A 115,343-nucleotide genomic window follows, 5' to 3' on the forward strand; every position below is an offset into this window, starting at 1 on the left:
TGAAACTATAACACGCCGATGATAGTCTAGCATTCGCTAGGTGAAAGTAGGTAGTCGCCATCTTTTTCCATTTAAAGCCCCTCTAAGTAATTCTTAGCGGGGCTTTCTTCGTTTTTAAGACTCTTAAACTATTGTTTGTGTTTGCTTTTTAACTTTTTCTATAAATAAATTTGTTTCTTATCATATAAGCGTATAATTTAAATATGTGATAATTAATTAAAATTATATTTCATTCCACTATCTAAGATCATTATAAGAATATTATATGATTTATCTTGAGGTAAATTATTTAACAATTTTTTTGCTATAAAGTAGTTAGCACCGCTACTATGACCAGCATAAATACTTTGTTCTTTAGCTAATTCAAGGCAAGAGTTTATAGCATTAGTATCATCAAATTGTATAATTTCATCTATATATGATAAATCCATGGACTTGCAAAATACAGGGTTGCCAGGACCTTCTACCTTATAACCATAGATATTATCATTATTAGGCTTTCCATTATAAAAAATATCGTAATATACGGAACCTTTTGGATCTGGCATAATTATTTTTGTATTAGGAAAGTATTCTTTAATTTTTTTTGCACAACCTGTGATAGTTCCTCCAGAACCACCAACAGTAATAAAATAATCTAAATATATATTATTTTTTATGAAATATTCTATAATTTCATTACCTGTCTTATTATAGTGACATAGGGTATTTAAAGGATTGTCGTACTGATTTATAAGATATCCATTAATTGATTTAGCAATTTCTCTTGCTTTATTTACATAATAAGCAGGATCTTTAGAATCTGTAATGTTTTTGCATATAGTTAAATTACCGCCTAATTGTTTGATCATGCTTCTTTTCATGGAACCTGTTTTTTCAGGACAGGTTATATAAACGGGGTGATTATAGTATTTAGCTATAGCTGCTAAAGATGTTCCCATATTTCCTGAACTTGCTTCGACAATAGGTTGCTGAGACTTTAATATATTTCCATTCTTTAAATGTTCAATAATATATTTTGCAACTCTATCTTTTATGCTTCCTGTAGGATTTAGCCATTCACATTTTGCAAAAAGATTATGTTTAGAAGAGTTTCTCAGTTTTATTATAGGAGTGTTACCAATTAGAGATAGCATTTTTATAGATATGTTTATATTTAAATTGCTTCGATTCTAACAAAAAAGAATGCTAAAAACCTTTAAATCGATTAATTATTTTCCAATACAAAAGCTACTAAAAATTTTTCCTAATAAATCATCAGAACTAAATTCACCTGTTATACTATTTAAATATTCTTGAACAATTAAAAGCTCTTCCGCTAGAAGTTCTCCATTACCGATATTTAATTGTTCTTTAGCAAGTGCAATATGTTCAAAAGCTCGATTAATAGCATCTATATGCCTTTCCCTAGCAGTATATATACTTTCATTTTGTGCAGTATAACCAACTTTAGCTAAAATATGATTTTTAAGTTTATCTATACCAATATTTTTCTCAGCAGAAATATAAACATGATTGTTAGTATTTTCTGGAATAGTATTTAGTAAATCTATTTTATTATGGACAAATGTAATATCTATATTTTTAGGAATTTGTTCATAAAATTCAGGTATAACCTCTTTGATTTCATTAAATGTAACTTTTGATGGATCGTCATTTATAAATAAAATCTGATCAGCTTCTTGAATTTTCTTTATTGCTCTCTTAATACCTTCATTTTCTATTATATCATTGCTAAATCTAAGACCAGCGGTATCAATAATATGAACAGGAACTCCATTTATTTGGATATGTTCTTTTACAATATCTCTAGTTGTTCCAGCAATAGGAGTTACAATAGCAGTTTCTTTACCTGATAGAGCATTTAATAGACTAGATTTCCCAACATTAGGTTTTCCTATGAGTATTAAAGTTATTCCTTCAGAAAGAATAATTCCTTGTTTACAATTATCTTTTATTTTTTCTATAGATGTGTAGATATCTTTAAGACTATTGTGTATTTTCTGATCTTCCATGAAATTTATTTCTTCTTCAGGAAAATCAATAGAGGCTTCGACGTACATTCTAAGATAAATAAGTTTTTCTAGAAGGCTATGGATTTCTTTTGAAAAGTCACCTTGTAAAGATCTAGCAGCTGATTTGGCTGCTAATTCTGATGAAGCATTTATTAGGTCAGCAACAGCTTCTGCTTGAGCTAAATCTATTTTATTATTTAAATATGCTTTTTCTGTAAATTCACCAGCTTTAGCCATTCTAGCACCTAGTTTTATAGCTAGTTTGATAATCATATTTAATATTATAGGGTTGCCATGTGCTTGGATTTCGACTGTATCTTCACCTGTGTATGAGTAAGGGTTTTTAAAAAATATAGCTATACCATTATCTATTATTTGATTATCTTCATAAATATGACAAAAAGTAGCATATCTCGGTTTTAAACTTTTTTTTATTATCTTGTTAGCGATAGGTAAAGCATTTGAGCCAGATATTCTAACTATTCCTATTCCACCATTCCCTTGTGGAGTTGCTATTGCAACAATAGTTTCATTATTAGTCATTTTTATTTAAGTTTTTATTGCTAGTTTGTTGACTATTTAGATCCTCTTCTTGATCTATTACTCTACCTTTTTTATTAAAACGATAATTTTTAAAAAAATCAGGATTAGTTCTCATTATTTTTATTCTAATCACTAAAGAAAGTATTAAAATAAAGGCAAAGAAAAATAATAAGAAAGGAGCTAATAAAATTGTAGAGATAATAACAAAAGCACCCAGAATAATAGAGGCTAATATTTGTCTTAGTCTTACGTTCATTTCTTTTATTTACCTTATTAAATTAGTATAATATGCGTACAAGTATAACATTTAGACTATTATTAAAATAGGGTAGTAATGAACACAAATATTTCTATCCTTTAAATTATTTTCACGGAGGCATTTAATGAACATTCAAATTACAGGTAGACATGTTGAAATTACAGAAGCAATAAAATTATATGTTGAAGAAAAAGTTGGTAAGGTTGAACATTATTTTGATCATATTGTGTCTGCTAAAGTAATTTTATCTGTAGAAAAAGAAGTCCAAGTTGCTGAAGCTATAGTAGGTGTCCCAGGAGTTGAAATAGTTGCAAAAGCCGAGGATAGAGATCTTTATGCTGCTATAGATATGATGGAAGACAAATTAGCGCGTCAGCTAAGAAAACATAAAAATAAATTAAAAGGACATCATGGCGAATAATATTAAATATTCGACTTCTAAATTATCTTATTTATGAATCTTAAAGCCTTATTAGACAAAAAGAATATAATCCTTAATCTTAATATTGAATCTAAAAAGAGATTAATAGAGTTTTTAGCTAGTAGGTTAGCAGATACATCTAATAATGTTTTAGAAGATGATGTTATAAAAAGTATTTATGATAGAGAAAGACTAGGTAACACATATATTGGTAAAAAAATATATATGCCTCATTGTCGAGTAGAAGGACTTATTTCTACAAAAATAATTATTACTACTCTAAAAAATCAATATTATGATTATCAAGCAAAAGAAAATATTGAAATGATAGTCGCAGTCTTTTTTCCAAAAAAAATAACAAATGTGCATATTGAACTACTAAAGGAGTTGGCATCTTTTTTAAAGAAGGAAAAAACACAGATTAAATTAAAAGAAATATCTACCGCTGAAGAGTTCTATGACTTAATGATGAATAAAGAATCTGAGTTATGATTGATAATAAACTATCTTCTTTAAACAATATAAAAATAATATTGGTTGAGCCATCCCATAATGGTAATGTAGGTTCTACAGCAAGAGCAATGTTAAATATGGGATTAACTAGGCTTTGTCTAGTTAATCCTAAAAATGAAGTAAATGATGAAGCTTTAGCTTTAGCTAGTCATGCGACAGATATTATAAAAAATATAGAAATAGCTTCTACCTTAAAAGATGCGCTAGAGGATATAGATTACGTTATAGGTACTAGTGCTAGAGTTCGAAGAGTATCTTTGCCTATAGAGCCTATAGAGGTCGCAGCAAAAGAGTGTGTTAAAAGAATATACTCAAAACAGAAGGTCGCTATACTTTTTGGTAGAGAAAGAACGGGCTTATTTAATGAAGAGCTTTTAATGAGTAATATTCATGCTTATATTCCAACAAATGAAGGCTATACTTCTCTAAACTTAGCTCAGGCTGTTCAACTAGTTTCTTATGAAATATATAAGAGCTATTTAAGCGATATGCAACAAAATTGTGTTCCAGAATATAATTATTTACACAAGAAAGCTACTATAAATGAAAATCAGAAGTTTTATGATTTCTTAGAAGAATCTATGATAAGCTCAGGATTTTTAGATTCAGATAATCCTGGTTACGTTATGGATAAAATAAAAAGATTATTTCAGAGAAGTGAATTAGAAAGTCAAGAAATTAATATACTTAGAGGTTTTTTAAATTCAATGAGAGATAAAAAATAATATATGCTTATTTTAGGAATTGATGAAGCAGGACGAGGACCATTAGTTGGACCAGTAGTTGTAGCTGGTGTTATACTCGATGTAAAAAATAAAATTAAAGGATTAGCTGACTCAAAAAAGCTTTCATCAAAGAGAAGGGAAGCTTTATGTGTTGAAATAATAGAGAAGGCGAAAGCATATAGTATTATAGAAGTTTCAGCTGAAGAAATTGATAAAATGAATATATTACAAGCGACTATGTATGGCATGAAAAAGGTTGCAGATAGTTTATTAGGTCAATTTGATAAGGTATTAGTTGATGGTAATAGATTGCCTTTATGGAGCTATAATTCAGAAGCTATAATTAAAGGAGATACTAAAATTGCAGAAATTTCAGCAGCCTCTATTTTAGCTAAAGTACATAGGGACAATATATGTTTAGAATATGCAAAGCAGTTTCCAGAATATGGTTTTGATAAACATAAAGGTTATCCAACTAAAGAACATATAGAAAAAATAAGTGAATTTGGGGTTTTAGAAATATATAGAAAGACTTATAAGCCTATTGCAGAGCTATTAAAAAGAAAAATTTAGTCAAGAGTTAAAATATTGCCCTCTGATTTTTCGCCTATTTTTTTAGGATTAGTAGATTCTTCATCTTCTCCCTCATTAACATTTATTCCATAACCAAACTCACGAGCATAGATACCTTGTTCAGTTTCTTTTGAAAATAACTCTAGTATAGCTTCAGTAGGAATAATAATAGACATAAATTCCCCATCAAAAGTAGCATCAAAAGTGACTTGATTATCAGATATATGCAAATTTTGTATTGCTTGAGGAGATAGGTCTAATAAGATTTTGCCATCTTCATCAATATAGTTCTCTGGAACAGTTACATTTTCATACTCTGTATCAACTAACATATATGGAGTAAATCCATGATCTGTTAACCAACTATAAGTAGCTTTTACAATATAAGATCTAAGCATAGCCATATCTATACTCCTTCTTTAATAGTTTTTACAAAGTTAGGATTATTAAATAATTCTTTAATTTCTTTTATAAGATTCTTATCTTTAGTAGGTATTGAAATTTTAAGTTTAATGAAATAATAAAAAACAAAAGTCATTATTAATGTTAAAACATTAACATTTTGAGCATCTGGATTGCTTTCAAAATTTATTTTTCTTTCATTAACTACAGTTTTATATGTTTCCATAATATTTTTCTGTAAATCTTGCTTAATTTCAGTTATTTCTTCTTCAGATAAAGCGTCATTATTATATAAAGAATTTATTTTTTGTAAGAAATTCTTATTAACATATTCCAAAAGAATTCTAGCATTAGCTCGTTGTTTAGGAAAAACAGGAAATAATGGAGGAAAAGGATATAGATCTTCTATGGCTTCTACAATCACATTCAGCCTGTATACTACAAAGTCATCTGTTGCAACACTAGGAACATTACAGTTAGGAGTAATAATATTTAGCTCCTCTAAATGCTTGGCATTTTCATCTTTAGAAATATCTATAACTTTTAAGTTAGCTCCTTTAATTAAAAGAATCATGCGAACTATATCACTATAGATGTCATCTTTTTTTGTATATAAGACCAAGGTTTTTCCTCCTAGTGTAAAACAAAATAAAAAGAATAGATAATAAAAAGATGATAGTATTAACGCTTAGAGAATTGTCTTTTTCTACGAGCTTTTCTAAGACCAAATTTTTTACGTTCAACTTTACGAGGATCACGAGTTACAAAACCTGCTTCACGAAGAGCTGGTTTTAAATCTTCACTATACTCAATAAGAGCTCTTGTAACACCTAGCCTAATAGCACCAGCTTGACCAGTAGTACCACCACCTTTAACAGTTACTTTAAAATCAAAACTATCAGTATTTCCTGTTAATTCTAGGGGTTGTTTTACTACCATGCAGTCTGTTTCGCGACATAAATATTGCTCTAATGGAAGACCATTAACAATAAATTGACCAGTACCTTTTTTCATAAAGACACGAGCTACAGAACTTTTACGACGACCTGTACCATAATTATATTCTGACATTATTCTACTATCCTTCTAAGTTATATGTTTAAAGCTTTTGGTTGTTGAGCTGTATGAGGATGTTCATTTCCTGCATAAACTTTTAGTTTTTTGAACATCGCACGACCTAAAGGGTTTCTAGGCAGCATACCTTTTACAGCAGTTTCTATAGCTCTTTCAGGATTTGTAGCAATTAGTTTTTCAAAAGAAATTGATTTAAGTCCACCTATGTAGCCTGTATGGCGATTGTACATTTTATCTTTTCTTTTGTTACCAGTTACAGCTACTTTTTCAGCATTAACTACTATAACATAGTCGCCAGTATCCATATGAGGAGTATATTCTGGCTTATTTTTACCTTTTAGTATCATAGCTATTTCAGTAGCTAGACGACCTAATGTTTTATCTGAAGCATCAATCAAAAGCCATTCTCTTTTGATATCTGATGGTTTTGCAGTAAACGTTTTCATCTTTGTTTTCCTTTATAGTTATCAATTACTCAGTTTTTACAAAAAATTCCAGTTTATATAACAAGTAAGTTTTAATTTCTTGTTGCACTTTAAAATTTTAAGCAGTCGTAATTATACACTTTTTGTAATGATTTTCAAAGAGGGAAGGTAAAAGCTTAATCATATTATTTACTTTCTTCCATTTTACTTATTGTGTTGTGACTAATATCATTAATTTTTCCATCTTTATACTCTTTTGTATTTGGTAACATGATTGTGAAATCATTTATCTTTTCTACTTCTAGGTTTACTTTTTTAGTATCAAAGCTATAAACATGGTAGACCTCTGACTTATTTTTATTTATGAAATGTAAATGAAAACCAGGTACAGTGATTGTAGAAAGATATTTTGGACTATAGATTCCAATAAGAGTACCTTCAACATTTTTTAAATCATGAAATTTCTGATTATCTTTTATCCAATCGCTTAGAAGTATCCCTTTTTTTGCAGGAGGAATAGTTCTTGCATGGATATTTGAAAATTTTCCAGTTATTTTAAATATGTAAAAGTAATTTGGGCCAGATAATTTTTTATTAATTATATCATCTAAGATTTTTTCACTACTTAGGTTTTCGTAATCAGTGTTTATATTTGGCTTTTTAAAACTAAAAACATCAGCAAAAGGAACAGTTATATTATCTTTTAATGGAACAGCTTGTCCTGTGATGTCACTTAAGTAAGCTTTCCCATCAAATATAATCATTTCTCCTTTGGCTCCATCAATAGTACCTAGTCCAAATTTCCCTTTTTTTTCTAGTTCTTTTAAAGTTATGGATGCATCATATTGGCCATTAGTTAGAGCAGTTATAGTTCCAGCTTGATAAACTTGATTATTATGTGCAAGAATCACTAATGGAAAGATAAGAATAAAAGTTAATAAAACTCTTTTTAACATTTCTATACCTTAGGTATTATTTTTAGTGTATCTAATAACTTCATTATATGAACGTTTGATACAATTCTCTATGGCAAGTCTGTCAAAGAAATTCCCTGTGATATAGATACTATTATTTTTAAGTAAAAAGCTGTCTAAATCGTTTAAAAATAAGGAATGGTTTTTATTATAACAAGGAAGAGTGTTTTGTTTTGTTTCTATGTATAATACTTTTTCTATATCAATTTTAAGTAGTCCACAAATATTTAATAAATTTTGTGATTTGTTATCATTTTTACAGTGAAAAGTAAGAGCTCTTAAATTAGGATGATTAATTATATCTCGTGAAACAGCAGAGTAGAAAAATTGCTCTTTACCTATTAAACCTGCTATTTTCTTTATTTCTATATCTTTAGAGTTAATAATAATAGATGTGCTATATATCTCTGATATTGTTGGCTGATAATGGTGTTTAGCTATCTTTGGGGCAATATTTCCCAGCAGTTTTTTTGTATTATTCCACTCTGTAGCTAGGCAGATATTTTTAGCAGTATATATATAGTTTTTAGTAGTTAATTCCCAATAATCATCTAATTTGCTTATATTTAGTATTTCTTCACTATTAATGTTTAATTTATCACATCCATCAAATAAAGAGCCTATGCCATTTTCTAAAGTAAAGCTTCTTGGTAAATTTTTGTTTCTAGGATATTTCTTAAATAAATATTCCATTGGAAAAGATTCACTATTTTGGGATAAAACCGCATCAAAACAGTATTTTAGAGTGTTATCATAATTTTTCTTTCCAAAAGCTTTTGTGGCATATTCAGAAATACTTTTATCTGTTTTTGGCATGTTTTTATTTTTTATAAAATTAAAAACAAAAGAAAAAATATTTAAGTTTTTGATTAAGCTTTGAATCTTATTATTGGGGGTGACAAATAAGAAAGGTAGCTTAGTCCGGCTAATGATTTTATTTATAAGATTGTTTTTTTCTATATAAGATATTGTATTGCCATAAGAGTTATAAAGTGTATGAGCTCCTTGCTCAAACCAAAAATCTTTATAATGTTTTGTTTTTATACAACCGCCGATTTCATTTTTTTCAAATAGACAGTAGTTTATATTTTGTTTGGCCATTTCTTGAGCAAAACTTACTCCAGAAATACCTCCACCAACTATTATAATATCAAAGTGTTTTATCATGAGTAATTAGGTAATAATATCCAGATATTTCCATAATTTTTCATATGGCCAGCATTAAATTCAGCTTCGGGACCATGTCCCCAGAAAACATCGCCTCGAATAGGTCCTCTAATAGCACCACCAGTATCTTGAGCAATCATTAGTCTATTGATATTTTCTTTATTCTGTTGCTCATCTTTATAGTAGTCGGTCTCTAACCATACAGGCACCCCATATAAGTAATATTTGCTGTCGACTGCTAATGAATAGCCAGGTGTGAGCTCGACGCCTTGTGCACCAACGGCATTTTTTGCATTTAAATACTTAAAAAATACAAAAGATGGATCATAGTTTAGAACATCATCCATTTTACTAGGGTTTTGATTTAACCATTCTTTTATAGATTGCATAGAGATTTTTTTGGCATCCATATATCCTTTTTCTAAGATATATCTACCTATTGGTCTATAAGGGTGGCCATTTTGGCTATCATAGCCTAATAATACATCATTTCCATTTTCTATAACAATTCTTCCTGATCCTTGAATCTGTAAGAATGATCTATCAACTTTAGAACTAACCCAAGCAAGAACATCGTCTTTAGGGAAAAGATTATTTTTTGAAATCTCTTCTCTTGAATAATATGGGACAAGTGAGCCATTATTATACTTTCCATATGAGAAAGTATCATTTTTATTTGTAATTTTTATAAGATCCTCTGGTGTTTTATAAATAGGAACATTATATACATCTGTTTTAGTTAAGTTTCCTTTAATTATCGGCTCATAATATCCAGTAAATAAACCTTGAGCAGAATTGTTATAAAGAATCTCATATGGTGTAAAGTTAATTTCAAAAAATACTCTAGCTTCACTATCTGTTTTTGGAGTCAATGAAATAGCTTTTTTACACACTGCAACCCAATTTTTATACTCAGGATTAGAATCATCTAAAATTTTATAACAAGAAGATTTGAAAGCATTGAAAGAATTTAATTGATTGCTATTATCCCAATTGCCAAGGTATTTAAAGTCTGACTCAGTGTAAGTAACATTTTCAGAGTATTTGTTTCCTAGAAATTTTTCTACGGTTTCGTTATTTTTAGGTTCAAATAGGTCAAGTGCTACGGCATCTAGGCTTAATAGTAATAATATCGATAGTGCAGATGCTTTTTTAAGCGTTAAACTTCTTTTTACAAATCTCATTTAAAAAAATACTTGAAAAATATTATAAACAGTCACATATACAGGATTGTAGTATTAATAGTTCAAAAATAAAAGGTTGTTAAATGAGTGAAATGAAAAAAGATCAAATAGATGAGCTAAATGAATCAAATTCTGAGGATTTAGAGAAGGTAGAGCTTGATCAAGAGCATCATAAAACATCAGCGGAAGAACAACTTGAAAAAGCCAAAGAAGTTATAGAAGAGTTGGAAAATAAAAACAAAGAGATGTTTGATGAAGTTTTAAGAACTAAGGCTGAGATGGAGAATATTCGTAAGCGCTCAGAAAAAGAAGTTGTAAATGCTCGTAAATTTGGAATAGAAAAGTTTGCTAAAGAGCTTATGCCAATAATGGATAGTTTAGAGCAGGCTCTTAAGCATGAGGTTAAGCTTGAAGAAGCTATAGCAATGAAAGAAGGGATTGAACTCACTTCAAAAATGTTTTTAGATGCCTTAAAGAAAAATGGATTAGAAGAGCAAGATCCAAAAGGTGAGAAGTTTGATCCAAATTTACATGAAGCTATAGCTATGATTCCTAATCCAGAGTTTGAAAATGATACTATTTTTGATGTATTTCAAAAAGGCTATCTATTAAATGGAAGAGTCGTTAGAGCAGCTAAGGTTGTAGTTGTAAAAAATTAAAATTAATACTTGAAAAAAAGATTTATAACATCATATTCAAAATTAATGTAGCTGAAAATAGCTATAAAAAGTTTAAATAAAAAGGAGATAAAATAATGGGAAAAATTATAGGGATAGATTTAGGTACAACTAACTCATGTGTAGCTATAATGGATGGTAAAAAAGCTAAAGTTATAGAAAACGCAGAAGGACATAGAACTACTCCTTCAGTTGTGGCTTATACAGATGGTGGAGAAATTTTAGTTGGTCAAGCAGCAAAAAGACAAGCTGTCACAAACCCAGATAATACATTTTTTGCTATAAAAAGATTAATTGGTCGTAAGTATGATGACAAAGCTGTACAGGAAGATATTAAAAAGAAAGTTCCTTATAGTGTTGTGAAAGCTGATAACGGCGATGCTTGGGTAGCAACAAAAGATGGTAAAAAAATGGCTCCGCCTCAAGTTTCAGCTGAAGTTTTAAGAAAAATGAAAAAAACTGCTGAAGACTTTTTAGGTGAGCCAGTTACTGAAGCTGTAATTACAGTTCCAGCGTATTTTAATGATAGCCAAAGACAAGCAACAAAAGATGCTGGTAAGATAGCAGGTCTTGATGTTAAAAGAATCATCAATGAACCAACAGCTGCAGCTTTAGCTTATGGTGTTGATTCTAAAAAAGGTGAGCAAACAATAGCTGTATACGATTTAGGTGGTGGTACATTCGATATTTCAATTATTGAAATTGCAGATGTTGATGGAGATAACCAAATTGAAGTATTATCAACTAATGGTGATACATTCTTGGGTGGTGAAGACTTTGACGTTGCATTAATGAACTACTTAATTGATGAGTTTAAAAAAGAGCAAGGTATAGATTTACATAATGATAAATTAGCTCTTCAAAGAGTTCGTGAAGCAGCTGAAAAGGCTAAAGTAGAATTATCATCAGCACAACAAACTGATGTTAACCTACCATATATTACAGCTGACGCTACAGGACCAAAACACTTAAATATAAAAATTACTAGGGCTAAATTTGAGTCTTTAGTTGGTGATTTAGTAATGAGATCTTTAGAGCCTTGTAGAAAAGCTTTAGAAGATGCTGGCCTAAGTAAGTCTGATATTACTGATGTTTTACTAGTAGGTGGACAAACACGTATGCCATTAGTACAACAAAAAGTAAAAGAGTTTTTTGGTAAAGAACCTCGTAAAGATGTAAATCCAGATGAAGCAGTAGCAATAGGTGCTGCTATTCAAGGTGGTGTTTTAGCGGGTGATGTTAAAGATGTACTTTTACTAGATGTAACTCCACTTTCTCTAGGTATTGAGACTATGGGTGGCGTTATGACTAAGTTGATTGAGAGAAATACGACGATTCCTACTAAGAAGTCGCAAGTATTCTCAACAGCAGAAGATAACCAGCCAGCTGTAACAATCCATGTGTTACAAGGTGAAAGAGAAATGGCTTCAGCAAACAAATCTCTAGGTAGATTTGATTTGGCTGATATTCCACCTTCACCTCGTGGAATGCCACAAATTGAAGTAACTTTTGATATTGATGCTAATGGTATCTTGAATGTATCAGCTAAAGATAAAGCTACTGGAAAAGAACAAAATATTGTGATTAAGTCTTCAAGTGGTTTATCTGAAGATGATATCGAAAAAATGGTACAAGATGCAGAAGCTAATGCCGAGTCAGATAAAAAGTTCCATGAATTGGTTGCTGCAAGAAATACTGCAGATAATCTGGTTCATAGTGCTAGAAAAGCAGTATCTGAGTTAGGAGACAAAGTATCTGCTGATGAAAAAGAAAAAATAGAATCAGCATGTAAAGATTTAGAATCAGTTATTAAAACTGATAATAAAGAAGATATTGAAGCTAAAACTAAAGCTTTAGAAGAAGTATTTACACCAGTGGCTCAAAAAGCTTATGCTGAACAAGCACAAGCGGCAGGTGGAGCAGAAGCTCAGCCAGAAGCTGAATCTAAAAAAGATGATGATGTTGTAGATGCTGATTTTGAAGATGTAGATGATAGTAAAAAATAGTATCAAAGTTTAATTTCTTAAATCAAACAAATGCGGTTTATCCGCATTTTCTTATTTGGTATAATGTCCTAGTTTAATTTTTATGGATTTATTTTATTATGCAACAAAGATGTTATTACGAAGTTTTAAGTGTATCTAAAACAGCTACAGGCGTAGAAATAAAAAAAGCTTATCGTAAGCTTGCAATGAAATATCACCCTGATAGAAATCCAGACAATAAAGAAGCTGAAATAAAGTTCAAAGAAGTTTCTGAAGCTTATGAAATTTTGAGTGATGATCAAAAGCGAGCTGCTTATGATCAATTTGGCCATGCAGGAGTGAATCAGCAAGGTGGTCATGGAGGTGGCTTTGGTGGAGGAGCTGCTTTTGAAGATATTTTTGATACATTCTTTGGGGGGAATGCTAGAGGAAGGTCACGTCAGCAATCTAGAGGTAGTGATTTAGAATATTCTATAGAAATTACACTTGAAGAGGCATTTTATGGTGTAGAGAAAGAAATAACTATTCCTAAAATATCTAGCTGTGAAACTTGTGACGGTACTGGTTCAAAATCTAAAACTAAAGCCACATGTCATGCTTGCGGTGGTCAAGGCTCAATAAGAAGACAGCAAGGTTTTTTTGCATTTGAACAAACTTGTCCAGTATGTAATGGCACAGGGTCTAATGTTGCTGACCCATGTGAAGACTGTTATGGTAAAGGAAATGTTAGAAAACAAAAATCACTAAAAGTTAAAATACCAGAGGGTGTTGATAGTGGTGATAGAGTTAGGCTACATGGTGAGGGTGATGCTGGTTTAAATGGAGCACCTAATGGAGATTTATATGTTCAAATAATTATAAAAGAACATAGTATTTTTGAAAGAAGAGAGTCTAATTTATACTGTGAAATGCCAATTAGTTTCATAACAGCTTGTCTTGGAGGAGAAATAAAAGTTCCTACACTTGATGGAGAGGTGAAACTTAAAGTTGTCCCAGAAACTCAAACAGGAAAAGTATTTAGACTTAGAGATAAAGGAATGAAATCACTAAGAGGTCATAGAAGAGGAGATCTTTTATGTAAAGTGGTTGTTGAAACACCTGTAAATTTAAATGCTGATCAGAAAGAGCTTCTTAAAAAGTTTGCAGATAGCTTAGGTGAAGAGTATGAAAATAAACATTCACCAAAAAGTAAAACTTGGTTTGATAATGTAAAAGACTATGCTAAGAAATTTTTTGAATAAATTAGAAATTAGGGGTCAAAGGCATTCTTCTTTTGTGATGGCTACGATTGTGCCAAAAGTTTATTCTATCTAAAGCACCATCAGAGACTAATTTACCATCTAAAAAATCATCTATTTCGCTATATGTGACGCCCATTTCGTCTTCATCTGTTTGGCCTTGCCATAGGCCAGCTGATGGAGCTTTATTGAGTATATTTTTAGGTACATTTAAATATCTACCCATTTCAAAAACTTGTGACTTCTTTAGATTAATAATAGGAACAATATCTGCAGCGCCATCACCGAATTTAGTAAAATAACCCATGTGCCATTCACAAGCATTATCTGTTCCAACAACCATTCTATTATTTTGTTGAGCATAAGCATATAGATACATCATACGGAATCTAGCTTGAGCGTTGCCTTTTATAACCTGCTGTCTATTATTTTCTTTATTTTCAAATAACTGAGTAGTTTCTAAAAATTTTTCATAAGAATCCTGGATTGGAATAATGAAGTAGGGTATTTTAAGCTGTTTTATTAGTTCTAATGCATCAGATTTGTCATTATCTGAATTATTTTCTGAAGGCATAATAAGAGCAGTTACTGGAAGATTTGTTTTGACTAGAAGTGATGCACAAACTGCAGAGTCTATGCCGCCACTAATTCCAATGACAAACCCATCAGCAGGGTAGTTTTTACAACTTTCCTTAAGCCAATTAACAAGTTTTTCGGTGTATTCTTTTATATTTAAATTTTTTATGACTTTCATATATAAGACTTAATTATTTATTCCAAGCAGGATTGCTTTCAATAACATTCATATGATTATCTACATCATAACCACTTCCAAGAGATTGATATAAGTTAACTATACTAATTAATTCTTTTAATTTGGTTTGATTAACTTGCATTTGAGCATTTGTGTTATTTATAGATGCACCAGTAAACTCCATTTTGCTAATAGCACCTTTTTCATATTTTTTGTTGAAAATAATAGTTTGCTCATTAGTTGCTTCTAAGGCCAGCATATCTCTTTTCATGGTCTCTTTTGCAGAAGAATGTTCAGATAAGCTATCATTTACATCTTGCAGAGCCTTATGAATAGTGTTTATGTATTCATAATAACCTTGATAGAATTGAGCTTTTGCTTTATCACTATCTGCTAAAATAGCCATATTAAATACTGGAACTGCCGCGACAGCTTCAGCAGCCCAAACACCGGCATTCATTGTTGCTAATTGAGCAAGAGCTAATGTAGCGTTACCAAATGCACCTGTTAAGTCGATACTTGGGAAGAATTGAGATCGTGCAAGACCTATGTTGGCATTAGCTGTTTGTAATCTATATTCTGCTATGGCTACGTCTGGTCTATTCTCTAGTACTTTTGCTGGTAAGTTTACAGGAACTTCATGAGATGTGTTTATTTCATTCAAAGTTTTACCAGATATAACTTTACTAGGATTTTGACCCATTAATACACTTAAAGAGTTTTCAAAGTGAACAATATCATTTTTTATACTAGCTATTTTTCCTCTTTCAGATTCTAATTGTTGATTAATCATTTTGATAGAGAGAGAAGAGGCTGCACCAGCATCATATTGTTTTTGAGCAAAGTATTGTAATAGTTCATATTCTTCAACCTTTCTTATTTGAAGATCTAACTGAGCTTTAGCTGTAACTAAAGAAAAATATGAAGCTGCAACTTGGGTTATTATTGATAAGCGAGTAGTATTTTTCAACTCTGTTTGCATTTTTTTACTATATCTTGCTACTTCTCCAATTTTTATTTCTCTAACAAGGTTTATAGTGTAGCTTGGCACAACACCAACTAAAGATCCGCCAAAAGTTTCAGTACCTTGTGACAAGAATTGTTTAGCTTGAGGGATGCTTGAGTTAATATTTGTTCCAAAAGCTTGACCAATAAAGCCACCACCTCCAACAGATGCTGTTGGTAACCAAGCATAGTTAGCTTTTTCTATTTCTGCTTCAGATTGTTTTATATTACCAATGGCAACTTGTAATTGTTGGTTATCTTTTAGAGCTATAGTAATAAAACTATTTAATTGAGGGTCATTAAATAACCTCCACCAAGCTAACTTTGGTAAATCCCATTTTTGTTTGTCAGTTGTTGTAGTGTCACCTTCATGTAGCCAAACATTAGGAGTATCAGTTTTTGGTCTTTCATATTCTGGACTAAAGAAACTGCATGCTGTTAAGAAAGTGACAGATAATATTACAGATCCTTTATATATTATTTTTCTTATTTTCATTTAATACCTTTAAATTGTATCAACTTTAACTGTAGCACTAGCACCAACTCTTAGAGGATATTTTTGACTATCTTCTAATACTATTTTTATAGGGAATCGCTGTGTTACTTTAACCCAGTTGCCTGTTGCATTCTCTGCTGGTAATAAAGAGAAAACAGAGCCAGTAGCATAACTTAAGCTATCGACCGTACCTGTATAAGTATGACTGTACATATCTAATTTAACAGATACTTTTTGACCAGGTTTTATTCTTGCTATGTCTGTTTCTTTAAAGTTAGCATTTACCCACCATTTTTTATCATCAATAAAGCCAAATAATGGTTGACCAGGAGCAATTAATTGTCCAGAGTAAATTTTTAAGTTTGAAATAAATCCATCAGCTGGAGCTGTTAAGCTAGTATAACTTAAGTTTAGTTTTGCATTGCTTAAACCAACACTAGCAGCATCAACTTGAGCTTTTGCTATGGTGGCTTGAATACCTGCTTGCTTTAATGAAGATTTAGCTTGTTCTACTGCTTTTAACGCCTGAGTTTTTTGATCAGTATATTTTTGGGCATCTTGTTGTGAGCCAGCGCCTTCATTAAATAATTCATTATAGCGAGTAGCCATATGAGATGCCATTTCTAAACCAGACTCAGATTTAGCAAGGTTATAACTAGCTATAGATATTTGCTCTTTTGCAGCTTCTAATTGCCCACTAGCTTCCTCTAAAGCTGCTGTTGCTTGAGCAACTTGAAGCTCATAATTAGATCGATCGATTTGTAAGAGCTTATCTCCTTTATGAACATAAGAGTTATTCTTAACATATACTGTTTCTATATAGCCACCAACTTTTGCAGAAATATTTATTATATCTGCATCAACGTAAGCATTATCAGTACTTGGATATATTTTGTTATATATATAATATCCATATATTCCTAAAAAAGTTACCGCTATTATACCAAGACCAATAGCTATTTTTTTGGGTGAAAACTTATTTTGCTTCAGTTCTTTATTTTCTTCTTCAGACATTTCAAAACCTTTTTAAATAAAAACTAACACAATTTTAATGTCCCATCACAGCGGGAGCATCTTTAGGAGGCTCTTTTAAAAAAAATGGGAAAACTGCTAATCCTAGACTAGCTAAACCTACAATATAAAAGGAGTCTAAATAACTCATTAAGCTACTTTGGAATAAAACTTGTTGTTGTGCCATAGCAACTTGAGTTGTTAAATCGTTGAATGGAGAGCTTTGTGACCAAGCTTGGAAGTTTGGACTTAAGGCAGAGATGCTATTTCCTACTTCTTGAAAATTTACTTGTTGAGCTCTAGAAATTATTGTTGCTACAAAAGCTGTTCCTACCGAACCACCAAAGTTTCTAAAGAAGTTAAAAGCTCCAGACATGTCTCCCATATCTTCCTCTTTAATGCCAACAGTTACCATTTGCATTAATGGTATAAAAAATAACATCATCCCAACACCTTGAAGCATTGTTGTGGTAAGAATATGGAGTTCACTTGGAACATTAGAGAAGTGAGCTTGCATAAATGATGAAATAGCAAAAATCACCATTCCAGAACTCATTGTAGTACGACAGCCAATCCTTTTAATTAAAAATCCTTGAGCTACTATGGCTGTAGCTGCAGCAGCAACACCTCGTGGAGCAGTAATATAACCTGCTAAATCAACTGGGTAGTTATATATTTGTTGCAACATTGTTGGTAAATATGCCATCGCAGCAGAAAAAAGTAATACAAAGGTGAAACATAAAAATGAAGCTATAACAAAGTTTAGATTTTTAAATATACTTAGTTTGATAACTGATGAATATGTAATTCCGCGCCATAAGAAAAAACCTATTCCGATGATAGCTATTGCTAGAAGAATGATTATTTCAATAGAGTCAAACCAACCATTTGTGTTGCCATTATCAACAAAAAGCTCTAGACAGCCAATCCCAATAGCCATGAATCCAAAGCTAATATAATCAATTTTTATATTTTTGATTTTTGTATTGTCCATCATAATAAAAATCATGATTCCAGCTACTAAACAAATAGGGACATTTACATAAAATATCCAACGCCAAGACATATTTTCAGTTATAGCTCCACCAAGTACTGGTCCTAATATGGGACCCATTACTATAACCATGCTATATACAGCCATCATTTTATTAAATTCATCTTTTTTAAAATTTGTGGATATGTATGCTTGGGCTAGAGATGGAAGGAAAGCTCCTCCTATACCTTGTAATCCTCTGAAGATAATCATCTCAGTTAAAGATGTTGATATGCCACAAAGAGCAGAAGAAACTCCAAAAATCATGGCAGAAACAAGAGCGACACGCTTCATCCCATATTTTTCAATTACAAGACCTGAGAGTAAAATACAAATAGCAGCAGCTACGATATATATAGTTGTAACATCGGCAATGGTTTCGATATTAGCACCAACAGCGCCCATTATTTGAGGTATTGCAACAGCAACAATAGTTAAATCCACAATTTCAGCAAGAGCCAACAAACTAATAGCAAGAGCAATAATAGTTTTCTTTTGAGTCCAAAAATTACTTTCGCTTTTTATTTCTGTTTCTTGCATTTGTCAAAAGAGATGAAGGATAGAAAATTAGTTAGAATTATAGCATGTTTTAAATTATTTATAACCTCGGGATTTATTTGCTTAAGAACTCAGTTTTTAGTTTTTTAATATCAATCTTACCAGTATTATTTTTGGGTAATGTTTCAATTAAGATACAAGTTTTAGGAACTTTATAGCTTGCAAGTCTTTCTTTACAATGATTAAGTATATCTTGCTCTGATAGTTTAGATCCTGGAGTTAAGGAAATAAAAGCAATAGCTCTTTCACCAGATGTTTTGGAAGGAATTCCTGTAACAGCAACTTCTCGTATATCTTTAAGTTTAGAAATACAAAGCTCAACTTCTCTGGGATAGACGTTAAAGCCAGAGACTATAATCATATTCTTTAATCTATCTGTAATTGTAAGACGGCCTTTTTTATCTATATATCCAATATCTCCAGTTTTTAACCAGCCATCATCTGTGAAGTAAAGCTTATTGTTTTCATCATCATTCCAGAAACCTTGACATTGTTGTGGACCCTTTAACCATATCTCACCTTCATCATAACAGTTATTTATTTCTTCAAAAGTTTTTATATCTCTTATACTTAGTTCAGTGTTTGGAATTGGATAACCGCATGTTCCGAAGTAGTCAAATTCTGACTCATTAAATTTATTTAATGAAATAGCGGGAGACATTTCTGTCATTCCATATCCTTCTTTGAGTTCAACACCGGTTCTATCTAACCATTTTAAGTATATCTTCCTAGATATTGGCATTCCGCCACTTAAGGAATATTTATATTTTGATTTGTTTATTTTGTCAAAATTAGGATGGTCTAATAAGGCCATATATAAAGTATTAAGGCCATTAAAAATAGTAAACTCATTTTTAGACATCGTTTTTATTAGATCTTTTATATCTCTAGCATTAGGGATAAGGATATTCTTTGCACCAGCAAAGAAGAAACATAGTAGGTTAGCACTTAGTGAAAATATGTGATACAAAGGTAGTGCAGTTATAACAACTTGTGAATAAAGGTCTAAATCGCCATTAACCCATGCCCAAACTTGTTTAATATTGGATACTAAATTATCATGAGTTAATATAGCTCCTTTAGGAGTTCCTGTTGTGCCACTAGAGTATTGTAAGCATAAAATATCTTCTTTAGATATATTGGGTTTTTGATACCTATTTTCTTTACCAGAAAGAGCTTTTGAAAAAGCTATAAATTTATTTTTATCATAGTTGGGTTTATTTTTAATTAGATATTTTGATACAAGACCAATAATTTGTTTTTTAGGAAATGAATATAAGTCTGCAATATTTGTTACAATAGAATGTTCTAAAGAAGGAATATCATCTTTAGCATTTTGTATATGATTAGCAAACATATCCATAACGATAGCGCATTTAACATTACAATTATTAAATATAGCTTTAAGCTCTTCAGCAGTATAGAGAGGATTTGTATTTACAAAAACAGCTCCAATTTTAACGCATGCAAAAAGACTAACTGTAAACTGTATACAGTTAGGTAAGACTATAGCTACTCTATCACCTTTTTGGATATTTAATTCATTTTGTAAATAGCTAGCTAATTTTGATGACAGTTTATTAATCTCTTTAAAAGAAAATTCTTCAGAATGACATGTGACAGCTATTCTATTAGAGTATTGAGAAATTGCTTCATCATATAAGTCTAATAAAGTCTGATAGTTTTTCTCTATTTTATGAGGAGTATATTCAGGGTAGTTATTTAGCCATGTTTCTCTTGAGAACGTTGTCATAAAAATAATATCAAATATATATGTGGTTATATTTTAACAAAAAAAGAAAAATTTTTTATAACTTTGATTAAACATTATCCATTTTATGATCTTCAATCGTATGTAGACCTTTAATATATTTATTTAATGTTGGTATTAGAATAACCATTATTATAGTTGTTATTATTAGAGCAAACGATATTGTTCCAAATACATGAGTATAGGTATCTAAACTCTGTTGCGCTGTTAATGTGTCACCTTCAGGAACTGCAATAAAAGATCCTATGTAAGAAGCAAGATATGATGCAATCATGCTAGAAATAAACCAGAACCCCATAACAAAACCAGAAAAAGCAGCAGGGCAGAGCTCAGCTACCATTGCTAATCCAAGCCCTGAAATTAGAAGTTCTCCTAGTGATGATGTCGCATATGAAGCGACTAGCCACCAGCCAGATACCATTCCATTTACTGCGAAATATTTTGTTATATAAAGAGTAGTATATGAAACTAACATCATAGCCATTCCAAAACAGAATTTACTAGCATGGCTGGAATCAATTTTTCTATATATTATAGTTAGTAAAGGCGATAGTAGCACAATCCAGAAAGGATTTAGCATTTGATATTGTGCTGCAGGAACATCCCATCCAAAAATAGTCATTTCTACATTATGTACAGCAAAAAAAGTAAGTGTAGTAGGCATCTGAAAATATAAAGCAAAGAATATTATAGCTTGGATTATAAGAACTAGAGCCACAAGCATTCTATTTCTCTCATAACTGTTTGAAGAAAATGCTATATATAAGAAGTAGGTAGTAGCAATAATTACTACAATAGCTGTTAAGCTTATACATAATTTAGTGTTCGGCAATATATTGGCAATTATTAGAAGAGCAACTAAAGCGCCAGCTAAAGTATAAACAAGTTTTGTCTTATTTAGAGGTTTGCTTCCAGCATCAGTATATAGAGTTTTCATTTTTCCATAAAAAAGAAAAAATGCAACAAGTCCTGTAATAAGACCTATTCCGCAAACAGTAAAGGCATATTTATATCCCCAAACTTCGGAAATTATTGGTGTTATACTCATTGAAAATAGAGACCCTATATTTATAGCCATATAGTAGAGAGTCATAGCTCCATCTAAGCGAGAATCGCCTTTTTCAAACATTTTTGATATTAATGAAGAAGGGTTAGCTTTAAATATAGCATTACCAATAATTATCCCTGCTAATGTGTAATAAATAGTGCTGTGACTTGCAAAACTAAAAGAACAATAAGAAATGGCAAGTATAGCAGACCCAAGCACAACACTTCTTTTGGCACCAAGTACTTTGTCACCTAAATAACCACCAACCCAAACAAAGCCATATGTAAAAGCAAACATTGATCCCATTAAAAAGATAGTTTCTTTTTCACTAATTCCAAGTTTACGGGTAAAGTATAGTGAAATAATAGCTTGGAAGCCGTAGAATCCAAATCTTTCCCAAAATTCTATTGTCCAAACAATCCAAAAGGGAGCCGATAAAGTTTTTCTTTGTTGCATGAGATTGTCTCATAAAAAATATCAGTAACTATAAATTAAAGCACTTAAAAAAGCTGTATGCAATTTTATTGATAAATAATAGCCTATTTTTGTTTTAGAAAGTTTATTATAGAAATTAGACTTATGTGGGCTGTTTCTGATTTTAAAATTCTATCACCTAGATTCATAGTTAGACTATTGTTTTGATTGTTTATGAACTTAACTTCTTCATCAGTAAAACCGCCTTCAGGACCTATGAAAATGTTAAAGCTATTGTTGGATATGATATTTAATTCTATGTTGTTTTCTTTATTTTTAGTGTAGGGACATAAGACTATATTTAAAGCATTTGCAAGATTTATTTCAAATAAGTTTATAATATTATGTATTTTGGGTATAAATACTCGCCCACATTGTTCAGAAGCATTAATAGCAATTTTCTGCCATCTATCAATTTTTTTATCAAAATGTTTATGGTCAAACTTATGATTGGTTCGATCAGTTACTATAGGAATTATATTATTAACTCCTAATTCTGTAGCTTTTTGAACAACTAAATCAAAGTTCTCGTTTTTAATAATTGATTGATATAGATTTATATTGTAATTATTTTCTTTCTCAATCTTTATAGAGTCAATGATGTTGATTGTTAAGTGTTTATTTGAAATGTTATTTATTTTAGTAATATATTCTAAGCTATCTTTGTTGTTGAAAAGGTTTATTAAATCGCCTTTTTTTAACCTTAGGACATTTTTAAAATAATTATAATATTCTCCTGATATCTCAGTTTCTATAAGAGATTTGTTAATTTCAGGAAAAAAACCACGAATTGTTCTCATTAGATATTTTTAATTAATCTAAATATTTTACTATTATATAATATATAAAAATTTAATAGAGTAGAGAAGAAGGTCGGAGATGTTTTCTATAAATAAAAGTTTTTTAACTAATTTAATTGCACTACTTTTAGTAGTGATTGGTGTATATATGGCTAATCAACAAATAAAATCTGTAGGTTTTTACGCATTGTCTGGAGCTATCACAAATTGGATAGCAATATATATGTTATTCGAAAAAATTCCATTTGTTTATGGTTCTGGAATAATTCCTAACAAATTTGAAAACTTTAAAAGAGCTATAAAAAATATGATAATGCATCAGTTTTTTTCTGAAAAAAATATAGAAAAATTTCTAAGCACTTCAGATATGGAGCCTATACTAAAAGAGGCTTTAGTTAAAAAGTTAGATTATAATAAAATTTTTGATAGCTTTATTGATGCAATAATGTCTAGTAGTTATGGCTCAATGATAGATATGTTTTTAGGTGGGAGAACAGGACTGGAGAGTTTAAGAGAAAAGTTTATAGAGAAAATAGATAAAATGATTAGTGATCTTTTGAAAAATTCACATTTTGATAATTTAAGTATTTCTAGTATGGCTAAGGAGAAAATAGAAAGTATTATAAATTCTAGATTAGATGAGTTAACTCCTAAAATGGTAAAAGATATTATTCAACAAATAATTAGAGAGCATTTAGCTTGGTTAGTTGTTTGGGGCGGTGTTTTTGGAGGAGTCATCGGATTTATTGCTAGTTATTTTTAAAGCGGACAATAAAGATGGCGGCGCTTTTTTATCTTTTTCAATTTTTAGATGTTCAATTAACCATGGTCTTAACTGAGTAAATATGTCATTAATAGCGAGGTTAGTAAGATCAACATATTGATCAGCAGTTATATTATCGCCAATATCACCTTTCTCAAACTTTATTGTTTTAATTAAAGTTTTTTTAGTTTTTTCATTAGTTAGATAAAAAGTTATATAGAAATAAAATTTATGTGTATCTAAGTTTAGAATAGGTCCGTATGGAGTTGTTCCAGATATAGTAAAGTCTTGGCGTATATTTATATCTTGAAATGCGAGTCGAGTAACTGCATTTGTATTTAATATATATTCAAATAAGGCTACTGTGAGCATTTTACTTATTGGAACAGCCCATGCACTATTTTCAAATTGATGTACTTGGTTGTCTTTTATGTAAAACATGTCAGTAGACTTTATAGCTTGAGCTTGAATGCTGTAAACTAACAAGGTTGTATTAATATCAGCCTCTCCTACGTTTGGAAGCCCACTATCTCCTCTATGTTGATGTAACACATAAGCTTTCTCTACAGGTACGTCAATTGGCCCATCAAATATTGAAAAAGCAAAAGTTTTAAAAGGAATTGTTAATATAGCTATACTTAATAATATGTATTTTTTCATAATAATGTTCTCTTATTTAATGTTTAACGCCTCTAACAATTATTGATGGATCATATTCTAGTAGTTGAAGAACACCATTTAATCTAACGATTGTTTCTTGCATATCTACCATAGTCTCATTCATGTCCATAAGTGTTTTATTAAAGTAAATGGATGAGTTACTTAGGTTATAAAGAAGAATGTTAGTACTATCTATTAAGTTGTTAAATGCTCCCATGTTTTCTTCAGACATCATGCCATTAAACTTTGAAGCCATTTCATTTAAAGACTTAGATATTCCATTAACGTTTTGCATAATACTATCAAATTGAGAAGGCATAGTCGCTATTTCTGGTACGCTATTTGATATTACTTTAATAGGTTCTAAGGCTTTATCGTTTTTATCTATTTTTAAAGATAGTTCCACTTGAGATTGACCAGTTATTCCAACAGCTTGTAGTGTTGCAACAGTTTGCTGATAAATTGTAATGTCATTATTTATTTGCATAAAAACGCTTACAAGTTTTGGATTCTTCGGGTTAATTTCAATCTTGCTAACTTTACCAACTTTAAAGCCTTTATAAGATACTACTGATCCATCATTTAAGCCAGATATTGATTTAAAGTTTGCTACATAGGTTGTCGTCGGTTGCTGCTTAAAGCCACCAGATAAAGAAAATCCTATAAATATCATTACAAAAAGCATGAATAGTACAAAAAAACCAGCAAAGAGATTTTTAAAGCTATTTTCATTCATTAGTATTTATCTCCTTTATTGATGTTGCTCATGAGAGTGAAAGAATTTTTGAATACTTTCATACTGAGTTTGTTTAGCAACATATTCAACTGTATCATGAATCATAATTTTTTTCTCATCCATATATATAATATCGTCAACAATGTTCCATATAGTATTTAGATCATGAGTAATCATTACTACTGACATTCCCAATTCCTCTTTTAAATAGAGTATTAAGCTATCCATTGATTTTGCAGAGTAGGGGTCTAAGCCTGCATTAGGCTCATCTAAAAAAATAATTTTAGGATCTAGAGCTATTGTTCTAGCTAAAGCAACTCTTTTAAGCATGCCTCCACTAACTTCTGATGGGTACTTATTAAAAGCACTCTCATGTAAACCGACCATTTTTAATTTTACTCTAGAAATTTCTTCTAAAATTTCTGTAGGAAGTTTTGTATGCTGCCTCAATGGAAACATAACATTTTGCAAGTTTGTTATCGAACTAAATAGAGCGCAATGCTGGAACATCATTCCCATAGAACCAGATATTGCACGTCTTTTTATAGGATTATCAGCAAGTTGTGATATTTCTTGACCTTGTAGATATATTTTACCTTCCTGTATTGGTTGAAGCATTAATATTTCTCTCATAAGAGTGGTTTTACCACATCCACTAGCACCAATGATACAGCTTATTCTTTTTTCAGGAATATTTAGGTCAAGGTCTTTATGTATCCATTGTCTACCAAATTTTGTTCCTAATCCACGGACTTCAATAATATTGTTATTTGCCATTCTTAAAGATCCTTATGCTATACCATTTAGTGCTACAGCAAAGATAGCATCAACTACAATTATTAGAAAAATTGAATAGACTACACTAGCTGTTGTTGCTGCTCCGACGCTTTGAGAATCGCGCTTAACGGTAATTCCTCTTAAGCATCCTATCCCAGCGATAACTAAAGCAAAGAAAGGAGTTTTTACTAAGCCAATCCAAAAATTTCCAGCGCTTACATTTGAAAAAAGTCTTTCTATAAACTCTAAAGGAGTTATTCCTGCGCATGCATATGTGATTGCTATTCCACCAATAATATTTGCAATCATTGCTATTACTGTAAGTACGGGCAAGCTTATCATCAAAGCAGTAATCCTTGGTAAAATTAGCCTTTGCATAGGATCTTCACCGATTGTTTGAAGGGCATCAATCTCTTCATTTACTTTCATAATCCCTATTTCTGATGTAAAAGCTGAGCCGCTTCTACCAGCAACTATTATGGCTGTAAAAAGTGGAGCAAACTCTCTAAAAGAAGAAATTCCTAACATATCAACAACGAATATTTGAGTCCCGTATTGCATCATTAAGTTCATGGGTAAATATGTTAAAACTAAACCAATTATCAATGACAATAATACAATAATGCTAAGAGCTTTAATTGTAGCATCGTAGGTGACATCAAGAACAATGGAAAAAAAGGCCTTTTGAGGGCGTTTAAGAAAATTTATGTATCCTATGAAAATCGCACCAAGGAAAGATACAATTTTTTTAAATTCTGAGAAGAAGTTGTTTGTATTTTTTCCAAGCATATATATTTGGTTAAATATAGGTGCTACATTATTTTTTTCATTGTCAGTAAGTTCTGAAGTAGGTATATAATATTTAGAAGTTAAAGAAATAACATTATTTATTTTTTCATCTCCGTTAACAATGTTTTTTATATTTAGAGAAAAAGAGTTTAATGCTTTTAATATTAAACATGCTCCAGTAGTGTCAACTCTAGATACATCTTTAATATCTATATATTTTATTTTTTTCTTGAGAGAGTTTTTTAGTTTAGAGTAATCAGATGATTCTACCGTCCATTCCCCACTAAAATAAGCAGTACTTTCTTTTATAACTATGTCCATGCTTGTTTAAGAATGAGTAACCTTTAGTCAGTATACAGAAAAAAAAAGCTTAATTCTACTGAATGAGCAGTGTGTGAAGGTTAGTGAGTGTTTCCACACGTAGGAGTGTCATATTGGCGTAAGTTATTATGATCAATAACGCTTAAAAGCCTTTGTTTATATTCATCACCACTTAATTCAGAATAATTGCTTAAGGTATTAAGTAAATCATCAACCTGATTAGATTTTCCATTTGTCTTTGCTCTAACTTGTCTAAAGTCTTCAAATGCGCCGCCAGTATTTAATCTATAATAGTAACCCAATATACTATCACCAGGTGTTCTAAAGATTTCCATATATACATCAGCTTTTTCTGCTTTAGCTCCACAACCATCTTCAAAGCAATGAAGACCAAAGTAATTATTATATTCTGTTGCAAATCTAGATGTTCCCCAGCCACTTTCTAATATTGCTTGAGCTAGGACAAAGCTTTGTGGAGCTGTATCTATCTTGATAAGTAGTTTTTGTATTACTCGCTCGGATGATAGGTTTTGGTAATCAACTTTATAATACTTAGCAAAAGTATTTAATCTTTCTTCCTGTTTACTACTTAGTTTTTTATTTTTTTCTAAGGTTTTTTGTATTTCTTTAACTTCTTTTCTTTCTGCACATATTTCATTATTTGCACTATTTATGCCAATTAATGCAAGTTTTATGAAAGTTTCCTTTTTCTCTTTAACTGGCATGGCTGCAAAGTCCGGTTTTTCATTAGTATATTCAGGGGCTTGAGTTGATAAATGATAAATATTGGAGTCACCATAGGTGTTAAAAGATATTAATAAAGCTCCGGCTATTAAAGTAAAAGGTATTAAAAGGTTTTTTATATTTTTCATTATTTAATTAATTTTGTCTTAAAATATTTAATAATTCTAACATATCTGTAGGAAGTTGTTGTGTGAAATTCATTATTTCTTTTGATTTTGGATGGATAAATGAGAGTTTAAAAGCATGAAGAGCCTGTCTATTTAAGCTAGATAAAGCGTTGTTGGTATGATTATCAAGCTTCGGATATCGTTTAGATTTATTATTGTAAGTTTGGTCCCCAACTAGCGGATATCCAATATTTTTCATGTGGACTCTTATTTGATGTGTTCGTCCAGTTTCAAGTTTACACTCAACTAATGTATGGTGGGTAAATAACTCTATTGGTGCATAGTTCGTGATAGCTTCTTTACCGTTATCAGTAACTGCCATTTTTGTGCGATTAGAAGAGCTTCTTCCTATTGGTTTATCAATGGTTCCAGATGAGTCTAATAATCCTTCAACTATAGCTAAGTACCTTCTATTTACAGTTCTATTTGATAATTGTTCAATAAGTGAGTTGTAAGAAAGAGTGCTTTTAGCAGCAACCATTAATCCTGTAGTGTCTTTATCCAATCGATGTACGATTCCTGCTCTTGGGATATTTTCAAATTCTTTATTATGATGTAATAAAGCGTTTGAGATAGTGCCGGTTGTATTGCCTGCACCAGGATGAACAACAATGCCCGCATGTTTATTTATAACTATGATATCTTCATCTTCATAAATAATATTAAGTTTAATATTTTCAGCTATCCATTCGTTTTGGGGAATTAATTCAATATTTATTTCTAGAGTTTCAAAACCTAAAGCTATATATTTATTTTTTTGGATAGTACCATTTATTTTGATATTCCCATCTTTAATCCATTTTTGTATTTGAGAGCGAGAAAAATCTGGTAAAAGGTCAGTCACCACGCTATCTATTCTTTTTCCAGTGTGTGCGCTATTAAGTATAATATTTTGATGAATTTTTTTTAATGGTGTATTATCTGTCATTGTTAAGTTGTAGATTTTGCTTTCTTAAACTGATAAAAAGAAATTATAGTATAAAGCTTATGATAAAGGGTAATGCTACTGTGAAAAAGAGTTTTTTTTATATTTTATGTGTTCTTTTGTTGATATCTTGTGGAGCTAAAAAAGATCAAGAATTACCTCAGGTATATACTGGGTATACTGCTGATTTCATTTATGCCAAAGCGCATGAGCAGATGCAAAATGAAGAATATTTTGATGCTATTAGATCTTATAAATCTTTAGCTGCACAGTATCCATTTACAAAACAAGCTGAGCAAGGAATGGTTGATTTGGTTTATGTTTACTATCAAAATGATGAGGCAACGATGTCACTAGCCTTGGCTGAGCAATTTATCAAGATGTATCCATATAGTAAAAATAAAGGTTACATTTACTATATGATTGGTGTCGTTGGATTTGAAAACGGTAGAGGACTGCTTCAAACATATGCTCCTTATGATATGACCTATCATGATGTTTCAGGCTATGCGGATGCGTATAATAATTTTGAAAAGGCTTTAGCTTTAGATCCTAATGGAAGTTTTGTTCCAGATGCAAAAAGAAGAATGATATATATTAATGATGCTATGGCTAAATATTACATGAATATAGCTCATTTTTATTATAAAAGAGGAGCATTTAATGCAGCTATAAATAGATCATCTGAAGTGATTCAAAAATATCCTCAGAGCTCTTCAATAGAAGATGCTTTAATACTTACTATTAAATCATATAAGAAATTGGGTCTACAAAAACAAGTAGATATGAATATGGAAGTGCTTAAAGCAAACTATCCTAATAGTAAATATCTTCAAGATATTGCGGAAGGTGGTGATGGAGAAGATTTCTGGGAAAAATGGTTTGGTTGGATTTAGTTATTATCAATCTTGTTAAATATTTCTTTACTTACTTCTTTAACTTCTTGATTGCCATTAATTTTTAAATATTTTGGAGTCTTTATTTCAGAATGGTTAAAGTTTCTATAAAAATCTATTAATTTAGATGTTTGTTTATGATATATCTCAAGCCTTTCTTTAACGGTTTCTTCATTATCATCTGAGCGTATAATTAGATCTTCGCCAGTTAAATCATCTTTTCCTTCAACTTTGGGAGGACTAAATTTTATGTGGTATGCTCTTCCTGAGTTTGGGTGTATCCTTCTTCCAGTTATCCTTTCAATAAGTAATTTATCTGGAACAGCAATCTCTATTATAAAGTCAATTGAAACTCGTAGGTTGTTTAACTCTTCTGCTTGTCTAATAGTTCTTGGAACTCCATCAAGTAAGAAACCATTTTTACAGTCAGACTTTTCTATTCTCTCTTTAACTATTTTTATAATAAATTCATCAGAGACTAGTTGTCCCTTCTCAAGTATTTCTTTTAGCTCACTACCTAATTTTGATCCTGATTTTATTGTCTCTCTAATCATATCTCCTGTGGATATGTGAGGGATATTATATTTCTCCTCTATTATTTTTGCTTGAGTTCCTTTTCCAGCTCCGGGAGCGCCTAATAATATTATTCTCATCTTAAATCCTTTTTTGGTAATTATGGTTTACTTAATTTTTATTTAATTATAGAATAAACAGACTTGTATATCTATTAACTTTAAGTATTCTATATAGCTTTGCTGAAGTTTTTGTGCAAACTTATTTAATTGTTTGGGAGTGATTAAAACAATGATATCTTTGTGGCTTGAGAGATTGAGAAAAAAAGCAAAAAAAACTGTGCTTGGCGTCGAATATGATATGGCTACTGTATCTTCAGTTAAGTTGAAGAAGAATGAAAATAATGAATATGAGTTAATAGCATACGAAACCAATGATTTTCCAGGAGAAGCGTATGTTGATGGAAATGTATCGTCAGTATATATAGCTACTCATATAACTGATCTTATTAAATTTAATAAGCTTAAGAACACAAAGCTAGGTTTTTTAGTTTATAAAGATAATATGGTTAATTGTGAGGATATATTCTGTGATAAAAAAGCCTTGGAAATTATTTCAGAAACTAGTGTGTCAGATTATATACAGGACTACTTTCTTAAAAAGAAATATCCAGAGACATGTAGCAAGATATATTTTACCTATTTTGATCATGTTATTTCTGAAAGTAAGATTGAAGTATATTATATCCCTGAAATATCATATATGGAGAAAGTTAATGCTATATCTAAAGCTGCTAAAAAAACTTTAGCAGTATGTGACATCGATACATTTGCAATTTCTCGTTTTGTTCAAGAACTTTATTTTGAGGAAATTTCTAAAAATAAAAAAGAGAGTATATTCCTTGATTTGTATAGCGATAAAATATGTTTATATTGTTTCTCTTCTAAAGGAGAGCTTATAGATTATCAATTAGTACAAATTTTTGATTTAAAAATAAATGATACTAATTATGTAGATGAGGTTGTTCAATTATTGCTTAGATTCATAGATTTCTTGGCTCTAGATGTTCAAGGTGAATCTTTTGAAAGTACATTTAACAATCAAGATAAAAAAGTTTATATTTTTGGCTTAAAAAAAGGGCTTAATTCTATCTTTGAGTCTATAAAATCCTTGGTTGAGCTGGATTGTGAACTTCTTGACCCCTTTCTTTTCGTTAAGAAGAATTCTCAAAATGAAATTAAAGATTCATACAAATATGTTATGGCGACAGCTATTGCCATGAGGGAAGAGTTGTAATTATGATATCTATTAACTTTATTAGAGGAAGATGGCAAAAGCAATTGGTTCTATATTGGATTATAGATGTTGCCTTTATAGCTTTAATATCATTTGTCATAATGTATGTTGTTTCTATTATTGCATATTGGCCAACTAGCTTAAAACTTGAGACTAAAGATTATGCTCAATCAAAAGTAATGCAGTTATCTAAAGAAATAGCTGGATACACTGAAATGAAAAAACGTAGAGATTTGCTTCTAGATACCGCAGATGATTTTGCACGTATACAGAAAAGTCAGTATTACGTGCTTCTAGGTATTGAGAATATATCACAAGCAATTCCGGATGGGATATACCTTGAAAATCTTAAATATATTGAGAAAACAAAATCAGTTGTTTTGACGGGTCAAGTTTTAAATCTGAAATTATTGTCAGACTTTATTAAAAGCTTAGAAACAAAATTTGGTCTTAAAAAAGCGGAATTAACAAATTTAGGACCAGAAAAACAAGGTCAAAGAAGTTTTATTATATCTCTCAATTTTGATAAAGATAATATGGTAGGAAGCTAACATTATGATAGAAAAATTAAACTCTTTACTATCACACAAATATGTTAAGAAAGTTCTTTATATGAGATTAAGAATTAGGTTGCTAGTTACTTTAATCTTGTTTGTGATGTTTTTGTTTATTTTTTATATGATGTTTGTTTCGCCTGTTATTATTGAAGGTGAAAAAGCAGATTTAGAGACAGGTGCTTTAAAGGCTAGAATTGTTTCTTTGATAAGAAAGGAGAAAGATCTTAAAGAGCTAGAAATAGAAGTCAAAACTTTAGAAGAGCATAATGAGAAAGAAAGGATAACTATTCCAGAGAAACTTTCTGTTCCAGAGTTTCTTTCAATCCTTAGTGATAATATAAAAAAGTCAGGTGTTAATGTTACGGAGTTATCTCCAATAGGTGTAGAAAAAGATAAAGAGCTAGATTTATATGCACTTAATTTTAGAGCTACTGTTACTGCGACTTTTGATAATATGATAAAGCTCTTTGTTGCATTGCTAGATATGCAACAAATTACGATTATTACTAATATGACTATAGCTAAAGGAAACGGTAATGTTTTAACGATGAATTTTGATTTGAGAACTTATAGTAGGACGGGAGTATGATTTTTGCTGTAATTTCTAGTATCAAATTAAAAAATATATTAAGATTTTCTTTATTTATTTTTTTAATGAGTGTTTATGTATCAACATATGCTAGCACAAATAGTCAATTCGTAGATATAGACAATATGATAATAAATAATAAAAAAACTTTAAAAAGTACAGAAAAGTTAATTATGCCTGATTATGGTGTGGATATTGTGACTTTCGAAAGGCTATCTAAAATAAGAAATATTTTTAATTTAAGTCATGAGCTTCCTTTCCAAAAGAAAGAAACTAGTGCTGGACAAATGAGAGAGAAGAAAGAAGCAGATATTCCAGAAGAATTGCAACAATTAATGACAAAGAAAAAGACCTTTTTAGAAAATTTCCCAATTAATTCATTTCGATTTAAGGGTAGTGTTTATCAAGGAGATAAAGATTGGGGGGTTATAGAGTCAAGTAAAGACACGAAGCTTTATTATCTAAAGGAAAATGACCCAATTGGTGAAAGTTATGGGATAGTTAAATCTATTGGAAATGATGGTATTGTTATCCAAGAATGGAAGAAAGATACTTTAAACAATACGTGGAAGAAAACTGATTTTGTTTTACATTAAAGGAAAAAAATGTTTTTTAAGAAAAAATTTTTTATTATAAGTATTTTATCTATATTTATTTTTAATTTGGAGCTTAATGCTTTTGCTGCTGATACAACTTCTTCCAATATGGATAGTAGTCAAGATATGGGTGTTGGTCAACAAAACGCCGAAAAAAGTGGAATAGTCGGAAGAGAAGCAAATGTAAGCGATACTAGTAAAAAAAATACAAAATATCACATTAAAAATATTGAATTCCATCGTAGCCTAAATGGTGGTGCAGTATTGGGATTAGTATTTGATACTGAAGTAGGTAGCTATTCAAACTTTAAAACTGAGCTATCAAAAGATGGCTATACTATGAAAATAACCTTAAAAGATACTAGTATTTCAGATAGTTGGATTAGTGATATGAATACTACAGTCTTTAATACAATAGTAGATTCGATAAAAATATCTCATCCTAACAATAAGAGTGAAACAGTATTTGAAATACATTCTTTAGATAGAATAGCATTTTCAGATAATAGAAAAGCAAATGTATTAGAATTTAAATTTGATAGGCAAAAGAGTAGGGTTGAAGGCTTTAACATTTATGAACCAATAACGGTTTCATTTAAAGATACTCCTATAGAGACAGTATTGCAGGTTTTGGCTGAGTTTGCGGGTTTAAATTTGGTTGTTAGTAGTAGTGTTAGAGGAAACATATCTATAGATCTTAAAAATGTTCCTTGGAATGAAGTTATGAACATTATTCTTGTAAGTAAAGGTTTGGCTACAAAAAAAATGAATAGTATCCTATATGTGGCACCAGCACCGGAAATAGCTGCCCAGGAACAGTTGGAGGTTCAAACTAAGAGATCTTTAGAAAATAATGCTGTATTGATAACAGAGTTTATCCCTTTGAATTATACGACAGCAACATCTGCACAGACTGTTATTACCTCTATGGCTAATCAAAATGGAGGAATAATGTCTTCTAGAGGAAGTATAACTTCTGATGTTAGAACTAATACTTTAATTGTTACAGATACCGAAGCAAATATTCCCAAAATAAAAGAAGTAATTAAAGAAATAGATGTTCCGAATGATCAAGTGCTTGTTGAGGCTAGAATAGTTGAGGTTAGTAGAACTGCAACATTAGACTTAGCTTTTAACTATACTATAAAAGGACCTGCAGGCACTTTTGATTTTGCGATAAATACCTTTGATTCGACAGCAATTACAGCTGATATGGTCTATGGTAAATTTGGGGGTACAGTTGGAAATGGTGTTTATATTGGTATGGAAATAAAGGCTCAAGAAACAGAAGGAAATGCTAATCTTGTTTCGTCTCCACACCTAATTGTTTCAAATAATGAGACAGCTTTTATTAAACAAGGTACAGATGTTCCATATAATCAAAGTACTGCTTCAGGGGCCGCATCAGTTGCCTTTCAAGAAGCTGTTTTAGAGTTGCAGGTGACTCCACAAATAGCTCCTGATGGGTATATGATAATGGAGCTTTTAGTTACTAAGAACTCGGTGTTACCAGGAAAAGAGGGTCAGCCACCTCCAATTGAAAAAAGAGAAATCACTACAAAAATTATGGCTAGAGATGGTCAAACAATAGTTATAGGTGGTATATATGATAAAGAGGAAAGAGAGACTCAATTAAAGGTGCCTTTATTAGGAGATATCCCATATATAGGATATTTGTTTAGTAATACTCATATTGAAAATACAGATAAAGAGCTATTAATATTTATAACTCCTAAAATAATAGAAAGAGAAGTTGTTTAAATAAATTCTTATTGAAAAAATAGAGAGTTTTAGGTATTTTATATAGTCTACGATTTTAAGATATAAAAGGTGTGATTAGTAACTACTATCACTGTGTATAATCAAGTAAGCTTTAAGAAAAATAATGATTAGAACAAAAAATATCTTTTTAATAGGACCTGTTGGTGCAGGTAAATCTACTATAGGTAAGCAATTAGCTAAAGAATTAAAACGTGAATTTATAGATTCTGATAGCGTGATAGAAGAAAAGTGTGGGGTTGATATAAACTGGATATTTGATATTGAAGGTGAAGAAGGCTTCAGACAAAGAGAAAAAAGTGTTATAGCTGATATTCTAACTGAAAAGCAAAATATCGTTTTAGCAACAGGTGGTGGAGCTATTTTAGATGCTGATACTAGATCGTTACTTTCTTCAAGAGGTAAGGTTGTATATTTACAGGCAACGATAGAGCAACAGCTTGAGAGAACGTCAAAAGACACTAAAAGACCCTTGTTAAGAGTTGATGATAGAGAAGGTGTGCTAAAACAACTTATGGAAGAAAGAGAACCTCTTTATAGAAGTATAGCCGATGTTGTTGTAGAGACTAATGGAGCAACAGTAAAAAACATAGTTAGTAAAATTTCAAACTTCTTAGTCGAAGAGTCTCCTCTGTGATAACAAAACTTAATGTTCAGCCAACATCTAGTAAAAATTATGAAATTATTTTAGATAGTGAGCTAGATTTTTCTTATATCTCAAATTTTATAAATCAAAAGCAAGTTCTTATAGTTAGTAATACAACAGTAGAGAAGATTTATCTTGATAAACTTCTAGATTCTATAAAAGCAGAAGTGAAAGAAGTCAGTATTTGTATTTTAGATGATGGTGAAGAGTTTAAGTCTCAACATAGCTTAGATAAAATAATAAATTCTTTACTTGAGAATAACTATACAAGAAGTTCTACTATGCTTATTGCATTAGGTGGAGGAGTTATCGGGGATATAACTGGTTTTGCAGCATCTATATATCAAAGAGGAGTAGATTTTATTCAAATACCGACTACTCTTTTATCACAAGTAGATTCCTCAGTTGGGGGTAAAACTGCAATAAATCATCGATTAGGCAAAAATATGATAGGTACATTTTATCAGCCTGAATTAGTTTATACATCTCCACAATTTTATAAAACTTTGCCTGAAAGAGAATATATCTCAGGAATGGCAGAAGTAGTTAAATACGGCTGTATATCAGAAAGTTTTTTTAACTTCTTGTGTGAAAATATTGAGTTGATCAATAAAAAAGATTCAAAAACTCTAATAGAGATGGTTAAAAAAAGTTGTGAGATAAAAGCGCAAATAGTGGCAGTAGATGAGCATGACCTTACTGGCACAAGAGCTCTTCTAAATTTTGGACATACATTTGGGCATGCTATTGAAAAATGCCAAAAGTATAAAGGCTTAAAGCATGGAGAGGCTGTCGGTGTTGGTATGTACATGGCTATGGATTTTTCTAGCTTCCTAGGTTTAATTAATAAAGACATTATAGAGAAAGTTTCTAAACTATTACGAGTATTCAACATTCCTTCTGAGCTTCCAAAAGAAATAAGGCAAGAAGAATTTTATAATGCCATGTTATTAGATAAGAAAAATGATAAGGGTGAAATCAAATTTATACTTATGAGTAGTATAGGCAGCTTAGAAGTTATAAAAGTTGAGGAAACTCAAGTGAAAAAGTTTCTAAGCAAATACTTCTAAATATTATTATTGTTTATTTTCAACTAATCTTTTAGTTGCTTTTTGAAGTTGCTCCCTATAATAATCAAGATTTTTAGCGGACTCTTCTTTTAATGATTTAATTTGCTGTCTTAAAAAAGTTATTTGATTTTCTAAATTTTCTTTCAAGTCAGACAATCTCTGTTTACTTTGTTCTTGAATTAAATCTGAGTAAGATCTTGCATCTTTAGCAAGTCTTTCAGCAGTCTCTCTTCTGATGCTTTCTTTTATTAAAGCTGAGTATAGTTTTTTTACTTTCATTTCTTCATTATGTTCATTAAGAATAGTTGACCATTCTTCAGATACATTTTTAAACAATTCTAACTCATCAATACTATTTAAAATACTTATTAAACTTTGATTATCATTTGCCATTATTAGTCCTTATTTAAATGTAATATTTAGGCGAAAAATATGAATTTTAGTAACTTTTTTGAAAATAAAAAGTCTTATTCCAGAAATAATACATAAATGATTAAATAATTAAAAGAATAAATCCTAAATAAAATTAAATTTACCCTCTTGGATATAGCCTGTAATAGGTATAGACTTTATACGAACACATGTAAATATAGTAAATTTAATGTTAATAAAAAGTGATAATCCAATATTTTATTCTTTAGATAAAATAAAATATTCAGCAAGAAGAGGTATGCTTGAGTTAGATATAATGCTTAAGCCTTATTTAGAAGAAAAATATATAAAAGAATCTATTCAGGATAAAAAGTTATTTATTGAGTTTTTAACTTCTGAAGATAATGATATGTTTGATTGGCTTTTTAGAGGTGTTAAATCTCCAGCTAAATTTGAATCTTTAGTGAAAAAAATAATAAAAACAAAAAAAGAATATAACGAAGTTAATTTAAGTAAATAAGAGGTGTTATGAACAAATTATTAAATCATAGTGGGAAATATGAAATTTCTTCTGGAATTATGAATATCTCAAATTTTTGGCTTATTAATGAAAAAGAAGCTGTTTCAAAACTTGTTGAAAAGGCTGAAATGGATAGTATTCAAAAAGCAAAAGTAAGACAAAGGGCTTATGATTTAGTTGCAGCAGTTAGGAAGAATAGGCTTAAAAAATCTGCGATAGATGCTTTTATGATTGAGTATGATTTATCTTCAGAGGAAGGTATTGTGCTTATGTGTTTAGCAGAAGCCTTATTAAGAATTCCTGATACATACACTGTAGATTTACTTATTAAAGATAAACTAACTAGTGCAGCATGGAAAGAGCATGTTGGAATGGAAAAGCATTTGTTCGTAAATGCAGCTACTTGGAGCTTGATGCTAACAGGTAAGATACTTAGAGATAATAAAAAAAGAAGCTTTAGGAAAGTTTTCCAATCTTTTGTTAAAAAGACTAGTGAGCCTGTAATTCGTAAAGCGATGAAACAAGCAATGAAAATAGTTGGTAAGCAATATGTGCTTGGCGAAACAATTGAAGAAGCATTAGATGTATCTCAAAAGAAGGTTGAGAGAGGCTATACATATTCTTATGATATGCTTGGCGAAGCAGCGATGACTATGGAAGACGCTGATTATTACTATAGCCAATATGTGTATGCTGTAGAGAAGCTTGCAAAGTATGCAAATAATCCATTAATTAAAGATAATCCGGGAATATCTGTTAAGTTATCTGCTTTACATCCAAGATATGAAGTGGCTAAGCATGAAAGAGTTCATGAGGAGCTATATCTTAAACTATTAAATTTAACTCAATTAGCTAAAGAATATAATGTTGGCATGAATATTGATGCTGAAGAAACTGAAAGATTACAAATTTCTTTAGAATTAGTCGAGAGATTAGCTCATGAACCATCTTTAGAAGGTTTTGATGGAATTGGTATAGTTGTCCAAGCATATCAAAAAAGAGCTCCATATGTTTTAGATTATTTAGCTAATCTTGCTAAAAAAACTAATCGTAGATTTATGATTAGATTAGTTAAAGGGGCTTATTGGGATGCTGAAATAAAACATGCTCAAGAACAGGGGCTTGAAGGTTATCCGGTATTTACTCGTAAATATCACACAGATGTTTCATACCAGGCTTGTGTAAAACAGTTATTCGAAAATTCAAAATATATTTATCCACAATTTGCTACTCATAATGCTCAAACAGTAGCTGTAGTATTAGAACTAGCTGAAGGTAGTACTGATTTTGAATTTCAATGTCTACATGGTATGGGCGATGCTCTATATGATAATGTTGTTGGTAAAGAAGAATATAATGGAATTCCATGTAGAATTTATGCTCCTGTTGGTGGACATAAACATTTATTAGCATATTTAGTTAGAAGACTTTTAGAAAATGGAGCAAATAGTTCGTTTGTAAATAGAATAGTTGACGAAGGTTTACCAATAGAAGAGCTAATAGAAGACCCTGTTAAAAAAGCTATAGATCATGGTTGTGGTCAACACCCAAGTATTCCTTATCCAAAAGATATACTTGCACCTAGATTAAACTCAAAAGGGCACAATATAGAAGATTTTGCACAATTAGATAAGATGTATGCAACTATAGCTAAATATACAGATAAGAAGAATTATAAAGCTAAGTGTATTATTGAAGGTTTAAAGGTCGGTAAGGATAATATAGAAGATGTAATAAATCCTAATACTAATGAAGTAATAGGATGTGTATTAAATGCTGATTCAGAAGCTGCAATCAAAGCTTTAAAAGAAGCAAGAAGAGCATTCCCTGAATGGAATGAAACTCCTGCTGAAACAAGGGCACAAATTTTAGAGAAGTTTGCTGATTTATTAGAAAAAGAAACTGAACAGCTTATAGCAATTGCTATGATAGAAGCTGGGAAGACTTTAGCAAATGGAATTGATGAAGTTAGGGAAGCTGTTGATTTTTGCCGTTACTATGCGGCACAAGCTCGTAGAGAGTTTGGAGCACCAATAGAAATTCCAGCTTTAGCAGAACATCTAAAACAGCTTGAGCTTAGTGGAAGAGGGCCAATGGTTTGTATAAGTCCTTGGAACTTCCCATTAGCTATATTCTTAGGACAGATTACAGCTGCTTTAGCTGCTGGTAACACAGTGGTTGCAAAACCAGCAGAACAGACACCTATTATTGCTTATAAAGCTATAAAGCTTTTATATAAAGCTGGGCTTCCTAAGGGAGTTGTTCAATTTGTGCCTGGAGCTGGTGAAACTGTAGGAGATGCTCTAGTAAAAAGTCCATTTACAAAAGGGGTTATTTTTACAGGGTCTACAGAAGTGGCTAATATTATTCATCAAGCACTTGCTAATAAAGATGGTGAAATAGTTCCATTTATAGCAGAGACTGGTGGGCAAAATGCTATGATAGTTGATTCTTCAGCATTACCTGAGCAAGTAACAGGAGATGTTATTAGGTCAGCCTTTGATAGTGCTGGTCAAAGATGCTCGGCATTAAGGGTATTATGTTTACAAGAAGAGATAGCAGATTCGTATATTAAAATGATAGTTGGAGCTATGAAAGAGCTAAATGTCGGTGATTCTAAATATTTAGAGACTGATGTGGGACCAGTTATTGATAAAGAAGCTGCAGATAACTTAAATGCTTATATAGAAGAGAAAAAAAATAAGTTCAAATTATTATATCAAGTTCCAGAAACTGAGCAGTCTAAAAATGGTACTTATGTATTACCAGTAATGTTTGAAATTAGTAAATTATCTGATCTTGGAAGAGAACAGTTTGGACCAGTTTTACACGTATTAAGATTTAAAGGTAATAGGCTTAAACAACTTGTTAAAGATATTAACGCTACAGGATATGGCTTAACTTGTGGAGTTCACAGTAGAATAAATGAAGTTATGAACTATGTTAAAAATCATATCAAAGCAGGTAATACGTATGTAAATAGAAATATCGTTGGAGCTGTAGTTGGTGTACAACCTTTTGGCGGTCAAGGTAAATCTGGTACTGGTCCAAAAGCTGGTGGACCTTACTATATGCATAGGCTTGCTAATGAGAAACTTTCAGATGTTGGTGCTATTGAACAAGTTTATAATCCTGAGAAACTAGCTGAAGATCAAAGAAATACACACAGATTTATTAAGTCTAGCTATAAGGTGACGAATATCATTGAAGATATAAGAGCTCGTCAAGGTATATCTACAGAACTATTAAATAAAAACAATGATGTGATTGGAAGAATGTATATAGCTACTCCAGGTATGGCAGATAAAGCGATAGCAATATCTAGCTCTGCAGCTGATATTTGGAATTCAACTAATGCAGAAAAGAGAGCAGAGCTTGTTGAAAAGTTTGTTAAACTACTTGAAGAGAATAGAAATAGCATAGCTGCATGTATAGTATCTGAATCTAACTTAGATGTTGAAGATGCTCAAATACAGATTGATAAAACTTTACAGTTAGTAACTTACTATTGTTTACAAGCTAGAAATGAATTTGCTCATCCAACACGTTTGCCTGGACCTACTGGTGAAATAGATGAAATTAGTTTACAAGGTAGAGGTGTTGCTGTAAGTATTTGTTCTAGTGATGATTCATTAATTAGATTTGCTGGACAGGCTGTAGCTGCTTTACTAGCTGGTAATACAGTTGTTGCTAAACCAGCATATACTGGAAATTTAACTGCTTATAATATCGTGAAACTAATGTTAAAAGCCGGTATTGATAAGAAAGTTATACAACTAGTTATGGGTGATTCTGAAGAGTTGACATCAGCTTTACTATTTAATAGTAAAGTTGCTTTAGTTGCTTTTTCTGGAAATATTAGAGCTGTTAAACAAGTTCAGCAAGCAATAGCTCTTAGAAGGGGGGCTATTATTCCATTTATCGCTGAAAGTGTAGCTAAAGATGGTAAGTGTACTAAGTTAGCAATAGAAACAGCTTCGCCACTTTATATGAGAAGATTTGTTGTTGAGAAAACAGTAAGTGTTGATACAACAGCATCTGGTGGTAATGCATCTTTAATGAGTTTGGAGGAGTAAAAAATATTGTAAACTCATATTCTTAGTGATAGTTTAAACTCATATTCTTAATTTTCTTGTCAAAAAAATGTTAAAAGTTATCAATCAATCACAACTAGAAATAAATATTTTCTTGTCTGATTTTTTAATTTAATTATAAGGAAAAGATATGAGTGATAGTAATATGTCCGTAAAAAAGATGTCGCTTTTTAGTGCAGTACTAATTGGTGCGACTTGTATGGTTGGTTCAGGTTGGCTATTTAGTGCACAATTAACAGCTAAAAATGCAGGCAACTGGGCCTTTTTGGCATGGATACTGGCTGCATTGTTAGTATTAATGATAGCTTTATGTCTAGGTAAAGTCGTTTCTATATATCCTGTGAGAGGTGCTATTACAAGATCTAGTGCCTTATCACATAACAGTATATTCGCTATGCCATTTGCTTTTGCAAACTGGTTTGGTATTGTTGTAGTGATTTCATCTGAAGCATTAGCTACTACACAATATTTGGCAGGTGTTAAAAATATGGATTGGCTAATGCAGAATAATGTATTAACAACTGCAGGAACAGTTTTTGCATTGTTAGTATTAGTTGTCTATTTTTTTATTAACTTTTATGGTGTAAAAGTTTTAGCAAAAGTAAATAATGCCATTACAGTATTTAAAATGGCAGTTCCAGCAATTATTGTAATAATATTTATAGTATATGCTTTTACTCATAGTAATGAGCATGCTAGTTTATTTGCAACTGATATTCCTAATAATGATCAATTTGGGATTTCATCAGCTTTTACAGCTATTGTTGCTGGTGGTTTAATTTATACGTTTAATGGTTTCCAAACAGTGGTTGCTTATGCTAGTGAGGTCAAAAATCCAGGAAGAAATATTCCATTAGCAATTATATTAGCTTTAGTGTTAGTTCTATTTTTATATATGGGACTACAATATGCATTTATGCAAGCAGTTCCTCATGAATATTTACTTAGTAAAGGTGGATGGCAAGGTTTAGATTTTGAATCACCTTTATTACAATTAGCTACATTATTAGGCCTTGGTTATATATCAATATTATTAATAATTGATAGTGTTATTAGCCCATCGGCAACAGGATATAGTTACTTAGGAGCATCTTCTAGAATGCTATATGCAATGTCTTCTGAAGGACAAATGCCAAGATACTTTGCAAAGCTTACTCCAGTTGTTAATATTTCACGTAGATCACTTTTAGCTAACTTTATCTTAGCTGTTATTTTCTTGTTTTTCTCAGATAACTGGGCAGGACTAATGCTGGTTGTGACAGGTTTTCATATTATTGGTTATATGGCAGCTCCTGTCAGTATGGGTGCCTTAGCTCCTCGTACAAGACTTTTTGGTTTGGTTGTATTTGTGGTATTAACATTACTATTAAATACTGTTGAGATTCAAACAAATATTAATATGAGTGTTATACTTATAGTATTAATGACTATATATGGAAGTATAGAGTTTAGAAGAATTGGTTTTAAAAAGCTTATACCATTAGTTTTACCATTTATTATCTTTATTTGTATCTGTTCACCAATGAATAATTATCTTGTGGAAGGTATTGTTGGTGCTATATTCTATTGGTTTGTTACTGATAAGCGTTATATAGCGTTCTGTAAAGAAACAGCAAATGAGAAAAATATTATCGTTGATTAATCTTTATTATCTATAGTTATTAAGAGTTTATCTAATTATAATAATTCCTAATATTATCAATTTGTTTTAGCAATGAAAAATGCAAAATGGATTCTAGTAATTCTCTGCTTAGGCTACTTTATAGACTTTTATGACTTAACTGTATTTAGTGTTTCTTATGTTGATTTATTGAAGCAGCAGTTTGGAATATTTGATTCTATTAAAATTCAACAAACATATTATTTGATAAACAATATTCAGATGGTAGGTATATTAATTGGTGCAATATTGTTTGGTATTTTGGCAGATAAATTTGGACGTATTACAGTAATCAAATATAGTATATTACTTTACTCGATAACTACTTTATTATGTATATTTGTAAATAATATATATATATTCATGCTACTAAGGTTTTTAGCATACCTAGCTTTAGCAAGTGAGTTTGCAGTTTCTAGTGTTTTAATAATTGAATTTTTTCCACCCAAGTTAGCTGCATGGGGAATGAGTTTCTTATATATTTTAGGAGTTTTAGGTGGTATTGTTGCAACTCTTTTTGGAGTTTTTTCATATAAGACTATGTTCATCTTTGGTGGATTTGCTGGTTTAGGTATATATGCATTTAGAAGAGTTTTAGAAGAGTCTCCATATTTTATTGAACTATATAAATCTGATAAGTTTAAAAATGCTGGTAGTATTACTTTTCTTATAAAAAATTATAGTAAACCATTAATATTAAATTTCTTAATTACGCTGCCATATTTCTTTGTTATTACAGTGATGTTTGCATTAGTGAAATTTATTGCAACAGATGTTGATTTTGCTAGTTTAGTGAAGTTATTTTTATTTGGTTTTTTTGCTGGGAATATTATTAGTAGTATTCTTAGTGGAATCTATAATCAATATTTCAAATCACCAAGTTTATTTTTTGTTATAAATATCATTATATTTTTGATTAGTATTTTTGTTTATAAATACGTATCTAGTAGCTTTATATTCTTTTATGGAATGCTTATAGGCTTGATTGGTGGCGGTTATAATATTATGTGGGCACAGTATGCGGCTACTGAATTTCCAACTGAAGTACGTTCGTTAGCTTGTAATATGATCTTTGCTTTAGGTCGAACAAGTAGTATTTTCTTTGGGATTATTTTTGCTTATTGGATTACAAATGAAAGTACATTTGGAAGTAAAGTTAATATTTTAGCTGTATTAGTAGCAGTTATGGTTTTATTGATAATTTTATTTTATAAGAGAGAAAAAATACTAAATAAGTAGAGAGTAATTATTTATGGCAAATAAAGTTTTATTTGGAATTACAGGTAGCGTTTCAGCATTTAAAGCTATTACATTAATTAGACTTTTTATTAAGTCAAACTATCAATGTAAAGCGATAGTGACTAAAGGTGGTTTAGACTTTATAAAGCCAGAACTGCTAGTAGCATTAGGATGTGAGACATATACTGATGAGGCTCTTAATATGTCTAATTATGATGAGGCTATGAGTCATATTAATCTCTCAAGATGGGCAGATAAAATAATTATAGTTCCAGCTTCTGCAAATGTAATTGCAAGAGTAGCTAATGGAATAGCTGATGATTTACTTTCACAAATGCTTCTAGCTTGTAAAGATTTTTCAAAAGTTTATATAGCTCCTGCTATGAATGTGAATATGTGGAATAATCCTTTTACAAAAGAGAACATGGAGAAACTAAAATCTGTGGGATATAACATTATTGAGCCAGATAGTGGGCTACAAGCATGTGGTGATATTGGTGGTGGTAGATTGTCTGAAGCTGAAGATCTTTTCCAAATGTTAGCTACAAAGCAAGATCTTACAGATAAAAAAGTTTTAATTACAGTAGGAGCGACAGTTGAGAATATTGATGGAGTTAGATACTTATCAAACTATAGCTCTGGAAAGATGGGATTAGCTTTAGTTAACGAACTACTATTAAGAGGAGCTAAAGTCACAGTTTTAAAAGCTAAGACAGAGATTTCTTTTGATATTGATAATAAAAATTTAAAAATAATAGATACTAAAAGTGCAGAAGAAATGAATAAGGCTATGCTTTCTGAGACACCTTTAAATAATATATTTATAGCTTGTGCAGCTGTAGCGGATTATAAGATAAAAAATAAGTTTGAGCATAAAATAAAAAAAACAGATGATTCACTTACATTAGAGTTTATAAAAAATCCTGATGTATTGCTAAATTGTAAAAAAATTTTCCCAGAGGTTTTTGCAGTTGGATTTGCTGCAGAATCACAGAACTTAGAAGAATATGCTTTAGCTAAGTTACAAAAGAAAAATTTAGATATGATAGTAGCTAATGATATATCTGTATTAGGAAAAGATGATAGTAGTGTAATTATTATTCCTAAAAGTGGCAAGAATATAAAACTTGAGAATATATCAAAGAAAGAGATTGCTAGAAATATTATAGATGCTGTAAAAGAAAATCATATTTAGAGGTTGCTATGAATATAAAGAAAGTTGTAACTAAGGATAATAGAGAGATCGAAGTAATAGCATTAAAAAACAATAATGTGGAATTAATTTTACTAGATGTTGGTGCGACTATTTATTCACTAAAGACAAAAGATAAAGAGGGTAAATTAGAGAATATAGTTCTTAATTATCAAGATTTAGATAGATATTTTGGTAATGAGTCATACTTTGGTACCACTGTAGGAAGGATTGCTGGACGTATTCCAAATGGAGTGGTTAAGCTAAATGGTAAGTCTTATAACATTAAGAAAAAAAGAGAATCTGATATCAATTTACTACATAGTGGGAAAGGTGGTATTAGCTTTAAAAAATTTGATATTGAAGTTTTAAGTGATACGAAGGTTAAATTCTCTCTATTACAAAAAAGTGAAGATGATGGTTTTCCTGCTGATGTGAATATAGATGTAATTTATGAGTTAAAAGATAATGAGGTTGTTATTGAGTATCATGCTATAGCAAATGAAGATAGTATATTAAACTTAACGAACCATAGCTATTTTAACCTCTCAGGAAATATTAAAAGAACAATCATAGATAACTATTTGAAGATGCCTATAAAGAAATATTTCAGGACCGATGAACAACAATTAGCTGTTGCCTTAGATGATGTTTCCTCAGATATGGATTTTACAAAGCTTACTAAGATATCAGATAAAATAGAGAATGATTTCTATCAAAAGAATGTAGAGAAAGGCATAGATCATATTCTGCTTGTAGATGTTAATGACAAAACAGTTCTAGAAGATGAAATTAGTGGACGAAAGTTAGTGGTGACTAGCTCTTATCCTGTAATGGTTGTTTATACTACTAATTATCCTGATGGTTCAATATTAGAAAATGGTCGGCAGGTGAAGAAGTATGATGGTATATGTTTTGAGTCTCAATATGCACCATTGTTAGATACTGATAACTATGACAATAGTTTATCTAAACTTAAAAAAGGTGATAAGTTTAATAATTTTATTAAGTTATCGTTCTAATATTTAAGAATAATAGTTAATAGTAGCTCTCTTAAATCTTCTTTCTAAGCTTTCAATGTCCATTTTAACAGCTCTACAATAGTTGTATGTAGAATCTAATTTTTGCTTACTTGAATATGTTAGGCCAATACTACTTATATTTGCGGCTTTTGAAATTTCTAAAGCTCTTAATATAGATGTATTTTTTAAGCTTAAAGGTTTAGATAGTAAACTTACTATCTGTGAGGCATAAGCTTTCACTTTATCTTCTTTTGAGTTTAGTAAATAACTAAGCTCTAGATATTTTGATAATTCATGAGCAATTCTATTTTTTTCAATAGGTTCTAAACTAATACTAGCTACTTTAAAGCTAATTTTTTCAGAGAAGTCTTCTTTAACTTGTATTTCATCCCAACGTTTTAGTAAATATTTTAATCTTTTATTTAGTAGCTTTATTATTAGAGTATTTTGTTTGATTTTATTTTTTAGACCTAAAAGTTCTGACTTTATAGCCTCATCAAAGTTTTTTAAATTTATACATTTAGTGTTTTGTTGGATTAAACTTAGATTATAGCTAATATCATCACTTTCTTTTATTTGTGGCATATCAGTTTCTATTAGATCGTAATGTTGCTGATAGAGACTATATGTAAAATCATATTTGTTAGTTAGTTTTACTCTTAGATTTTCTATAGATTGAAATAAATCATTCTGTTTAGCACTTTCAAACTTAGGAATAGCTTTAAAATAAAAAAATTCTCTACCTGCTAATAGCTCAATAAAAAGCTGTATGGCATCTGAGGCATCTATTAGATCAAATAAATTATTATCTCCAGAACTTTTATATATCTTATTAAGAAAACCAATTTTTCTTTCAACACCGTTTGCTAGAGTAATTTGTTTCCCTTGAATGTATTTTAAAAAAAGGATTTTCAAGTCTTCAGAAAAGTCATTACTATTGTTAATAAGCTTAAAAGAGGATATAAATCGAGATCTATAGTATGCCGTATCTATAGGAAAACTATTATCTCTATATAGTTGTAATGTTTTTGCAAATTCAGCTATATCCTTATTAAAGTAGAGATTAAAGGCATAAAATATTTCATTATCTGTCGGATGTGATTTTGAAAGTAAATGAGTTGCTATCTTTTCATTTCGATAAATACCTTCAGAAGCTTCTAAATTTAGTTTTTTAGCCATAAAAAGTTTTTCATAACTTTCTTCAATAAGATAAAGTAGATTTTCTTCTGATTGCTTATCTTTCCTATATTTTGATGCATCTAATAAAATCTTTGTCAGAAAACCTACCATACCAACAAGGAAAACGTAGACTGAAAAATAAATAATTGTAGTATATGGAACTAAATTCCCATAACCAATATAGTATCCCACTATAATAGCAATTACAGTTACAGGCCCAGCAGTCCAAAGTATAGATAATATGGCACCTTTAATATTTGTTCTATGAATGGATAGAAGTAAGTCATTAGAATATTCAGGAGTTATATATTGTTTTGAGTTTTTCTTTTGTTCATTTTCTTTAAGCATTAGCTCTTAGAATGTGTTTTTATATATGTTAGTTATAAAGGCTAACATATATTTCTAAAGATATCTAAAAGGGGATTTAGTAAGATAATGCTTTTATAACTTTTTATATTGCTCTAAAGCTTTTTCTCTACTAGTTTTTAAATCAACTATTGGATAAGGGTATGTTTTACCCAATTGAATATTTGCTTTTTCTAGTATTTCTGGCTTGGTAGTCCATGGCTCAGCTAAGTATTTATTTGGAAGTTTAGAAATTTCAGGGACATATTTTCGAATATAGTCTCCTTTTGAATCAAACTTTTGTGCCTGAAGCGCTGGGTTAAATATTCTAAAATACGGTGCTGCATCCATCCCACAGCCAGCAACCCATTGCCAGCTAGCACAGTTGTTAGCAATATCAGCATCAAAAAGGCAATCAAAAAACCATTCTTCACCATACTTCCAATGAATTAAGCAGTTTTTAACTAAGAATGAAGCAACTATCATACGTACACGATTATGCATATATCCTGTTTGCCAAAGCTCTCGCATACCGGCATCAACTATGGGGATACCAGTTTGTCCTTCTTGCCATCTCTTTAAAAGCTTCAGATTATTATCCCATTCAAAGTTATCAAACTTCTCATTAATGTTTTTAGTGTCAAAATCTGGGTAGTAGTACATCAGATAATATGAAAAATCACGCCAAGTTAATTCACGGATGAAGTGTTCATGATTTGATGAAACATTATTTTGATATATGGCATTAAAAATTTGACTAGGGGAAATTTCACCAAAGTGTAGATGAGGTGATAATTTAGATGTGCTATCCATGCTTGGATAATCACGAGCTTCTTTATAATTGTTTATTTTATCTTCAATAAATTCTTCTAGTTTTAATTGAGCAGCTTTTTCACCAACTTCCCAAAAGTTTATAATTCTTTGCCAAGAATGCTTAGGTTTTGTAAGTTCTAAATTCTCTAATGATATAGAGTTTTCTAATTTTATAAGATTAATTACATTAGCTTTAGATAAATTTGGTACATAAGGTTTTATTTGAATTAGTTTCTTGTAAAAAGCAGTAAAAACTTTATAGTGAGTATTGTCATCTTTTAGGCATTGCCATGGCTCAAGGAGTAAGCTTCCATTAAATGTTTTCACATCGATATCATTATTCTGTAAAAGCTTTTTAATCTCACTATCTCTTTTGATACTGTACTTATCATAGCAGCGGTTCCAGTATACATTTGTAATATTATTTTCTTTGGTTAGCTTTTCTATAATATCTTTAGGAGAACCTTTATAGATATTTAGTTTATTGTTTAAAGATTCATCAAGTTTTTTTAAAGATTTTGAAAGCCAAAGTTTACTAGCAGAGCCAATAGGGTATTTTTCATCATGTATATAGATAGCTATAGTTTTGTCTGATTTTACAGCTTCATGTAATGCTGGATTGTCAGTGAGCCTTAAGTCTTGTCTAAACCAATATAATGATATTTCAGACATTTAATCCTCTAGTATAATATTTTTTAGCATTTCTACATGAGTTTCAGAATCATTTAGGCAAGGCACAAGGCTAAAGTTTTTACCACCATGAGCTATGAAAACTTCTCTTTCACGAATTGCTAATTCCTCTAATGTTTCTAAACAATCTGTTGCAAAACCTGGGGCTACTATGACAATATTTTTTCCAGATTTTGCATATTCAATAAGTTTATCTGTAGTATATGGTTCTAACCACTTTTTAGGTCCAAATCTTGATTGAAATGAAAGTTCAAATTCGGTGCCGGTAAGTTTATCTTGTAAGCTTTCTTTAACTAAACGATATGTCTTATGACAATGGCAATAATATGGATCTCCAGCATCAAAGTATTCTTTAGGGATACCATGAAAAGAAAAGAGTATTACATCTGCTTTAAAATCAATTTGCTGTAAATGTTGAACTATCTGTGACTTAACAGCCTCTATATGGTGCTTATTATCATAATATGGTTTTATTCCTTTAATATTTGGTTGCCATCTCAGGTTAGATAAACATTTGTATACCTCATCATAAACGCTAGCTGTTGTAGAGCCTGAATATTGAGGGTATAGAGGCAAAATAGTTATATCTGTCATACCTTGCGACTGTAGATGTTTAATCTTGCTATCTATAGAAGGATTTCCATATCTCATGGCAAAATCTACAATATAGTTATCTAAGCTGTCATTTAATTGATTTGCTAAGTTTTCTGTATATACAAGTAGAGGAGATTTGTTGAGATCATTATTCCAAACTTTCTTATAAAGCTTGGCTGTATTTTTAGATCTTATGGGAAGTATTATTAGATTTAAAATTAACCACCATAATATAGGATTTGCCTCAACAACTCGCTTATCACTTAGAAACTGCTTTAAATATTTTCTAATAGCTTTAATATCAAAAGAATCTGGAGTTCCTAAGTTTACTAATAGAATAGCTTTTTTATTATATTTCGAATTATATTCTTTCATTTTTAATAGAGTTAATTCTTATCAAAACTATTTTAGCAAATATTAACTGAGCTTCTAAGCTGAAAAGTGTTTTTTAGCTTTAAAACAATATATAATTTTTTTGAAGGGATATCCCAGAATTAAATTTTAACGAGGTATATATGAAAAAAGTAATTCTTTTAACATTTGGATTGTTGTCATTTGCAACAACTTCATTTGGATATATGAATATGGCACAACAAAATCCATATGCAATGTACTATGGTCCTGAAGTAGAACAGGAAAGAGCACAAGGGGCTGCATATGTTCCACCAGATAGAGAGTTCATTAACTCTAGATATGGTGAGTATATTGATAATAAGCAAGTAGAGTTCCAACCAGGAGATGATGCTAATAGACTATTTTGGTCTTATAGTCAGCCATAATATTTTTAATGAAAGGGGTTTGAAATGTTAAGAAAAAGTATAGCTTTTACAGTTTTAAGTTTACTATTTGGATTTGCAATAGCTTGTTCAAATGAAAGTGGCAAACGTTTAAATTTTAACTTAGATATAAAAGTTAATGGCGATAAAAAAGAGCTTTATCTTCAAAAATATAAAGAAATAGAAAATTATGTTAAAGAGTTTAATGATAAGAATGGTACTCACTATCAAATTAATAGCGTAGATTTTTCTAAATCTTATCAATATGAGAATGTTGAGACTGCTATGGTATCTTTAATAGAGCCATCACCAAATGATGGTAGTAAAGATAAGTGTAAATGTCATCATAATAATAAAGATTCAAACTAAAATTCTTCTAAATGCTTAAAACTTTAGCTATAAATAATTATAGATCATTATTTGATTTAGTTATTCCCTTAAATAGACTTAATATAATCACAGGGGCAAATGCTAGTGGTAAGTCAAATCTATATAAAGCTTTAAGACTTTTGGCAGAAACTGCTCAAGGTGGAGTAACTCATTCTTTGGCAAAGGAGGGTGGCTTAAATACTACTTTTTGGGCTGGTCCTGAAAAAATATCTAAGCAGATGTTAAAGAGAGAAATTCCTGTGCAGGGTGGGCCAAGGCAAAAAGTTCCTAGACTACGTTTAGGCTTTGCAGATGAAGTTTTTGGGTATTCAATATCTTTAGGATATCCGGAGCCACCATCATCATCAGCTTTTTCACTTGATCCAGAAATAAAAAGAGAAATAATCTGGGCTGGGGATGTATATAAAATACCATCAGCTCTAGTAGATAGAATAGGTCCTTTAGTCAAAATTAGAGATGGTCGCCAGTGGGAAGTTATTGAGCAATATAACCCCGCATTTGAAAGTATTTTTACGCAAGCGATGTATATTGATAAGACTCCAGAAGTTATACAGTTACGAGAAAAGATAAAAGGCTGGAGGTTTTATGATCATTTTAGAAGTGATAAAGATGCTCCTGCAAGATTGCCACAATTAGGTACACGCACTCCTATTTTAAGTCAAGATGGTCACGATTTAGCAGCAGCTCTACAAACTATTATAGAAATAGGAGATAGGCAAGCATTAGATGAGGCGATAGAGGATGCTTTTCCTAGAAGTAAATTAGATATTAAGAAATATGAAAATGGACATTTTGTAGTTGAGTTATACCAAGAAGGACTTCTAAGGCCGTTATCAGCTTCTGAGCTTTCAGATGGAACTTTACGTTATTTACTGTGGATTGCTGCACTTCTAACGCCTAGGCCACCAGAGCTAATGGTTCTCAATGAGCCAGAGACTAGTTTGCACCCTGATTTATTACCAGCATTAGCTAGGCTTATTATTAAAGCTTCGGAAAAAACTCAAGTATGGATTGTTTCCCATGCAAATAGATTAGTATCAGCTTTAAAAGAGGCTCCAGAAAGTAACCTAATACAACTTGAGAAAGAATTAGGTCAAACAAAAGTAGTTGGACAAGGCTTACTAGATAAGCCAAATTGGCATTGGGCAGATGTCAGATAATTATAAACTAATAACTTTTCTAACTTCTTCAGCTGTTGGATATTTATAATCTATAAACTGTTCTAAAGGTACTTCACCAGAGTGAATTAAATTTTGAGCGTTTTCTAATATTAGTGGCGAGTTTATTTTATCAAAATTTATATTATTCAACTTAACCCAAAATGCACTTGGCACTGTAGCAGATTCAAAGTAATAGACTAAGTTTTTATGGTCTGAAACTGTTCTGTAGATAGTTGAAGAAAGATTGGGTTTCTCTGGATCATGAATTCCGAGTGGTACACCAACAGCTCTGATTACGCCAAACATACTTGCTAATGCTTGCCTATGATATAGCTGACCTGGAACAAGAGTGATATAATTTGGAGCAATAGTCTTTGGAATAGCGTTTAAGAAAAATGAAGCCCTAACAAATCTATCAGCTGCAGAGACAGAGCCTGGTAAAAATGTCGTACCATTAATATTTTTCCAGTAGCGACATAATGCGAGTTGCTCTTCATATCTAGGAGAGTTTGTCATAACCGTATATTCTCTACTATGGTGAATACAAAGTTTTCCATCAATGTACTCAAAAATTGCAGAATCTCCAGAAGCATCAGATAATGATAAATGTACGCTTCCAGCTTTGCCATTAGGTAGAGAGCCAGTAATGATATTAATTTTATTAGATTGAAAAAAGTCTACGGCTTCTGCAACTGTAGCAAATAAGTCCAATGAAAGTTGTAACCATTGAAGTATGCTTAGATCTTTAGCTTCAGAGTTATGCCCATATTCTGATTCAGCTAGATAAAGTAAATTTGCAACTAATCCTTTTTCATTCATGCCATCAGCAGAACCAATATTGTAAACAAAAGTACTAACACTACCATATTTGCTAGTCCATGAAAGAGGGTTGTCACCTAAGCTACTAATATATTTAGTATCAGGTGGTAAGATAACAAGACTAGTATTCATATCATCAATCCAGTCCATACTTCTTGCTGTGATTACTAAATCTTCTGATCCTTGGTATAAAACTCTTGTACACATATAAACTACTTAATACAAAGTGACTTTATTTAATTATAGATTATTTTAGATGACTTATACTTAAAAATAATAACTAACTTAATCTGGCCGTTAATTGCTATATCTAGTATTATTTTAAAGACAATATTTTAAGTTTTTTCAAAATGCAGCAGTGGCAACAGATAGAGTTTTATATCTCACCTAAAGACTATAATAAAGTTGAAAGCTTTCTGTTCGATAATCTAGCTTGTTCTGTTACAAAGAAAGATCTAGAAGATAAAAGCTTTGTGACTGTGCTTTATGAGGATGATTTTGATTTAGAGGATATTTTAGAAGAGCTAAAAAATACTTTTCCAATAATAGAGCAGAAGGTTGAATATAAGATTATAAAAGATCAGGAATGGACAGCCGTTTGGTTAGATGATTATGAACCGATAGAAATTGGTAAAAATATTGTGATCTATCCTAGCTGGAGAGAGTTGCCAAAAGATTCTACAAAAACATATATAGCTGTAGACCCAAGTGTAGCTTTTGGTTGTGGTAATCATGAAACTACGAAGATGTGCTTAGAATGGCTAGAGGAAAATATTAATCCCGATAGTCGTCTTTTAGACTATGGTTGTGGTACTGGGGTATTAGCTATAGCTGGAGTGAAGCTAGGTGGTAAATATGCAGAGGGCATTGATATAGATCCGAAATCTATAGAATCATCAATAAAAAATGCTGAGATGAATAACGTATCTGATAAAACACATTTTAGTGATGTGACAACAGATGAAAATTTTGACTTATTAATCGCAAATATATTCTCAAATGTGCTGATAGCTTTAGCTGATACTATGCTTCCTAAGCTAAAAGAGGGTGGTGAGCTTGCTTTGTCTGGGATATTAGCTAATCAAGTAGATGATGTGCAAAAGGCATTTGAGGCTAAGGGAGTGAAATTTGCAAAGCCTAGAAATATGGGTGAATGGTTTTTATTAAGTGGTGTGAAAAGTGAGCATACTAACTAGTAGATTATTTAGAGTTATGAAAAAGCTCTTTTCAAAGCAGTGTAATATGATAAAAGCAAAAGATAAGAATCATTTAAACTGGTTAATAGTAGAGGCTCTAAATGCTAATCTTGAAGTACCTATTGTAAACTTAAATCATATAGATGTATCTGATATTGAGGATATGTCTTATGTTTTCTCAAGTCACTATCCAGGGTCAGGTTATGGAATGAGGCAACTGGATATTTCAAAGTGGAATGTATCTAGAGTTAAAGATATGTCTCATATGTTTTCAGGATCTAATTTTGTGGGAGATATCTCACAGTGGGATGTTTCAAATGTTAGAAATATGTTGTATATGTTTTACAGATCATCATTTAATCAAGATATATCATCTTGGAATATTCATGATGGATGTTCTATTGATTATATGTTTGATGATAATCAACATATTCCAGAAAATTATAAACCACATAAGAGAGACACAACAAAGTTAATAAAACCAATAAGTAATAGTCATCTTTGTGAAATTATTAAAATAGAAGTTGAAAAACAAATTGGTAAAAATCTAGGAGGATATAATAGAGATGAGGGATTAAAAAAACCTCCTAGAAACACTCATTTAGACCTTAGGCATATAGATATTTCAGAGATTAGAGATTTATCAAGAGTCTTTTATGGATTGGTTATCTATACATATAATCCAGAAAAGTATGGAGCAAGTTTTAAGAATTTTATCTCTTTAGATATATCTACATGGAATGTTAGCCATGTAACTAATATGCAAAGTATGTTTGAAAAATCATATTTTACAGATATCGATATTTCTAATTGGGATGTTTCAAATGTTACAGATATGTCTAGTATGTTTAAATATAGTAATTTTAATAGTGATATATCAAATTGGAATGTTTCCAATGTAAGAAATATAAGCGAGATGTTTTATGGTAATGAGTATTTTAGTCAAAACTTGTCACATTGGGATGTTTCAAATGTAACTAATATGACACGATTATTTAGTGGAACTATATTTAATGGAGATATATCTAGATGGGATGTGTCGAATGTTAAATCTTTATCAGAAACTTTTAGAAATTCAGAGTTTAATCAAGATATTTCAGGCTGGAATGTTTCTAAAGTTGAAAGTATGTATGCAATTTTTAGTGGATCTAAATTTAGTAATGATATATCAAATTGGAATATTTCTAGTCTTATAAACATGGTAGAGATGTTTGCTTATGCTCAATTTAATCAAGATATTTCACATTGGAATGTTTCTAATATTAAAGATATGCAAAGTATGTTTGCAGGAAATAGACAGTTTAATAAAGATATCTCAAACTGGGATGTATCAAATGTTGAAAATATGTCTAAGATGTTTAAAGGAAGTGTTTTTAATCAAGATATTTCATATTGGAATGTTGAAAAGGTATTAAATATGCATGATATGTTTGGTATTTGGGAAACAGTAAAAGAATCATATAAGTCAGAGTTTAATCAAGACCTATCAGTATGGCAATTTAATAAATCAATACCGCGTTATGCTGTAAATAGAATTGTTGGTAAAAAAGTAATTGAAGATACTAAAGTAGTTGCAAAAGATAGAAATCATTTAGACTCACTGGTTAGGAAAGAAATAGAGATTCAGATAGGAGAAAATAATCTTACAGTATATGGCAGCTCTCTTGATTTGAATCATATAGATATATCTAGGATTACAGATTTATCGGGGTTATTCTGTGGTATGAAATTTAAGTATCCAGATGCGAGATATTATGAGGTTGACACAACTATTAATATAGATATTTCACTATGGGATGTATCTAATATTACAGATATGAGCTCTATGTTCGCAAGTGAAAGTATAGAAGTGATTGGCGTCGGTAATTGGAATATTTGTAATCTTAGAAAAGCTTCAAATATGTTTCAAGGAGCTAAGATAAAAAATAGCGAGAGTTTATATGACTTTCTACTAAAATTATCCAAGATTAGTGATATGGTAGATATTTTTAAAGATTCTGTAGTAATATGTGAATCTTCTATAGGTAAATTAGAAAAAGAGCGTTTGTCTATATCTGAATATATACATAGTTATAAAGATAAGAGTGAATAAGAAAGATGGGTTTTAAAATAGCAGATATTGAAATAGAAAATAATGTAGTGCTTGCACCAATGGCTGGTTTTTGTGATAGTGCATTTCGTACTATTTGCAAGGAGCATGGGGCGGGGCTGATCTATACTGAGATGGTAAGTAACAAAGCTGTAGTAGATCGTAACTGGGAAACTATGGAAATGCTCTATATGGAGAACAGCGAAAAACCACTTGGAATACAGATATTTGGTACAGATTTAGAGAGCTTTGTAGGTGCGACAAAATATATTGCTGAAAATACAGAGTGTGATTTTTTAGATATAAATATGGGTTGCCCAATGCCAAAGATTGCTAAGAAGCTACAGGCTGGGGCAGCGCTTCTAAAAGATGTTGATAGGATTAATGAAATACTCACAGCAGTTGTAAAAGCAGTACATAAACCAGTAACGGTGAAAATGCGTATGGGCTGGGATACTGAAAATATAAATGCTATTGAAGTTGCTAAAGCTTGTGAAGCTGCGGGAGTAAGTGCGATAGCTCTACATGCTAGGACTAGGGAGCAGATGTATACGGGTCAGGCAAATTGGGATGTGATCCGAGATGTTAGAAAAGCTGTAAATACTGTATTAATTGGTAATGGTGATGTAGATAGTCCACAAAGTGCTAAGGCGATGATGGAGCATACAGGATGTGATGCTGTGATGGTTGGGCGTGCTTCTCGTGGTAATCCTTGGATATTTAGGCAGATTGCAGAGTATCTGAATACTGGTGAGATAATACATCCACCAACTCCAGCAGAAAGAGTTGAGGTTTTAGCAGAGCATCTAAGAAGACTTATAAAACTAAAAACTGCTAAAGTGGCTGTAAAAGAAATTCGTACTCATGCTAGTTTCTATCTACAAGATATTCCAAATTCAAAAGAATTTCGTATGAAGTTGAATCAGTTAGAGAATGAGGGAGAGATTTTTGAGTTATTAGATAGTTATAGAGATACTGTTATATAGAAATGAAAAAATAATTTGCATAATAATTTTTATCTATAAGATGCTAGATTCAAAAGAGTTTAGAATGAGGTGATTAGTCAGATAAAGTAAAATTTTTTAGAATTTTAAATAGCATAAGGAAGCTATATGAAAAAAGGTGACTTGCAAAAAATAGAAGAGATTCAACAAAAATCATATCAACTTTATATTAAGAGAAAATATAATAAAAAATTTAAAAGATTTTTTATAAATAATTTTTCTTTTAGTAATGAGCTTTTAAATAAAGTTTTTTCTAAAAATAGATTTATAGAAATAAAAAGAACTATACTAATGTGTTTTACATTAAACTTTTGGCAAGGTTTTTTTATTGTGTATGTTTTTTTCGTCTATCTATTCTTAATATGTGGATTTAATTATTCTAAAATGCTTCCAGATTATGGGGAGCTAATTTTATATTTGATCTTCATATTGTCTTTTGTAGTAGCTTTTTTTCGGAATTCTTTTTTAGAGGATTTAAATGAGATAGATATACTTACTATGAAAAAATTTATAAATAGAAAGCAAGTTGCATATTTAATGCTTGAAAAGCATTTGGATATAGGCAAAAGTAATTTTGACAGATTATCCTCAAAAGTAAAAAATATTTTATCTACTATCTTATCCATTTTATTACTCAATATGCTGTTAAACTCAAGCTTAAATTTAAAGCAAGATAGTATATATTTATTACTAAATATGTCATTAACAATAGTTATATTGCTAAGCTTATTAGAAAACCTTATAAAAGCTAGGAATACAATTCATCAAACAATAATTTCAGCTATTTTATAAATATATATTTTAATATTTATGAATTATAAAAAAGAAATAATCTTAGTGTAATATTTATAGTCTCCTGATTCTATGCTTTATAAACCTCCGAAAAAGGATCATAACTAGAATCCTCTTTCCACTCATACTCGATATCGATGCTTTTTTGTTTAGCTATTTCATAACCTAATAGATCTGATATAAATCCTAAAGTCATATCTATACCAGCACTTACTCCAGAGCTTGTATAGATATTACCATCTTTTACCCATCTAGCTTTTTGCACCCAAGAGACATTAGGTGCTAGAGATTTTGTCCAAGCAAAAGCTTTTTTATTTGAAGTCGCTCTTTTACCATCTAGTAAACCAGTTTTGCAGAAGAGGCTAGAGCCAGTACACACAGTTATTATATATTTAGCATTTTTTGCTAATTCTGTAAGTTTATTTATTAGCTTAACATCATTAACCAGCTCACGAGTACCCATACCACCCGGTACAAATAATATATAATCCTTTGAGTTAATTTCAGAGAGTTTCTTAGTAGCTATTGAGACGTTTTGACTACTAAGGATATTTCCACCTTCAAGCGAGTAGTACTCAAGTTTAAAGTGTTCTTTGAAGCTTCCTAGTATCTCAACTGGTCCAAATACATCTAGAGTTTCAAAGTCATTAAATAGGACAATTATTACATCTTTCATTTATTTAATTGCTGCAAATATAAACTTTTATAATTATAACATGACAGGCTAAACGAATATCATTTATAAAAATACTAAATAGTGTAAACTCACAGAGTATATTTCGTGGGGAGATTAGAGTTTATATGAGGAGACTCTATATATGATGTTAATAGCTATCAAGATAATACTGTCAGTGCTAATGGTATTGGGGCTTATCTATATTTCTGAAAAGAGTCCTAGGCTGGGCGGTTTATGCTCGGGTTTGCCATTGAGTGTTGGTGTTTTTACATATTTCTATGCTAGAGAAAATGGCCTGCAGTTTTTGATTGATTCTATGCCTTATGCACTTGCGGGTTTCACTAGTACTCTGATATTTACTATGGGATTTTATTTAGGCGGCAAGTTATTTATTAACCAACGTTTTCTAAATACTATTAGCGCACTCGTAGTTGGATTTGTTGTTTACTTCATTAGTGGTTATGGGATTACATCATTACACCTTAATTTACTATCAGGCTTTATTATTTTCCTATTCTCAATGATAGTGAGTATTCTTTTCTTTAAGCATGTACCAGATAACAAACGTCTTGGTGAGAAAGCTAAGATAAAACCAACTAATAAGATTATGATTATCTCATTTAGAGTTACTTTAGTTTCTTCATTGGTTCTATTGATAACGGGAATATCTCGTTCTGTTGGTCATGAGTGGGCTGGAGTATTTTCATCCTTCCCAGTTATGCTTACATCTGTAACTACAGTTTTAATATTCAGTTACAAAGACCAGCTTTACCCAGGCGTACTTAAGCATTTTTCATATGGTGTATCGATTTTAATAATATATGATTTATTAATCTATTGGCTATATCCAATTCTAGGTATTAATTTTGGAACGGTTATCGCTTATATTATCTGTTTTTTCTATCTAGCATTACTAAATAAGTTAAATCAGTAAGCTATATTTTCTAAACCTCTTTTATATAAACACTTAACGTATATAATTTACATAACTAAATATTTATATTAAAACTAATGATTTTCTTTAAAAATGTATCTTACCAAGTAGAGGTAAAAGAGCTTTTTGATGATGTAAGCTTCTCTATATTTCCAAATCAGAAGATAGGTCTGGTTGGTAAAAATGGTACTGGCAAAACTACTTTATTTAACTTAATACAACACAATATCTCAGCTGATAAAGGTGATATTGAGATTGCTAGAAATACTCGTATAGTTACAGTCAAGCAAGAGGTTGATGATTTTGATGCTAAGGTGATTGACTATGTTGTGAATGGGATAGAGTCTTTAAAGACTTTGAAGTACAACATGGTAGAGGCTTTAGCAAATGAGGATTTTGTTGAATACTCTAGATATCATGAGGAGTATGAGTCATTAGGTGGGTATTCTATAGAATCTCAGGCTGGTAAGCTTTTATCTGGGTTAGGCTTCACAACTGCTCAGCAGGATCAAGCAGTAAAGGAGCTTTCTGGTGGTTGGCAGATAAGATTAAACCTTGCTCAAGCACTTTTACAAGAGTCAGATATCCTATTACTAGATGAACCTACAAACCACTTAGATTTAGATGCAGTATTATGGTTAGAGCAATATCTACAAGAGTATAAAGGATCTTTATTACTTATTTCACATGATAGGATTTTTCTTGATAATGTCGTTAAGCAAATTTTCCATATAGATGAGAAAAAGGTAGTCACATATACAGGAAATTACTCATCTTATGAGAAACAATCTTATGAGCAAAAGATTCTTCAACAAAAGCATTTTGAGAAACAGCAAAAACACATAGAGCATTTAGAGAGTTTTATTAATCGTTTTAAGGCAAAAGCAACTAAAGCAAAGCAGGCCCAAAGTCGTATTAAAATGCTTGATAGGATTCAGCGTATAGAGGCTGTGAAAACTGATTCAGAATTTAGTTTTGAGTTTAAGCAAACAAAAGAACATCTGGGTGGGACATTAGTTAGTTTACAGAATACAGACCTAGGTTATGGCAGTAAAGTTATACTAAATAATGTTGGTTTAAATATCTATAATGATATGCGAATAGGGCTTTTGGGGCTAAATGGTGCTGGTAAGTCGACATTGATTAAATCGTTAATTGGTGAGATATCTATTCTTTCAGGCAAAATAGAAAAACATCCTAACCTTAGGATTGGATATTTCTCACAGCACTCATTAGATATGTTAGATATGCAAGCTAGTCCATTATTACATATGCAAAGGTTAGATACTAAAGCTACTCAAGAAAAGCTAAGAACATTTTTAGGCAGTTTTAATTTTACTGGCGATAAAGCATTAGCCAAAGTAGGAACTTTTTCAGGTGGTGAAAAAGCAAGGTTAGCTTTGGCAATGATAGTTTATCAAGAGCCTAACTTCTTATTATTAGATGAACCAACAAACCATTTGGATATTGGAGTTAGAGAGGCTTTGACAGTTGCTTTACAGAGCTTCCAAGGAGCAATAATACTTGTATCGCATGATAGATTCTTACTAGAGTCTACAGTTGATGAGTATATGCTCGTTGGTGAAGGTAAAGTTAGACCATTTGATGGCGATATGAAGGATTATTATAAATATATATTAGAAGTTAAGAAGTCTGAAAATGCACCTCAACAAAATAAGAATAATGTCGAGAAAAAAGAAAGTCGTAAACTCTCAGCGAATGAGAGAAGGCAACTAAAACCAATTCAGGATAAAGTTAAAAAACTAGAAAAGAATTTAGCTAATCTACAAAAGAAAAATTCAGAAATGGAAATTTTGCTGCAAGATGAAGAGTTGTATAATGATAAAGAAAAACTTCAAAAAACTTTATTAGAACACTCAGATCTAAAAGCAAAAATAGAAGAAGTTGAAGTTGAATGGTTTGCTGCTTTAGAAGAACTCGAGCAATTTCAAAAAACTGAATAGGTGATATTTGTTTAAAGAAAAAAGGCTATGAAGTAACTGGCTGGGTAATATAAATTAATAAGTCAAGCTTCCATGATCATATTTTTTTGTCATGACGCGTCATAAAATATTGACAAATGTTGACAAATAATTTTTACTTGATACAATTGATTTAGTGTTAAATTAATTAATACTAATAAAAATCTTTAAAGTTAAAAACAGGAGAATTAATTATGTTATATTGGACACTTGTATTTTTAGTCGTAGCGATCGTCGCAGCTCTTTTTGGTTTTGGTGGAATAGCGGGGCTTGCTGCAACTCTTGCAAAAATTGTATTCGTAGTTTTCTTAGTATTATTTGTAGGATCTTTGATTTTCTCTTTCCTTGGAAAATTAAAAAAATAAATTATTTAAATAAAATTAATACTATCTATCTTTTCTACTAGAAATTACTATTAAATAAAAATAACTTTGTTAATATTTGATAATATTTTAAAGTTATTTTTTTTCATTATGATCAAGTCAAAAGCAGCAGTAGCATGGGAAGCGAAAGCACCATTATCGATAGAAATAGTTAATGTTTCATTACCAAAAGATAATGAAGTTCTTATTGAGATCAAAGCAACAGGTATTTGTCATACAGATGCTTACACTCTTTCTGGAAGAGACCCTGAAGGGCTCTTTCCTTCTATATTAGGTCATGAGGGAGCAGGAGTAGTTGTTGAGGTTGGCAAGAATGTTACTAGTGTCAAACCTGGTGATCATGTGATAGCTTTATATACTCCAGAGTGTAGAAATTGTGAATATTGCTTAAATCCTAAAACTAACTTATGCCAAGCTATAAGAGAAACTCAAGGTAAAGGTTTAATGCCAGATGGAACAAGTAGATTTACAAGCTTTGATGGACGAGAAATTTTTCATTATATGGGTTGCTCAACTTTTTCAAACTATACAGTATTACCAGAGATAGCTGTAGCTAAGATAAGAAAAGATGCTCCATTAGATAAAGTTTGCTATATAGGCTGTGGAGTTACTACAGGTGTCGGTGCTGTAGTAAAAACTGCAAATGTTGAAGCAGGTTCTAGCGTGGTAGTATTTGGTCTAGGAGGTATTGGTCTTAATGTGATTCAAGGAGCAAAGCTAGTTGGAGCTGGGCAAATAATCGGAGTTGATACAAATAATGCTAAGAAAGATTTAGCAGCCAAGTTTGGTATGACAGACTTTGTAAACCCTAATGAGATCGATGAAGATCTAGTTAGTCATCTTGTAAGGCTAACGGGCGGTGGAGCTGACTATAGTTTTGAGTGTATAGGAAATGTAAAAGTAATGAGACAAGCCCTTGAGTGTGTTCATAAAGGTTGGGGTGAAAGTGTCATAATCGGAGTAGCTGGAGCAGGTGAGGAGATAAGCACGAGACCATTTCAGCTAGTTACAGGTAGAACTTGGAAAGGCTCAGCATTCGGTGGGATGAGAGGTCGTACTGATGTACCAGAGATAGTTGATTGGTATATGGATGGCAGAATTAATATAGATAAGCTAATTACTTCAAATATTAAAATAGATGATATTAATAAAGGTTTTGAAGAAATGCATAACAATATCAGAACTATAGTAACCTTTTAAATTTTTCTTATTTATTCCTATATAGAGCGCATAATTCTTTTATAACAGAGCTTTCCACTATAGAATGGATTATATACCTTTACTGATATAGGGATTCTCTATGCAAAAATTATTAGTGTTAGGTGCTGGTAGAGTTGGGACTTTAGCAAGTTGTCTACTAGTTGAGTCAGGCAGTTATATCATTCATTTAGCAGATAGGGTTATTCCCCATAGTAAGCCTAAATTAGATAAACATAAAGATAATCTAATATATATAGAATTAGATGCTAATAACAAACAAGAAATAACTAAATATATAAAAAATAATCAGATAGGCTCGATTGTCTCTTGTCTTCCATTTTTTTGTAATACGGAAATAGCAAAATTAGCTAAAGAAATCGAAGTAAATTATTTTGATTTAACAGAGGATGTTGAAACCACTAATATAATTAGAGAGTTATCACAAAAATCTAATGCAATCTTCGCTCCACAATGTGGATTAGCTCCAGGTTTTATAAGTATAGTTACAAATCATCTTATGCAAGAGTTTGAATCTGTGGACACTGTTCGAATGAGAGTAGGGGCTTTACCTTTAAACGTATCAAATACTTTGCAGTATGGTTTAACTTGGTCAACTGAAGGCTTAGTTAATGAATATGCAAAACCATGTAATGGTGTTGTTGATGGGCAAGAGAGAATTCTAGCACCATTAGCTGATGTAGAAGAAATAAAGATTGATGGTCTAACTTATGAGGCTTTTAACACTTCTGGTGGTATTGGCTCCATGATAGAAACATATAAAGGTAAAGTAAAAAATATAAATTATAAAAGTATTAGGCATCCTGGACATTGTGAGAAGATGAAATTCTTAATGGAAGATATGAAGTTAGGAAGTGATCTAAATCTAATGGTGAAAATAATGGAAAACGCGATTCCAAGAATAAACCAAGATATAGTACTTATATATGTTTCAGTAGATGGTATTCGTAAGGGAGTAAGGGCTGAAAGGCACTACGCTCAAAAATTTCCATCAAGAAAAATGTATGAAAAACATTTCTCTGCTTTACAGATGACAACAGCAACAAGCTTATGTGTAACAATTGATCTAGTATTGAACAACTACTTTCCAAAAGGTTTTGTAAATCAAGAATCTATTACTTTGAAAGATTTCTATAATAATCGTTTTGGTAAATATTACGAGAATGAAGGCTTACTTGTTCAAGCAGTTTAATCTATTAAAAAATAACTAAGGTGATCTATTATGTATGAAATAGCTAAATTAGGAATGGGTCTGGAAAAACTTAAAAACCAATTTTCTGATTCTATAGAAACTTTTAATCCAGCAAATGGAAAATTATTAGCTAAAGTTAAGAACGAAAACTTAACTGATATGGAAACTGCTATTAATAAAGCTGAAAAAGCTTTTCTAGAATGGCGTAAATATCCAGCTCCAAAACGTGGTGAGCTAGTTCGCTTGATTGGTGAAGAGCTACGTAAAAATAAAGACTCATTAGGCACTTTAGTTTCTCTAGAAATGGGGAAATCTAAACAAGAGGGTGATGGTGAAGTACAGGAAATGATTGATATGGCAGATTTTGCTGTTGGTCAATCTCGTATGTTATATGGCTCAACTATGCACTCGGAACGTCCTGAGCATAGGATGTATGATCAGTGGCATCCTTTAGGGATTGTTGGAGTTATTTCTGCTTTTAACTTTCCTGTAGCTGTTTGGTCATGGAATGCTTTTGTTGCTGCAATTTGTGGTAATACAGTTATTTGGAAGCCTTCTGAGAAGACGCCTTTATGTGCTATTGCAGTTCAAAATATTTGTAAAAAGGTTATTAAAGAACATGGTTATCCTGATATATTTCATACTGTGATTTCTAAAGAGATAGAAGTATCTAAAGCTATGGTAAATGATAAAAGAGTAAATCTTGTGTCATTTACAGGTTCTACTAAAGTTGGAAAACAAATAGCAGAGCAGGTAGCTAGTCGTTTGGGTAAATGTATATTAGAACTTGGTGGTAATAATGCAGCTATCCTAGATGAAAGTGCAAATCTAAAAATAGCTATACCAGGAGCAGTTTTTGGAGCAGTTGGAACAGCTGGGCAACGTTGTACTACACTTCGTAGATTATTAGTTCATAAATCGATTTATGAGACAGTAAAAGAAAAAATGATAAATGCATATAAGCAAGTCAAAGTAGGAGATCCTCTTGATCAAAAAAATCTAATGGGACCATTAATCGATCAAGATTCCGTTAAAAACTTTGCTCGTACAGTTAATGAAGCACAAAAACAGGGTGGCAAACTTCTAGCTGGTGGAAAAGTATTAGATAAAGAAGGCTTCTTTGTCGAGCCAACAATTATTGAAGCAAATAATAATATGAATATTGTTAAAGAAGAGAATTTCTGTCCAATTCTTTATATTATGTCTTTTGAAACTATAGAGGAAGCAATTAAGATTAATAACTCTGTTGATTATGGACTTTCTAGCTCTATATTTACTGATAATTTACAAAATGCAGAATTATTTCTTTCAGCATCAGGTAGTGATTGTGGTATTGCTAATGTCAATATAGGAACTTCTGGAGCTGAAATAGGAGGCGCCTTTGGTGGTGAGAAAGATACCGGTGGTGGTAGAGAGGCTGGATCAGATGCTTGGAAGGCATATATGAGAAGGCAAACTAATACTATTAACTATGGTAAAAACTTACCATTAGCTCAAGGAATTAAATTTAATCTGGAGGATTAATTATGAGTATTAAAGTTTTAGATAAGCTTTGGGAACAGTATGTTAAAGTGAATCCACATGTTCAACAGATCTATGATTTATTTGTAGAAGAAGGTGAAAAACCAATTAATGATCATATCGCATTAAGAACTCTAGATGATCCTAAGATAGATATAAATGTTTTAGCAAAGCCATTTATAGACAAAGGTTATAAAATTTGTGGCCATTATGATTTTGAGGTTAAAAAATTAAAAGCAATACATTTAGAACACGAAGATCATACTCAGCCTAAAGTATTTATAAGTCAGCTATTAGTTAGTGAATTTAGTCCATTTTTACAAAAGACTATGAAAGCTTGTGTTGAGGCAATACCTAGCAGTTTAATAAAAGATCCTGAAGCATTGCTAACATCTGGCGCTAGTTGGAGTTATATAAGTTATAAAACTTATCAGAAGCTTTTAGAAGAGTCTGAATATGCTGCTTGGTTTTATGTGTTTGGATTTAGAGCTAATCACTTTACTGTTTTCATAAATGACCTTAAACATTTTAATGAAGTTTCTGAGGTTAATGATTTCTTAAAATCTAATGGATTTGTATTAAATTCTTCAGGTGGAGAAATAAAAGGAACTCCTGCAGACTATCTAGAGCAATCAAGCACTATTTCAGGTGAGGCAGAAGTTAAATTTATAGAAGGAAAGAAAACTATTCCTTGTTGTTATTATGAGTTTGCTAAACGCTATCCTGATGAAAGCGGTAAGCTATATCAAGGTTTTGTAGCCAAATCAGCAGATAAAATTTTTGAGAGTACAGACGTTAAAAATAGATAATTCTTTTATTTATAATTATCAGAAATAATTTTAGATAACTCTTTAAATAGAGTGCTATAAGTAGAGCTTTTTCTCATGACTAAATAAATGTTTCTATGAAAATCAGAGTTTTTGATCTTTATATATTTCACTTTAGAGGTTTTTGTTTGAGCTATTTTAGGTATAAATGTTATGCCTTCATCAACAGAAACCATTTGTCTTAGTGTTTCTAAACTACTTGCTCGGAAGTTATTGTTATAAGATAGTTTATTTGTTGAACAAAATTCTAAAGCTTGATCTCCCATACAGTGACCTTCATCAAGAAGCATCAAATTTTGTTCTTGAATATCTTTTACAGATAGATCTTTACCTTTTGATAATTGATTTTCTGTAGAAATAGCTAAACAGAAGTTATCTCTAAAAAGCTTATTGGTAACAAAATTTCTATTTTCTATATTGTCTGCTAATATTGCAAAATCTAGCTTTCCATGCTCTAGCATATCTATTAAAGTATCGGTTTTTTCCTCAACTATAGATATACTAATATTTGGTATTTTAGCTTTTATAGGTGGAAGTATATTAGGCATAAGATAAGGACCTAAAGTTGGGATTACTCCTATGGAAACATTTATCCTACCATTATCTAAGTGTAAACTTACTAAATCTTTTAAATTTTTTACGTCCTCTAGAATTTTATAAGCTTGTTTGATAACTTCTTCACCAATTTTTGTAGCTATTATATTTTTGCTATTTCTTTCAAATATTTGTATATCTAAAGAATCCTCAAACTTTTTTATCTGCATACTAAGAGCAGGTTGACTGACAAAGCATTTTTCTGATGCTGTAATAAAGCTTTGAGTTTCATATACTGCTAAGATATATTCAAGTGTTCTAGTATTCATATAATTTAAGTTTATGGGCTTTATAAATTTAATCTATTTTACAATAAGAACATAAAGAATATAATGGTTTATGTAACCATTGTAGTTATATAACTAAAAGGAGAAATAAAATGGAAAATAAAAAAGTACCTAATGTAACTTTTAAAACAAGAGTAAGAGATGAAAGTATTGGTGGATCTAACCCGTTTAAATGGCAAGATCTTACAACAAAAGAAATTTTTGATAACAAGAAAGTAATTGTTTTTTCATTGCCTGGAGCATTTACTCCAACTTGCTCAACTTATCAGTTACCAGGTTTTGAAAATAATGCCGCACGTTTCAAAGAGCTTGGAATTGAAGAAATCTATGTTTTATCTGTAAATGATACATTTGTTATGAACAAGTGGATTGAGCATCAAAAGATAAAAAACATTAAACCAATTCCAGATGGTAATGGTGAGTTTACAGATGCTTTAGGAATGTTGGTAGATAAAAGTAACATTGGCTTTGGTAAAAGATCTTGGAGATATGCAATGATCGTTAATAATGGTCAGATTGAGAAGTTCTTTGTTGAGCCAGGTAAAAGAGATAATGCTAATGATGATCCATATGGAGAAAGCTCACCAGAAAACATTCTAAAATATTTAGAAGCTAAATAAGAATTCTAAGGAGTCAAAAATGTCTAAGAAAATAGTTCTTATTGGCGCAAGTGGCGTTATTGGCTCTGCTACATATAAAAAATTTATTGATGCTGGTTATGAAGTAATACCAGCCACATATAGCGGTGGCAATAATTCTCATGTTATTGATATTGAAGATGTAGATTCTATAAAAAAATTCTTTGAAAAGATTGGTCAATTTGATGCTTTAGTATCAACTACTGGTAAAGTTGCTTTCAAGCCTGTTGTTGATCTTTCACAAGAAGATTGGAATTTTAGCTTTAGAAATAAACTACTTGGTCAGATTAATTTAGTTCAAATTGGAGCAAACTACATTAAAGATGGTGGGTCATTTACATTAACTACTGGAATTTTAAATGTTGAACCAATTGCTTTAGGGACAGTAGCAGCTACTGTGAATGGAGCAATTGAAGCATTTGTCAAAGCAGCTAGTTTAGAGTATAAAAACTTTCGTATAAATGTTGTTAGCCCAACTGTTGTTAAAGAAGCCTTAGAATCTTATGGTCCTTTCTTTGTTGGCTATGAACCAGTAGAGGCAGAAACAGTAGCTAATGCCTATTTAAAATCTGTTGCTGGTGTAGCTAATGGAAGTGTTCTAAAGGTTGGATACTAATTAATAAAGAGGAATATATGGGAAAGATATTAACTACTGCAAATGGTGCTCCTATACCTGATGATAATACTAGTATTAGTGCAGGTAAGCATGGTTCACTTACATTTGATAACTTCAGATTATTTGAAAAGTTAGCACACTTTAATCGTGAGAGAATCCCTGAGCGGGTTGTTCATGCTAGAGGAACTGGCTCATATGGTACTTTTACTCTAGAAAGGGATTTGTCAGATTTGACTATAGCTGATTTTTTAATAGGTGAAGGGAAGCAAACAGAAGTTTTTGTACGCTTTTCTACTGTAGGTGGTGGTCAAGATTCTAGTGATTATGCTAGAGATCCTCGTGGTACAGCTATTAAGTTTTATACTAAACAAGGTAATTTTGATTTGGTAGGTAATAATACTCCTATATTCTTCTTAAGAGATCCTAGTAAGTTTCCTGATTTTATTCACTCTCAGAAAAAGAATCCTCAAACTAACTTGCCAGATCCAGCTGCAATGTATGAGTTTTGGTCAAAGAATCCTCAATCTTTACATCAAATGACTATTTTGATGTCAGATCGCGGTATTCCAAGAAGTTATAGACATATGCATATGTTTAGTTCACATACTCTTAGTTTGTATGATTCTGAAGGTAATCGTTTTTGGGTGAAATGGCACTTTAAAACTCAGCAAGGAATTGATAATTTCACAAATGAGGAAGCAGCAAAACAACCAAGCTTTGGCGCACAAAAAGATTTGTTTGATGCGATTAAAGATGGTAATTATCCTAAGTGGGATGTGAATCTACAAGTTATGACAGAGGAAGATGCTAAAAAATATTATGTTAATCCTTTTGATTTAACAAAAGTTTGGTCACATAAAGATTTCCCATTACAGAAAATAGGTGTTTTAGAGCTAAATCGTAATGTTAATAATTACTTTGCTGAAGTAGAACAAGCTACTTTTGCACCAAATAATTTAGTTCCAGGTGTTGGTATATCACCTGATAAAATGTTACAAGCAAGACTTTTAGCTTATCAGGATGCTCATAGATATAGAGTAGGAGTGAATGCTAGTCATTTACCTGTGAATGCTTCAAAATGCCCAATGCATAATTATCAGCGTGATGGAGCAATGGCAGGAACAGCTCTTAATGTTTCACAGAATGAAATCCCTAATTTCTATCCTAATGCTCATTCTGATAGTCCTGTTGAGATACCAGAGTATAAAGAACCTCCTTTAGAAATATTAGGGGATATTGATTACTATGATGCTCAAGATGAAGATAACTATTCTCAAGTAGGAGATCTTTATAGATTGATAGATGAGTCTCAAAAAAATCAGTTAGCTAATAATATTGCTGAAGGTTTAATTCATGCTACAGCAGAGGTCCAGGAATTAATGTTAGAGCAATTCAATAAAGCTGATAGAGATTATAAAGTCAGAGTTGAAAAAGCTTTAAGCGATTTAGCTTAATTTTCTAATTATCTTTTATTCATCTTCCATAATAGATTACTAATATATGCTCTTCTATTTTCTTTACATGCAACCATAAGTAATTTTGTTATTTTTAAACTATAAGCATCAGAGAATAGGATAATAAGCATTTCTCTAATATAGTTAGTATTTAGAGTTATATAATTATCAGTACCAATACCCAGCTTTATCCCTTTCTTTTCCCACCAACTAAAAGGGTGGTCTTTATAGTCTGGAATTGCAGTTGTTAGCTTTAGGTTTGATGATGGAAGTCCCACTACACCTATATTTTTGCTTATTATTCTATTTAGAACATCATGTTGATATCTTTCTATCTCTATAGATGTATGGAATTTTATTTTTGTAAATTCTAGAATCTCTTCTTCGTTTAGCTTTATTCCACTTATTATTTTATCTCTAATAGTTGAGTTATTTTCATTCCATGGTATTTCTTCTATCTCTCTAAACTCCATAGATTTTGGACCTAGTGGTTGAGATGATTGATTAAGCTTTAATACTTTTTGCAGTAATCTTTGAAAGTAATAATTTGGATTTATACCAATTGATAGACCATGCTCTAGAGTATCTATATTCCATATATTTAGGGCATTATCTACTGCTTGTACCCCTTTTTTTAGAGTATGAAATGTTTCACCATGGTGAGAACGGATCTTAAAACCATAATACTGTAGCTTTCTAACGCCTTGTTTAAGTGTTTCAAAATGAGCTTTTTTATAGATATTTTTTTCATCACCAACAGTATCAATATCTTTCATGACATTTTGTAGAAAAGGATATTTTTCTAATATTTCAATTAGGTAATTTACTTGATATTCAAAACTTTCTTTTTTTGTTTTGAATTTAATGTTATCAAAGAAATTCGCTTCTTTTCTAAAAGATGGTGAAAGTACATAACTAAAATCAGGATGTTCTTTTCTGAAATTTTCAAATCCTTCATAAAGTCCTAAAACAACATCTTCTTCTGTTGCTAAATCTTCATTGAGAATACTTTCTTTTTCATCACTTGTAGAACGAGAGAGAGTAAATTTTAATCTAATACTACCAACGTTATACTTATGATAAAGTTCATTAGCCATATGGTAGGCTGCATCGATATGATCTTGCTTAGTATTGAGAATAATTTTCGCTAAATATAGTAAATCTAGATACTTTGAAAATTTTTCACCATCTTTTAGTACAATTAGATTTTCAACATCTTTTACAGAGTTTATGGGTAAAGCATTTTCTCCATAGATATTTTTAATTTTTTGACTATAAACATCTCTACTTTTTCCTTCTAGTAACTTTTTCAGCCTAGGGTAAATAAATTCAGCAGATAATGAGCCTGTCAAATGTATGTGCTCTTCATTATATTTAAGAGGAAAACTTTTAAAGAAGTCATAAAATGCTATACCAACAGGGTGTTGTAATAACTCTTCTATTTCTAATTCATCATTATTAAAAAGCTTTAATTTCTTAATAAAATCCTTAATACATATAGACTCTTGATTATCTAAGTCTTCATAACAGAGTAGTTCTAGAGTGTTAAACACTGAAAGCCCATTTGTTTCAGTAATAATTTTATTTAGTTTTTTATTTAATGAGTTGTCTTTAGACATTTTAGATAGAAATTTCTTTCTTAGTCGTGTAATTATAAAGCTATTTGGGTGTATGATAAAGTAAAATAAATTAATTGCTTAATTAATAAAAGAATAATGAAAACAAATATAAAGAATATTGAATTGGAAATTTTTAAAACTGGTGTTTCAAAGAAGCTTTTAGCAAGAGATGATCAGAGAAACTTTCAAATAGATTTTATTAGATTAGAACCTAGTTTTAAGCTAGCTCAACATATGCATCCAGATGTCGAGTGGATTTATGTTATAAAGGGATCTATGTCTGATGAGAGAGGAGAATATACTTCTGGAGATTTCTTTATTAATCCAGCAAATTCAAAACATTCAGTAATATCAGGTCCAGATGGTTGTGATATTTTATGTTGCTGGTGTGGAGAAATTAAAGACTGTTAATACTATTTAGAACTTGTTGAAAAACTTCACCTATAGATAAGTTACTAGTATCAACTAAAATAGCATCATCAGCTGGTTTTAAAGGAGCAACTTTTCTATTTCTATCTTGATAGTCTCTTTGCTCAATATCTTTTTTTATTTTATCAAAATCAGGCTTTTCACCTTTTGTAGTTAGCTCATCATATCTTCTTTGAGCTCTTACTTCTGAACTAGCATCTAAGAAGAATTTATATTTAGCTTCTGGAAAAACTACAGTACCCATGTCTCTTCCATCTGCTACAAGACCTTGTTCAGTAGCAAAAGATAACATTTTATTATGTAGCATTTGACGAACTTTTGGGTAAGCAGATGTTTTAGAAGCAAGCATCCCAGTTTGTTCAGTACGAATATCTTTAGTTACATCCTTACCATTTAAAAGGACTATTATAGAGTCATCCTCTACTTTAAATGAAATGTCTAAAGAGTCTAGCTTATTGCATACATCTGTTTCGCTATCTAAATTTGCTCCAGCATTGTAGCAGTGTAAAGCCGCTATTCTATATATAGCACCACTATCAAGTAGCTTGTAATTAAAGTGTTTAGCTAATTTTTTAGATAAAGTTCCTTTACCAACGCCACTAGGGCCATCTACAGTTATTATTTTAGAGTTGAGCATTTTCAAATTCCTTCATGAATGCTACTAATGCTTGTACATCAGCTAGTGAAACGGCATTATAAAGACTTGCTCTACAACCACCAACATTACGATGACCTTTTAAACCATAGAAGCCTCTTTCATCTGCTTCTTTTAAAAATTTCTTAGTTAGCTCTTCTGATTTTAGCTGAAATATTACATTCATATTAGAACGATATTTTTCATCTATATTATTTACATAGATATTAGAGTTATCGATAGCATTATAAAGTAGATCAGCTTTTTCTTGATTGAATTCAGCCACTTTCTCTAAAGTATCAAACTTCTCTAATAAATAATTTAATATAAGTTCAAAAGTTACCCAAGATATAACAGAAGGAGTATTATACACAGAGTCAGATTTTTTAGTTAAATCATAATCAAAAACTATAGGAATATTATTTTTCTTCTGAATAAGTGAATCTTTAACAATTACAATTGTAACTCCTGGAATACCAGCATTCTTTTGAGCGCCAGCATAAATCAAACCATAGTTGGAAATATTCACAGGCTTTGATAAAAAACTTGATGAAACATCACAAACTAAAGGAGTGTCACAAGATTTAGCAAGTTCTTTAACTTGATAGCCATCAACAGTTTCGTTATCTGTATAGTAAATATAATCACAAGGTTCTTTAAGTGATATATTGTTTTGAGTAGTTGTTTCTACATTAATGAATTTTTCAGCTTCTTTAGCTGCTTTCTCAGACCAGATCCCTGTACAAAGGTAAAGAGCTCTATTATGTTTACCTGCTAAATTCATCGGAATAGCTGAAAACTGAGCAGTTGCTCCACCTTGCATAAGTAAAATAGAATAATCAGAAGGGATATTTAAAAGTTTTCTTAAGTTTGTTTGTATAGAAGCGTGTACTTCATCAAATACTTTATCTCTATGAGAGATTGAAAGTAAAGAAACTCCTGTGTTTTTATAATCGATTAACATTTGTTGTAATTCTTTTATAACAGAAGTAGGTAAAACAGCTGGTCCAGCACAAAAATTTATTTTCATGATTAATAATAGCCGAAAATTAATAAAAAGATGGTTTATATTCTAGCATAAATATAAGAGCTGATGAATTAGACATTATAGAATTTTAAAGCTAGTTATTGTCTTGTTAAATAAATTTTAAGCTTTAGATATATCTTCTGTATAATTTCTCCATAATTCTATGTCATTTTTGATTATGGTTAAGACTAATGTTAGAAAATTTTAAGTCTAAAGTTTTAAGCTTTTTAGATAAGAAACGAGTAATAGAAGATGAAGTATTACGCTATGCATATTCTACAGATGCAAGTTTATATAGAATGGTGCCTAAGCTAGTCCTAATTGTAAATACAGAAAGAGAAGTTCAAGAAGTAATAAAACTAGCTTCTGAATATGATATTAAATTAACTTTCAGGGCTGCTGGAACGAGTCTTTCTGGACAGGCTGTAACTGATCAAGTTTTAGTGATGCTTGCTTTAAATAGTTGGTTAAATTATGAAATTTATGATGATGGTAAAAAGATAAAGTTAGAGCCAAGTATTATTGGTGCAGAGGCTAATAAAAATTTAAAGATTTATGATAGAAAGATTGGTCCAGATCCAGGCTCAATTAATACTGCAAAAATAGGCGGGATAGTATCAAATAACTCTAGTGGCATGTGTTGTGGTACAGCTAAAAACACATACTCAACTATAGATTCAATGCAAATAGTTTTTGCGGATGGAAGTGCATTAGATACAGCTAATCAGCTAAGTATTGATAAATTTAAAAATGATAAAAAAGAGTTTATAGATAGTTTAGTTAAAATTCGTAAAGAAATCATAAATGATGAGAATATTGTTAAATTTATAAAAAAGAAGTTCTCTATCAAAAATACTAGTGGCTACAGTCTAAATGCTTTTTTAGAATTTAAGGATCCGATAAAAATTATAGAGAGATTATTAATTGGTTCAGAAGGTACTTTAGGATTTGTTAGTTCTGTTACTTTAAATACGGTTCCAGATTATAAATATAAAGCACTAAACTTAATATATGGAAAACTAGAAGATCTAGTTAACTTAACTGTAGAGATTGAGCCATATAGTATCTCCTCTATAGAGCTTTTAGATTATTTGTCTTTGAAATCTGTAGCAGATCAGAAAGAGTTAGAACCTTACTTAATTGAATTAAAAGATGAAAGCTATGCGGCTATTATGATTGAGTTAGCTGAAGAAAGTAATGAAAGCTTAGAATCTAAATTAGAGATAGTTAAGAAATCTATCTCTAAGGCAGATATTATCTATCAAACAGGATTTAAGCAAAATGCTAAAGAAATGCAGATTATATGGAAAACTAGAAGTGGGGTATTACCAACTATAGCAGGGCAAAGACCTTTAGGCTCTAGTGTTTTAATAGAAGATATAGCTGTAGAAATAGAAAAGTTGCCGATGCTTATAACAGATGTTAAAGAAATGTTTAAAGAGTATTCTTATAATAGTGCTGCTATTTTTGGACATGTGTTAGCTGGGAATATTCATTTTGTTCTTACACCAAACTTTAACAATCAAGAAGAAATTCTAAATTATGATAATTTTATGCATGAGTTAACTAGTCTCGTTGCAAAGAAATTTAATGGCTCATTAAAAGCAGAGCATGGTAGTGGAAGAAACATTTCTCCATTTGCTATAGTTGAGTGGGGTCAGAAATGTTGGGATATCATGTGGCAAATAAAAAGGTTATTTGACCCCAAAAATATATTTAATCCTGATGTTAAGTTGACAAAAGATAATACGCTACATACCAAAAATCTCAAAGAATTTGATTCTGTGCATTCAGAAATAGATAAATGTATGGAATGTGGTTTTTGTGAAACAGTTTGCCCATCAAGAAATTTAAGCTTTACACCAAGACAAAGAAACTCAGTAGCACGTAAGATAAACTCGTTAACAGGGCATGAAAAAGACAAATGGCAAAAGATATATGATTATTATGGAGTTGAAACTTGTGCTACTACGAGTTTATGCAAGACTTCTTGCCCAGTTGGTATAGATACTGGGGCATTTATATTAACTAAAAAGGCTAAGCAAGATAAGCTAGTAAATCATGAGAAAGAAATAAAAGCCGCTAAGCAGAAAGTCCAACTTGGTAATTTAGCTGGTAGTGTATTAGGGAAGAGCAATTTATATAAATTAACTAGTTCATTACATACGCATTTTAAATCTATTCCAGTATATTTAGAAAATATGCCAGATATACAAAAAGCTAAGTTTGTACCATCAAGTAATGGGAGCAGTAAAAAAGTCTTATTATTACCATCATGTCCAAATAGAATTTTTGCTAGTAGTAGAAATTATGATAAATATCCAAGTCAGCTTGTGTTAGAAAAATTAGGTTATGAAGTCGAGTATCCTAGAGATTTAAATAAACAATGCTGTGGGCAGATGTATCATTCTAAAGGTAATAGCCTACAGCAAGAAAAGTCTAAAAATTTATTGGAATCAATTATTTCGAATAATTATGAAGCAGTAATTATTGATAATAGCTCATGTTCTAGTTTTGCTAAGGTTGAAGGAATAAATATTGTAGATATCAACAGCTTTATTTTGGAAAATCTATCAAAAGATAGTATTAATAAAAAATATAATAGAATAGCTTTACATATTGATTGCTCTACAAGAAAACAAAACCTAAATGAGGAATATTTACAAATTTTAGAGTTATGTTGTAATGATGGGATAATCTCTCCTGAGAGAATCTATTGTTGTGGGTTCGCTGGAGATAAAGGTTTTTCGACACCAGAGCTAAATTCTAGTAGTTTAGAAAGCTTAAAGCCACAAATAGAAGGGTGTGATGTAGGAGTTACATTCAATAGAAGTTGTCAGATAGGATTAAGTAAACACTCAGGGATAGAATATATTTCTTTTGTTGAATTAGTGCTTGATTGTATGTAGTTATTCTACTTTTAAACCTTTTTCTAATGCTTCCATTGCATAATAATTATAATCTTGAGGATTTGTTACTTTTTTCTGTAACTTTCCACTAGCACCTATAGTTTCTAGACCTGTTGAGAATATTTGATCTATGTTATAAGTATTCTCATTACCCTCAGCAACAATGAGTTTTCCATTATATAGATATAGAATGTTTTTATAACTTATTGTATTACTATTAAGGTCTTTTATTGTTTGCCATTGCGTAGCTGTACTGTTAGGCTCTGGAGAGTAAGGAACTGTTACGCTATTTAAAATATGCTTCATCATATATTTATAATCTTGAGGATAATTCATTTCAGGTACATTTTTTTCTAAATATGAAGCTCTTACAAACCTTGATGGTGGTGAATAGTCACCGGGTATGCCAACCATTGAAGCAATATTATCTCTTAACGATGAAGATTCAATTGTAAGCTTAAATCCTGGAATATTTCCGAACTTGGCTTTTTGCTCATCTTTATTATAGTTAAGTAAACTATTATAGTTTGACAAATTTTTAAGTTGTTCTGGTAGTGTAGGGTAGTTTGTTAAAACATTTCCAGCCTCTTCACCTTTATAAACATTTATTTTCCCATTTATAAATTCAATAACAGCAGAGTTTCCAGACTTATCTTTTAAACTGAAATGTAAAGGAGCATCTTTTAATGCTATATCTGGAGCGACGGCTACTGAGCTTGAGATTATTTGGTATTTAGAAATATTCTCTAGAGCTTCATTAACATCTTTAGAAGTTGCAAGAGTATAGTTAACTAAATCATAGAAACTTAATACTGCTTTTTTATTACTCGGATCGTATTTAGGATACTCTGTACCTGGAAGATAAAGGAAAGAGGCAGATAATCCTTGATCATTCGCACCATCAACTAATAAGCCTGTGCTAAAGATTTCTCTTCCCATGAAAGGATATTTTACATCCCATTCAGCAACTTTCAGATCTGGATAAGCTTTATCCATATATGAAGAAACCTGATGTACTCCCTTGTTATATCCAATAGTGAATATTCCAATATTAATTGGAAAATCCATTGTTCTTCCTACAATGGAAGCATTTTCTTTGTGAATAAAAACTTCAGTACAAGCTTCAGAAATGGTGACTATTCCTAATGTTATACTAGATATTAAAGCTATTTTTTTAATCATTTTTTATTTGAAAATAAAATACCATATATTAAAAATATAGCACACAATTAATAAAAGATAGAAAGGATGAACCTACAGAATTATAAAATATATTGACTTAGATCTTTATCTTTAACTAGTTTTCCAAGCTTATTATTTACATATTCTACTGTAATGTTTAGATTCTTATCTTCGATCTCTGGAGCATCAAAAGATATTTCTTCTAATAGTTTTTCCATTACAGTATGAAGCCTTCTAGCTCCTATATTCTCTATTTCTTCATTTACTTTGTAAGCAATGTCAGCAATCCTATTTATAGCATTTTCTTCAAAGTTTAAATTCAGACCTTCTGTTTCCATTAGAGCAACATATTGTTTTAGTATAGAGCAGTCAGGCTCTTTAAGAATTCTAACAAAATCTTCAACGACTAGAGATTTTAACTCGACTCTAATAGGCAGTCTTCCTTGAAGTTCAGGTATTAAATCTGAAGGCTTAGCAATGTGGAATGCTCCTGAAGCTATAAACAAGATATGATCAGTTTTAATCATTCCATATTTGGTAGAAACAGTAGAACCTTCTACTAAAGGTAGTAAGTCTCGCTGCACACCTTCACGAGAAACATCTGCTCCAGAGTTACTAGATTTTTTACATACTTTATCTATCTCATCTAAAAAAACTATACCATTTTGCTCAACAGACTCTAAAGCTCTTGCTCTAATATCTTCCTCGTTAACAAGCTTGGAAGCTTCCTCATCTTTTACAAGTTTTAAAGCATCTTTTATTTTAACCTTTTTATTTTTCTTTTTATCACTACTTAAGCTTGAAAAAAGGTCTTGAAGTTGACTTGTCATATCTTCCATACCTGGAGGCCCCATAACTCCAATAGTTTTAGGAGCAGCCGCAACTTCAATCTCTATTTCTTTATCATCAAGTTCACCATTTTGAATTTTCTTTCTAAAGGCTTCTCTTGTTTTACTTTCTTTTTCTTTACGAGATTCACTATCTTGAGCTGGTTCATTTGCAAAGCCAAGCTTAGATTCACTAGCTCTAGCAGGAGGTATTAAAACATCTAGTATTCTTTCTTCAGCTAATTTAGTAGCTTTCTCTACAACTTTTTGCTTAGCGTCTTCTCTCTTCATTTTGACAGCCATTTCAACTAGGTCACGTATTATAGATTCTACATCTTTACCAACATAACCAACTTCTGTAAATTTAGTAGCTTCAACCTTTATGAACGGAGCGTCTGCAAGCTTTGCTAGTCTTCTAGCTATTTCTGTTTTACCAACACCTGTTGGACCAATCATTAAAATATTCTTTGGTGTAACTTCTTGACGCATTTCATCATTAAGTTGCATACGGCGCCATCTGTTTCTAAGAGCAATTGCAACAGCTTTTTTTGCATCATTTTGACCAATAATATGTCTTTCTAGTTCATTAACAATTGCTTTTGGGGTCATTATTTGTGTCATAAAAAGTTATCCTTTTTGTTTATTCTCTAGGCTTTCTATAGTGAAATTATGGTTTGTATATATACAAGTATCAGCTGCTATTGTTAAACTCTTTCTTACAATTTCTTCAGCAGTAAGATCTGTATTTTCAACTAATGCAGTTGCTGCTGATCTAGCATAAGTAGAACCTGAGCCTATGGATATAATATTATTTTTATCTGCCGCCATAACATCTCCAGCACCAGAAATTAGTAAAGATAGGTTTTCATCAGCAACTATTATCATTGCTTCAAGTTTACTAAGCATTCTATCAAGTCTCCATTCACGAACCATTTCGACAGCTGCTCTTTCTAGGTTTCCTTGATAGAACTCTAATTTTTGTTCAAATTTCTCAAAAAGTGTAAAAGCATCAGCGGTAGATCCTGCAAAACCAGTAAGTACTTTACCATTATTCAACTTTCTAACTTTAACAATATTTTCTTTAGCTATCGTATGTCCAAGAGTAGCTTGCCCATCTCCACCTACAACAACTTTATCTCCTTTTCTTACACATAAGATAGTTGTACCTTTCATGTTTTCCATAATCTATGCCTTTCGTTTATTTTATTAGGTTATTAAATCCTTATTTTAATATATGTGGAGCTTGTTTAGATTTTTACAAGTTTTTTAATAAAAAAATCTTTATAATATTGCTAATTATTGGAATAACCTCATAAAAAAAGTGTTAAAAAAGATATATTTTTTTGTAAAGAATAGACCATTTCCGTTTTTTATCCTTTTAGTAGCTATTATTTATTTGTCACTATTAGGATATGCACCTTTATTTGATAGAGATGAAGGCTATTATGTTTCAGTAGCGATGAATATGCATAATTCAGGAGATTTTCTGTTACCTGTTTATAATGGCGCATATTGGTTAGAAAAACCAGTATTACTTTATTGGTTGATGAATGCTTCAATCTATTTATTTGGAGCTACAGTTTTTGCAATGAGGTTACATGCTGCGCTAAGTGGTATCTTATTAATAATATCTATGAGCTTTTTATTAATAAAAATCTTAAAGGATAGAAAGGAGGCTTTAATAATAGCAGCTTCTGTTGCTTTTATGCCTTTAGTAGTTCTGTTAGCTAGAACAAGCATGATAGATATGACATTAACTCTTTTTACTACTTTAACATTATTGACCTTTTTTATTGGTACTGAGTCTGAAGAACCTAAAGATAGGAAATGGTATTATTTTTCATGGGCTTGTATGGGCTTGACTTTTTTTGCAAAAGGACCAGTTGGAATCGCATTTATTTTACCCTCAGTTGGAATATATTTACTTATTCAGAATAAGTTATGGAATGTTATAAAAAGAGTTAATTTTCCAGTGGGTATATTAATTTTTTGTTTAGTTAATTTCTGGTATTTTATAGTCTTTTATAATATGGGAAATAAGTTTTGGAATGATTTTTTCGTTCAACAAATTTTTAATAGAAGCTCAGAAAGTTTAGTTGGAGGGACAGCTATTTTTACAGGCTTGGGAGGAGTGTTTTTTTATATTGGCATTGTATTTTCAACTACTGGAGCATTCATAGCTCTTGCTGTTTCTGGATTGTTCATGAGTTTTAATAAAGAATTTATAAAAAGAAGGACAACCTTTGACAAATTAGCTTTATATTCATCTATCATTTGTATTATAGCTACGATAGTTTTTAGCTTGGCAGCAACTAAACTACCTTATTATATTTTACCGATATATCCTTTTTTAGGGATTTTAGTTGGGTATTTTTGGAGTAATTTTAGTTTAGAGAAAAAATTAAGAAATAATATCAAAAGAGCTTTCTGGACTATTTTTTCATTAAGTACTTTTATATTGGTTTTGGCTGGAATTTTAGTGCCGACAGTAATACTTTTTTTAGATTGGAATAGTATAGTTGTTGCAGGGGAGCTAAATATTAATCCAGTAGAATATGACATTCCATATAGCATACCAATTAATTTATGGTTAGCTTATTTAGTGGCCTTAATAAGTTTATTAACTTTTGTTGGTTTTAGATATTTCTATAAGAAAAATAACTTTTCTTATATGCTTAGGACAATAATCTTAGGAGGCTTTGCTTTAAGTATATCTTCATGTTTTATTTTTAGCTCAATAGTGAATTGGTTACAAAAACCAGCAATAGATATGTCAGAAGCATTAAAAGTAAAAGTATCTAAAGATGCTGAGATTGCTGAGTTTGCATTAGTTAAGCCATCTTTACATTTTTATACAGGCAAAGAAGTAATAAATGAGTATGCTTTTAAAACTGATATTTCAATACATAATAAAGAATTAGGTATAGAGCATTATAGTTTGATTGAAAATCTTAATGAATTTAATAAAAAATTTAAACAAGATTATCCTTATTACTTAATAGTTAGAAAAGGTATTAGTAATTATAAAGATATAAATCGTGCATATAGGGTACAAGAATTTGGACCATATTTATTGTTAGGTAATAAATATGCTTTAGAACAATGGCAAAGTTCTACAAATTAAAATCATTTTTATGATATATTTTTATAGGCTATAAAATATTAAACAAACTTGAGTAAATTATGAATGATTTAAATTTTAGAGAAACACTCTCAGTTGCAAATAGTATTTATAAGAAAGCATTTAAGGTGACTTTCATATTGGCATTTATGTTATCTTTCATATCTGAATATAGTACAGTTTATTTGATGAACCATGGATTGTATGAGTATGTTAAAAGTGGAGGTAAAGATATAGAAAATCTTCCACCAGGAGGAGTTTTAATAGGAATCTTTCTAATTATAATTTTCTCAACCATTTTTGTTTATGGAATGATAGCTTTAGTTCAAGGGCTATTAATGAAAGAAAATGAATTAAAAGCTTTTGATTCGGTGAAAATAGCTTTACAGATTTTTTCTAAAAGAGTTTTTCCTTTTATAGGAGTTTTTCTATTGTCTATGATAGCATTGACAATACTTTCTGCATTTCTTCAATATTTAGGAATATATATTGCAACCTTATTGTTCTTAACAGCGTTACCTGCAGTTATTTTAGGTAGTGAGAATGTCTTTCAGTCAATTTTAAATAATTTTAATGCTATTAGATCAAACTTACTTTATATGCTTAGTCTTGCTTTTATAGTGTTTGCTTTAATACTTGTGAAGCCTATTTTGACTTATGGATTTATATATTTATTACAGAATATGGAGTTTACAAGTAATTCATTAGGTGTTAGTGTACAAAATATTTTTATAACAATAGTTGATTCATTTGTTATCCCTTATATGTTTGCAATAAGTGTTGCAACTTATTTAACAATAAAGAAATAAGTTTCTATAAATCAATTGTTCTCATATCTGTAACAGTCATTCCAGCTTTTAATGCATGAACTAATCCAGGAATGCCATCTTCAAATACATGACATTCATGATAAGGAATATCATATTTATCAGCAATTAAAGTGAATGCTTCTGTAGTATTTTTAGAAGGGTGATCATCATCGGCAGTAATTATTTCATTAAAGAGGTTAGTTATCCCAAGAGCATCAAGTGTCTTGAAGACATTTTTTTTCGTACCACCAGACAAAACAACCATCTTCTTATGATTATAATATTTATTTATAATCTCAATAGCAGGTTTTATGGCTATTCCTTTATCAATATTTTTATTAGTATAAGAAGCTATTTCATTAGCAATATGATTAATTTCTAAGTCACCAAGTTGTTTATATAAATGTTTTAATATATATCTACTAGGCATTCCATGAAAGTTGTCTAGGTTTTCAGTAGTTATATGTAATTTATGAGAAGTTAAAACGGTTTCCCATGCATTTATATGAATAGGCATATTATTTGCAATAGTTCCATCACAATCAAATATTAAAAGTTTAGTATTTTTATTAATTAGGAGCATGAATAAATCTCAGTTATATAATAAGATTGATACTAAAATTATATTGTTATAATCCTAATATTTAAATCTACATTTTTATTATATAAGTATTTAATTTTTTTAGTATAAACAGCTAAAAATATGTTATTCTGTTGAAAGCTATATATCTGCTAACCAAATTTGTATTATTTATTTTTCATTTGGTAAGTATAACTGGGCTTGGACTCTGGCGAATATAGTAATGATAACTATTCAAACAATAGATTAAACATGTTTGATTTTGATAAGAAAGATAAGAGTTCAGGACTCATTTTAAATCCGAGATCAGGCCTTATAAAGTAGAAGAGAAATTTATAATGAAGCTATCTAAAGTTAAATTATTTTTTTTAGGACTCTTTTTAATTAGTAGTACTTATGCTAATGAAGGAGATCAAAAAAATACAGATAGCTTAACTAGTGCTGATACAAAGGCTCTTTTAGAGTTGCAAAAGCAAATCCAGGAGTTACAAGGTGAAATTAGTAGTTATAAAGAAACAGATCCAAGAGCTAATTTTGGGATACCTCCAGCTACTAGCGATGCGGATGGTTTTGTAACCTATAGTTCTAAGGTTGGTCCTGAAGAGGATATAGGAGTAGATAAAATATTAAAAGGTGCTCCAGATGGTAGTGTTATTAGTGATGCTGCTAATGAAGATTTCTTTCAGTATACTATTACTAGTAGTATTGTAAATAGTAAAGGTGGGATTGATGTTTCAGAAGCTGCACCTATCACAACTCAAGGTCAAGTTTCTTATTTAGGTTCGTTCTCCGGTAACAACTCTATTCCAATAGGGCAAATTAGCTCAAACCTTTTTGCTTCAACATTATTAGGTCAAAGAGGAAAATTTGATGATTATTCTGTTTTCTTTGGTGGATTTATTGAGGCGGATGCTCAAGTATGGTTTGGATCTCAAATACCAACAAGAAAAAATAATCGTAGTGCTAATGGGCAAAATATTTATTTAAATTCAGCTAAATTATATTTCCTATCAAATTTAGGACACTATGTGACAGCGCAGTTTGATTTTGATGCGGATGGTGCAGATAATTTCAATGTTGGTAATGCTTTTGTTATATTTGGTAACTTAGATACGTCTCCATGGTTTGTGACTGCAGGTAGAAATAAACTTTCTGTTGGAGCATTTGGTGGCGGTGGTCCATTAACTGCAGGTATTACTAAAAACTTATTCTCTCCAGGTAATGTTACTAACGTTTCATTAAATTATAAAAAAGAAAGGCATAACTTTAATATCGCTGTTTTTGGTGCAGAAAATAAAAATACAAATTCTACTGATGCAGATTTCTCATTAGCATATTTTTATGCTGCTCCAGTTAATGAATATTTAGCTTTAGGTTTTAATGCTGGATATATCTTTAATGGAAGAGGAGCGGGTACCCGTAATTTTGATAATATAACTGATACCGCTAGAGTAGGAGTAGTGAACTCAGATATTAACTTAGCATTTTCAAACATTCTTCCAGGATTATTCCAGATTGGTGCTGGTTGGGCTCAGACAACTAATAGTAGCTCGCAATATAATGGCATGAGCAATACTTATGCAGGTGCTTGGACTGTTCAGGCTAACTATGCTCAGAAGTTAGCAGGTAGAAATACTAACTTTAACGTAAGTTACGGACAAACATATAATGCTAATAATATTCCAATGAAGCTTTCATCACCAGTTATTGGAGATAATGTAACTAGTGGTATAGGTATGTCAAATCAATTAATTTTCTCAGCTCAGAGAGCTTATTTTGATAATAATGTACTATTTGGCCCAGAATACTCTTACCAAAAACTATATAATGGACAATCTACAAATACGATTACATTAGATATGGCTGTTTATGTTTAAATAGTTTATATAATGTTGACATACTAAAGATTTATTAGCACAATTTAAATATACTAATTTGGTATAAATAAAAAATAGACAAAGCATATAATTAACAGGAGGTTTGTTATGGTATTGGTTGGTAAAAAAGCACCTATTTTTAATGCTCCAGCAGTTTTAGGTAATGGAGAAATAGTTGATAACTATGATTTTGCAGCAGAAACTAAAGGTAAGTATGCAGTAATTGTATTTTATCCTCTAGATTTTACTTTTGTATGTCCTTCTGAGCTTATAGCGTTAGATAAAAGAACTGCAAAATTAAAAGAGCTTGGAGTAGAGGTGATTTCTGTATCTATTGATTCTCATTTTACACATAATGCTTGGAGAAATACTCCAATTAATGATGGTGGAATTGGACCAGTTAAATATACAATGGTAGCTGATATAGCACAAACAATAGTAAAAGACTATGATGTTCAAGCTGAAGGCGGTATGGCTTATAGAGGGACTTTCTTGATTGATAAAGAAGGTGTTGTTCGTCATCAAGTAGTTAATGATCTACCTTTAGGAAGAAATATGGATGAAGTTATAAGAATGGTAGAAGCATTACAATTTCATGAGCAGTATGGTGAAGTATGCCCTGCTGGTTGGAATAAAGGCGATGAAGGTATGAAAGCATCTCCTAACGGCGTTGCTGAATATCTAGCAGGCCATTCTAAAGATTTATAATTTTATAAAATTTAATAAAATAAATTCTATTTTAATTTATCTGTTCTAAAAATTGAGAAATCGATCAACTATCTATATCATATATGTGATTTAATTTTTCTAAAGCTGTATAAATGAGATTTTTCCTAAAGTTATTAACTTTATTTATCTTTGTTGGAGGAATTGTTTATGCAGAAACCAAATCTAATAAAGCTACAGAGGTAGAGGATATCAATACAGAAGCAGTTTTATTAAAGGATGATAAAAAAGATTCACAAAATGAAAAAGAAAATATTTCCGCTTTAGATACTGTAGAAATGTATGAAGGAGAGGCATTAGTTCCTGGAAGTACATTTGATATAGGGCAAACTATTTTAAATACTCTAAATATTAATAAGGTACAAATTCCTTTTTTCTCTGGAGGAATTGATAATAATGTTGTCTTATCTCAAGCTATGATGAATACACAGCAAGAAACGGGAGATCCTTTATTTATACTATTGTCTAGACAAAATGGTCTTTTAAAAGATGATACATTGTATTTAGGTGGAGATGCTGCTTTTTTGCCAACCTGGGGCATTCAAAAAGGAAATAATGAACAAGATTTTAATTCAATAAATAATTATCAGCTGGAGTATTATTTATTAAGTACTCTAGGAGATTGGACATCTGTATTTGCTTCGTTATCAACATATACTACTAATGGTAGTTGGACAGTTGCCCCAGGAGGAGTGTATTTTATTTTAGGTAATTTAAAAGAGTCTCCTTTTTATACTTATGCAGCACTATCAACAGTCAACTTTGGTAACTTTGATATCTCTTCGAACTATATGCAAACCTTTACAAGATTGTATTTTATGCAATCAGGAGGAAACGTTAATTTATCGTATAATAGAGATGGTGTACAGGCAAACTTTGTTTTTCTTGGGCCAACTAATAGTGGGTTATTAAGTGTTGCAAATGCTTATGAAGGATCTGCAAAACTAGGCTATTCTATTAATTTAAAGTATACTCATGATATGGAGCAAGTTGGAGATTATTGGTATGCAGGAGCTGCTTACTCAAACGTTTCAGGCTTTGCTACACAGAATAATGGCAATGTAGGAGTTGTAGATTTTAACTTTGGAATAAACGTTGATAGATTTAACTTTATTAATGAATTTGTCTTTACTGATAGTGGAGTTTCTCAAATTACAGATAATTCGTCATCATTTCAATTGAGAGAGGGTTTTACCTCCTCTATATTTCCAGCACTTAGTCAAAGTAGCTTTTTAACAGGAGGAAGCAGAATTTATTCATGGAGTTCACAATTGGATTATACAATAGATTTCTATGATAAGAGTTTAATTCCATATATCAGTTACTCTCAAATTCAACAAAATACTAAAAATTATGGAGCAACTGTTGATACAGGTTTTAGATATAACGCTTTTGCAGACGCATGGTTAGGTTTTGGTTATGCTTATGTAACAGCAACGGCTAATGATGTTGTACAAAAAGATAACTTATTATCTATCTATTTTAGAATATTTATATAAATAAGGATTTATAAATAAATGCAGTTTAGAGTTTTTTTATTTTTATTTTTTTTGATTAGCTTAGCGGCGGCTTATGAAATTGATGAAAATGGAAAAGAAATTATAGTCACAGATAAAAATGCAGTTAATGCAGTAGATGATATCGAAATGCAAGAAGGCGAGTCGCTTACAAATCAACAAGTTGTTAATATAGTAAAATATGTAGAAGCAAAAGATCAACATAAGAAAACAGATATAAATATTTCTGATGATTAAAAATATACTATTAGTACTACTATTTACATTATTTAGTTTTAGAATTCTAAATGCATATGAAATTAATGCTGTAGATGGCGTCGTAGTAAATAATACTTATCCTAAAGGATCATTAGAATATAAAGTAGCAAGGTTAAACTCAAATGCTCAAAGAAGATTGTTTATCAGAATAGCAAACAATTCTGATAATAGTGAAAAAGATAATTCTACAAAAGTAAAAGAGGATAATTCATCAACAACTGTAAATAATAATACAAAAAATATTTCTGAAAAATCTAATCAACTAACTTCTAATAAAACAATAACAGAGGTAGATAATCAAACAGCAAATGCTCCTAAAAAAATAGGGCAAATAGCCTCTAGTGACACACCGATAGCAGATAGTAGTACAAAAGGTGTTAGTAAAGAAACACTACAAACTGCTGCCAAAGATGCATCAACAGCAGTTGATAGTTTAGAGATGCAAGAGGGTCAGTCTCTTACAGATTCTCAGAGAAAAGCTCTCCAAACCACAGCTTTCCAGAGAAAAATGAATCAAGCTTTAGATATTGATGCCTTAAAATTTAAATATTTTAATGGTTTTAAATTAAGTGAGACATTATCTCATGCAATGCTAAACGTCCAGCAAGATACAGGTGATCCATTGTTTATGCTGGAAGCAAGACAGCAGGGTATTTTAGAAGATGATTATATATATTTTGGTGCAAAGTTAGCAGCACTTGGTTGGATGGATGTGAGTCCAGTTCCTCCTGGTGCTACAGCTAAAAGCTTCAGTTATGCTGTGAATGCTTATGTAGCTTCGACTATATCACCATGGTTTACAAGCTTATTAGGTTTTTCACTATATTCTAGTGATGAACGAAAATTAAATTTTGATCCAAATACTATATATTTAATATTAGGTAACTTATCAGAATCACCATATTTTGGTTATGCGGCAATATCAACAGTTATGTTTGGAAACTTTGATATTGTATCAAACTATGTTCCTACAGTGACTAGACAGTACTTTATGCAATCTGGGGGTAATGTAAACATTTCTTACCATACAGACTCACTACATTTAAATGGAGTTATATTAACTACTAATAATAGTCTTCCTTATTTAGGGACAACAAATGCGGGGACAAATAGTGGCGTTGGATTTAGCTTAAATTCTAAGTATGTATATGAGATGGAAACAGTTGGTGATTATCAGTTTTTTGGAGCGGCCTATACAAATGCTACTGGATTTAAAGGGAAAGGTAATAGCGATGTTGGGGCTTTTGATATTAACTACGGACTTAGTTACTCAAAAATAAACTTTGAGACAGAAGCTTTAATTACCGATAGCGGAGTTATAGGATTAAATGATTCATCAGCACTATCGCCAAAGAATGTTGCAGGAGCTCCGTTCTTTGGGTCAATAAAACCAAGTACTGGTATTCTTCTGGATAATTATATGAGTGGAGGAGGGCCTGTTGCTACTTGGGCTTTAAATTTAAGTTATACAGCAGAAGTATTTGGAAGAAGCTTAATTCCTTTTATAGATTACTCTCATGTTTTTCAAGATACTCATAACTATGCTTATAACTATGGTGCCGGTGTTAGGTATATTTTATTTCAAGGGTCTTGGTTAGGGCTTGATTATGCGAATTTAACAACTAGAAGTCCAAATATAAAAGAATCACAAAACTATTTAAATGTAAACTTTACTGTGTATATTTAGGCTTATACCTAAACTAGATACTTCTTTTAAGCATTAATACTAATTGTTATAATCTATAACATAATACTTATAATCTTAACTTTAAATGGCAAGACAAGTTTTTATTGATACAGAAACCACAGGCTTTGATTTTAAAATAGGAAATAGAATCATTGAGTTTGGCGCTGTAGAAGTCATAGATAGGCGCCTTACAGGCAGAACCTTACATTTTTACTGTAATCCTAATTATGAAGTTGAAGCTGGGGCTTTAGCTGTTCATGGACTAACCAATGAATTTTTGGCAGATAAACCATTATTTGGTGAGAAAGTAGATGAAATGATAGGGTTTCTTAAAGACTCTGAAGTTATAATACATAATGCTGCATTTGATGTTCCTTTTATAAACTGGGAGCTTAGTTTATTAAAGAATAATAAATGGGGAATTTTAGAAAGTCATGTGGCTAAAATAACAGATAGTTTAGAGGTTGCTAAAAAGAAGCATCCGTTACAAAAAAATAATCTAGATGCACTATGTAAAAGATATCATATAAGAAATGATCACCGAAAGTTTCATGGAGCTTTGCTTGACTCAGAGCTTTTAGCGGATGTTTATCTAGCAATGACAGGTGGGCAGACATATCTATCTTTACAAAACTCACATAATCTTACAGAAGTTGAAGTTGAAGTTGATATTGATTTAGAGTCGGTAAATTTAAGATGCCTTTCATCTGAGGTAACAAATAATATAGATCATCAGAACTATTTAAAAAAAATCTTAAAATTAGAGAATGCTTTATGGTAGAAACTGAGCTATTTTTATTTAAAGAAGCAAAGCCTGAAGATCTTATACTAATTGGTAAAGATTTTTTTGGTAGAGATGTGCATCTTGATAAAAACACAGAAATAGCTTGGAATAAAATGTATCAGGCTGCTAAGCAGGATAATGTAGAGCTTTTTATTGTTTCTGGTTTTAGAAGTTATGAGTATCAGCAAGGTATCATAAATAGGAAATTAGCAAAAGGTATACCTTTAGAGGAAATAAAAAAAGTTAATGCATTGCCAGGAATGAGCGAGCATCATACTGGTCGAGCAATAGACTTTACAACAGTGGGTGAAGATGAGGTTTTAACAGAGAGATTTGAAGAAACGGTAGCTTTTGAGTGGTTGACTAAGAATGCTCATAAATATGGTTTTAAAATGAGTTTTCCTCGTGATAATAAATATGGTTTTATATATGAGCCATGGCATTGGTGTTACAACTATTAGGTTTTATATGAAAGTTTTAAAAAAGATTTTTTATGTTGGGAGTTTTATTTCTTTAGTAAGCTGTAGTACCTATGATGATACTGAAAAAGAAGTAGCTAAACCTTTTACAAATTCAACCTATCCTGAATTAATGCAACCAATTAGACAAAGTGTTGTAGATGCAGATGTTTCAGGTGCATTAGATTCATATAAGAAAAATATCTCAGATAATCCTGAGATAGAGATATTAGATGATTTAGAAATAGCTAGGTTAGAGCAATTAAATGATAATTTTGAGACTTCTATAAAAACTTATAGTAAAGCAATAGATACGATTCCTAAAACTAATGATCAAATAGAGGATGATGCAAAAGAGGTTATTTTAAATAAAGACACTTATGATTATTATGAAAATAAGGTTAAATATAGTATTCCAGATTATTCAATAACATTTTTGTATACATATCAAGCTTTAAACTATCTTAAGAGTCATGATTTAAAGAAAGCATTAGAGACCTTAAAAGGCTTAGATTATGCTAAAAATTGGCTTGATGAACAAGATATGATATCTGCAGGAATGAGAGAACTAGGAAAAGACTATTTTAATAGATATGAAGTGTCTACACAAACTTTAGGTTTAAAATATTTTGATGATTTAAATAAGATGGTAACTTTTACAAAAAGGGTTCCAGATGCTTATGGAAATCCTCTTAGTTATTATTTAAAAGCAATGCTAATAGAAGCAACCTCTAAAGATTATGAATCAGCTTTAGATGAAATAAATAATGCAAGAAAGTATACATTAGGAAATAAATCTCTTGAGAGAACAGCTTTGGAATATAAAAGAGCTGTATATCATCAATTATCTCCTTTCCCTATGGGTATGGGCAGGATCGTTATTTTATATGAGCAAAGTTTTATAAATGCGCGCCAAAAGACTAAAACAAAATTAGATTTAGGTGATTTAGGTCTTATAAATTTTAGTTTTCCATTCTATTCTCCAGATTATGATTTTTTATCTCCAGTTAAAGTTGTAATTTCTGATGAAAAAGATAATAAGTTATTAGAGACTCAAACTGAGATCTTAATGGATACAACTTTATATTCTATGAAATCTTTAGTAGAGGAATACTCTAGAATACTTACGAAAAATGTTCTTATTGAGCTTGCAAAACAATCATATGATAAAAATGCTAAAGGATTAGGAGGACTTCTAGGTAATCATTTAAAATTTGATTTATCAAAAACCGAGCCTAAGAGAGCAGATCTTAGAAGTTGGCTTTTATTACCTAATAGTATTCAATTATTTGAGCAAGTCGCAGATAGTGGAAAATACATAATAATAGTAAATAATATTCGTCAAAAGATTAGAATAGAGCAGGGTAAAACTACATTAGTTTGGATTGTTGATATTGGAAAATTCAAAAAAGTATTTTATTTTATAATTTAGTTTCTTAAAGGTTTTTCTTATGTATTGTATAAATTGTGGGAACGAGATAGAAGAATCTAGTCTTAAATGCAATGTATGTGGCGCTAAAAGAGCAGATGTGAAAACTTTTAGTTGGCTAGGTTTCTTTTTTGGTTTATTTTATTATGCTGGGAAAAATATTAAAAAAGCATGTTTAATTTATATAGTATATTTATTTATAACTTTTACATTAGATTACTTTTTTATCAATAATATTATTTATTCTTCTTTATCTGGACTGCTTTACTTTACTGTATTAGGAGTCTATATTGGAGTCGCTGTAACTAAAGAACCAAGTTTTAGAAAAAAAGAATTTAATTGGTTTCATGCTAATGTATTTGCTTTAATAATATTTATAATAAGCTTTAGCTATCAAATTTATACTTTTAAAGAAGTTCATCCTCAGGAGTATCAAGCATTAATACAGTTTATAGATTTAAAGAATTAAAGTAGTGTGTTTAATATGCTTCATCCCAAGCACCGGTTAACCCAGCAACTTCATATTCAGTTACTCTATTTTCAAAGAAGTTAGTATGATCTGCTCCATTAAGTATCCACTCTAACCAACCTAAAGGGTTTTTTTCAATATTATAAATTTCTTTTAAGCCTAATTGAGTAAGCCTTCTATCTGTAATGTGACGAATATATTTTTTTACTTCACTAGCTTCTAAACCTTCGATAGTACCAAGCTCATATGCTAGATCAATAAATTTATCTTCTAGTTCTACAGCTTTACTAGCCATTAGATAAATTTCTTTTTTAAAGTTATTGTCTACAATATAAGGATTCTCCTGACAGAATATTCTAAATAAAGCTGCATTTCCTTCAACGTGCATTGATTCATCGCGAATAGACCATTCTACAACTTTTCCCATACCTTTCATTTTTCCAAATCTTTGGAAATTTAATAGCATTGCAAAAGATGCAAATAATGCAACTCCTTCATTAAATACAGTTTTTGCTAAACATAGACCTAAGCCACGAGAAGTATTTGGATCAGCATCCATCATAAACTCAATCTTATCTGTCATGGCTTTATATTCTAAGAATGCATGATATTCAGAGTCTGGAAGGCCTAGAGTATCATTAAGTAGAGCATAGGCTCTTTGATGTATGCCTTCTCGAGCTGCGAAAGATCCAAGCATGTTTCTAACTTCATTATTTTTGAATTTTGGTATGAACTGATCATAATAATTTTGCCCAACAGCAACATCTGATTGAGTGAATAGTCTTAGAATATTGGTAATATATTCTTTTTCAACTTTTGAGATTTTTCCATTTTTCCAATCAGTAACATCTTCAGATAAATCTATTTCATCTTCAATCCAGTGAGCTTTTTCATGCTTAACAGTAAGGTCTACAGCCCATGGGTAACTAAATGGTTTATAAGTTTTAGAAAATGAAGTTAAAGAAGATCCTTTAACCATGGAGATTATTTCTGCAGCTCTTTCCATAAGGTTATCGTAGCCACCAATATGAACATCTCCAACAAATATTTGAGGAACAGTTCTTATATGTTCTTCAATCAAAAGAATATTTTCATTAACCTTATCATAGAAAGCTTTTCTTTCTGTATCATCATCAAGTAATACTTGAGTAAAAGGAATATTATTAGCTCCAAACCAGCTCTTAGCTAAATTGCAAAAAGGGCAGTTTGTTTTGGTGAAAATTTTTACATCCATAATTTAACCTATTTCTTTTTTAAGATACTGTCAGCGTTAGCTCTTAAATCGTCAAATCCACCAATATGTTCATCATTTATAAAGATTTGAGGCACTGTTCGAATCTGTTTTCTTACTTTTCCACTTTTATTCATTTCATCATAAAAGTTAACTCTTTCTTGATAATTATCTAACTTAATTTCATCAAAGCTAATATTGTTATCATTAAACCATTGTTTGGCTCCGATACAAAAGGGACAGCTAGTAGTTGTATATATTTTAACTTTCATAATTTTTTATTAGCCCTCGCATGCAACACATTCGCTTTGAGACTGTTGTAATTCTGTGAATTCAACTAATCTCTCTCTTTCAACTTTTTTAGAAATATTTTCTGCTCTATTAGATGTTTCAGTTCTTAAGTAATAAAGTCCCTTACAACCGTATTTCCAAGCATTAAAGTGAACTTTATGTAAATAAGCTCTAGATGCGCCTGCTGGGAAAAATATATTCAAAGATTGTCCTTGGCATAAATATCTTTGTCTTTCTCCACCTAGATGAACTAGCCAGTCTTGATCCATTTCTATAGCAGTTTTAAACACAGCTTTAATTTTATCATTTAAAAAAGGTAAATGCTGTACTGAGCCACCATTAGTAATAATAGAGGACCATACTTCTTCAATATTTTTACCAATTTTTTCTAACTCCTCTTCCAAATATTTATTTTTGGTTAGGTGAGAACCAACTCTTGTTCTTGATGTAAAGGCATTGGCCTTCCAAGGTTCTATACTAGGAGAGGTATTTAATATTAAAGAACTATTAGCATTAGGAGCTATTGCTAATAAATGAGCATTTCTACGACCTGATCCAACCATATCAGGAGCTTCTCCTTTTTCTTTTCCAAGAATAAAAGTTTCTTCAAGAGCTTGCTCTTTTATAGTGCTAAATATCTCATCATTAATTTTTTTAGCTTCTATAGATTCAAAAGGAATTCTATGTTTTTGTAAATATGAGTGGAATCCCATAGCGCCCAGACCTAGACTTCTTTCTCTAGAAGCACTAAATCGAGCTTTTGAAATTTCATCACCAGCATGATCTATAAAAAACTGTAATACGTTATCTAAGAATCTTATTAAGTCTTTGATAAGAGTTGAGTCCTTCCATTCATCATATTTTTCAAGGTTCACAGAAGACAAACAACAAACAGCTGTGCGACTTTCATCTGTAACTAAATGAATTTCATTACATAAGTTTGAACCTTTTATCGTTAATCCTAAGTCTTTCTGAGATTGAGGTAATGCTCTATTAGCAGTGTCAATAAAGTTTAAATATGGTTCGCCAGTACGGTACCTGGTTTCTAAAAGTGTTTCCCATAATTTACGTGCTTTGACAACATCTCTAACTGTATGATCATCTGGGTCAACAAGTTTAAAGTCCGAATCATTAGCTACAGCTTCCATAAACTTATCTGTTAAGTTTACGGCATGATGTAAATTAAGACATTTTCTATTTACATCTCCTGTAGGAACTCTCAGGCTTATAAATTCAACTATATCAGGATGTGATATATCCATGTATGCTGCATATGAACCTTTACGAGTTTTTCCTTGCCTATATGCAACCATATCAGCATCTACTGTGTGCATAAAAGGTATAGGCCCAGGAGCTTTGTCCGATACGGATCTAATATTAGACCAGTGTCCACCAACACCACCACCTTTAACTGATAACCATCTAAGCTCAGAAGAGTGTTCAATTAATCCTTCAAGTGAGTCTGGCACATATGATAAAAAACAACTAATAGGTAATGATTTTACTTTAGCTCCTGGTAGAGGAGCATTTGATAAAACAGGTGATGCAAACATAAACCAACCGTTAGCAGCAGCATCATAAATTCTTTGAGCAAGATTCATGTCTCCAAAGGAATAAGCTTCAGCAGCTCTAGCAAAGGCATATTGAGGAGAAGGCTCTCCTTTTAGACAGTAATAATTCGTAAGTAATTGTCTAGCTTGTTCGGATAGATATTGGTCTTTTGAAATATCTATATTAACACCAAGATAGTTTTCTTTAGTCATAAAAGTATTACCTTAAATTGATTAAGTATTTTTTATCAAGATTAACAAATACTAAGCTAGTATAGTTTTCTTGAGCTATTCTAAAATTCTATCAATTTTTTTACAATTTAAAACATTAAATAGTTAAATATTAGACTTGACTTTATTTGCTAATATTTAAGATATAGATAGAATAAGGAATTATCAGAAAATGTAATTTCTTAGAAAGTTTTTTAAGCTAGAATTTTAGCGGCTGCAGCATTAAGTTCTTTTACAGCATCTATAGAAACTTGTAGATTTTTTCTTTCTTCATCAGAGATTTCAACTTCAATAGCTCTCACACCATTAGAAGATATTTCTGTTGGTACTCCAATAAATAAATCTTCTTTTAGTCCATATGAACCTGCTCTTACTTTTGTAGCACAAGGAAGTATCATTTTTTTATCTTTTAAATAACTTTCAGCCATTTGTATAGCTGAAGCAGCTGGAGCATAATATGCTGATCCTGTTTTTAATAATGCAACAATTTCACCACCACCACTTCTGGTTCTAGCAACAATAGAGTCTAAACGCTCTTGTGAAATTCTTCCTTGCTCAACTAGTTTCTCTAAAGAAACACCAGCAATGTTAGACATTTTTGTTAATGGAACCATAGTGTCACCATGACCACCCATAACATAAGCTTGTACTTGCTGAACAGATACGTTTAGTTCTTCTGCTAAGAAAGTTCTAAATCTAGCAGAGTCTAATACGCCGGCCATACCAACAATTTTATTATCTGGTAATCCAGAGAATTTTTGTAATATATTAACCATTACATCAAGTGGGTTAGTAATACAAATAACAAAAGCATTTGGGCAATTATGTTTAATACCTTCGCCAACAGATTGCATAACTTTTATATTAATACTTAATAAATCGTCTCTAGACATACCAGGTTTTCTTGCAACACCAGCAGTAACTATAACAACATCAGCATCTTCAATATCTTTGTAGCTATTAGTACCTTTAACTTTGAAATCTACCCCTTCAACAGGACAAGATTGAGATAAGTCTAATGCTTTACCTTGAGGCATTCCTTCAACAACATCAAACAATATAACATCACCAAGCTGTTTTAATATCGTAAGATGAGCAAGCGTTCCACCAATATTACCAGCACCAACAAGAGCTATTTTTTTTCTAGCCATTATTAAATCTCCTTATGATTATTAGATTTAAATAAAATAAATTCTTGTTAATTATACAGAAGATGTCTTGAAAATAATAGCATTGAAAATGTGTGATTGTAGTATAATAAAGTGTGTTCTTTAAAGTGTGTAATTTAAATGTTATTAAAAAGAGTTATTAATAATTTTGCCTTATTTTTAGGTGTTGTAGGGTTAATTGGTTTTATGTTTGGCTTGGTTGAACATAATGACCAGATTAAAAACATTATAATTTTATGTGCTACGGGATTATTATTTTTATCAGCCCTTATTCAAAAAGAACCTTTTTTTATAGGGTTGCAAGCTATTGCTTTTATAAGTGCGATTTTAGTTTTCTTAAATTTAGATCATAGAATAAATCTAATAGTATTTATGATTTTGTCTATTATTTTCGCAATTTTCTTTTTTGGAAAAAATAGCATTAACTTAGCTAGAATATTTGCATTCTGTGGTTTATTAGCTTTATGTATAGGTATTGTTTTAAGCTGTAATCTTTCTATGGTTATTTGTGGTATATGCTTAAGTATATACGCTGCATTTTCTATTCAACAAGGATATTCAGTTGGATGGGTTTTTCTTACATTAAATATTATTTTTGCAATAGTTTCAGGCTATGCTTTTTTAAATGGATTTTAAAAGTTTTATAAGTTCCTCAAAATATTCATCTTGGATCTTTTGAATAGAAATATTGTCTTTAAAGTCAGATACTTGGCACATTTCTAAACCACTATATCCACATGGGTTAATGAAGCTAAAAGGATTTAGATCCATATTTACATTAATAGCAATCCCATGATAGGTTTTACCTTGCTTAACTCTTAACCCAAGAGAGGCTATTTTTTTATTTTTGACATAAATGCCATGAGCACCATCTATTAAATGAGTATCAATATTGTATATTTTTAGAACATTGCTACATGCTTGTTCAATTAGTGATACTAACTTTTTTGCTCCTAGTCCTAATCTTTTTATATCTAAAAGAAAATATATAACAGCCTGACCTGGTCCATGATAAGTTATTTGACCACCACGATCTGTTTGTATAACTGGAATATTATGAGCATTGATTAAGTGTTCAGGCTTTCCATGTTTGCCTTGAGTAAAAACAGAAGGGTGTTCAACAAGCCAAACTTCATCTTTAGTATGAGCATCACGGTTAGTTGTGAAATTAACCATTTCTTTGAATACTAATGAATAATCTTTTAAGCCTAATTTTTTTTTTGTAATATTCATTAGTTTTATTTTATAGAACCATATGTATTTCAGGATGAGCAGAAATTTCTCTATAAATATTATCTAACTGCTCTTTGCTTTGAGCCTCAAAAATAGCTGTTATAGAAATATATTTTCCAGATTTACTTTCTCTAGTCTTAAACTCAATTTTATTATGTTCAGGAACATGTTTTTCAAAAACTGAAAGAATAAAATTAACTGTTTCTTTTTGAGGGTTAGCCATTATTTTTATTGGAAATTGGCAAGGAAATTCGAAACAAGTTTCTTGATTTTGTTGTTCAGACATCATATCTCCTTTTATTACCACCAACCGCCTGTTGAAATGTCATTTTTAGCTACTACAGGTATGCTAGCAATTTTCTCTTCACCATTATTTACTGTTATTACCAAATTACCTACAGTATCTCCTTTTTTAATAGGAGCTTTGAGATTTGGTGAAAGTTCTACACCTTGTCTTAAATATGATACATAAGTTTTAGGAACTGTTTTGTAAATATTCTGACTAGAAGCAACAGTTAGGGTTTGTCCTTTCTTAGCGCCAGAAATAGAATCTGCACTAATTGAGACAGGAGAGTTTGCTTTATAAAGTAATACATTATCAAATTTAGTGAGAGCGTATCTTAATAGTTTAGCAGACTCTTGTTCTCTAGTTGCCTCACTTGAAGCTCCTAAAACAACAGCAATATATCTTTCTCCATCTTGTTGAGCGGATGAAACTAAACAGTAGCCAGCAGCATCAGTATGACCTGTTTTCATACCATCAGCACCATCAAAAGTATATAATAATCTATTTCTATTGTTTTGTTTTATACCTTCCCACGTAAATGATTTTTGAGAATAAATTTTATAGATGTCAGGGAAATTATATATAAATGATCTAGCTAATAAAGCCATATCATGAGCTGTAGTGCTTTGTTCTCCGCCAGGTAATCCATCTGGGTTAGCAAAATGAGTACTTGTCATGCCAATAGCTTGAGCGGTTTGGTTCATGATCGTTGTAAAGTTATCTGGCGTACCGCCGATATATTCAGCTAAAGCAATAGCAGCATCATTACCAGAGTCAACAATCATACCTGTTAATAGATTGGCCACACTAATTCTATCACCTTCTCTAACAAACATTTTTGAGCCACCAGTATTATGAGCATCTCTGCTAATAGTAACCATATCTTCCATATGGATATTTCCAGCTTTAAGTTCACTAGCTACGATATAAGCCGTCATTATTTTAGTTAAACTCGCAGGCTCTCTTTTTACATCCATATTTTTTTCGCTAACTACTTCACCAGTGCGATAGTTCATGGCTACCCAAGCTGGAACATCTAATTCAATCCCTACAGGTTTAACAACTATATCTTTTTGCTTAACTGTACCAGCACCGTTAAAGTAAGGGTCAGGGCTATTCGCGGAAATATTAGGAGCTGCAAATGCAGCAGATGTTCCTAAGCCTATAGTAGCAATTAATATAGCTTTTCTAAGTTTGGTCATTTTGTACCTCAATTTTTAATGATTAATTTTAAAATTTGTAAACTAATTAATATTATCTCAGCGATATTTTAATATTTATACCTTATAAATACAAAATTTTTTGTGATAGACTAGAATTTAATTTTTAATTACAAATAGATTAAAACATAAATATAAATAATAAAAGGAGATAATCGTGTTAAAAAATATTCCTTGTGGAAAAGATATTCCAAATGATTTTAATGTTGTTATAGAAATACCTGAAGCTAGTGCTCCTGTAAAATATGAATTTTGTAAAGATTCAAATATGATAGTAGTTGATAGATTTATGACTACAACTATGAGATATCCTTGTAATTATGGGTTTATACCTAATACTTTATATGATGATGGTGATCCAATAGATGTTTTAGTTTTGGCACCAGAGCCATTAGTCCATGGATGTGTAATAAATTGTAGGGCAGTAGGGGTTTTTAAGATGGAAGACGATGGTGGCATAGATGCTAAGATTATAGCTGTCCCTAGTCCTAAACTATCTAAAGATTATGATCATATTAAAGATATAAATGATCTTCCAAAATCTTTGTTGCAAAAGATAGAACATTTTTTTACTCATTATAAAGATCTTGATTCAGGTAAGTGGGTGAAGGTTGAAGGCTGGGATAATGCTGAATTTGCTAAAAAAGAGATCTTAAAATCTGTAAAAAATTATAAATAAATTTATTTCTATCTAATTCTTTTATTCTATTACTTTTCTCATACATATTTTTTTATGCTAAAATTTACTAGATGTATGTCTTTTTATAGTTTGTTTTATGTGTAGTAATATTTATAGTAAAAATGTTTTCAGATCAATTAAATTATTGATTCTTGATGTTGATGGTGTACTTACCGATGGTAAAATAACGCTTTCTAACTCTGGTGATGAATACAAAAATTTTAATGTTAAAGATGGTATGGGTATAGTTCTTTTACAAAAAGTTGGAATAAGAGTAGCTATAATCACATCGAAAGAGTCAAATATTGTTTTAAATAGGCTGACTAGTTTAGGACTTAATAAAGAGGATATATATCAGGGTCAAAAAAATAAAATCAAAGCTTATCAGGAAATTAAAGAAAAGTATAATTTGAAAGATACTAATATTGCGTATATGGGCGATGACCTTCCCGATATTGCTATCATGGATAAAGTTTTTCTATCTGCAGCTCCAGCAGACTGTGTTTCAGCAGTAAAAAAATTTGCTAACTATATTTGCTCTAGTAAAGGTGGGTATGGAGCTGTTAGGGAGCTTTGTGATTTTATATTAAAGCAAGAAGGCCTTTATGAGGAGGTCATTAAAAGCTATATAAATAATGGTGAACTAGTTTTTTAATTATGAAATTATTTTTTTATAGTAAATATTCTTTCTTTATGAGCTTTGGTTTCACTGTAATTGTTTCTATTAGTGTTGTAGGTTTATATCTTCAGAGTACCATGAATTTAGGAGTTAAAGATTTAGATAAGAAAGCAATAATTATGAAAGCATATGGTTATAGTTTTGGAAGTTATAATGAAGAAGGACAGTTACAAACTTATTTAGATGCGGATTATTTGGAACAATATTTTGATAAAAGCTTGCAGTTTGAGAATATTAGAGCAAATACTTATGGAGAGAATCATAAGAAGAAATGGGATGTTAAATCTAATTATGCAACTTCAGATGATCCAGATAAAAAAGACTCTATAATAAGATTATATGATAATGTAAAAAGTATTATGTATATGGAGGAAAATGTTGAGGATGATACACCAAAAAAAATATATATAGATACAGATGAAATTTTTTATAAAGCACAGACATATGATTTTTATGGTAACAATCAAGTAAAAATTTATGATCCAAAGACTGGAAATAATACTACTGGAATAGGGTTTAAAGGCAATACAGACACAAAAAGAGTAAAGATTGAAAAAGATATTAGGAGCTATTATGCTGCGAGGTAATAGCATTTTTTTAATATTAGTAATTTTTTTAATAACTTTCTATCAAGCATTTGCAAAAGACTCTCCAGATAAAGATGTTATTGATGATTATGGTCCTATTACAATATGTGCGGATAAGCTAGATTATGATGGTAAAAAAAGAACTTTAACTTATTTGGGTAAAGTTTTTGTAATGCAAGCATGGAAACAAAATATACTTTGTGAAGATTTTAATAAAGTTAATGAAAATACAAGTAATACGGTTTATTTTGGAAAATATGAAGATAAAAGTTTTACCGAGACACAAAATCTTTGGTTAGAAAAAGCCAAAACAATTTGTGAGAAAACAAAGGAGTGTAATTTTATTACTGGACAATCACTAGTAGTTAAATTAGATAAGAATAGAAAGGTTGAAACAATAACTGTTACGGTTGATAAAAATAGTGATAATTTTGCTAAATTTTACTCTTATCCATTAGACGAGAATAAAGGCAATAAAGGTTATCAAAAAACATTCAAAGGCATAATAGGTGGTCATGGTAAAAAAATAATTTATTCAATAATTAATAAAAAAATGATTTTAAAAGATAAGGCTTTTGTTACTCAAAATGGAAATGACTACGCTGGTGATGAAATAGACTATGATCTAGCACATGACTTGATTGCTGTCCCTGGAAGTAAAGTTTCAAAAAGATCTACAATAGTTTTGGAAGGAGTTTCTGATGAAACAAAAGTTAAGTTGGGTAATGCATTCAAAGTTAATAATCAAAGTATCAGAGAATTTACAAATGCAAATCAAGTCTACTAGATAAAGAGAAATAATTATGGCAGAAAAATATACTTTAGAGGCGAGAAGATTAGGAAAAAAATATGGCCCTAGATGGGTTGTTAATAATGTTTCTATGAAAGTTTCAACTGGTGAGATAGTTGGTTTATTAGGTCCTAATGGTGCAGGTAAAACAACCTCGTTTTATATGATTGTTGGACTTGTTAAAGCTACTCGTGGAAAAGTTCGTATGGGTGATGAAGATGTTACAGATATGCCTATTCACTTGCGTGCAAGAAGAGGTTTAGGATATCTACCTCAAGAAGCATCAGTATTTAGAAAGTTAAGTGTAGAGGATAATATTGTTTCTATTTTAGAAACAAGAAAAGAATTATCTAAAGAACAAATTCAACAAGAATTAGAATTATTGCTTGATGAGTTTAGTATTCAACATATTAGAAAAAGCTTAGGTATGAGTCTTTCTGGTGGTGAGCGTAGAAGAGTTGAAATAGCAAGAGCATTAGCAACAAACCCTAAATTTATTCTTCTTGATGAGCCATTTGCTGGGGTTGACCCAATTTCTGTGATTGAAATTAAGGAAGTAGTTAGACACCTAAAGGATAGAGGAATTGGTGTTTTAATAACAGATCACAACGTTAGAGAAACTTTAGATATATGTGAAAGAGCTTATATTGTAAATGCTGGAAATATGTTAGCTTATGGGACACCTGAAGAAGTACTAGCAGATGAAACAGTTAAAAAAGTTTATCTTGGTGAAGATTTCAAACTTTAATATTTTATATGTATATGGATAAATCAAAGTCAAAAGTTATATGTGTAGGAAGAAATTATATAGAGCATATATATGAGCTAGAAAATGAAGTTCCAGAAAATCCTGTAATTTTTATTAAACCATATTCTTCAATAACCTCATCTTTAAAAATTCCAAATAATAGAGAAATACATTATGAAGTTGAAATAGTATTTGTTTTTGGTAATAAAGGCGAGATTAAGGGTGTTGGATTAGGAATTGATTTAACAGATAGAGCTATGCAAACAAAGCTTAAATCAAAGGGTTTACCTTGGGAATTGGCAAAAGCTTTTGATAATAGTGCAGTTCTGAGTGAATTCGTTGAAATAAGCGATGAAGATTTAAAATCTCTTAATTTTAGAGCATATAAAAATGATGAAATAATACAGCAAGGTTCATATGATTTGATGATTCATAAACCACATCAGATAATTGAATTTTTAAAAGAGAATGATATATCAATTCTAGAAAATGATTTTTTGATGACAGGTACTCCTAAAGGTGTAGGGGTAGTTTATCAGGGTGATATTTTTAATATAGACTTATTTTTAGATAATAAAAAGATTCTTAAAGTAGAATTTAAATAGGCAGTAAAGTATATGTGGGCAATAATTGGAAGTAGTGGATTTGAATATTTTGATGGATTTGAAATCATTGAAGAGTTATCTAGAGAAACTCCTTTTGGTTTATGCTCCAATGGGTTATTTAAGATAAAGATAAGTGGTGAAGAGGCTTTGTTTTTAAATAGGACAGGTCTTGATGAAAATATTTTACCTCACCAAATTAATTATAAAGCTAATATTTATGCTTTAAAAAAATATGGTGCTACTTCAGTTATAGCTCTTTCTTCTGTTAGAAGCTTAAGAGGAGAATTAAAGCCTGGTGATATGGTTATTCCTTATCAGTTCATAGATAGAACTAAATCTTTAAGAGAGTTTACTTTTTGTGATCAAGGTTTGCTTAATTATGTGTCTTTATCAAAACCAATAACAGAAAGTATTGCTGAAGAGATAAGAGCAAATAAAGAAGCCTTTGATTTTCCTATACACTTTAAACAGTCTTATGTTTGTATTGAGGGACCTCAGTTTCCTACTATTATAGATGCTAAATGTTTTCAAAGTATGGGAGGTGGTGTTATTGGTATGACAGCATTTCCAGAGTTTGCTTTAGCAAGAGAGGCTGGATTAAACTATATATGTTGTAACTTTATAGTTGACTATGTGCCTTGGTCTTATGATGTTAGAAATGAGTATAATGTTTTAGAAATAAGACAAACTAATAATACAAAAGCTGAGATGGTAGTTAAATGGATAGTAAAAAATTTATCATTTTATGCTGAAAATGACTGTCATGAACTTGGAATGGCTAGATATTTATCTACACCTTTAGAGTCTTTAGCTCCAAATAAAAAAGCTTGGCTACAAATTATATCTAGAGATAATTCTAAACTTGATGGAGTGCGTGAAGAAGATACGCTTAAAAAAGTTCCTGACTTATATGGTGGAGTTAAAACTATTCCATCTAAATTACAGGATTTACTTATGTTCATAAGTAAATATGATAGAGAAGGTACCTTACGAGATATAGATTTAACTAGAAAGGCAGCAGCATCTCTTAGCTTATATAGTTATGAAAAAGAAAGTGTTGCGAAAGTTGAAGATATAGAAATAACACATGATGATGGGCATAAAATTCCTGTAAGAGTATATAGCCCAAATCTAAACCAAAAATCAGCAGCAATAGTTTTTTCTCATGGAGGCGGTTTTGTTTCAGGGACTTTAGATTCATTCGATGCTTTTTGTAGAAAGCTTTCATTAACAACAGATAGGATAGTGTTCTCTATAGATTATAGATTAGCTCCTGAGCATAAATTCCCAGCAGGGTTAAATGATGTGGAATTTGTTTCAGAATATGTAGCTAAACATGCAAAAAAATTTGCAATTTGTAAAGAAAGTTTAACTCTAATGGGTGATAGTGCGGGAGCTAATTTATCTATATTAGCAACATATAATTTATTGAAAGATAAAAAAGTTAAAATAGCAAATAATATTCTTTTATATCCTTCTGTTGATTTGTCACATTTATCAACTAAATCATTGAGTGATTTTTCTAGTGGTTATATATTAACTACGGCAAAAACTAAATGGTATTCTGACTTGTATGTACCAAATGATTTTGATAGACAATCTCCTGAAATTTCTCCTTTTTATATAAAAAATTTGGAAGGAATGCCAAGAACCTTTGTTGTAACTGCTGGATATGATCCTTTAAAAGATGAAGGGTTATTATTTGCAGAAAAATTAATAAGACACGATGTGGATGTTCAACATTATCATTTTGATAGTTTAGTTCATGGTTTCATCAATTTTTCTAAGCTTATTCCAAAAGAGATGGAAACTTTACATAGTAGGATAGTTAAATTTCTTAAATAAGAAAATATGAAAAATTATTTATTACAAGTTGAATATTTCGGTAAAAATTATTATGGTTGGCAAAAGCAAACTCATTCAAACAGTATACAAGAAGAACTAGAAAAAGCTTTAAGTAAAGTAGCAAATCATAATATAGAAGTGACTTGTGCAGGAAGAACAGATGCTGGAGTGCATGCAACTTCCCAAGTAGTTAACTTTTTCTCTGATAGTGATAGAACATTAGAGGCTTTTTATAGAGGAGCGAATGCTTTATTACCAGAAGATATTAAGGTAATAGATATAATAGAAGTTAATTTAGAGTTTAATGCGAGATTTTCAGCACTAGCTAGAATATATAATTATGTTATTTATAACTCTAAAGTAAGCTCACCAATTTTTAAAAATCATGTCTTATGGGAAAATAGATCTATAGATATAGATAAAATGAATATTGCTGCCCAATACTTATTGGGAGAGCAAGATTTTACTTCTTTTAGATCTTCGCAATGTCAGTCTAATACACCATTTAGATATATAAAAAAAGCTAAGTTTATAAAACATAATGATTTCATAATCTTTGAAGTAGTTGGAAATGCTTTTTTACACCATATGATTAGAAACTTTATTGGGTCTCTTTTAAAAGTTGGTATTGGTTTAAAAGAACCAATTTGGATAAAACAAGTTTTAGATGCAAAAAATAGATGTTTAGCTGCAGAAACAGCTAAGCCTCAAGGCTTATACTTTGTTGGTGTTGAGTATAAAGATTTTACTTTTAAAAGAAGAGTAGAAAAATTTTTTAATTAGGCTTTGTTGTTTTATCAACTATTACAGCAGTTGTCATTACTCCATGAATATTGATTGGAGTTCTAAATGTATCAACAATAGCATCTACACCAATTATTATAGCAATAAGTTCCCATGGTAATCCAAAGTATGAGAATACTACTCCAGCTGCAACAAAAGCTGTTCCTGGAATCCCAGATACGCCAAGAGAAGCTAGCATACAGATAAACCCTATTATTAATATTGTAGATATTGTGATGTCTACACCACTTATTTGCATTGCCATAATAGCCAAGGCCGCAGGGAAAACACCAGCGCAACCATTCATACCCAAAGTTGTACCTATAGTTGGAGCAAATGTTGAAACTGTTTCTGAAACTCCAAATTTACGTAGTCCTTCAATTGATAAAGGTAATGTACCCATACTTGATCTAGTTGTGGCTGCAACTAATAAAGCATTCCAAACACTCTTATAAAAAGTTTTTAGATTTGTTCTAAAAATAAGTAATAGAATAATATGCATTGCGAATACTATTATTAAAGCAACATATATAGTGAAGATAAAATAAATAACAGTCATTATACATTCTTTATTTTGTCCTATACCCATTTTTATCATAAGAGCAAGTACACCATAAGGAGTTAGAGCTATTATTATATTCGCTAGCTTTTTAACAACAAAAAATAGAGAATCAATGAAAGTTATAAATGGTTGAGCAAGCTCATGGTTTTCTCTATACGCTCTTAAAATTGCAAAGCCTAAAAGAATAGAGAATATAACAACAGCCATAACATTATTATTTGTCATATCAGAACTAATATTACTAGGAAAAAAACCTAAAATAGTTTGAGCGAATGTTGATGTCTCTGGATTTGAATCTGGTGTTGCATTGTTTAAATTTATACCTAAGCCTGTATGCATAGATAATGCGACTAAAGCACCTATAATAGCACTAACCCCTGTCATTATTAGAAGAATACCTATAGTTTTATATGCTACCTTTATTATGTATGAGCCAGTATAGTTTTTAAGATTTATAATAGAATGAACAATAGATGTTAATACTAGAGGTATTATTAACATTTTCAGTAAAGAAATGTAGCCATCACCTATAATAGATACTAATTGAGAAAAATGATCATTATCACAATTTAATAAATTGTATATTAGACCTATCGTAATACCTACAACAAGGGCTAGTATTGTTCTGAAGTTAAAACTATAAGCTTTAATATGTAGGTAAACAAATAATGCTAGTATTATTAAAAGAGCTATAAGCATTTGTTTTCCTTGTTTTATTGTAAAGAGATTGTTCTAATTCTACATTTTTTAATGTTCTTTTCTAGCTATAATTTTAGCGAAATGAATTTTTTCATATGTAAATAATAAAAATGCTAGATATAATGATATATAAGAAGGGATAACTTTTAAAAAAAATGAAAAAAACAATAATGCAACATGAAGCAGAGAGCTCATGGGAAAAAGTTGAAAATCAATTAAGCCAAAATAAAGATCTAGTTAAAAATATAGTTAGGCAAGTTAAACAAAGAAATATCAAAAGGGTTATAACTATAGCTAGAGGAAGTTCTGATTGTGTTGCTAATTTTGCAAAATATTTATTTAATATTGAGCTTGGTTGGAGTGTGGCTTCATTACCGCCTTCAATTTCAACTATCTATGATAAAGAAATCGGTGATAAAGAAACTCTTGTAATAGCAATATCTCAATCAGGAGGTAGTCCAGATTTAAAGTTGGCATTAGAAAATTGTAAGAAAGCAGGGTGTTTAACTTTAAGTATAGTTAACAAAGAAGATTCTCCTTTAGCGAATGCTTCAGATTTAGTTTTACCAGTAAGAGCAGATGAAGAAAATGCAGTAGCAGCTACAAAAAGTTTTATAACATCATTAGTAGCTTTATTGGATATTGTTGCGGAATATAAGCAAGATGATTATTTAATCTCCGAATTACAAAAATTACCAAGTAATTTAAAGCTAAGCTTAGAAAGTAAATGGGATGAAGCAATCTCTATATTAGAAAAACATAAGAGTATGTTTGTTATAGGTAGAGGATTTGGTTACCCAATAGCGCAAGAAATGGCTCTTAAGTTTAAAGAAACTTGTGGAATTCATGCAGAAGCTTTTAGTGGAGCAGAAGTGTTACATGGACCATTTGCTCTGATGAGCTCTGATTTTTCTTCTTTTATAATTTCTCAAAATGATAAAAGCTTGGAAGGTACTATTAGTGTAGCTAATAGAGTAGCTGATCTTGATGTTGATACTATATTTGTTGGTTCAGAAAACATAGAAAATGATGTAAGAAAAGATTTGTTTTTAGACATAAACATAAAAACCCATCCAATTTTAGAGCCAATTATTATAATTCAAAAATTCTATTTAATGGTTAATAATTTGGCTATCAAGCTAGGTAATAACCCTGACGCGCCTATTAATCTAAAAAAAGTTACAGAAACTATCTAACAAGGATTATGAAATGACAGAGGTAAATAAGCTAAGAATTTTTTTGATAGTCTTTTTGTCAGCGATGGGAGGAATGCTGTATGGTTATGATATAGGCATAATAGGAGGCGCATTACCTTTTATTAAATCTGAGCTAGGCATGACTGCCGCACAAGAGTCATTCTTAGGAGGTTCTGTCTTATATGGAGGAGCTTTTGCAATTCTTATTGGTGGTGTTTTAGCTGATTTATTTGGCCGAAGAAATATCATTACAGTCTCTGGTTTAATATTTACAGTATCAGTTTTTATGATTTATTTTTCTGAAAGCTATAACTTTCTTCTATTTTCAAGATTGGTTCAGGGTATAGCTGTTGGTTTTATATCTATAACTGTTCCATTATATCTGACAGAATCTGTTCCTAGTAAAATTAGAGGTTTAGCTGTTACATGCTTTCAGCTATTTTTGACTGCAGGAATATTGATATCTGTAGCTATAAGCTTACTCTTTATATCACAAGATCCTATTACTGGTTTAGAGATTGGTGATTGGAGACATATGTTTCTTACAGCTATAGTTCCTGGTTTGATTGTATTTATAGGCGGTTTCTTTCTGATTAAGTCTCCTAGATGGTTAATTATGAAGAATAGAGAGGAAGAAGCAGAAAAAATACTTATCAAGACTATAGGTGTAGATGCAACAAAATTACAAATGCTAGAAGTTAAGGCTTTAATTGAAAAAACTAAAAATGAAGGAAGTTTGATATCAAGTCTTACAAAAAAACATTATTTATTGCCAATGTTAATCGTATTTTCAGTAGCAATTTTAGCTCAGATGACAGGAATAAATAGTATTTTACAGTATGCACCAACGATGTTGAAAGAAACAGGTTTGGGTTCTGTATATGCTGCTGTTGTCGGAGGTGTTGCAATAACTGGTCTTAACTTTGCTACAACTATAATAGCGGTACTAATTGCTGATAAGATTGAGAGAAAGTTTGTTATAACTTTTGGGACACTTATGGTTTCTATAGTTTTACTTACCCTATCTGTTCTTATGTATACTATGCCAGATACTTCAGCTAAAGGTATGGCCTTACTTATAGGTTTTATTTTATATATATTTTTCTTTGCTATTGGTCCGGGAGCATATATATGGGTTATCATGTCAGAACTTTTACCTACAAATATTAGAAGTAAGGGTTTGGCAGTAGCATTATTTTTAAATAGTATGGCTTCTGCGATTCTAGCTTCATCAGTAATGCCTATTACTCAACATTTTAACGGTAATTATGGTGTTATTCTTGGTATATGTGGTGTATGTACGCTAGTGTATAGTTTCATAGCATTTAAGTTTGTACCCAAAACAAATGGTTTATCATTAGAAGAAATTGAGCAAGGTTTTGTTAAGAAGGATTAGCTAGTTATATATCAGTGTATTTCTCAGGGGTAGACATTTATCTATGCAGGGTTATTAATATCAATGAAAATATTTTCTAAATTAAATTTTTGAGCTAATAAATTTCCTAAAGCTCTAACACCTTCTTTTTCTGTGGCATGATGCCCAGCAGCAATATAGTTTATACCTAATTCTCTAGCAGAGTGAGTAGTTCTTTCAGAGATTTCTCCAGAAATAAAAGTATCTGCCCCAGCTTCATAAGCATACTCTATAAAGTCTTGAGCTCCTCCTGTACAAATAGCAATCTTATTATTTTTTGAATTTGCTTTTATAATAGTAGGTGTTCTATTTAGTTTATTAGAAATTAACTTTTCTAATTCTTCTATATTTAAATTACAGTCGCCAATAACAGAAATATCAGGAGAGCTTCCAGTAGAAAAAAACTCTATATTCTCAAGACCTAATTTTTTAGCTATTAGCATGTTATTACCAACTTCTTTATGTCCATCTAAAGGTAAGTGATAAGCAAATAGATGTATTCCATTATTGATGAGTTTAGATATCCTATTATATTTCATACCTATGATAGGATACGGTTCACCTTTCCAAAAATAACCATGATGGACTACAATAGCATCAGCATTGTTTTCTATGGCTTTATCTATAAGAGCTTCGCAAGCTGTAACACCAGTTATAACCTTTTTTATATCTCGATTTCCTTGAACTTGTAAACCATTTGGACAGTAGTCTTTAAATAAATCTATTTCTAGATATTTATTTAGAAAATTTTCTAGCTCTCTAAAGTTCATGTAAAACCTCTTAAAATAATAGCTATGATGTTATAATGATTATATATATTTAGGTTTATTTTTCAAAAAAAGAAGAGGCTGAGTAGTAGCTTTATGTATAAAACGAATGTCGTAAAAGTAGGCGATGTGTTAATAGGTGGTGAAAACCCTGTAGTTGTCCAATCAATGACGGATACATATACTGCAGATATTGAAAAAACAGTTCAACAGATTTTAGCTTTACATAGAGCAGGAAGTGAGCTGGTAAGAATTACTGTTAATGATGAAGATGCCGCGAGTGCTGTACCAGAAATAAAACAAAGACTTGAGCAGGTAGGCTGTTTTGTGCCTTTAGTTGGGGATTTTCATTATAATGGGCACACTTTACTTACTAAATATCCAGAATGCGCTACAGCACTTGCAAAGTATAGAATAAATCCAGGTAACGTGGGTTTTGGAAAAAAGAAAGATACTCAATTTGCTCAGATAATAGAAATAGCAATCAAGAATAATAAGCCAGTAAGAATAGGTGTTAACTGGGGTAGTTTAGATCAAGCACTTTTAGCAAAATTAATAGATGAGAATGTTGCTAAAGAAAATCCATTACCTCTCAGAGAGGTTATGCATAAGGCGCTAATAACTTCAACTTTAGAAAGTGCTAAATATGCAGAAGATCTAGGTTTAGCAAAAGATAAGATTATTATTTCTTGTAAAGTTAGTGAGGTACAAGATCTTGTAGCAGTTTATCAGCAACTTGCTAAACAGTGTGATTATGCTTTACATCTTGGCTTAACAGAAGCTGGCATGGGTACTAAAGGTATAGTAGCTAGTGCAGTAAGTTTAGGAATACTATTACAGCAAGGTATTGGAAATACTATAAGAGTTTCTTTAACTCCAGCTCCGAATGCTCCAAGAACAGAAGAAGTAAGAGTTTGTAGAGAGATATTACAAAATCTAGGGTTAAGAACTTTTACGCCAAGTGTGACATCATGTCCTGGATGTGGTCGTACTACAAGCTCATTCTTTAGGGTTTTAACTAGTGAAGTAAAAGATCATCTTGATACAAAAATGCATGAGTGGAAAGATGTTTATAAAGGTGTTGAAAAGCTTAAAGTTGCTGTGATGGGCTGTGTGGTAAATGGTCCTGGAGAGTCAAAAAATGCAGATATAGGAATCAGTTTGCCGGGAAGCGGTGAGTCTCCTGTAGCACCAGTATTTATAGATGGAAAAAAAGTTTATACTTTAAGAGGAGATAATATCTCTAAAGAGTTTATAGAAATTGTAGAAAACTATGTAAAAAATAAGTATGGTGTCCAATGTCAGTAATTTTTGTAAGTACTCATTTTCCTAAAATAAGACTAGGATATACAACTAACACTCAGGGCTTCAGTAGAGAAGCTTTTGCAAAATTTAACTTATCAGAGCAAGTTGGAGATGATCCTAAAGCTGTAAAAGATAATCGTCAGCTTTTTTCATCATATCTTAATAAGTTAGATATCAAATGGCTTAATCAACAGCATACAAATATAGTTTCATACTTTGATATTTATAACGATGAGCCTAGTGATGCTATTTATACAGATAAACCAAATCAGGTTTGTATTACATTAACTGCTGATTGTTTACCAATTTTATTATTTGATAAGAAAAGATCTAAAGTTGCGGCAGTACATGCAGGCTGGCGGGGGCTAGCAAATGGAGTTTTAGAAGCGACGCTAAAAGAATTTGTCGGATATGATTTAGTTGCATGGCTTGGCCCATGTATTACTAATAAGTATTTTGAAGTTGGACAAGATGTTTATGATATATATGTTGATAAACATGAAGATTATAAATATGCATTTAAGGCTATTGGCAATAATAAATACTTATTTGATATGAAGCTTGTCGCTAGAGATATTTTAATGAAAAATCACTGTTTAGATGTCATAGATTCAGGATTATGTACATATAGTGATAAGAGGCTTTATTCTTTCCGTAGAGATAATGTCACAGGTCGTTTAGCTAGTTTTATTTGGTTCGAAGAATAGTTTGTTTTAGTTTAATGTAAAAGGAATTTTATGTCACAGAAGTTACAAGTTCTAAGAGAATTGATGGCTGAAAAGGGATTTGATTATTATATTGTGCCATCGGTAGATGATCATAAGAATGAATATGTCCCAAAATGTTGGCAATATAGAGCTTGGATAAGTGGATTTGATGGATCGGCAGGCGATGTGCTTGTTGGTATAGATAAGGCTTATCTTTCTACAGATGGTAGATATTTTTTGCAAGCTGAGAAACAATTAGATTCGAATGATTTTGAACTTATTAAACAAACAGGATTTGAGTCTGAAATAGCTAAGTGGCTATGGAAAAATGCTGGGGGCAAAACTATTGGTATAGATCCAGCTAAAATTGATTATAAAAAAGCTACTCAGTTGTTAGAGCTTTTACATGAGCATAACTATAATGTTGTGTTTGATGAAGAAAATCTCATACATAAAGCTCAAGAAAAGTTAAATGAGGTAGTTGATGTTCCTTGTACATTGATTGAAGAACATGGTATTCAGTACTCTGGCAGAAGTGTTTCTTCTAAAATAGAGGAGTTAAGAAATACTATAAAACAGACTAATTCAGATTTTTATGTTGACTCAAAATTAGATCATATAGCTTGGTTATTAAATATTAGAGGAAGGGATGTAGCATGTACTCCTTTAGTTATTAGCTATTTGTTTGTTTCTTTAGATAAAATTGTCTTATATGTAAATAGTGGCAAGATAACAGATGAAGTAAAAGATTATTTTGATGAAAATAGAATTGAAGTAAGAGAATATAGTCAATTCTATGCAGATTTAGAAAGTACGTCTGGAAAATATTTATTAGATGGCGCTAATGTTAATTACAAAATAGTTAGAAATATTAATAAAAACCAAAATAGTAGCTGCTATGCACTAATGGTAGATACACCTGTTGGACTTAGTAAAGCATTAAAAAATCCTGTGGAGATAAATGGTGCTAAAGATGCTCATAGAAAAGATGCAGCAGCATTTATAAAGTGGTGGCATTGGTTAGAAAATAATTATCAAAACTTAGATGAGCTAACAGCACAAGCTAAGCTTTTTGAGTTTCGTTCTAAGCAGAAGAATTTTGTTGAAAATAGTTTTGACTATATTACTGGTTTTGCTGGTAATGGAGCTGTGATTCATTATAGATCTTCTGAGAAAACAAATAAGAAGTTTGATGATGTAAGTCCTT

General features: G+C 30.8%; 113 protein-coding genes (1 of these 113 running past the window's edge). 66 read left to right on the top strand and 47 right to left on the bottom strand.

Going from position 1 to position 115,343, the window contains the following annotated elements:
* Positions 1-212 precede the first annotated feature (212 nt).
* From DNK87_RS00005 to DNK87_RS00015, 3 genes are all read right to left on the bottom strand, one after another.
* Positions 213-1,136 carry a PLP-dependent cysteine synthase family protein gene (locus DNK87_RS00005; protein ID WP_119330825.1) on the bottom strand — a complete coding sequence of 308 codons (924 nt, stop codon included), beginning with the start codon at positions 1,134-1,136 and terminating at the stop codon, positions 213-215.
* A gap of 75 nt (positions 1,137-1,211) precedes the next feature.
* Positions 1,212-2,558, bottom strand: a complete 1,347-nt coding sequence (mnmE, locus tag DNK87_RS00010; protein WP_119330824.1) for a tRNA uridine-5-carboxymethylaminomethyl(34) synthesis GTPase MnmE — start codon at positions 2,556-2,558, stop codon at positions 1,212-1,214.
* The gene (locus DNK87_RS00015) at positions 2,551-2,814 is read right to left on the bottom strand and encodes a hypothetical protein (RefSeq protein ID WP_119330823.1); all 264 of its coding nucleotides are present in this window, start codon (positions 2,812-2,814) and stop codon (positions 2,551-2,553) included. Before DNK87_RS00015 ends, mnmE begins: the two co-directional genes overlap by 8 nt.
* A 127-nt stretch (positions 2,815-2,941) precedes the next feature.
* Between DNK87_RS00015 and hpf the strand changes: the two genes are divergently transcribed.
* From hpf to rnhB, 4 genes are read left to right on the top strand one after another with little or no spacing between them, the layout of a single operon-like run.
* Positions 2,942-3,238 carry a ribosome hibernation-promoting factor, HPF/YfiA family gene (hpf, locus tag DNK87_RS00020; RefSeq protein ID WP_071664495.1) on the top strand — a complete coding sequence of 99 codons (297 nt, stop codon included), beginning with the start codon at positions 2,942-2,944 and terminating at the stop codon, positions 3,236-3,238.
* Between the two features lie 33 nt (positions 3,239-3,271).
* Entirely contained in the window at positions 3,272-3,730 is a 459-nt protein-coding gene (locus DNK87_RS00025) for a PTS sugar transporter subunit IIA (protein ID WP_119330822.1), read from the top strand.
* Complete coding sequence (locus tag DNK87_RS00030; protein ID WP_119330821.1) at positions 3,727-4,476, top strand: RNA methyltransferase; 750 nt, start codon at positions 3,727-3,729, stop codon at positions 4,474-4,476. The genes DNK87_RS00025 and DNK87_RS00030 overlap by 4 nt, the downstream gene beginning before the upstream one ends.
* A gap of 3 nt (positions 4,477-4,479) precedes the next feature.
* On the top strand, positions 4,480-5,049 hold the full coding sequence (gene rnhB, locus DNK87_RS00035) for a ribonuclease HII (RefSeq protein WP_119330820.1): 570 nt from the start codon (positions 4,480-4,482) through the stop codon (positions 5,047-5,049).
* Here the strand turns inward: rnhB and mglB are convergent.
* The 7 genes from mglB to mltA form a co-directional block, all read right to left on the bottom strand.
* Complete coding sequence (gene mglB / locus DNK87_RS00040; protein WP_119330819.1) at positions 5,046-5,453, bottom strand: transcriptional regulator MglB; 408 nt, start codon at positions 5,451-5,453, stop codon at positions 5,046-5,048. The genes rnhB and mglB overlap by 4 nt on opposite strands.
* Before the next feature lie 2 nt (positions 5,454-5,455).
* On the bottom strand, positions 5,456-6,073 hold the full coding sequence (gene mglA / locus DNK87_RS00045) for a transcriptional regulator MglA (protein ID WP_119330818.1): 618 nt from the start codon (positions 6,071-6,073) through the stop codon (positions 5,456-5,458).
* 59 nt (positions 6,074-6,132) lie between these two features.
* Complete coding sequence (rpsI, locus tag DNK87_RS00050) at positions 6,133-6,522, bottom strand: 30S ribosomal protein S9 (protein WP_119330817.1); 390 nt, start codon at positions 6,520-6,522, stop codon at positions 6,133-6,135.
* A 20-nt stretch (positions 6,523-6,542) separates the two neighbouring features.
* Positions 6,543-6,971 (bottom strand): 50S ribosomal protein L13, encoded by a 429-nt coding sequence (rplM, locus tag DNK87_RS00055; protein ID WP_119330816.1) that lies wholly within the window; start codon positions 6,969-6,971, stop codon positions 6,543-6,545.
* Positions 6,972-7,135: 164 nt separating this feature from the next.
* Positions 7,136-7,906, bottom strand: coding sequence for an acetolactate decarboxylase (gene budA, locus DNK87_RS00060; protein WP_119330815.1), 771 nt, complete (start codon positions 7,904-7,906; stop codon positions 7,136-7,138).
* Positions 7,907-7,915: 9 nt separating this feature from the next.
* Entirely contained in the window at positions 7,916-9,091 is a 1,176-nt protein-coding gene (locus DNK87_RS00065) for an NAD(P)-binding protein (RefSeq protein WP_119330814.1), read from the bottom strand.
* The gene (gene mltA, locus DNK87_RS00070; protein WP_119330813.1) at positions 9,088-10,275 is read right to left on the bottom strand and encodes a murein transglycosylase A; all 1,188 of its coding nucleotides are present in this window, start codon (positions 10,273-10,275) and stop codon (positions 9,088-9,090) included. Before mltA ends, DNK87_RS00065 begins: the two co-directional genes overlap by 4 nt.
* Before the next feature lie 83 nt (positions 10,276-10,358).
* Between mltA and grpE the strand changes: the two genes are divergently transcribed.
* From grpE to dnaJ, 3 genes are all read left to right on the top strand, one after another.
* Positions 10,359-10,934, top strand: coding sequence for a nucleotide exchange factor GrpE (gene grpE / locus DNK87_RS00075; RefSeq protein ID WP_119330812.1), 576 nt, complete (start codon positions 10,359-10,361; stop codon positions 10,932-10,934).
* Positions 10,935-11,029: 95 nt separating this feature from the next.
* A complete protein-coding gene (dnaK, locus tag DNK87_RS00080; RefSeq protein WP_119330811.1) occupies positions 11,030-12,958 on the top strand; it encodes a molecular chaperone DnaK in 1,929 nt (642 codons plus the stop codon).
* Positions 12,959-13,056: 98 nt separating this feature from the next.
* Complete coding sequence (dnaJ, locus tag DNK87_RS00085) at positions 13,057-14,178, top strand: molecular chaperone DnaJ (protein ID WP_119330810.1); 1,122 nt, start codon at positions 13,057-13,059, stop codon at positions 14,176-14,178.
* 1 nt (position 14,179) lies between these two features.
* On the opposite strand, the gene nadE is transcribed toward dnaJ, so the two are convergent.
* From nadE to DNK87_RS00120, 7 genes are all read right to left on the bottom strand, one after another.
* Entirely contained in the window at positions 14,180-14,929 is a 750-nt protein-coding gene (nadE, locus tag DNK87_RS00090; RefSeq protein WP_119330809.1) for an NAD(+) synthase, read from the bottom strand.
* A gap of 13 nt (positions 14,930-14,942) precedes the next feature.
* A complete protein-coding gene (locus DNK87_RS00095) occupies positions 14,943-16,430 on the bottom strand; it encodes an efflux transporter outer membrane subunit (protein WP_119330808.1) in 1,488 nt (495 codons plus the stop codon).
* Between the two features lie 9 nt (positions 16,431-16,439).
* Positions 16,440-17,444, bottom strand: a complete 1,005-nt coding sequence (locus tag DNK87_RS00100; RefSeq protein WP_119330807.1) for an HlyD family secretion protein — start codon at positions 17,442-17,444, stop codon at positions 16,440-16,442.
* A gap of 34 nt (positions 17,445-17,478) precedes the next feature.
* The gene (locus DNK87_RS00105; protein ID WP_119330806.1) at positions 17,479-19,014 is read right to left on the bottom strand and encodes an MDR family MFS transporter; all 1,536 of its coding nucleotides are present in this window, start codon (positions 19,012-19,014) and stop codon (positions 17,479-17,481) included.
* 73 nt (positions 19,015-19,087) lie between these two features.
* Positions 19,088-20,785 (bottom strand): long-chain-fatty-acid--CoA ligase, encoded by a 1,698-nt coding sequence (locus DNK87_RS00110; RefSeq protein ID WP_119330805.1) that lies wholly within the window; start codon positions 20,783-20,785, stop codon positions 19,088-19,090.
* A 67-nt stretch (positions 20,786-20,852) separates the two neighbouring features.
* Entirely contained in the window at positions 20,853-22,307 is a 1,455-nt protein-coding gene (locus DNK87_RS00115) for an oligopeptide:H+ symporter (RefSeq protein WP_119330804.1), read from the bottom strand.
* A gap of 83 nt (positions 22,308-22,390) precedes the next feature.
* Positions 22,391-23,125 (bottom strand): 16S rRNA (uracil(1498)-N(3))-methyltransferase, encoded by a 735-nt coding sequence (locus DNK87_RS00120; RefSeq protein WP_119330803.1) that lies wholly within the window; start codon positions 23,123-23,125, stop codon positions 22,391-22,393.
* 79 nt (positions 23,126-23,204) lie between these two features.
* On the opposite strand from DNK87_RS00120, the gene DNK87_RS00125 reads away from it, so the two are divergent.
* The gene (locus DNK87_RS00125; RefSeq protein ID WP_119330802.1) at positions 23,205-23,888 is read left to right on the top strand and encodes a DUF445 family protein; all 684 of its coding nucleotides are present in this window, start codon (positions 23,205-23,207) and stop codon (positions 23,886-23,888) included.
* On the opposite strand, the gene DNK87_RS00130 is transcribed toward DNK87_RS00125, so the two are convergent.
* The 6 genes from DNK87_RS00130 to rluD form a co-directional block, all read right to left on the bottom strand.
* On the bottom strand, positions 23,829-24,548 hold the full coding sequence (locus DNK87_RS00130; protein WP_119330801.1) for a hypothetical protein: 720 nt from the start codon (positions 24,546-24,548) through the stop codon (positions 23,829-23,831). The two genes, DNK87_RS00125 and DNK87_RS00130, sit on opposite strands and share 60 nt — an antisense overlap.
* Positions 24,549-24,564: 16 nt before the next feature.
* On the bottom strand, positions 24,565-25,284 hold the full coding sequence (locus tag DNK87_RS00135; protein ID WP_119330800.1) for an MlaD family protein: 720 nt from the start codon (positions 25,282-25,284) through the stop codon (positions 24,565-24,567).
* A gap of 15 nt (positions 25,285-25,299) precedes the next feature.
* On the bottom strand, positions 25,300-26,061 hold the full coding sequence (locus DNK87_RS00140) for an ABC transporter ATP-binding protein (RefSeq protein ID WP_119330799.1): 762 nt from the start codon (positions 26,059-26,061) through the stop codon (positions 25,300-25,302).
* A gap of 12 nt (positions 26,062-26,073) precedes the next feature.
* A complete protein-coding gene (locus tag DNK87_RS00145) occupies positions 26,074-27,171 on the bottom strand; it encodes an MlaE family ABC transporter permease (protein WP_119330798.1) in 1,098 nt (365 codons plus the stop codon).
* Between the two features lie 80 nt (positions 27,172-27,251).
* Positions 27,252-28,043, bottom strand: a complete 792-nt coding sequence (locus tag DNK87_RS00150; protein ID WP_119330797.1) for a glucosaminidase domain-containing protein — start codon at positions 28,041-28,043, stop codon at positions 27,252-27,254.
* Positions 28,044-28,050: 7 nt separating this feature from the next.
* A complete protein-coding gene (rluD, locus tag DNK87_RS00155) occupies positions 28,051-29,010 on the bottom strand; it encodes a 23S rRNA pseudouridine(1911/1915/1917) synthase RluD (RefSeq protein ID WP_119330796.1) in 960 nt (319 codons plus the stop codon).
* A gap of 80 nt (positions 29,011-29,090) precedes the next feature.
* Between rluD and DNK87_RS00160 the strand changes: the two genes are divergently transcribed.
* Positions 29,091-29,903 (top strand): outer membrane protein assembly factor BamD, encoded by an 813-nt coding sequence (locus DNK87_RS00160; protein ID WP_244614577.1) that lies wholly within the window; start codon positions 29,091-29,093, stop codon positions 29,901-29,903.
* Here DNK87_RS00160 and adk read toward each other — a convergent pair.
* The gene (adk, locus tag DNK87_RS00165; protein ID WP_119330794.1) at positions 29,900-30,556 is read right to left on the bottom strand and encodes an adenylate kinase; all 657 of its coding nucleotides are present in this window, start codon (positions 30,554-30,556) and stop codon (positions 29,900-29,902) included. The two genes, DNK87_RS00160 and adk, sit on opposite strands and share 4 nt — an antisense overlap.
* Positions 30,557-30,707: 151 nt before the next feature.
* Here adk and DNK87_RS00170 point away from each other — a divergent pair, with 151 nt between their 5' ends.
* The 7 genes from DNK87_RS00170 to aroB all read left to right on the top strand — a co-directional run bounded on the left by DNK87_RS00170 (position 30,708) and on the right by aroB (position 36,949).
* Positions 30,708-31,712: a type IV pilus biogenesis protein PilM gene (locus DNK87_RS00170; RefSeq protein WP_119330793.1), complete on the top strand. Its 1,005-nt coding sequence runs from the start codon at positions 30,708-30,710 to the stop codon at positions 31,710-31,712.
* 2 nt (positions 31,713-31,714) lie between these two features.
* The gene (locus tag DNK87_RS00175) at positions 31,715-32,263 is read left to right on the top strand and encodes a PilN domain-containing protein (RefSeq protein ID WP_119330792.1); all 549 of its coding nucleotides are present in this window, start codon (positions 31,715-31,717) and stop codon (positions 32,261-32,263) included.
* A 4-nt stretch (positions 32,264-32,267) separates the two neighbouring features.
* A complete protein-coding gene (pilO, locus tag DNK87_RS00180; protein WP_119330791.1) occupies positions 32,268-32,858 on the top strand; it encodes a type 4a pilus biogenesis protein PilO in 591 nt (196 codons plus the stop codon).
* The gene (locus tag DNK87_RS00185) at positions 32,855-33,454 is read left to right on the top strand and encodes a pilus assembly protein PilP (RefSeq protein WP_119330790.1); all 600 of its coding nucleotides are present in this window, start codon (positions 32,855-32,857) and stop codon (positions 33,452-33,454) included. Before pilO ends, DNK87_RS00185 begins: the two co-directional genes overlap by 4 nt.
* Before the next feature lie 9 nt (positions 33,455-33,463).
* On the top strand, positions 33,464-35,215 hold the full coding sequence (locus DNK87_RS00190; protein ID WP_119330789.1) for a type IV pilus secretin PilQ: 1,752 nt from the start codon (positions 33,464-33,466) through the stop codon (positions 35,213-35,215).
* A gap of 124 nt (positions 35,216-35,339) precedes the next feature.
* Positions 35,340-35,870, top strand: coding sequence for a shikimate kinase AroK (gene aroK / locus DNK87_RS00195; RefSeq protein WP_071664462.1), 531 nt, complete (start codon positions 35,340-35,342; stop codon positions 35,868-35,870).
* Positions 35,867-36,949 carry a 3-dehydroquinate synthase gene (aroB, locus tag DNK87_RS00200; protein WP_119330788.1) on the top strand — a complete coding sequence of 361 codons (1,083 nt, stop codon included), beginning with the start codon at positions 35,867-35,869 and terminating at the stop codon, positions 36,947-36,949. Before aroK ends, aroB begins: the two co-directional genes overlap by 4 nt.
* A gap of 6 nt (positions 36,950-36,955) precedes the next feature.
* Here aroB and DNK87_RS00205 read toward each other — a convergent pair whose 3' ends face one another.
* Positions 36,956-37,342, bottom strand: a complete 387-nt coding sequence (locus DNK87_RS00205) for a kinesin (RefSeq protein WP_119330787.1) — start codon at positions 37,340-37,342, stop codon at positions 36,956-36,958.
* A 208-nt stretch (positions 37,343-37,550) separates the two neighbouring features.
* On the opposite strand from DNK87_RS00205, the gene DNK87_RS00210 reads away from it, so the two are divergent.
* The 6 genes from DNK87_RS00210 (at position 37,551) to DNK87_RS00235 (ending at position 47,048) form a co-directional block, all read left to right on the top strand.
* Positions 37,551-37,841 (top strand): FAD assembly factor SdhE, encoded by a 291-nt coding sequence (locus DNK87_RS00210; RefSeq protein WP_119330786.1) that lies wholly within the window; start codon positions 37,551-37,553, stop codon positions 37,839-37,841.
* An 8-nt stretch (positions 37,842-37,849) separates the two neighbouring features.
* Positions 37,850-41,917 (top strand): bifunctional proline dehydrogenase/L-glutamate gamma-semialdehyde dehydrogenase PutA, encoded by a 4,068-nt coding sequence (gene putA / locus DNK87_RS00215; RefSeq protein WP_119330785.1) that lies wholly within the window; start codon positions 37,850-37,852, stop codon positions 41,915-41,917.
* Positions 41,918-42,065: 148 nt separating this feature from the next.
* The gene (locus DNK87_RS00220) at positions 42,066-43,577 is read left to right on the top strand and encodes an APC family permease (protein WP_119330784.1); all 1,512 of its coding nucleotides are present in this window, start codon (positions 42,066-42,068) and stop codon (positions 43,575-43,577) included.
* A 72-nt stretch (positions 43,578-43,649) separates the two neighbouring features.
* Complete coding sequence (locus DNK87_RS00225) at positions 43,650-44,834, top strand: MFS transporter (RefSeq protein ID WP_119330783.1); 1,185 nt, start codon at positions 43,650-43,652, stop codon at positions 44,832-44,834.
* A gap of 13 nt (positions 44,835-44,847) precedes the next feature.
* On the top strand, positions 44,848-46,029 hold the full coding sequence (gene coaBC, locus DNK87_RS00230) for a bifunctional phosphopantothenoylcysteine decarboxylase/phosphopantothenate--cysteine ligase CoaBC (protein WP_119330782.1): 1,182 nt from the start codon (positions 44,848-44,850) through the stop codon (positions 46,027-46,029).
* A gap of 8 nt (positions 46,030-46,037) precedes the next feature.
* Positions 46,038-47,048 carry an aldose epimerase family protein gene (locus DNK87_RS00235; protein WP_119330781.1) on the top strand — a complete coding sequence of 337 codons (1,011 nt, stop codon included), beginning with the start codon at positions 46,038-46,040 and terminating at the stop codon, positions 47,046-47,048.
* Positions 47,049-47,051: 3 nt separating this feature from the next.
* On the opposite strand, the gene DNK87_RS00240 is transcribed toward DNK87_RS00235, so the two are convergent.
* The 3 genes from DNK87_RS00240 to hemH all read right to left on the bottom strand — a co-directional run bounded on the left by DNK87_RS00240 (position 47,052) and on the right by hemH (position 51,044).
* Positions 47,052-48,575 carry a hypothetical protein gene (locus tag DNK87_RS00240; protein WP_119330780.1) on the bottom strand — a complete coding sequence of 508 codons (1,524 nt, stop codon included), beginning with the start codon at positions 48,573-48,575 and terminating at the stop codon, positions 47,052-47,054.
* Positions 48,576-48,668: 93 nt separating this feature from the next.
* Positions 48,669-50,057, bottom strand: coding sequence for a cryptochrome/photolyase family protein (locus DNK87_RS00245; RefSeq protein ID WP_119330779.1), 1,389 nt, complete (start codon positions 50,055-50,057; stop codon positions 48,669-48,671).
* Positions 50,058-51,044, bottom strand: a complete 987-nt coding sequence (hemH, locus tag DNK87_RS00250; protein WP_119330778.1) for a ferrochelatase — start codon at positions 51,042-51,044, stop codon at positions 50,058-50,060.
* Between the two features lie 203 nt (positions 51,045-51,247).
* Between hemH and DNK87_RS00255 the strand changes: the two genes are divergently transcribed.
* Genes DNK87_RS00255 through DNK87_RS00265 form a run of 3 tightly spaced genes read left to right on the top strand, consistent with a single transcriptional unit; the run spans position 51,248 to position 52,995 of the window.
* The gene (locus tag DNK87_RS00255; protein ID WP_377654555.1) at positions 51,248-51,448 is read left to right on the top strand and encodes a hypothetical protein; all 201 of its coding nucleotides are present in this window, start codon (positions 51,248-51,250) and stop codon (positions 51,446-51,448) included.
* A 24-nt stretch (positions 51,449-51,472) separates the two neighbouring features.
* The gene (locus DNK87_RS00260; RefSeq protein ID WP_119330776.1) at positions 51,473-51,814 is read left to right on the top strand and encodes an FPM13 family metalloprotein; all 342 of its coding nucleotides are present in this window, start codon (positions 51,473-51,475) and stop codon (positions 51,812-51,814) included.
* Between the two features lie 11 nt (positions 51,815-51,825).
* The gene (locus DNK87_RS00265; RefSeq protein ID WP_119330775.1) at positions 51,826-52,995 is read left to right on the top strand and encodes an AAA family ATPase; all 1,170 of its coding nucleotides are present in this window, start codon (positions 51,826-51,828) and stop codon (positions 52,993-52,995) included.
* On the opposite strand, the gene DNK87_RS00270 is transcribed toward DNK87_RS00265, so the two are convergent.
* Positions 52,996-54,021, bottom strand: coding sequence for a linear amide C-N hydrolase (locus DNK87_RS00270; RefSeq protein WP_119330774.1), 1,026 nt, complete (start codon positions 54,019-54,021; stop codon positions 52,996-52,998).
* Positions 54,022-54,164: 143 nt separating this feature from the next.
* Here DNK87_RS00270 and prmA point away from each other — a divergent pair, with 143 nt between their 5' ends.
* The 4 genes from prmA to DNK87_RS00290 all read left to right on the top strand — a co-directional run bounded on the left by prmA (position 54,165) and on the right by DNK87_RS00290 (position 58,895).
* Positions 54,165-55,010: a 50S ribosomal protein L11 methyltransferase gene (gene prmA / locus DNK87_RS00275; protein WP_119330773.1), complete on the top strand. Its 846-nt coding sequence runs from the start codon at positions 54,165-54,167 to the stop codon at positions 55,008-55,010.
* Positions 55,011-55,056: 46 nt separating this feature from the next.
* Positions 55,057-57,102 (top strand): BspA family leucine-rich repeat surface protein, encoded by a 2,046-nt coding sequence (locus tag DNK87_RS00280; RefSeq protein ID WP_159240175.1) that lies wholly within the window; start codon positions 55,057-55,059, stop codon positions 57,100-57,102.
* Positions 57,103-57,107: 5 nt separating this feature from the next.
* Positions 57,108-58,085, top strand: a complete 978-nt coding sequence (dusB, locus tag DNK87_RS00285; RefSeq protein ID WP_119330771.1) for a tRNA dihydrouridine synthase DusB — start codon at positions 57,108-57,110, stop codon at positions 58,083-58,085.
* Between the two features lie 126 nt (positions 58,086-58,211).
* The gene (locus DNK87_RS00290) at positions 58,212-58,895 is read left to right on the top strand and encodes a hypothetical protein (protein ID WP_119330770.1); all 684 of its coding nucleotides are present in this window, start codon (positions 58,212-58,214) and stop codon (positions 58,893-58,895) included.
* Between the two features lie 70 nt (positions 58,896-58,965).
* Here DNK87_RS00290 and DNK87_RS00295 read toward each other — a convergent pair whose 3' ends face one another.
* Positions 58,966-59,571 carry a DJ-1/PfpI family protein gene (locus DNK87_RS00295; protein WP_119330769.1) on the bottom strand — a complete coding sequence of 202 codons (606 nt, stop codon included), beginning with the start codon at positions 59,569-59,571 and terminating at the stop codon, positions 58,966-58,968.
* A gap of 142 nt (positions 59,572-59,713) precedes the next feature.
* On the opposite strand from DNK87_RS00295, the gene DNK87_RS00300 reads away from it, so the two are divergent.
* From DNK87_RS00300 to DNK87_RS00330, 7 genes are all read left to right on the top strand, one after another.
* A complete protein-coding gene (locus DNK87_RS00300) occupies positions 59,714-60,505 on the top strand; it encodes an MFS transporter (RefSeq protein WP_119330768.1) in 792 nt (263 codons plus the stop codon).
* A gap of 77 nt (positions 60,506-60,582) precedes the next feature.
* On the top strand, positions 60,583-62,469 hold the full coding sequence (locus DNK87_RS00305; RefSeq protein ID WP_119330767.1) for an ABC-F family ATP-binding cassette domain-containing protein: 1,887 nt from the start codon (positions 60,583-60,585) through the stop codon (positions 62,467-62,469).
* A gap of 212 nt (positions 62,470-62,681) precedes the next feature.
* Positions 62,682-62,852 carry a DUF1328 domain-containing protein gene (locus DNK87_RS00310; protein WP_119330766.1) on the top strand — a complete coding sequence of 57 codons (171 nt, stop codon included), beginning with the start codon at positions 62,682-62,684 and terminating at the stop codon, positions 62,850-62,852.
* 105 nt (positions 62,853-62,957) lie between these two features.
* On the top strand, positions 62,958-64,070 hold the full coding sequence (locus tag DNK87_RS00315) for an S-(hydroxymethyl)glutathione dehydrogenase/class III alcohol dehydrogenase (protein ID WP_119330847.1): 1,113 nt from the start codon (positions 62,958-62,960) through the stop codon (positions 64,068-64,070).
* Positions 64,071-64,170: 100 nt separating this feature from the next.
* Positions 64,171-65,280: a saccharopine dehydrogenase family protein gene (locus tag DNK87_RS00320; RefSeq protein WP_119330765.1), complete on the top strand. Its 1,110-nt coding sequence runs from the start codon at positions 64,171-64,173 to the stop codon at positions 65,278-65,280.
* A gap of 30 nt (positions 65,281-65,310) precedes the next feature.
* Positions 65,311-66,804 (top strand): L-piperidine-6-carboxylate dehydrogenase, encoded by a 1,494-nt coding sequence (gene amaB / locus DNK87_RS00325; protein ID WP_119330764.1) that lies wholly within the window; start codon positions 65,311-65,313, stop codon positions 66,802-66,804.
* Between the two features lie 2 nt (positions 66,805-66,806).
* Entirely contained in the window at positions 66,807-67,610 is an 804-nt protein-coding gene (locus DNK87_RS00330) for a DUF1338 domain-containing protein (RefSeq protein ID WP_119330763.1), read from the top strand.
* A 5-nt stretch (positions 67,611-67,615) separates the two neighbouring features.
* Here the strand turns inward: DNK87_RS00330 and oxyR are convergent, their stop codons facing one another.
* A complete protein-coding gene (oxyR, locus tag DNK87_RS00335) occupies positions 67,616-68,491 on the bottom strand; it encodes an oxidative stress transcriptional regulator OxyR (protein WP_119330762.1) in 876 nt (291 codons plus the stop codon).
* Between the two features lie 110 nt (positions 68,492-68,601).
* On the opposite strand from oxyR, the gene DNK87_RS00340 reads away from it, so the two are divergent.
* The 3 genes from DNK87_RS00340 to DNK87_RS00350 are packed head-to-tail and all read left to right on the top strand — an operon-like array spanning position 68,602 to position 71,217.
* A complete protein-coding gene (locus DNK87_RS00340) occupies positions 68,602-69,129 on the top strand; it encodes a peroxiredoxin (protein ID WP_119330761.1) in 528 nt (175 codons plus the stop codon).
* A 19-nt stretch (positions 69,130-69,148) separates the two neighbouring features.
* Complete coding sequence (locus tag DNK87_RS00345; RefSeq protein WP_119330760.1) at positions 69,149-69,763, top strand: short chain dehydrogenase; 615 nt, start codon at positions 69,149-69,151, stop codon at positions 69,761-69,763.
* Between the two features lie 17 nt (positions 69,764-69,780).
* Complete coding sequence (locus tag DNK87_RS00350; protein ID WP_119330759.1) at positions 69,781-71,217, top strand: catalase; 1,437 nt, start codon at positions 69,781-69,783, stop codon at positions 71,215-71,217.
* Positions 71,218-71,225: 8 nt separating this feature from the next.
* Here DNK87_RS00350 and DNK87_RS00355 read toward each other — a convergent pair whose 3' ends face one another.
* Positions 71,226-72,836, bottom strand: coding sequence for an amidohydrolase family protein (locus DNK87_RS00355; RefSeq protein ID WP_119330758.1), 1,611 nt, complete (start codon positions 72,834-72,836; stop codon positions 71,226-71,228).
* Positions 72,837-72,932: 96 nt separating this feature from the next.
* Here DNK87_RS00355 and DNK87_RS00360 point away from each other — a divergent pair, with 96 nt between their 5' ends.
* Positions 72,933-73,247 carry a cupin domain-containing protein gene (locus DNK87_RS00360; protein WP_119330757.1) on the top strand — a complete coding sequence of 105 codons (315 nt, stop codon included), beginning with the start codon at positions 72,933-72,935 and terminating at the stop codon, positions 73,245-73,247.
* On the opposite strand, the gene cmk is transcribed toward DNK87_RS00360, so the two are convergent.
* Positions 73,234-73,902, bottom strand: a complete 669-nt coding sequence (cmk, locus tag DNK87_RS00365; RefSeq protein WP_119330756.1) for a (d)CMP kinase — start codon at positions 73,900-73,902, stop codon at positions 73,234-73,236. The two genes, DNK87_RS00360 and cmk, sit on opposite strands and share 14 nt — an antisense overlap.
* Positions 73,889-74,929 carry a 3-phosphoserine/phosphohydroxythreonine transaminase gene (gene serC / locus DNK87_RS00370; protein WP_119330755.1) on the bottom strand — a complete coding sequence of 347 codons (1,041 nt, stop codon included), beginning with the start codon at positions 74,927-74,929 and terminating at the stop codon, positions 73,889-73,891. Before serC ends, cmk begins: the two co-directional genes overlap by 14 nt.
* A 188-nt stretch (positions 74,930-75,117) precedes the next feature.
* Between serC and DNK87_RS00375 the strand changes: the two genes are divergently transcribed.
* Positions 75,118-77,835 carry an FAD-binding and (Fe-S)-binding domain-containing protein gene (locus DNK87_RS00375; RefSeq protein ID WP_119330754.1) on the top strand — a complete coding sequence of 906 codons (2,718 nt, stop codon included), beginning with the start codon at positions 75,118-75,120 and terminating at the stop codon, positions 77,833-77,835.
* Here the strand turns inward: DNK87_RS00375 and DNK87_RS00380 are convergent, their stop codons facing one another.
* The 3 genes from DNK87_RS00380 to hslV form a co-directional block, all read right to left on the bottom strand.
* Positions 77,836-79,017, bottom strand: a complete 1,182-nt coding sequence (locus tag DNK87_RS00380; protein ID WP_119330753.1) for a linear amide C-N hydrolase — start codon at positions 79,015-79,017, stop codon at positions 77,836-77,838.
* Positions 79,018-79,097: 80 nt separating this feature from the next.
* Positions 79,098-80,465, bottom strand: a complete 1,368-nt coding sequence (hslU, locus tag DNK87_RS00385) for an ATP-dependent protease ATPase subunit HslU (protein ID WP_119330752.1) — start codon at positions 80,463-80,465, stop codon at positions 79,098-79,100.
* Between the two features lie 6 nt (positions 80,466-80,471).
* Positions 80,472-81,026, bottom strand: a complete 555-nt coding sequence (hslV, locus tag DNK87_RS00390) for an ATP-dependent protease subunit HslV (RefSeq protein WP_119330751.1) — start codon at positions 81,024-81,026, stop codon at positions 80,472-80,474.
* 139 nt (positions 81,027-81,165) lie between these two features.
* On the opposite strand from hslV, the gene DNK87_RS00395 reads away from it, so the two are divergent.
* Complete coding sequence (locus tag DNK87_RS00395) at positions 81,166-82,968, top strand: ArnT family glycosyltransferase (RefSeq protein WP_119330750.1); 1,803 nt, start codon at positions 81,166-81,168, stop codon at positions 82,966-82,968.
* 59 nt (positions 82,969-83,027) lie between these two features.
* Entirely contained in the window at positions 83,028-83,774 is a 747-nt protein-coding gene (locus tag DNK87_RS00400) for a hypothetical protein (protein WP_119330749.1), read from the top strand.
* A 4-nt stretch (positions 83,775-83,778) separates the two neighbouring features.
* On the opposite strand, the gene DNK87_RS00405 is transcribed toward DNK87_RS00400, so the two are convergent.
* Positions 83,779-84,357: an HAD family hydrolase gene (locus DNK87_RS00405; RefSeq protein WP_119330748.1), complete on the bottom strand. Its 579-nt coding sequence runs from the start codon at positions 84,355-84,357 to the stop codon at positions 83,779-83,781.
* 335 nt (positions 84,358-84,692) lie between these two features.
* Here DNK87_RS00405 and DNK87_RS00410 point away from each other — a divergent pair, with 335 nt between their 5' ends.
* From DNK87_RS00410 to DNK87_RS00450, 9 genes are all read left to right on the top strand, one after another.
* Positions 84,693-86,231: a DUF3573 domain-containing protein gene (locus DNK87_RS00410; protein ID WP_119330747.1), complete on the top strand. Its 1,539-nt coding sequence runs from the start codon at positions 84,693-84,695 to the stop codon at positions 86,229-86,231.
* A 108-nt stretch (positions 86,232-86,339) separates the two neighbouring features.
* A complete protein-coding gene (locus DNK87_RS00415; protein ID WP_119330746.1) occupies positions 86,340-86,939 on the top strand; it encodes a peroxiredoxin in 600 nt (199 codons plus the stop codon).
* 113 nt (positions 86,940-87,052) lie between these two features.
* A complete protein-coding gene (locus tag DNK87_RS00420; RefSeq protein WP_244614578.1) occupies positions 87,053-88,456 on the top strand; it encodes a hypothetical protein in 1,404 nt (467 codons plus the stop codon).
* An 18-nt stretch (positions 88,457-88,474) separates the two neighbouring features.
* Positions 88,475-88,711 (top strand): hypothetical protein, encoded by a 237-nt coding sequence (locus DNK87_RS00425; protein WP_119330745.1) that lies wholly within the window; start codon positions 88,475-88,477, stop codon positions 88,709-88,711.
* Positions 88,704-90,419 (top strand): hypothetical protein, encoded by a 1,716-nt coding sequence (locus DNK87_RS08970; RefSeq protein WP_244614579.1) that lies wholly within the window; start codon positions 88,704-88,706, stop codon positions 90,417-90,419. Before DNK87_RS00425 ends, DNK87_RS08970 begins: the two co-directional genes overlap by 8 nt.
* Before the next feature lie 85 nt (positions 90,420-90,504).
* Positions 90,505-91,200, top strand: coding sequence for a DNA polymerase III subunit epsilon (gene dnaQ / locus DNK87_RS00435; protein ID WP_119330744.1), 696 nt, complete (start codon positions 90,505-90,507; stop codon positions 91,198-91,200).
* Positions 91,194-91,664 carry a M15 family metallopeptidase gene (locus tag DNK87_RS00440; RefSeq protein ID WP_119330743.1) on the top strand — a complete coding sequence of 157 codons (471 nt, stop codon included), beginning with the start codon at positions 91,194-91,196 and terminating at the stop codon, positions 91,662-91,664. Before dnaQ ends, DNK87_RS00440 begins: the two co-directional genes overlap by 7 nt.
* Before the next feature lie 7 nt (positions 91,665-91,671).
* On the top strand, positions 91,672-93,093 hold the full coding sequence (locus DNK87_RS00445; protein ID WP_119330742.1) for a COG3014 family protein: 1,422 nt from the start codon (positions 91,672-91,674) through the stop codon (positions 93,091-93,093).
* A 19-nt stretch (positions 93,094-93,112) separates the two neighbouring features.
* Positions 93,113-93,559 (top strand): zinc ribbon domain-containing protein, encoded by a 447-nt coding sequence (locus DNK87_RS00450; protein ID WP_119330741.1) that lies wholly within the window; start codon positions 93,113-93,115, stop codon positions 93,557-93,559.
* A 10-nt stretch (positions 93,560-93,569) separates the two neighbouring features.
* Here the strand turns inward: DNK87_RS00450 and DNK87_RS00455 are convergent, their stop codons facing one another.
* The 4 genes from DNK87_RS00455 to mdh form a co-directional block, all read right to left on the bottom strand.
* A complete protein-coding gene (locus tag DNK87_RS00455; RefSeq protein WP_377654162.1) occupies positions 93,570-94,793 on the bottom strand; it encodes a ribonucleotide-diphosphate reductase subunit beta in 1,224 nt (407 codons plus the stop codon).
* Between the two features lie 8 nt (positions 94,794-94,801).
* Positions 94,802-95,062 carry a glutaredoxin gene (locus tag DNK87_RS00460; RefSeq protein WP_119330739.1) on the bottom strand — a complete coding sequence of 87 codons (261 nt, stop codon included), beginning with the start codon at positions 95,060-95,062 and terminating at the stop codon, positions 94,802-94,804.
* A gap of 9 nt (positions 95,063-95,071) precedes the next feature.
* Positions 95,072-96,844 (bottom strand): ribonucleoside-diphosphate reductase subunit alpha, encoded by a 1,773-nt coding sequence (locus tag DNK87_RS00465; protein WP_119330738.1) that lies wholly within the window; start codon positions 96,842-96,844, stop codon positions 95,072-95,074.
* A gap of 212 nt (positions 96,845-97,056) precedes the next feature.
* On the bottom strand, positions 97,057-98,013 hold the full coding sequence (gene mdh, locus DNK87_RS00470; protein ID WP_119330737.1) for a malate dehydrogenase: 957 nt from the start codon (positions 98,011-98,013) through the stop codon (positions 97,057-97,059).
* A 138-nt stretch (positions 98,014-98,151) separates the two neighbouring features.
* Between mdh and DNK87_RS00475 the strand changes: the two genes are divergently transcribed.
* Positions 98,152-98,667, top strand: coding sequence for an MFS transporter (locus tag DNK87_RS00475; RefSeq protein WP_119330736.1), 516 nt, complete (start codon positions 98,152-98,154; stop codon positions 98,665-98,667).
* On the opposite strand, the gene lipB is transcribed toward DNK87_RS00475, so the two are convergent.
* The 3 genes from lipB to DNK87_RS00490 are packed head-to-tail and all read right to left on the bottom strand — an operon-like array spanning position 98,653 to position 100,752.
* On the bottom strand, positions 98,653-99,264 hold the full coding sequence (gene lipB, locus DNK87_RS00480; RefSeq protein WP_119330735.1) for a lipoyl(octanoyl) transferase LipB: 612 nt from the start codon (positions 99,262-99,264) through the stop codon (positions 98,653-98,655). The genes DNK87_RS00475 and lipB overlap by 15 nt on opposite strands.
* Positions 99,265-99,274: 10 nt before the next feature.
* Positions 99,275-99,550: an HP0495 family protein gene (locus DNK87_RS00485; protein WP_119330734.1), complete on the bottom strand. Its 276-nt coding sequence runs from the start codon at positions 99,548-99,550 to the stop codon at positions 99,275-99,277.
* A gap of 14 nt (positions 99,551-99,564) precedes the next feature.
* Positions 99,565-100,752 carry a D-alanyl-D-alanine carboxypeptidase family protein gene (locus DNK87_RS00490; protein WP_119330733.1) on the bottom strand — a complete coding sequence of 396 codons (1,188 nt, stop codon included), beginning with the start codon at positions 100,750-100,752 and terminating at the stop codon, positions 99,565-99,567.
* 175 nt (positions 100,753-100,927) lie between these two features.
* Here DNK87_RS00490 and ppa point away from each other — a divergent pair, with 175 nt between their 5' ends.
* From ppa to truA, 8 genes are all read left to right on the top strand, one after another.
* Positions 100,928-101,449, top strand: coding sequence for an inorganic diphosphatase (gene ppa / locus DNK87_RS00495; protein ID WP_119330732.1), 522 nt, complete (start codon positions 100,928-100,930; stop codon positions 101,447-101,449).
* A 97-nt stretch (positions 101,450-101,546) separates the two neighbouring features.
* Complete coding sequence (locus DNK87_RS00500) at positions 101,547-102,104, top strand: KdsC family phosphatase (RefSeq protein WP_071664404.1); 558 nt, start codon at positions 101,547-101,549, stop codon at positions 102,102-102,104.
* A gap of 2 nt (positions 102,105-102,106) precedes the next feature.
* Positions 102,107-102,715, top strand: a complete 609-nt coding sequence (gene lptC / locus DNK87_RS00505; RefSeq protein WP_119330731.1) for an LPS export ABC transporter periplasmic protein LptC — start codon at positions 102,107-102,109, stop codon at positions 102,713-102,715.
* The gene (locus DNK87_RS00510) at positions 102,678-103,502 is read left to right on the top strand and encodes an LptA/OstA family protein (RefSeq protein WP_154401845.1); all 825 of its coding nucleotides are present in this window, start codon (positions 102,678-102,680) and stop codon (positions 103,500-103,502) included. Before lptC ends, DNK87_RS00510 begins: the two co-directional genes overlap by 38 nt.
* 16 nt (positions 103,503-103,518) lie before the next feature.
* Positions 103,519-104,253, top strand: a complete 735-nt coding sequence (gene lptB / locus DNK87_RS00515) for an LPS export ABC transporter ATP-binding protein (protein WP_119330729.1) — start codon at positions 103,519-103,521, stop codon at positions 104,251-104,253.
* Positions 104,254-104,261: 8 nt separating this feature from the next.
* Positions 104,262-104,858, top strand: a complete 597-nt coding sequence (locus tag DNK87_RS00520) for a fumarylacetoacetate hydrolase family protein (protein ID WP_119330728.1) — start codon at positions 104,262-104,264, stop codon at positions 104,856-104,858.
* Positions 104,859-104,870: 12 nt separating this feature from the next.
* Positions 104,871-106,703, top strand: coding sequence for an alpha/beta hydrolase fold domain-containing protein (locus DNK87_RS00525; protein ID WP_119330727.1), 1,833 nt, complete (start codon positions 104,871-104,873; stop codon positions 106,701-106,703).
* A 6-nt stretch (positions 106,704-106,709) separates the two neighbouring features.
* Positions 106,710-107,486 (top strand): tRNA pseudouridine(38-40) synthase TruA, encoded by a 777-nt coding sequence (truA, locus tag DNK87_RS00530; protein WP_119330726.1) that lies wholly within the window; start codon positions 106,710-106,712, stop codon positions 107,484-107,486.
* Here the strand turns inward: truA and DNK87_RS00535 are convergent.
* Positions 107,479-108,747: a dicarboxylate/amino acid:cation symporter gene (locus tag DNK87_RS00535; RefSeq protein WP_119330725.1), complete on the bottom strand. Its 1,269-nt coding sequence runs from the start codon at positions 108,745-108,747 to the stop codon at positions 107,479-107,481. The genes truA and DNK87_RS00535 overlap by 8 nt on opposite strands.
* Before the next feature lie 155 nt (positions 108,748-108,902).
* Between DNK87_RS00535 and DNK87_RS00540 the strand changes: the two genes are divergently transcribed.
* Entirely contained in the window at positions 108,903-109,943 is a 1,041-nt protein-coding gene (locus DNK87_RS00540) for an SIS domain-containing protein (RefSeq protein WP_119330724.1), read from the top strand.
* 13 nt (positions 109,944-109,956) lie between these two features.
* Positions 109,957-111,339, top strand: coding sequence for a sugar porter family MFS transporter (locus tag DNK87_RS00545; protein WP_119330723.1), 1,383 nt, complete (start codon positions 109,957-109,959; stop codon positions 111,337-111,339).
* Positions 111,340-111,380: 41 nt separating this feature from the next.
* Here the strand turns inward: DNK87_RS00545 and DNK87_RS00550 are convergent, their stop codons facing one another.
* The gene (locus DNK87_RS00550) at positions 111,381-112,127 is read right to left on the bottom strand and encodes a Nif3-like dinuclear metal center hexameric protein (RefSeq protein ID WP_119330722.1); all 747 of its coding nucleotides are present in this window, start codon (positions 112,125-112,127) and stop codon (positions 111,381-111,383) included.
* 93 nt (positions 112,128-112,220) lie between these two features.
* Here DNK87_RS00550 and ispG point away from each other — a divergent pair, with 93 nt between their 5' ends.
* The 3 genes in view from ispG to DNK87_RS00565 are tightly spaced (at most 30 nt apart) and all read left to right on the top strand, a layout consistent with a single transcriptional unit that may run on beyond the window.
* The gene (ispG, locus tag DNK87_RS00555; RefSeq protein ID WP_119330721.1) at positions 112,221-113,432 is read left to right on the top strand and encodes a flavodoxin-dependent (E)-4-hydroxy-3-methylbut-2-enyl-diphosphate synthase; all 1,212 of its coding nucleotides are present in this window, start codon (positions 112,221-112,223) and stop codon (positions 113,430-113,432) included.
* Positions 113,423-114,136, top strand: coding sequence for a peptidoglycan editing factor PgeF (gene pgeF / locus DNK87_RS00560; protein ID WP_119330720.1), 714 nt, complete (start codon positions 113,423-113,425; stop codon positions 114,134-114,136). The genes ispG and pgeF overlap by 10 nt, the downstream gene beginning before the upstream one ends.
* Before the next feature lie 30 nt (positions 114,137-114,166).
* A protein-coding gene (locus DNK87_RS00565) for an aminopeptidase P family protein (protein ID WP_119330719.1) crosses the window boundary here: on the top strand, positions 114,167-115,343 show its 5' portion. Its footprint extends 614 nt past the window's final position; 1,177 of the gene's 1,791 nt are visible here — the first part of the coding sequence; its start codon is at positions 114,167-114,169; its stop codon lies off the right edge, out of view.

The sequence above is a fragment of the Pseudofrancisella aestuarii genome (assembly GCF_003574475.2).
In the GTDB taxonomy this organism is placed as follows: Bacteria; Pseudomonadota; Gammaproteobacteria; order Francisellales; family Francisellaceae; genus Francisella; species Francisella aestuarii.

What these genes read in the sequence shown, in the direction of transcription:
- DNK87_RS00005 (WP_119330825.1), bottom strand. Translation starts at nt 1,136, where the DNA reads ATGCTATCTCTAATTGGTAACACTCCTATAATAAAACTGAGAAACTCT.
- mnmE (WP_119330824.1), bottom strand. Translation starts at nt 2,558, where the DNA reads ATGACTAATAATGAAACTATTGTTGCAATAGCAACTCCACAAGGGAAT.
- DNK87_RS00015 (WP_119330823.1), bottom strand. Translation starts at nt 2,814, where the DNA reads ATGAACGTAAGACTAAGACAAATATTAGCCTCTATTATTCTGGGTGCT.
- hpf (WP_071664495.1), top strand. Translation starts at nt 2,942, where the DNA reads ATGAACATTCAAATTACAGGTAGACATGTTGAAATTACAGAAGCAATA.
- DNK87_RS00025 (WP_119330822.1), top strand. Translation starts at nt 3,272, where the DNA reads ATGAATCTTAAAGCCTTATTAGACAAAAAGAATATAATCCTTAATCTT.
- DNK87_RS00030 (WP_119330821.1), top strand. Translation starts at nt 3,727, where the DNA reads ATGATTGATAATAAACTATCTTCTTTAAACAATATAAAAATAATATTG.
- rnhB (WP_119330820.1), top strand. Translation starts at nt 4,480, where the DNA reads ATGCTTATTTTAGGAATTGATGAAGCAGGACGAGGACCATTAGTTGGA.
- mglB (WP_119330819.1), bottom strand. Translation starts at nt 5,453, where the DNA reads ATGGCTATGCTTAGATCTTATATTGTAAAAGCTACTTATAGTTGGTTA.
- rpsI (WP_119330817.1), bottom strand. Translation starts at nt 6,522, where the DNA reads ATGTCAGAATATAATTATGGTACAGGTCGTCGTAAAAGTTCTGTAGCT.
- rplM (WP_119330816.1), bottom strand. Translation starts at nt 6,971, where the DNA reads ATGAAAACGTTTACTGCAAAACCATCAGATATCAAAAGAGAATGGCTT.
- budA (WP_119330815.1), bottom strand. Translation starts at nt 7,906, where the DNA reads ATGTTAAAAAGAGTTTTATTAACTTTTATTCTTATCTTTCCATTAGTG.
- DNK87_RS00065 (WP_119330814.1), bottom strand. Translation starts at nt 9,091, where the DNA reads ATGATAAAACACTTTGATATTATAATAGTTGGTGGAGGTATTTCTGGA.
- mltA (WP_119330813.1), bottom strand. Translation starts at nt 10,275, where the DNA reads ATGAGATTTGTAAAAAGAAGTTTAACGCTTAAAAAAGCATCTGCACTA.
- grpE (WP_119330812.1), top strand. Translation starts at nt 10,359, where the DNA reads ATGAGTGAAATGAAAAAAGATCAAATAGATGAGCTAAATGAATCAAAT.
- dnaK (WP_119330811.1), top strand. Translation starts at nt 11,030, where the DNA reads ATGGGAAAAATTATAGGGATAGATTTAGGTACAACTAACTCATGTGTA.
- dnaJ (WP_119330810.1), top strand. Translation starts at nt 13,057, where the DNA reads ATGCAACAAAGATGTTATTACGAAGTTTTAAGTGTATCTAAAACAGCT.
- nadE (WP_119330809.1), bottom strand. Translation starts at nt 14,929, where the DNA reads ATGAAAGTCATAAAAAATTTAAATATAAAAGAATACACCGAAAAACTT.
- DNK87_RS00095 (WP_119330808.1), bottom strand. Translation starts at nt 16,430, where the DNA reads ATGAAAATAAGAAAAATAATATATAAAGGATCTGTAATATTATCTGTC.
- DNK87_RS00100 (WP_119330807.1), bottom strand. Translation starts at nt 17,444, where the DNA reads ATGTCTGAAGAAGAAAATAAAGAACTGAAGCAAAATAAGTTTTCACCC.
- DNK87_RS00105 (WP_119330806.1), bottom strand. Translation starts at nt 19,014, where the DNA reads ATGCAAGAAACAGAAATAAAAAGCGAAAGTAATTTTTGGACTCAAAAG.
- DNK87_RS00110 (WP_119330805.1), bottom strand. Translation starts at nt 20,785, where the DNA reads ATGACAACGTTCTCAAGAGAAACATGGCTAAATAACTACCCTGAATAT.
- DNK87_RS00115 (WP_119330804.1), bottom strand. Translation starts at nt 22,307, where the DNA reads ATGCAACAAAGAAAAACTTTATCGGCTCCCTTTTGGATTGTTTGGACA.
- DNK87_RS00120 (WP_119330803.1), bottom strand. Translation starts at nt 23,125, where the DNA reads ATGAGAACAATTCGTGGTTTTTTTCCTGAAATTAACAAATCTCTTATA.
- DNK87_RS00125 (WP_119330802.1), top strand. Translation starts at nt 23,205, where the DNA reads ATGTTTTCTATAAATAAAAGTTTTTTAACTAATTTAATTGCACTACTT.
- DNK87_RS00130 (WP_119330801.1), bottom strand. Translation starts at nt 24,548, where the DNA reads ATGAAAAAATACATATTATTAAGTATAGCTATATTAACAATTCCTTTT.
- DNK87_RS00135 (WP_119330800.1), bottom strand. Translation starts at nt 25,284, where the DNA reads ATGAATGAAAATAGCTTTAAAAATCTCTTTGCTGGTTTTTTTGTACTA.
- DNK87_RS00140 (WP_119330799.1), bottom strand. Translation starts at nt 26,061, where the DNA reads ATGGCAAATAACAATATTATTGAAGTCCGTGGATTAGGAACAAAATTT.
- DNK87_RS00145 (WP_119330798.1), bottom strand. Translation starts at nt 27,171, where the DNA reads ATGGACATAGTTATAAAAGAAAGTACTGCTTATTTTAGTGGGGAATGG.
- DNK87_RS00150 (WP_119330797.1), bottom strand. Translation starts at nt 28,043, where the DNA reads ATGAAAAATATAAAAAACCTTTTAATACCTTTTACTTTAATAGCCGGA.
- rluD (WP_119330796.1), bottom strand. Translation starts at nt 29,010, where the DNA reads ATGACAGATAATACACCATTAAAAAAAATTCATCAAAATATTATACTT.
- adk (WP_119330794.1), bottom strand. Translation starts at nt 30,556, where the DNA reads ATGAGAATAATATTATTAGGCGCTCCCGGAGCTGGAAAAGGAACTCAA.
- DNK87_RS00170 (WP_119330793.1), top strand. Translation starts at nt 30,708, where the DNA reads ATGATATCTTTGTGGCTTGAGAGATTGAGAAAAAAAGCAAAAAAAACT.
- DNK87_RS00175 (WP_119330792.1), top strand. Translation starts at nt 31,715, where the DNA reads ATGATATCTATTAACTTTATTAGAGGAAGATGGCAAAAGCAATTGGTT.
- pilO (WP_119330791.1), top strand. Translation starts at nt 32,268, where the DNA reads ATGATAGAAAAATTAAACTCTTTACTATCACACAAATATGTTAAGAAA.
- DNK87_RS00185 (WP_119330790.1), top strand. Translation starts at nt 32,855, where the DNA reads ATGATTTTTGCTGTAATTTCTAGTATCAAATTAAAAAATATATTAAGA.
- DNK87_RS00190 (WP_119330789.1), top strand. Translation starts at nt 33,464, where the DNA reads ATGTTTTTTAAGAAAAAATTTTTTATTATAAGTATTTTATCTATATTT.
- aroK (WP_071664462.1), top strand. Translation starts at nt 35,340, where the DNA reads ATGATTAGAACAAAAAATATCTTTTTAATAGGACCTGTTGGTGCAGGT.
- DNK87_RS00205 (WP_119330787.1), bottom strand. Translation starts at nt 37,342, where the DNA reads ATGGCAAATGATAATCAAAGTTTAATAAGTATTTTAAATAGTATTGAT.
- DNK87_RS00210 (WP_119330786.1), top strand. Translation starts at nt 37,551, where the DNA reads ATGTTAATAAAAAGTGATAATCCAATATTTTATTCTTTAGATAAAATA.
- putA (WP_119330785.1), top strand. Translation starts at nt 37,850, where the DNA reads ATGAACAAATTATTAAATCATAGTGGGAAATATGAAATTTCTTCTGGA.
- DNK87_RS00220 (WP_119330784.1), top strand. Translation starts at nt 42,066, where the DNA reads ATGAGTGATAGTAATATGTCCGTAAAAAAGATGTCGCTTTTTAGTGCA.
- DNK87_RS00225 (WP_119330783.1), top strand. Translation starts at nt 43,650, where the DNA reads ATGAAAAATGCAAAATGGATTCTAGTAATTCTCTGCTTAGGCTACTTT.
- coaBC (WP_119330782.1), top strand. Translation starts at nt 44,848, where the DNA reads ATGGCAAATAAAGTTTTATTTGGAATTACAGGTAGCGTTTCAGCATTT.
- DNK87_RS00235 (WP_119330781.1), top strand. Translation starts at nt 46,038, where the DNA reads ATGAATATAAAGAAAGTTGTAACTAAGGATAATAGAGAGATCGAAGTA.
- DNK87_RS00240 (WP_119330780.1), bottom strand. Translation starts at nt 48,575, where the DNA reads ATGCTTAAAGAAAATGAACAAAAGAAAAACTCAAAACAATATATAACT.
- DNK87_RS00245 (WP_119330779.1), bottom strand. Translation starts at nt 50,057, where the DNA reads ATGTCTGAAATATCATTATATTGGTTTAGACAAGACTTAAGGCTCACT.
- hemH (WP_119330778.1), bottom strand. Translation starts at nt 51,044, where the DNA reads ATGAAAGAATATAATTCGAAATATAATAAAAAAGCTATTCTATTAGTA.
- DNK87_RS00255 (WP_377654555.1), top strand. Translation starts at nt 51,248, where the DNA reads ATGAATATGGCACAACAAAATCCATATGCAATGTACTATGGTCCTGAA.
- DNK87_RS00260 (WP_119330776.1), top strand. Translation starts at nt 51,473, where the DNA reads ATGTTAAGAAAAAGTATAGCTTTTACAGTTTTAAGTTTACTATTTGGA.
- DNK87_RS00265 (WP_119330775.1), top strand. Translation starts at nt 51,826, where the DNA reads ATGCTTAAAACTTTAGCTATAAATAATTATAGATCATTATTTGATTTA.
- DNK87_RS00270 (WP_119330774.1), bottom strand. Translation starts at nt 54,021, where the DNA reads ATGTGTACAAGAGTTTTATACCAAGGATCAGAAGATTTAGTAATCACA.
- prmA (WP_119330773.1), top strand. Translation starts at nt 54,165, where the DNA reads ATGCAGCAGTGGCAACAGATAGAGTTTTATATCTCACCTAAAGACTAT.
- DNK87_RS00280 (WP_159240175.1), top strand. Translation starts at nt 55,057, where the DNA reads ATGATAAAAGCAAAAGATAAGAATCATTTAAACTGGTTAATAGTAGAG.
- dusB (WP_119330771.1), top strand. Translation starts at nt 57,108, where the DNA reads ATGGGTTTTAAAATAGCAGATATTGAAATAGAAAATAATGTAGTGCTT.
- DNK87_RS00290 (WP_119330770.1), top strand. Translation starts at nt 58,212, where the DNA reads ATGAAAAAAGGTGACTTGCAAAAAATAGAAGAGATTCAACAAAAATCA.
- DNK87_RS00295 (WP_119330769.1), bottom strand. Translation starts at nt 59,571, where the DNA reads ATGAAAGATGTAATAATTGTCCTATTTAATGACTTTGAAACTCTAGAT.
- DNK87_RS00300 (WP_119330768.1), top strand. Translation starts at nt 59,714, where the DNA reads ATGATGTTAATAGCTATCAAGATAATACTGTCAGTGCTAATGGTATTG.
- DNK87_RS00305 (WP_119330767.1), top strand. Translation starts at nt 60,583, where the DNA reads ATGATTTTCTTTAAAAATGTATCTTACCAAGTAGAGGTAAAAGAGCTT.
- DNK87_RS00310 (WP_119330766.1), top strand. Translation starts at nt 62,682, where the DNA reads ATGTTATATTGGACACTTGTATTTTTAGTCGTAGCGATCGTCGCAGCT.
- DNK87_RS00320 (WP_119330765.1), top strand. Translation starts at nt 64,171, where the DNA reads ATGCAAAAATTATTAGTGTTAGGTGCTGGTAGAGTTGGGACTTTAGCA.
- amaB (WP_119330764.1), top strand. Translation starts at nt 65,311, where the DNA reads ATGTATGAAATAGCTAAATTAGGAATGGGTCTGGAAAAACTTAAAAAC.
- DNK87_RS00330 (WP_119330763.1), top strand. Translation starts at nt 66,807, where the DNA reads ATGAGTATTAAAGTTTTAGATAAGCTTTGGGAACAGTATGTTAAAGTG.
- oxyR (WP_119330762.1), bottom strand. Translation starts at nt 68,491, where the DNA reads ATGAATACTAGAACACTTGAATATATCTTAGCAGTATATGAAACTCAA.
- DNK87_RS00340 (WP_119330761.1), top strand. Translation starts at nt 68,602, where the DNA reads ATGGAAAATAAAAAAGTACCTAATGTAACTTTTAAAACAAGAGTAAGA.
- DNK87_RS00345 (WP_119330760.1), top strand. Translation starts at nt 69,149, where the DNA reads ATGTCTAAGAAAATAGTTCTTATTGGCGCAAGTGGCGTTATTGGCTCT.
- DNK87_RS00350 (WP_119330759.1), top strand. Translation starts at nt 69,781, where the DNA reads ATGGGAAAGATATTAACTACTGCAAATGGTGCTCCTATACCTGATGAT.
- DNK87_RS00355 (WP_119330758.1), bottom strand. Translation starts at nt 72,836, where the DNA reads ATGTCTAAAGACAACTCATTAAATAAAAAACTAAATAAAATTATTACT.
- DNK87_RS00360 (WP_119330757.1), top strand. Translation starts at nt 72,933, where the DNA reads ATGAAAACAAATATAAAGAATATTGAATTGGAAATTTTTAAAACTGGT.
- cmk (WP_119330756.1), bottom strand. Translation starts at nt 73,902, where the DNA reads ATGCTCAACTCTAAAATAATAACTGTAGATGGCCCTAGTGGCGTTGGT.
- serC (WP_119330755.1), bottom strand. Translation starts at nt 74,929, where the DNA reads ATGAAAATAAATTTTTGTGCTGGACCAGCTGTTTTACCTACTTCTGTT.
- DNK87_RS00375 (WP_119330754.1), top strand. Translation starts at nt 75,118, where the DNA reads ATGTTAGAAAATTTTAAGTCTAAAGTTTTAAGCTTTTTAGATAAGAAA.
- DNK87_RS00380 (WP_119330753.1), bottom strand. Translation starts at nt 79,017, where the DNA reads ATGATTAAAAAAATAGCTTTAATATCTAGTATAACATTAGGAATAGTC.
- hslU (WP_119330752.1), bottom strand. Translation starts at nt 80,465, where the DNA reads ATGACACAAATAATGACCCCAAAAGCAATTGTTAATGAACTAGAAAGA.
- hslV (WP_119330751.1), bottom strand. Translation starts at nt 81,026, where the DNA reads ATGGAAAACATGAAAGGTACAACTATCTTATGTGTAAGAAAAGGAGAT.
- DNK87_RS00400 (WP_119330749.1), top strand. Translation starts at nt 83,028, where the DNA reads ATGAATGATTTAAATTTTAGAGAAACACTCTCAGTTGCAAATAGTATT.
- DNK87_RS00405 (WP_119330748.1), bottom strand. Translation starts at nt 84,357, where the DNA reads ATGCTCCTAATTAATAAAAATACTAAACTTTTAATATTTGATTGTGAT.
- DNK87_RS00410 (WP_119330747.1), top strand. Translation starts at nt 84,693, where the DNA reads ATGAAGCTATCTAAAGTTAAATTATTTTTTTTAGGACTCTTTTTAATT.
- DNK87_RS00415 (WP_119330746.1), top strand. Translation starts at nt 86,340, where the DNA reads ATGGTATTGGTTGGTAAAAAAGCACCTATTTTTAATGCTCCAGCAGTT.
- DNK87_RS00420 (WP_244614578.1), top strand. Translation starts at nt 87,053, where the DNA reads ATGAGATTTTTCCTAAAGTTATTAACTTTATTTATCTTTGTTGGAGGA.
- DNK87_RS00425 (WP_119330745.1), top strand. Translation starts at nt 88,475, where the DNA reads ATGCAGTTTAGAGTTTTTTTATTTTTATTTTTTTTGATTAGCTTAGCG.
- DNK87_RS08970 (WP_244614579.1), top strand. Translation starts at nt 88,704, where the DNA reads ATGATTAAAAATATACTATTAGTACTACTATTTACATTATTTAGTTTT.
- dnaQ (WP_119330744.1), top strand. Translation starts at nt 90,505, where the DNA reads ATGGCAAGACAAGTTTTTATTGATACAGAAACCACAGGCTTTGATTTT.
- DNK87_RS00440 (WP_119330743.1), top strand. Translation starts at nt 91,194, where the DNA reads ATGGTAGAAACTGAGCTATTTTTATTTAAAGAAGCAAAGCCTGAAGAT.
- DNK87_RS00445 (WP_119330742.1), top strand. Translation starts at nt 91,672, where the DNA reads ATGAAAGTTTTAAAAAAGATTTTTTATGTTGGGAGTTTTATTTCTTTA.
- DNK87_RS00450 (WP_119330741.1), top strand. Translation starts at nt 93,113, where the DNA reads ATGTATTGTATAAATTGTGGGAACGAGATAGAAGAATCTAGTCTTAAA.
- DNK87_RS00455 (WP_377654162.1), bottom strand. Translation starts at nt 94,793, where the DNA reads ATGGATGTAAAAATTTTCACCAAAACAAACTGCCCTTTTTGCAATTTA.
- DNK87_RS00460 (WP_119330739.1), bottom strand. Translation starts at nt 95,062, where the DNA reads ATGAAAGTTAAAATATATACAACTACTAGCTGTCCCTTTTGTATCGGA.
- DNK87_RS00465 (WP_119330738.1), bottom strand. Translation starts at nt 96,844, where the DNA reads ATGACTAAAGAAAACTATCTTGGTGTTAATATAGATATTTCAAAAGAC.
- mdh (WP_119330737.1), bottom strand. Translation starts at nt 98,013, where the DNA reads ATGGCTAGAAAAAAAATAGCTCTTGTTGGTGCTGGTAATATTGGTGGA.
- DNK87_RS00475 (WP_119330736.1), top strand. Translation starts at nt 98,152, where the DNA reads ATGTTATTAAAAAGAGTTATTAATAATTTTGCCTTATTTTTAGGTGTT.
- lipB (WP_119330735.1), bottom strand. Translation starts at nt 99,264, where the DNA reads ATGAATATTACAAAAAAAAAATTAGGCTTAAAAGATTATTCATTAGTA.
- DNK87_RS00485 (WP_119330734.1), bottom strand. Translation starts at nt 99,550, where the DNA reads ATGTCTGAACAACAAAATCAAGAAACTTGTTTCGAATTTCCTTGCCAA.
- DNK87_RS00490 (WP_119330733.1), bottom strand. Translation starts at nt 100,752, where the DNA reads ATGACCAAACTTAGAAAAGCTATATTAATTGCTACTATAGGCTTAGGA.
- DNK87_RS00500 (WP_071664404.1), top strand. Translation starts at nt 101,547, where the DNA reads ATGTGTAGTAATATTTATAGTAAAAATGTTTTCAGATCAATTAAATTA.
- lptC (WP_119330731.1), top strand. Translation starts at nt 102,107, where the DNA reads ATGAAATTATTTTTTTATAGTAAATATTCTTTCTTTATGAGCTTTGGT.
- lptB (WP_119330729.1), top strand. Translation starts at nt 103,519, where the DNA reads ATGGCAGAAAAATATACTTTAGAGGCGAGAAGATTAGGAAAAAAATAT.
- DNK87_RS00520 (WP_119330728.1), top strand. Translation starts at nt 104,262, where the DNA reads ATGTATATGGATAAATCAAAGTCAAAAGTTATATGTGTAGGAAGAAAT.
- DNK87_RS00525 (WP_119330727.1), top strand. Translation starts at nt 104,871, where the DNA reads ATGTGGGCAATAATTGGAAGTAGTGGATTTGAATATTTTGATGGATTT.
- truA (WP_119330726.1), top strand. Translation starts at nt 106,710, where the DNA reads ATGAAAAATTATTTATTACAAGTTGAATATTTCGGTAAAAATTATTAT.
- DNK87_RS00535 (WP_119330725.1), bottom strand. Translation starts at nt 108,747, where the DNA reads ATGCTTATAGCTCTTTTAATAATACTAGCATTATTTGTTTACCTACAT.
- DNK87_RS00540 (WP_119330724.1), top strand. Translation starts at nt 108,903, where the DNA reads ATGAAAAAAACAATAATGCAACATGAAGCAGAGAGCTCATGGGAAAAA.
- DNK87_RS00545 (WP_119330723.1), top strand. Translation starts at nt 109,957, where the DNA reads ATGACAGAGGTAAATAAGCTAAGAATTTTTTTGATAGTCTTTTTGTCA.
- DNK87_RS00550 (WP_119330722.1), bottom strand. Translation starts at nt 112,127, where the DNA reads ATGAACTTTAGAGAGCTAGAAAATTTTCTAAATAAATATCTAGAAATA.
- ispG (WP_119330721.1), top strand. Translation starts at nt 112,221, where the DNA reads ATGTATAAAACGAATGTCGTAAAAGTAGGCGATGTGTTAATAGGTGGT.
- pgeF (WP_119330720.1), top strand. Translation starts at nt 113,423, where the DNA reads ATGTCAGTAATTTTTGTAAGTACTCATTTTCCTAAAATAAGACTAGGA.